The organism is Actinomadura sp. GTD37 (assembly GCF_041951365.1).
GTDB lineage: Bacteria > Actinomycetota > Actinomycetes > Streptosporangiales > Streptosporangiaceae > Spirillospora.
Genome location: NZ_JBGNUS010000001.1, coordinates 224,888 through 335,295, shown reverse-complemented (window position 1 = coordinate 335,295; position 110,408 = coordinate 224,888). Strand labels below are relative to the sequence as shown.

The 110,408-nt window shown below is 71.4% G+C and carries 108 protein-coding genes, 3 tRNA genes and 1 pseudogene (1 of these 112 cut by a window edge); 66 read left to right on the top strand and 46 right to left on the bottom strand.

Annotated elements, in window-relative coordinates; genetic code table 11:
* Positions 1-247 precede the first annotated feature (247 nt).
* Positions 248-2,485 (bottom strand): hypothetical protein, encoded by a 2,238-nt coding sequence (locus ACA511_RS01615; RefSeq protein ID WP_375022195.1) that lies wholly within the window; start codon positions 2,483-2,485, stop codon positions 248-250.
* Positions 2,486-2,538: 53 nt separating this feature from the next.
* Here ACA511_RS01615 and ACA511_RS01610 point away from each other — a divergent pair, with 53 nt between their 5' ends.
* The 8 genes from ACA511_RS01610 (at position 2,539) to serS (ending at position 11,114) form a co-directional block, all read left to right on the top strand.
* On the top strand, positions 2,539-3,846 hold the full coding sequence (locus tag ACA511_RS01610; protein WP_375022194.1) for a glycosyltransferase 87 family protein: 1,308 nt from the start codon (positions 2,539-2,541) through the stop codon (positions 3,844-3,846).
* Entirely contained in the window at positions 3,846-4,301 is a 456-nt protein-coding gene (locus ACA511_RS01605) for a DUF4446 family protein (RefSeq protein WP_375024667.1), read from the top strand. Before ACA511_RS01610 ends, ACA511_RS01605 begins: the two co-directional genes overlap by 1 nt.
* A gap of 188 nt (positions 4,302-4,489) precedes the next feature.
* Positions 4,490-5,428, top strand: coding sequence for a prephenate dehydratase (gene pheA, locus ACA511_RS01600; protein ID WP_375022193.1), 939 nt, complete (start codon positions 4,490-4,492; stop codon positions 5,426-5,428).
* A gap of 101 nt (positions 5,429-5,529) precedes the next feature.
* Positions 5,530-6,240 carry a DsbA family oxidoreductase gene (locus ACA511_RS01595; protein ID WP_375022192.1) on the top strand — a complete coding sequence of 237 codons (711 nt, stop codon included), beginning with the start codon at positions 5,530-5,532 and terminating at the stop codon, positions 6,238-6,240.
* Between the two features lie 116 nt (positions 6,241-6,356).
* Positions 6,357-7,955, top strand: a complete 1,599-nt coding sequence (locus ACA511_RS01590; RefSeq protein WP_375022191.1) for a hypothetical protein — start codon at positions 6,357-6,359, stop codon at positions 7,953-7,955.
* A 166-nt stretch (positions 7,956-8,121) separates the two neighbouring features.
* On the top strand, positions 8,122-8,985 hold the full coding sequence (locus ACA511_RS01585; RefSeq protein WP_375022190.1) for an RNA-guided endonuclease InsQ/TnpB family protein: 864 nt from the start codon (positions 8,122-8,124) through the stop codon (positions 8,983-8,985).
* Positions 8,986-9,000: 15 nt separating this feature from the next.
* The gene (locus tag ACA511_RS01580; protein ID WP_375022189.1) at positions 9,001-9,801 is read left to right on the top strand and encodes a class I SAM-dependent methyltransferase; all 801 of its coding nucleotides are present in this window, start codon (positions 9,001-9,003) and stop codon (positions 9,799-9,801) included.
* Positions 9,802-9,854: 53 nt separating this feature from the next.
* Positions 9,855-11,114 carry a serine--tRNA ligase gene (gene serS, locus ACA511_RS01575; RefSeq protein WP_375022188.1) on the top strand — a complete coding sequence of 420 codons (1,260 nt, stop codon included), beginning with the start codon at positions 9,855-9,857 and terminating at the stop codon, positions 11,112-11,114.
* A 50-nt stretch (positions 11,115-11,164) separates the two neighbouring features.
* Here the strand turns inward: serS and ACA511_RS01570 are convergent, their stop codons facing one another.
* Entirely contained in the window at positions 11,165-12,055 is an 891-nt protein-coding gene (locus ACA511_RS01570; protein ID WP_375022187.1) for a tyrosine-protein phosphatase, read from the bottom strand.
* Between the two features lie 126 nt (positions 12,056-12,181).
* Between ACA511_RS01570 and ACA511_RS01565 the strand changes: the two genes are divergently transcribed.
* Positions 12,182-12,985, top strand: coding sequence for a Cof-type HAD-IIB family hydrolase (locus ACA511_RS01565; RefSeq protein ID WP_375022186.1), 804 nt, complete (start codon positions 12,182-12,184; stop codon positions 12,983-12,985).
* 96 nt (positions 12,986-13,081) lie between these two features.
* Here the strand turns inward: ACA511_RS01565 and ACA511_RS01560 are convergent, their stop codons facing one another.
* Positions 13,082-13,621, bottom strand: coding sequence for a bacterial proteasome activator family protein (locus tag ACA511_RS01560; protein WP_375022185.1), 540 nt, complete (start codon positions 13,619-13,621; stop codon positions 13,082-13,084).
* Between the two features lie 13 nt (positions 13,622-13,634).
* Positions 13,635-14,591 carry an NAD(P)H-quinone oxidoreductase gene (locus ACA511_RS01555; RefSeq protein WP_375022184.1) on the bottom strand — a complete coding sequence of 319 codons (957 nt, stop codon included), beginning with the start codon at positions 14,589-14,591 and terminating at the stop codon, positions 13,635-13,637.
* Between the two features lie 171 nt (positions 14,592-14,762).
* Here ACA511_RS01555 and ACA511_RS01550 point away from each other — a divergent pair, with 171 nt between their 5' ends.
* From ACA511_RS01550 to ACA511_RS01530, 5 genes are all read left to right on the top strand, one after another.
* Entirely contained in the window at positions 14,763-17,009 is a 2,247-nt protein-coding gene (locus ACA511_RS01550) for an AAA family ATPase (protein WP_375022183.1), read from the top strand.
* Between the two features lie 33 nt (positions 17,010-17,042).
* Positions 17,043-17,417, top strand: a complete 375-nt coding sequence (locus tag ACA511_RS01545) for a signal peptidase I (RefSeq protein WP_375022182.1) — start codon at positions 17,043-17,045, stop codon at positions 17,415-17,417.
* 25 nt (positions 17,418-17,442) lie between these two features.
* Positions 17,443-17,883 (top strand): hypothetical protein, encoded by a 441-nt coding sequence (locus ACA511_RS01540; protein WP_375022181.1) that lies wholly within the window; start codon positions 17,443-17,445, stop codon positions 17,881-17,883.
* Positions 17,884-17,952: 69 nt separating this feature from the next.
* Positions 17,953-18,041, top strand: a tRNA-Ser gene (locus tag ACA511_RS01535).
* A gap of 89 nt (positions 18,042-18,130) precedes the next feature.
* Positions 18,131-18,298, top strand: a complete 168-nt coding sequence (locus ACA511_RS01530) for a hypothetical protein (protein ID WP_375022180.1) — start codon at positions 18,131-18,133, stop codon at positions 18,296-18,298.
* 25 nt (positions 18,299-18,323) lie between these two features.
* Here ACA511_RS01530 and ACA511_RS01525 read toward each other — a convergent pair whose 3' ends face one another.
* Complete coding sequence (locus ACA511_RS01525) at positions 18,324-19,067, bottom strand: M15 family metallopeptidase (protein WP_375022179.1); 744 nt, start codon at positions 19,065-19,067, stop codon at positions 18,324-18,326.
* 163 nt (positions 19,068-19,230) lie between these two features.
* Between ACA511_RS01525 and ACA511_RS01520 the strand changes: the two genes are divergently transcribed.
* A complete protein-coding gene (locus ACA511_RS01520) occupies positions 19,231-19,653 on the top strand; it encodes a hypothetical protein (protein ID WP_375022178.1) in 423 nt (140 codons plus the stop codon).
* Between the two features lie 21 nt (positions 19,654-19,674).
* Here ACA511_RS01520 and ACA511_RS01515 read toward each other — a convergent pair whose 3' ends face one another.
* On the bottom strand, positions 19,675-20,136 hold the full coding sequence (locus ACA511_RS01515; RefSeq protein ID WP_375022177.1) for a MarR family winged helix-turn-helix transcriptional regulator: 462 nt from the start codon (positions 20,134-20,136) through the stop codon (positions 19,675-19,677).
* Between the two features lie 168 nt (positions 20,137-20,304).
* On the opposite strand from ACA511_RS01515, the gene ACA511_RS01510 reads away from it, so the two are divergent.
* The 3 genes from ACA511_RS01510 (at position 20,305) to ACA511_RS01500 (ending at position 23,423) form a co-directional block, all read left to right on the top strand.
* The gene (locus ACA511_RS01510) at positions 20,305-21,315 is read left to right on the top strand and encodes a pirin family protein (RefSeq protein WP_375022176.1); all 1,011 of its coding nucleotides are present in this window, start codon (positions 20,305-20,307) and stop codon (positions 21,313-21,315) included.
* Positions 21,316-21,602: 287 nt separating this feature from the next.
* A complete protein-coding gene (locus tag ACA511_RS01505) occupies positions 21,603-22,796 on the top strand; it encodes an ATP-binding protein (protein ID WP_375022175.1) in 1,194 nt (397 codons plus the stop codon).
* 297 nt (positions 22,797-23,093) lie between these two features.
* Complete coding sequence (locus ACA511_RS01500; protein ID WP_375022174.1) at positions 23,094-23,423, top strand: hypothetical protein; 330 nt, start codon at positions 23,094-23,096, stop codon at positions 23,421-23,423.
* A gap of 81 nt (positions 23,424-23,504) precedes the next feature.
* Here ACA511_RS01500 and ACA511_RS01495 read toward each other — a convergent pair whose 3' ends face one another.
* The 3 genes from ACA511_RS01495 to ACA511_RS01485 form a co-directional block, all read right to left on the bottom strand.
* Positions 23,505-26,747 carry a S41 family peptidase gene (locus ACA511_RS01495; protein ID WP_375022173.1) on the bottom strand — a complete coding sequence of 1,081 codons (3,243 nt, stop codon included), beginning with the start codon at positions 26,745-26,747 and terminating at the stop codon, positions 23,505-23,507.
* Between the two features lie 69 nt (positions 26,748-26,816).
* Positions 26,817-27,662, bottom strand: coding sequence for a MauE/DoxX family redox-associated membrane protein (locus ACA511_RS01490; protein ID WP_375022172.1), 846 nt, complete (start codon positions 27,660-27,662; stop codon positions 26,817-26,819).
* Positions 27,656-28,591 (bottom strand): hypothetical protein, encoded by a 936-nt coding sequence (locus ACA511_RS01485; RefSeq protein WP_375022171.1) that lies wholly within the window; start codon positions 28,589-28,591, stop codon positions 27,656-27,658. Before ACA511_RS01485 ends, ACA511_RS01490 begins: the two co-directional genes overlap by 7 nt.
* Before the next feature lie 262 nt (positions 28,592-28,853).
* On the opposite strand from ACA511_RS01485, the gene ACA511_RS01480 reads away from it, so the two are divergent.
* The 3 genes from ACA511_RS01480 to ACA511_RS01470 all read left to right on the top strand — a co-directional run bounded on the left by ACA511_RS01480 (position 28,854) and on the right by ACA511_RS01470 (position 33,033).
* Entirely contained in the window at positions 28,854-29,333 is a 480-nt protein-coding gene (locus tag ACA511_RS01480) for a SigE family RNA polymerase sigma factor (protein WP_375022170.1), read from the top strand.
* A 253-nt stretch (positions 29,334-29,586) separates the two neighbouring features.
* Positions 29,587-31,209, top strand: a complete 1,623-nt coding sequence (locus tag ACA511_RS01475) for a long-chain fatty acid--CoA ligase (RefSeq protein ID WP_375022169.1) — start codon at positions 29,587-29,589, stop codon at positions 31,207-31,209.
* Between the two features lie 216 nt (positions 31,210-31,425).
* Positions 31,426-33,033, top strand: coding sequence for an RNA polymerase sigma factor (locus tag ACA511_RS01470; RefSeq protein WP_375022168.1), 1,608 nt, complete (start codon positions 31,426-31,428; stop codon positions 33,031-33,033).
* A 19-nt stretch (positions 33,034-33,052) separates the two neighbouring features.
* Here the strand turns inward: ACA511_RS01470 and ACA511_RS01465 are convergent, their stop codons facing one another.
* Positions 33,053-33,817 (bottom strand): MerR family transcriptional regulator, encoded by a 765-nt coding sequence (locus ACA511_RS01465; protein WP_375022167.1) that lies wholly within the window; start codon positions 33,815-33,817, stop codon positions 33,053-33,055.
* An 80-nt stretch (positions 33,818-33,897) separates the two neighbouring features.
* On the opposite strand from ACA511_RS01465, the gene ACA511_RS01460 reads away from it, so the two are divergent.
* From ACA511_RS01460 to ACA511_RS01445, 4 genes are all read left to right on the top strand, one after another.
* Positions 33,898-34,884: an adenylate/guanylate cyclase domain-containing protein gene (locus tag ACA511_RS01460; RefSeq protein WP_375022166.1), complete on the top strand. Its 987-nt coding sequence runs from the start codon at positions 33,898-33,900 to the stop codon at positions 34,882-34,884.
* Between the two features lie 101 nt (positions 34,885-34,985).
* Positions 34,986-35,249: an amidohydrolase family protein gene (locus ACA511_RS01455; RefSeq protein ID WP_375022165.1), complete on the top strand. Its 264-nt coding sequence runs from the start codon at positions 34,986-34,988 to the stop codon at positions 35,247-35,249.
* A 48-nt stretch (positions 35,250-35,297) separates the two neighbouring features.
* On the top strand, positions 35,298-35,711 hold the full coding sequence (locus ACA511_RS01450; RefSeq protein WP_375022164.1) for a VOC family protein: 414 nt from the start codon (positions 35,298-35,300) through the stop codon (positions 35,709-35,711).
* Between the two features lie 59 nt (positions 35,712-35,770).
* Positions 35,771-36,118: an amidohydrolase family protein gene (locus ACA511_RS01445; protein WP_375022163.1), complete on the top strand. Its 348-nt coding sequence runs from the start codon at positions 35,771-35,773 to the stop codon at positions 36,116-36,118.
* 21 nt (positions 36,119-36,139) lie between these two features.
* On the opposite strand, the gene ACA511_RS01440 is transcribed toward ACA511_RS01445, so the two are convergent.
* Together ACA511_RS01440 and ACA511_RS01435 are read right to left on the bottom strand one after the other, a co-directional pair.
* Positions 36,140-36,589 carry a MarR family winged helix-turn-helix transcriptional regulator gene (locus ACA511_RS01440; protein ID WP_375022162.1) on the bottom strand — a complete coding sequence of 150 codons (450 nt, stop codon included), beginning with the start codon at positions 36,587-36,589 and terminating at the stop codon, positions 36,140-36,142.
* A 99-nt stretch (positions 36,590-36,688) separates the two neighbouring features.
* Positions 36,689-37,222: an acyl-CoA dehydrogenase family protein gene (locus tag ACA511_RS01435; protein WP_375022161.1), complete on the bottom strand. Its 534-nt coding sequence runs from the start codon at positions 37,220-37,222 to the stop codon at positions 36,689-36,691.
* A gap of 217 nt (positions 37,223-37,439) precedes the next feature.
* Here ACA511_RS01435 and ACA511_RS01430 point away from each other — a divergent pair, with 217 nt between their 5' ends.
* From ACA511_RS01430 to ACA511_RS01420, 3 genes are all read left to right on the top strand, one after another.
* Positions 37,440-39,563, top strand: coding sequence for a hypothetical protein (locus ACA511_RS01430; protein WP_375022160.1), 2,124 nt, complete (start codon positions 37,440-37,442; stop codon positions 39,561-39,563).
* 49 nt (positions 39,564-39,612) lie between these two features.
* Entirely contained in the window at positions 39,613-40,083 is a 471-nt protein-coding gene (locus ACA511_RS01425) for a VOC family protein (RefSeq protein WP_375022159.1), read from the top strand.
* A gap of 92 nt (positions 40,084-40,175) precedes the next feature.
* On the top strand, positions 40,176-40,769 hold the full coding sequence (locus ACA511_RS01420) for a hypothetical protein (RefSeq protein ID WP_375022158.1): 594 nt from the start codon (positions 40,176-40,178) through the stop codon (positions 40,767-40,769).
* A gap of 30 nt (positions 40,770-40,799) precedes the next feature.
* Here the strand turns inward: ACA511_RS01420 and ACA511_RS01415 are convergent, their stop codons facing one another.
* Together ACA511_RS01415 and ACA511_RS01410 are read right to left on the bottom strand one after the other, a co-directional pair.
* Positions 40,800-41,660: a class I SAM-dependent methyltransferase gene (locus ACA511_RS01415; RefSeq protein ID WP_375022157.1), complete on the bottom strand. Its 861-nt coding sequence runs from the start codon at positions 41,658-41,660 to the stop codon at positions 40,800-40,802.
* A complete protein-coding gene (locus tag ACA511_RS01410; protein ID WP_375022156.1) occupies positions 41,660-41,953 on the bottom strand; it encodes a hypothetical protein in 294 nt (97 codons plus the stop codon). Before ACA511_RS01410 ends, ACA511_RS01415 begins: the two co-directional genes overlap by 1 nt.
* 57 nt (positions 41,954-42,010) lie before the next feature.
* On the opposite strand from ACA511_RS01410, the gene ACA511_RS01405 reads away from it, so the two are divergent.
* The 3 genes from ACA511_RS01405 to ACA511_RS01395 all read left to right on the top strand — a co-directional run bounded on the left by ACA511_RS01405 (position 42,011) and on the right by ACA511_RS01395 (position 45,030).
* Positions 42,011-42,664: a TetR/AcrR family transcriptional regulator gene (locus ACA511_RS01405; RefSeq protein WP_375022155.1), complete on the top strand. Its 654-nt coding sequence runs from the start codon at positions 42,011-42,013 to the stop codon at positions 42,662-42,664.
* Between the two features lie 122 nt (positions 42,665-42,786).
* Entirely contained in the window at positions 42,787-44,136 is a 1,350-nt protein-coding gene (locus ACA511_RS01400; RefSeq protein WP_375022154.1) for a pentapeptide repeat-containing protein, read from the top strand.
* 261 nt (positions 44,137-44,397) lie between these two features.
* On the top strand, positions 44,398-45,030 hold the full coding sequence (locus ACA511_RS01395) for a TetR/AcrR family transcriptional regulator (RefSeq protein WP_375022153.1): 633 nt from the start codon (positions 44,398-44,400) through the stop codon (positions 45,028-45,030).
* 62 nt (positions 45,031-45,092) lie between these two features.
* Here the strand turns inward: ACA511_RS01395 and ACA511_RS01390 are convergent, their stop codons facing one another.
* Positions 45,093-45,857 carry a class I SAM-dependent methyltransferase gene (locus ACA511_RS01390; protein WP_375022152.1) on the bottom strand — a complete coding sequence of 255 codons (765 nt, stop codon included), beginning with the start codon at positions 45,855-45,857 and terminating at the stop codon, positions 45,093-45,095.
* 118 nt (positions 45,858-45,975) lie between these two features.
* Here ACA511_RS01390 and ACA511_RS01385 point away from each other — a divergent pair, with 118 nt between their 5' ends.
* Positions 45,976-46,911, top strand: coding sequence for an AraC family transcriptional regulator (locus ACA511_RS01385; protein ID WP_375022151.1), 936 nt, complete (start codon positions 45,976-45,978; stop codon positions 46,909-46,911).
* Between the two features lie 30 nt (positions 46,912-46,941).
* On the opposite strand, the gene ACA511_RS01380 is transcribed toward ACA511_RS01385, so the two are convergent.
* Positions 46,942-47,355 carry an SRPBCC family protein gene (locus ACA511_RS01380; protein ID WP_375022150.1) on the bottom strand — a complete coding sequence of 138 codons (414 nt, stop codon included), beginning with the start codon at positions 47,353-47,355 and terminating at the stop codon, positions 46,942-46,944.
* 126 nt (positions 47,356-47,481) lie between these two features.
* Between ACA511_RS01380 and ACA511_RS01375 the strand changes: the two genes are divergently transcribed.
* From ACA511_RS01375 to ACA511_RS01345, 7 genes are all read left to right on the top strand, one after another.
* Complete coding sequence (locus ACA511_RS01375) at positions 47,482-48,288, top strand: helix-turn-helix domain-containing protein (protein ID WP_375022149.1); 807 nt, start codon at positions 47,482-47,484, stop codon at positions 48,286-48,288.
* Between the two features lie 346 nt (positions 48,289-48,634).
* Positions 48,635-49,828 carry a cytochrome P450 gene (locus ACA511_RS01370; protein ID WP_375022148.1) on the top strand — a complete coding sequence of 398 codons (1,194 nt, stop codon included), beginning with the start codon at positions 48,635-48,637 and terminating at the stop codon, positions 49,826-49,828.
* Positions 49,829-50,016: 188 nt separating this feature from the next.
* Entirely contained in the window at positions 50,017-51,483 is a 1,467-nt protein-coding gene (locus tag ACA511_RS01365) for an FG-GAP-like repeat-containing protein (RefSeq protein ID WP_375022147.1), read from the top strand.
* A 140-nt stretch (positions 51,484-51,623) separates the two neighbouring features.
* Positions 51,624-52,142: a (2Fe-2S)-binding protein gene (locus ACA511_RS01360; RefSeq protein WP_375022146.1), complete on the top strand. Its 519-nt coding sequence runs from the start codon at positions 51,624-51,626 to the stop codon at positions 52,140-52,142.
* Positions 52,139-53,131 (top strand): FAD binding domain-containing protein, encoded by a 993-nt coding sequence (locus ACA511_RS01355; RefSeq protein ID WP_375022145.1) that lies wholly within the window; start codon positions 52,139-52,141, stop codon positions 53,129-53,131. Before ACA511_RS01360 ends, ACA511_RS01355 begins: the two co-directional genes overlap by 4 nt.
* Positions 53,128-55,371 carry a xanthine dehydrogenase family protein molybdopterin-binding subunit gene (locus ACA511_RS01350; RefSeq protein WP_375022144.1) on the top strand — a complete coding sequence of 748 codons (2,244 nt, stop codon included), beginning with the start codon at positions 53,128-53,130 and terminating at the stop codon, positions 55,369-55,371. The genes ACA511_RS01355 and ACA511_RS01350 overlap by 4 nt, the downstream gene beginning before the upstream one ends.
* Positions 55,372-55,417: 46 nt before the next feature.
* Positions 55,418-57,082, top strand: coding sequence for a serine/threonine-protein kinase (locus tag ACA511_RS01345; protein WP_375022143.1), 1,665 nt, complete (start codon positions 55,418-55,420; stop codon positions 57,080-57,082).
* Between the two features lie 84 nt (positions 57,083-57,166).
* On the opposite strand, the gene ACA511_RS01340 is transcribed toward ACA511_RS01345, so the two are convergent.
* Positions 57,167-58,585, bottom strand: a complete 1,419-nt coding sequence (locus tag ACA511_RS01340) for an endo-1,4-beta-xylanase (RefSeq protein WP_375022142.1) — start codon at positions 58,583-58,585, stop codon at positions 57,167-57,169.
* Between the two features lie 358 nt (positions 58,586-58,943).
* Between ACA511_RS01340 and ACA511_RS01335 the strand changes: the two genes are divergently transcribed.
* The 3 genes from ACA511_RS01335 to ACA511_RS01325 all read left to right on the top strand — a co-directional run bounded on the left by ACA511_RS01335 (position 58,944) and on the right by ACA511_RS01325 (position 63,172).
* Positions 58,944-60,395, top strand: a complete 1,452-nt coding sequence (locus tag ACA511_RS01335) for a non-reducing end alpha-L-arabinofuranosidase family hydrolase (protein ID WP_375022141.1) — start codon at positions 58,944-58,946, stop codon at positions 60,393-60,395.
* Positions 60,396-60,477: 82 nt separating this feature from the next.
* Positions 60,478-62,109 (top strand): lectin, encoded by a 1,632-nt coding sequence (locus ACA511_RS01330; RefSeq protein WP_375022140.1) that lies wholly within the window; start codon positions 60,478-60,480, stop codon positions 62,107-62,109.
* Between the two features lie 139 nt (positions 62,110-62,248).
* On the top strand, positions 62,249-63,172 hold the full coding sequence (locus ACA511_RS01325) for a helix-turn-helix domain-containing protein (protein WP_375022139.1): 924 nt from the start codon (positions 62,249-62,251) through the stop codon (positions 63,170-63,172).
* Here the strand turns inward: ACA511_RS01325 and ACA511_RS01320 are convergent.
* Positions 63,059-64,255, bottom strand: a complete 1,197-nt coding sequence (locus tag ACA511_RS01320; protein ID WP_375022138.1) for an MFS transporter — start codon at positions 64,253-64,255, stop codon at positions 63,059-63,061. The two genes, ACA511_RS01325 and ACA511_RS01320, sit on opposite strands and share 114 nt — an antisense overlap.
* Positions 64,256-64,439: 184 nt before the next feature.
* Here ACA511_RS01320 and ACA511_RS01315 point away from each other — a divergent pair, with 184 nt between their 5' ends.
* Both ACA511_RS01315 and ACA511_RS01310 read left to right on the top strand, forming a co-directional pair.
* The gene (locus tag ACA511_RS01315; protein ID WP_375024666.1) at positions 64,440-65,093 is read left to right on the top strand and encodes an alpha/beta hydrolase; all 654 of its coding nucleotides are present in this window, start codon (positions 64,440-64,442) and stop codon (positions 65,091-65,093) included.
* A gap of 74 nt (positions 65,094-65,167) precedes the next feature.
* Complete coding sequence (locus ACA511_RS01310) at positions 65,168-66,181, top strand: NADP-dependent oxidoreductase (RefSeq protein ID WP_375022137.1); 1,014 nt, start codon at positions 65,168-65,170, stop codon at positions 66,179-66,181.
* 170 nt (positions 66,182-66,351) lie between these two features.
* Here the strand turns inward: ACA511_RS01310 and ACA511_RS01305 are convergent, their stop codons facing one another.
* Both ACA511_RS01305 and ACA511_RS01300 read right to left on the bottom strand, forming a co-directional pair.
* Positions 66,352-66,543, bottom strand: a complete 192-nt coding sequence (locus ACA511_RS01305) for a DUF397 domain-containing protein (RefSeq protein ID WP_375022136.1) — start codon at positions 66,541-66,543, stop codon at positions 66,352-66,354.
* On the bottom strand, positions 66,534-67,346 hold the full coding sequence (locus ACA511_RS01300; RefSeq protein WP_375022135.1) for a helix-turn-helix domain-containing protein: 813 nt from the start codon (positions 67,344-67,346) through the stop codon (positions 66,534-66,536). Before ACA511_RS01300 ends, ACA511_RS01305 begins: the two co-directional genes overlap by 10 nt.
* 136 nt (positions 67,347-67,482) lie before the next feature.
* Between ACA511_RS01300 and ACA511_RS01295 the strand changes: the two genes are divergently transcribed.
* Positions 67,483-67,884, top strand: coding sequence for an ATP-binding protein (locus ACA511_RS01295; RefSeq protein ID WP_375022134.1), 402 nt, complete (start codon positions 67,483-67,485; stop codon positions 67,882-67,884).
* A gap of 677 nt (positions 67,885-68,561) precedes the next feature.
* Here the strand turns inward: ACA511_RS01295 and ACA511_RS01290 are convergent.
* Positions 68,562-69,011 (bottom strand): hypothetical protein, encoded by a 450-nt coding sequence (locus tag ACA511_RS01290; RefSeq protein WP_375022133.1) that lies wholly within the window; start codon positions 69,009-69,011, stop codon positions 68,562-68,564.
* A gap of 111 nt (positions 69,012-69,122) precedes the next feature.
* On the opposite strand from ACA511_RS01290, the gene ACA511_RS01285 reads away from it, so the two are divergent.
* Positions 69,123-69,788: a maleylpyruvate isomerase family mycothiol-dependent enzyme gene (locus ACA511_RS01285; protein WP_375022132.1), complete on the top strand. Its 666-nt coding sequence runs from the start codon at positions 69,123-69,125 to the stop codon at positions 69,786-69,788.
* A 61-nt stretch (positions 69,789-69,849) separates the two neighbouring features.
* On the opposite strand, the gene ACA511_RS01280 is transcribed toward ACA511_RS01285, so the two are convergent.
* A complete protein-coding gene (locus ACA511_RS01280; RefSeq protein ID WP_375022131.1) occupies positions 69,850-70,419 on the bottom strand; it encodes a TetR/AcrR family transcriptional regulator in 570 nt (189 codons plus the stop codon).
* A gap of 98 nt (positions 70,420-70,517) precedes the next feature.
* Here ACA511_RS01280 and ACA511_RS01275 point away from each other — a divergent pair, with 98 nt between their 5' ends.
* Positions 70,518-71,990 carry an MDR family MFS transporter gene (locus tag ACA511_RS01275; protein ID WP_375022130.1) on the top strand — a complete coding sequence of 491 codons (1,473 nt, stop codon included), beginning with the start codon at positions 70,518-70,520 and terminating at the stop codon, positions 71,988-71,990.
* A gap of 96 nt (positions 71,991-72,086) precedes the next feature.
* Here ACA511_RS01275 and ACA511_RS01270 read toward each other — a convergent pair whose 3' ends face one another.
* Positions 72,087-72,410, bottom strand: coding sequence for a hypothetical protein (locus ACA511_RS01270; protein WP_375022129.1), 324 nt, complete (start codon positions 72,408-72,410; stop codon positions 72,087-72,089).
* Between the two features lie 274 nt (positions 72,411-72,684).
* Here ACA511_RS01270 and ACA511_RS01265 point away from each other — a divergent pair, with 274 nt between their 5' ends.
* The 3 genes from ACA511_RS01265 to ACA511_RS01255 all read left to right on the top strand — a co-directional run bounded on the left by ACA511_RS01265 (position 72,685) and on the right by ACA511_RS01255 (position 75,644).
* Entirely contained in the window at positions 72,685-72,822 is a 138-nt protein-coding gene (locus tag ACA511_RS01265; RefSeq protein ID WP_375022128.1) for a hypothetical protein, read from the top strand.
* Positions 72,823-73,046: 224 nt separating this feature from the next.
* A complete protein-coding gene (locus ACA511_RS01260) occupies positions 73,047-75,281 on the top strand; it encodes a hypothetical protein (protein WP_375022127.1) in 2,235 nt (744 codons plus the stop codon).
* Positions 75,282-75,296: 15 nt separating this feature from the next.
* Entirely contained in the window at positions 75,297-75,644 is a 348-nt protein-coding gene (locus ACA511_RS01255) for a hypothetical protein (RefSeq protein ID WP_375022126.1), read from the top strand.
* A 123-nt stretch (positions 75,645-75,767) separates the two neighbouring features.
* Here the strand turns inward: ACA511_RS01255 and ACA511_RS01250 are convergent, their stop codons facing one another.
* Together ACA511_RS01250 and ACA511_RS01245 are read right to left on the bottom strand one after the other, a co-directional pair.
* Entirely contained in the window at positions 75,768-76,463 is a 696-nt protein-coding gene (locus tag ACA511_RS01250) for a hypothetical protein (RefSeq protein WP_375022125.1), read from the bottom strand.
* 2 nt (positions 76,464-76,465) lie between these two features.
* Entirely contained in the window at positions 76,466-77,443 is a 978-nt protein-coding gene (locus ACA511_RS01245; protein ID WP_375022124.1) for a hypothetical protein, read from the bottom strand.
* 1,043 nt (positions 77,444-78,486) lie between these two features.
* On the opposite strand from ACA511_RS01245, the gene ACA511_RS01240 reads away from it, so the two are divergent.
* Positions 78,487-78,705 carry a hypothetical protein gene (locus ACA511_RS01240; RefSeq protein ID WP_375024665.1) on the top strand — a complete coding sequence of 73 codons (219 nt, stop codon included), beginning with the start codon at positions 78,487-78,489 and terminating at the stop codon, positions 78,703-78,705.
* A 61-nt stretch (positions 78,706-78,766) separates the two neighbouring features.
* On the opposite strand, the gene ACA511_RS01235 is transcribed toward ACA511_RS01240, so the two are convergent.
* Entirely contained in the window at positions 78,767-79,234 is a 468-nt protein-coding gene (locus tag ACA511_RS01235; protein ID WP_375022123.1) for a cupin domain-containing protein, read from the bottom strand.
* A 123-nt stretch (positions 79,235-79,357) separates the two neighbouring features.
* On the opposite strand from ACA511_RS01235, the gene ACA511_RS01230 reads away from it, so the two are divergent.
* Positions 79,358-80,053, top strand: a complete 696-nt coding sequence (locus tag ACA511_RS01230) for a TetR/AcrR family transcriptional regulator (protein WP_375022122.1) — start codon at positions 79,358-79,360, stop codon at positions 80,051-80,053.
* A gap of 383 nt (positions 80,054-80,436) precedes the next feature.
* On the opposite strand, the gene ACA511_RS01225 is transcribed toward ACA511_RS01230, so the two are convergent.
* The 3 genes and pseudogenes from ACA511_RS01225 to ACA511_RS01215 all read right to left on the bottom strand — a co-directional run.
* Entirely contained in the window at positions 80,437-81,084 is a 648-nt protein-coding gene (locus ACA511_RS01225) for a class I SAM-dependent DNA methyltransferase (RefSeq protein WP_375022121.1), read from the bottom strand.
* A 160-nt stretch (positions 81,085-81,244) separates the two neighbouring features.
* A complete protein-coding gene (locus tag ACA511_RS01220) occupies positions 81,245-81,883 on the bottom strand; it encodes a HEAT repeat domain-containing protein (protein ID WP_375024664.1) in 639 nt (212 codons plus the stop codon).
* An 804-nt stretch (positions 81,884-82,687) separates the two neighbouring features.
* Positions 82,688-83,038 (bottom strand): annotated as a pseudogene (locus ACA511_RS01215) (ADP-ribosylation/crystallin J1); the annotation flags it as partial.
* Positions 83,039-83,400: 362 nt separating this feature from the next.
* On the opposite strand from ACA511_RS01215, the gene ACA511_RS01210 reads away from it, so the two are divergent.
* The 3 genes from ACA511_RS01210 (at position 83,401) to ACA511_RS01200 (ending at position 85,921) form a co-directional block, all read left to right on the top strand.
* A complete protein-coding gene (locus ACA511_RS01210) occupies positions 83,401-84,351 on the top strand; it encodes a sigma-70 family RNA polymerase sigma factor (protein WP_375022120.1) in 951 nt (316 codons plus the stop codon).
* Positions 84,352-84,354: 3 nt separating this feature from the next.
* Entirely contained in the window at positions 84,355-85,119 is a 765-nt protein-coding gene (locus ACA511_RS01205) for an alpha/beta fold hydrolase (RefSeq protein WP_375022119.1), read from the top strand.
* 664 nt (positions 85,120-85,783) lie between these two features.
* Entirely contained in the window at positions 85,784-85,921 is a 138-nt protein-coding gene (locus ACA511_RS01200) for a hypothetical protein (protein ID WP_375022118.1), read from the top strand.
* A 192-nt stretch (positions 85,922-86,113) separates the two neighbouring features.
* On the opposite strand, the gene sigJ is transcribed toward ACA511_RS01200, so the two are convergent.
* Both sigJ and ACA511_RS01190 read right to left on the bottom strand, forming a co-directional pair.
* Entirely contained in the window at positions 86,114-86,965 is an 852-nt protein-coding gene (sigJ, locus tag ACA511_RS01195; RefSeq protein WP_375022117.1) for an RNA polymerase sigma factor SigJ, read from the bottom strand.
* Entirely contained in the window at positions 86,962-87,540 is a 579-nt protein-coding gene (locus tag ACA511_RS01190; protein ID WP_375022116.1) for a carboxymuconolactone decarboxylase family protein, read from the bottom strand. Before ACA511_RS01190 ends, sigJ begins: the two co-directional genes overlap by 4 nt.
* Before the next feature lie 177 nt (positions 87,541-87,717).
* Between ACA511_RS01190 and ACA511_RS01185 the strand changes: the two genes are divergently transcribed.
* Both ACA511_RS01185 and ACA511_RS01180 read left to right on the top strand, forming a co-directional pair.
* Positions 87,718-87,876, top strand: a complete 159-nt coding sequence (locus ACA511_RS01185) for a hypothetical protein (protein ID WP_375022115.1) — start codon at positions 87,718-87,720, stop codon at positions 87,874-87,876.
* A complete protein-coding gene (locus ACA511_RS01180; RefSeq protein WP_375022114.1) occupies positions 87,857-88,195 on the top strand; it encodes a DUF1877 family protein in 339 nt (112 codons plus the stop codon). The genes ACA511_RS01185 and ACA511_RS01180 overlap by 20 nt, the downstream gene beginning before the upstream one ends.
* 37 nt (positions 88,196-88,232) lie before the next feature.
* Here the strand turns inward: ACA511_RS01180 and ACA511_RS01175 are convergent, their stop codons facing one another.
* Complete coding sequence (locus tag ACA511_RS01175; protein WP_375022113.1) at positions 88,233-88,463, bottom strand: hypothetical protein; 231 nt, start codon at positions 88,461-88,463, stop codon at positions 88,233-88,235.
* A 339-nt stretch (positions 88,464-88,802) separates the two neighbouring features.
* On the opposite strand from ACA511_RS01175, the gene ACA511_RS01170 reads away from it, so the two are divergent.
* Together ACA511_RS01170 and ACA511_RS01165 are read left to right on the top strand one after the other, a co-directional pair.
* Complete coding sequence (locus ACA511_RS01170) at positions 88,803-89,216, top strand: hypothetical protein (protein WP_375022112.1); 414 nt, start codon at positions 88,803-88,805, stop codon at positions 89,214-89,216.
* Positions 89,213-89,638, top strand: coding sequence for a hypothetical protein (locus ACA511_RS01165; protein ID WP_375022111.1), 426 nt, complete (start codon positions 89,213-89,215; stop codon positions 89,636-89,638). The genes ACA511_RS01170 and ACA511_RS01165 overlap by 4 nt, the downstream gene beginning before the upstream one ends.
* 164 nt (positions 89,639-89,802) lie before the next feature.
* Here the strand turns inward: ACA511_RS01165 and ACA511_RS01160 are convergent.
* Positions 89,803-89,891: transfer RNA gene (locus ACA511_RS01160), tRNA-Ser, on the bottom strand.
* A gap of 137 nt (positions 89,892-90,028) precedes the next feature.
* Positions 90,029-90,460, bottom strand: coding sequence for a hypothetical protein (locus ACA511_RS01155; RefSeq protein ID WP_375022110.1), 432 nt, complete (start codon positions 90,458-90,460; stop codon positions 90,029-90,031).
* Between the two features lie 189 nt (positions 90,461-90,649).
* Here ACA511_RS01155 and ACA511_RS01150 point away from each other — a divergent pair.
* The 3 genes from ACA511_RS01150 (at position 90,650) to ACA511_RS01140 (ending at position 92,444) form a co-directional block, all read left to right on the top strand.
* A tRNA-Arg gene (locus ACA511_RS01150) sits at positions 90,650-90,722 on the top strand.
* 159 nt (positions 90,723-90,881) lie between these two features.
* The gene (locus ACA511_RS01145; protein WP_375022109.1) at positions 90,882-91,271 is read left to right on the top strand and encodes a hypothetical protein; all 390 of its coding nucleotides are present in this window, start codon (positions 90,882-90,884) and stop codon (positions 91,269-91,271) included.
* Positions 91,272-91,457: 186 nt separating this feature from the next.
* The gene (locus ACA511_RS01140; RefSeq protein WP_375022108.1) at positions 91,458-92,444 is read left to right on the top strand and encodes a WGR domain-containing protein; all 987 of its coding nucleotides are present in this window, start codon (positions 91,458-91,460) and stop codon (positions 92,442-92,444) included.
* A 33-nt stretch (positions 92,445-92,477) separates the two neighbouring features.
* Here the strand turns inward: ACA511_RS01140 and ACA511_RS01135 are convergent, their stop codons facing one another.
* The 8 genes from ACA511_RS01135 to ACA511_RS01100 all read right to left on the bottom strand — a co-directional run bounded on the left by ACA511_RS01135 (position 92,478) and on the right by ACA511_RS01100 (position 100,720).
* The gene (locus ACA511_RS01135) at positions 92,478-93,113 is read right to left on the bottom strand and encodes an acetate uptake transporter (protein WP_375022107.1); all 636 of its coding nucleotides are present in this window, start codon (positions 93,111-93,113) and stop codon (positions 92,478-92,480) included.
* A 456-nt stretch (positions 93,114-93,569) separates the two neighbouring features.
* Positions 93,570-94,427: an SDR family NAD(P)-dependent oxidoreductase gene (locus ACA511_RS01130; protein WP_375022106.1), complete on the bottom strand. Its 858-nt coding sequence runs from the start codon at positions 94,425-94,427 to the stop codon at positions 93,570-93,572.
* Positions 94,418-95,395, bottom strand: a complete 978-nt coding sequence (locus tag ACA511_RS01125; protein ID WP_375022105.1) for an alpha/beta fold hydrolase — start codon at positions 95,393-95,395, stop codon at positions 94,418-94,420. Before ACA511_RS01125 ends, ACA511_RS01130 begins: the two co-directional genes overlap by 10 nt.
* A gap of 99 nt (positions 95,396-95,494) precedes the next feature.
* Positions 95,495-96,844 (bottom strand): sensor histidine kinase, encoded by a 1,350-nt coding sequence (locus ACA511_RS01120; RefSeq protein WP_375022104.1) that lies wholly within the window; start codon positions 96,842-96,844, stop codon positions 95,495-95,497.
* Entirely contained in the window at positions 96,841-97,530 is a 690-nt protein-coding gene (locus ACA511_RS01115) for a response regulator transcription factor (RefSeq protein ID WP_375022103.1), read from the bottom strand. The genes ACA511_RS01120 and ACA511_RS01115 overlap by 4 nt, the downstream gene beginning before the upstream one ends.
* A 69-nt stretch (positions 97,531-97,599) precedes the next feature.
* Positions 97,600-98,058 (bottom strand): DUF5666 domain-containing protein, encoded by a 459-nt coding sequence (locus tag ACA511_RS01110; RefSeq protein ID WP_375022102.1) that lies wholly within the window; start codon positions 98,056-98,058, stop codon positions 97,600-97,602.
* Between the two features lie 128 nt (positions 98,059-98,186).
* Complete coding sequence (gene recQ, locus ACA511_RS01105; RefSeq protein ID WP_375022101.1) at positions 98,187-100,016, bottom strand: DNA helicase RecQ; 1,830 nt, start codon at positions 100,014-100,016, stop codon at positions 98,187-98,189.
* 44 nt (positions 100,017-100,060) lie between these two features.
* Positions 100,061-100,720 (bottom strand): HAD family hydrolase, encoded by a 660-nt coding sequence (locus tag ACA511_RS01100; RefSeq protein ID WP_375022100.1) that lies wholly within the window; start codon positions 100,718-100,720, stop codon positions 100,061-100,063.
* Positions 100,721-100,904: 184 nt separating this feature from the next.
* Here ACA511_RS01100 and ACA511_RS01095 point away from each other — a divergent pair, with 184 nt between their 5' ends.
* Both ACA511_RS01095 and ACA511_RS01090 read left to right on the top strand, forming a co-directional pair.
* Positions 100,905-101,372: a hypothetical protein gene (locus ACA511_RS01095; protein ID WP_375022099.1), complete on the top strand. Its 468-nt coding sequence runs from the start codon at positions 100,905-100,907 to the stop codon at positions 101,370-101,372.
* Between the two features lie 91 nt (positions 101,373-101,463).
* A complete protein-coding gene (locus ACA511_RS01090; RefSeq protein ID WP_375022098.1) occupies positions 101,464-101,841 on the top strand; it encodes a phage holin family protein in 378 nt (125 codons plus the stop codon).
* 6 nt (positions 101,842-101,847) lie between these two features.
* Here the strand turns inward: ACA511_RS01090 and ACA511_RS01085 are convergent, their stop codons facing one another.
* The 4 genes from ACA511_RS01085 to ACA511_RS01070 all read right to left on the bottom strand — a co-directional run bounded on the left by ACA511_RS01085 (position 101,848) and on the right by ACA511_RS01070 (position 108,111).
* On the bottom strand, positions 101,848-104,511 hold the full coding sequence (locus tag ACA511_RS01085; protein WP_375022097.1) for a hypothetical protein: 2,664 nt from the start codon (positions 104,509-104,511) through the stop codon (positions 101,848-101,850).
* Between the two features lie 79 nt (positions 104,512-104,590).
* Positions 104,591-105,640 (bottom strand): cation diffusion facilitator family transporter, encoded by a 1,050-nt coding sequence (locus ACA511_RS01080; RefSeq protein ID WP_375022096.1) that lies wholly within the window; start codon positions 105,638-105,640, stop codon positions 104,591-104,593.
* A gap of 102 nt (positions 105,641-105,742) precedes the next feature.
* Entirely contained in the window at positions 105,743-106,759 is a 1,017-nt protein-coding gene (locus tag ACA511_RS01075; protein ID WP_375022095.1) for a hemolysin family protein, read from the bottom strand.
* On the bottom strand, positions 106,756-108,111 hold the full coding sequence (locus ACA511_RS01070) for a hemolysin family protein (protein WP_375022094.1): 1,356 nt from the start codon (positions 108,109-108,111) through the stop codon (positions 106,756-106,758). Before ACA511_RS01070 ends, ACA511_RS01075 begins: the two co-directional genes overlap by 4 nt.
* Positions 108,112-108,437: 326 nt before the next feature.
* Between ACA511_RS01070 and ACA511_RS01065 the strand changes: the two genes are divergently transcribed.
* Both ACA511_RS01065 and ACA511_RS01060 read left to right on the top strand, forming a co-directional pair.
* Positions 108,438-109,724, top strand: coding sequence for a hypothetical protein (locus tag ACA511_RS01065; RefSeq protein WP_375022093.1), 1,287 nt, complete (start codon positions 108,438-108,440; stop codon positions 109,722-109,724).
* Between the two features lie 506 nt (positions 109,725-110,230).
* Positions 110,231-110,408 carry the start of a tetratricopeptide repeat protein gene (locus ACA511_RS01060; protein WP_375022092.1) on the top strand. The gene runs 1,973 nt beyond the window's last position, so the window shows 178 of its 2,151 coding nt (coding positions 1-178); the start codon lies at positions 110,231-110,233; its stop codon lies off the right edge, out of view.

Genomic DNA, 110,408 nt, shown 5'->3' with positions numbered 1-110,408 from the left:
CGGGCGCTGCCCAAAGAGGACGTGGCGGAGCACCAGCGCGTCGCCGCCGCGCTCGCCCTCGCCTGGCTCCTCGTCGCGCCTTACGCGCTGCCCTGGTACGACGGGTTCGGCTGGGCGCTGCTGGCCCTGCTCCCCTGGACGCGCATCGACTGGATCCTGCTCGCCCACACCGCGGCCCTCAGCGTCGCCTACCTGCCGGCCCGCGCGCCCGCCCGCATCCGCCTGCCGGACGACCTGGAGTGGCTGTTCACCGTTGTTCGGCCGACCGTGGTCCCGTGGACTCTTCTCGCGATCCTGACGGCGCTCGTGGCGGCGTGTCTGCGTTCCTCAGGTCGATCTCCAGCGACCGGAGCCCGGCCGCGAGCATCAGCGGGGTCGCCAGGCTGAACGCCACCGACAGGATCACCACGCCGGAGTCGTTCACCAGGGTGCCGATGACGCCGACCGACAGCGCGCAGATCAGCGCGGGACGCATCGACAGACTGTGCTTGTAGGCGCCCTGCAGCAGCGACACCCGCCACCGCGTGGGCCGCGCCAGGACGAAGAACAGGAACACGACGGCGGCGGCGACCGCGAGCGTGTACGGCCAGTACCCGAGGCTGTTCAGCATCGCGTTGAACTTGCGGGTGACGATGCCCCAGGCGTCCCCGTCCATGAGGTCCTGCCAGAACCGGCCGAGGTGCGTCGGGTTGGCGCTCCGCGCGTTCAGGTACGAGATGAACAGCACGATCGCCGCGCCCGCCACGAAGAAGACGCCGAGCCGCAGCGCGGAGACGCGCTGCCCGGCGACCATCAGGCCCAGCATCGCGAACGCCGGGACGATCGCCAGCACGCCGCCGAAGTCGCTGCCGAACGCGGGCAGCCCGTCGACCACGACGGCGGAGACCCCGATCACCGCGACGATCGCGACCGCGGCCGCCTTGCGGCGCTGCCGCAGCGGGTACTCCGTCAGCCACGCCGCCGTCAGGATCGCGGCGACGGCGAACAGCGAGAACGCCTGGTTCCCGAACCCGTAGAAGCGGCCGGCGACCAGCGCCGTGTACCCCATCAGGGTGTTGAGCTGGAGGTTGGACCCGGTCATCACGTCCAGCGCGAGGACGACGCCCGTCACCCCGGTGATCACCAGCCCGGGGACGACCACGGAGCGGCGCCACGGACCGGCCAGCGCCACCCCCGTGAGCAGCCCGGCGAAGCCCAGCACCGTGCAGATCAGCACCGGCGTCGGATGCTCGGCGCGCCACCACGGCAGCAGCCCGGCGAGGAACGACGCGCCCGGCGCGGCCCCGCCCAGCAGCGCTATCACGCGCGTGCCGCCCAATATCCGGGCCCGGGACCTGCGGTCGCCGCCGAGCCGCCGCAGCGCGAGCACCGCGATCCCGTACAGGACGAGCTGCGTCGCGAACAGCACCCAGTAGAACGACGTCTGCACCGCGCGGATCGCCTGGGCCGCGACGTCCTCGTCCACGAGCGCGTCGACGCGCTCCCGCGTGGACGCCTTCGACGGCTGCGGCTTCCACACCGACCCGACGGCCTGCTTCGGCTGCGGCAGGCCGAGCTGCTTCATCGCGGTCGCGGTGAGGTCGGTGAGCGTGACCAGGCCCTCCTGCCGGGTCGCGCTGGACGTCATGAAGCCGGGTTCGAAGCCGCCGCCCTTCGCGACGGCGACGCGCAGGTGCGGGTTCAAGCCGGTGTCCGACAGCCCGGCCAGCAGGATGGTCGTGCCCTGGGGGACGCCCGTGACGACCTGCGCGACGCGGCGGTCGGCGTCGGCCGCGGCGTCGGCGCGCCCCTCGTCCGACAGCGGGATCTGGTCGCCGTGCGGGTCGACGCCCGCGTCGATGTAGCCGCGGAACAGGTCGTCCACGTCGACCGCGGCGAGCGGGCAGCGCGCCCAGTCGGCGGCGGTGACCTTGTCGGGGGACTCGACGTAGCGGTCCACCCGGCCGCCGCCGTCGCCGACGCCGAACACCGCGCCGGGCCCGACCGCCGTGGTGCAGCCGCCCGCCCGGTGCACGGCCTCGCCGAGCAGCCCGATCTCGGCGTGGTAGTTGGTGCCCGCGTTGTCGCTCTTGATGGCCGGCCAGCCGGCGGCGATCGCGCCGTCCTTCGGCACCGGGCCGGTGGGGGACTCCTGCCCCGGCAGGATCGGCGCGGACGGCAGCGCGCAGTCGCCGTGCGGCAGCCGGGACCGCTGCCCCGCCGACACCGTCAGCCAGCCGTCCGTGGGACAGGTGTTCACCCGGGTCGTCCGGACGCTGAGGCCCGCCGCGGACCCCTCCGCCGTCAGCCCCCAGAGCGCGGGCGTGTTCTTCTCGCTGATGTCGCTCCACATCAGCCCCGGCACCCCGATGATCACGACCCGCCCGGTCGCGGCCGCGCCCCCGGGCCCGGCGGCGGCCTGCGCGGGCGACCAGCCGAGCACCCCGGCCAGCACCGTGCCGAGAGCGGCGAGGAACACGGCGATCTTCGTTCCCCGGCGCATCATGGCGTTCAGGTTACAAGAGCCGTAGTACCGCACAGGGGCCATATCCTGCGGCTGTGGACGGTCCCAAGGCGCAACAGGTCGGCGATTCCCCGGGCGGACGCCCGCGTTGGCTCCTCCTCTGCGCCGGCATCGCCGTCGCCGTCATCGCGGTCGTCCCGATCGTCGGCCAATGGCTCACCAATCCGCCCGATCAGCGGCTCGTCGACCTGGAGGTCTACCGGGAGGGCGGCCTCGCCGTGCTGCGCGGCGCGCCGCTGTACGACTTCCTCACGCAGCCGCCGCAGCTGCTGCCGTTCACCTACCCGCCGATCGCCGCCGTGCTGGCCGTCCCGTTCACGCTGCTGCCCTGGCGGGCCGTGCAGTGGGTGTGGGTCGGGCTGATCTACCTGTCGCTGGCGATCGCGGTCTGGTACGCCTTCCGCGACCTCATCCGCCGGACCGGACGCTGGGCGCCGCTCACCGCCGGCGTCCTGGTCGCCGCGATGGCCTGGCTCGACCCCGTCCGCGACCAGGTCCGGTTCGGGCAGGTCGGGCTGTTCCTGCTCGCGATGTGCCTGGCCGACTGCTGCGCCCGCGCGCCGCGCTGGCCGCGCGGCGCGCTCGTCGGCCTCGCCGTCGCGATCAAGCTGGTGCCGGGCGTCTTCCTCATCTACTTCCTGCTCACCGGGCGGCGGGACGCGCTGGTCAACGCGGTGCTCACCGCCGCCGCCGCGACGCTCGCCGGGTTCGCGCTGCTGCCCGCCGACTCGTCCGCCTACTGGTTCGACGTGCTGCTCCAGGGCGGCGACCGGACGGGCGCGGTCGACGGCACCACCAACCAGGCGATCCAGGGGATCGTCGCGCGGATCTTCGACGAGGGGCCGGTCCGGACGCTGGTGTGGCTCGTCCTCGCGCTGGTCGTCGCCTGGTACGGGTTCCTGCTGGCCCGCCGCGCCACCCTGGCCGCCGACGAGCTGGCCGGACGGCCCGGTTCCGCGGACCTGCTCCTCGGCGGCGTCGCGATCGTCGGGCTGCTGTCCGTCGTGCTGTCCCCGGTGGGGTGGATTCACCACCTTGTCTGGATGATCGCGGTAATCGGGGCTTTGGTCGGTGATGGCCGGGACACGCGAAGATGTCTGCTCGCGTTCGGCCTGTGGTTCCTCTTCCTGTGGCCGCTGCCCTGGTGGGGACGCGCCTGGATCGGCCCGGAGCACTCTGTGATCGCGGAATTTGCGGGCCAGGTCCTGCGCGACTCGTTCGGGATCGCCGCGCTCGCGTTCATCGCCGTACTCGGCGGCTGGCTGGTGAAACGGGTGAAACCGGACGTCGACCAGGAGCTTCCTTCGCAACCGAAGGCCGAGGTGGGTACGCTCGCCCCGTGATGCTTGTCGCGGTGGCCGTCGCGGGCCTGGTCGCCGGTGTCGCGGGGCTGTCCATCGCGGTGGTCGCGCACAACCGGGTCAACCAGGTCGTCGACGAGTGCGGGCAGATGCTCAGGCGCCAGCTTCAGGTCGCCAGCGGGACGGTGGACGAGCGCGCCCTGCGCGACCTCGCGATCGTCCACTACGACGCCCTGAAGGAGATGTCCGGGCACCGGTCCTTCTCCCTGGCCATGATCAACGCGGTCGGGGACGGGGTCGTCGTCAGCTCCATCAACGGGCGCACCGAGACGCGGACCTACGCGAAGGTCGTCCAGGGCGGGCACCCGGTCGAGACGCTCTCCCCGGAGGAGAGCCACGCCCTGCGCGCCGCCCGGCTCGGCAAGGGCCCGATCGTGTCGATGGACGACCCGCTCGCCGACTTCGGCAGCGGCGACCGCACGTCCGCCCGTGCCTGACGCGTGTGCTTGAGGCCCGTGCTCGAACCGTGTGCTTGATCCGCGTGCTCGAACCGGCCCGCGGCTGACGGCGCCCCGCGGCTGATGGCGCCCCGCGCGCCCCGGGCTTTACCCGCCGGGAAGTAAACTCGGGGATCGCGCCTCACGTCCGAGGCGTATCCGACCGCACCACTCGCCCCGGGGGACCCGTGACCGCAGACAGCAGGCCAGCGCGCTACGCCTACCTGGGTCCGCAGGGCACGTTCACCGAGGCCGCACTACTCACCCTGCCCGGCGCCGCCGGGGCCGAGCACGTCCCGTTCGCGACCGTTCCGGCCGTCCTGGAGGCCCTCCGCAACGACGAGGCCGACACGGCCGTCGTCGCGCTGGAGAACTCCGTCGAGGGCTCCGTCCCCACCACGCTGGACGAACTCGCCACCGGCGAGCCGCTCCAGATCGTCGGCGAGATCCACCTGCCGGTGTCGTTCGCTCTGCTCGTCCGTCCCGGGACGTCCCTGGACGACATCAAGACCGTCGCGTCCCATCCGATCGCGCAGCCGCAGTGCCGCCGCTGGCTGGCGGAGAACGTCCCGCACGCCGAGTGGCGCGCGGCGACGTCCAACGCCGAGGCCGCCCAGCACGTCGCCGACGGCCACTACGACGCCGCGCTCGCCGGTTCGTTCGCGGCGGCCCGCTACGGCCTGGCCGTCCTCGCCGAGGACATCCACGACGTCGCCGACGCCGTCACCCGCTTCGTCGTCCTGCAGCGCCCCTGCACCCCGCCCGCCCCCACCGGCGCCGACAGGACGACCGTCGTCGCCTTCATCGGCGAGGACCACCCGGGCGCCCTGCTGGAGATCCTCACCGAGTTCTCCGTGCGCGGCATCAACCTGACGCTGATCCAGTCGCGTCCCACCGGCGCCGGCCTCGGCTCCTACCTCTTCTGGATGGACTTCGAGGGCCACGTCTCCGACGCCCGTGTCGGCGAGGCCCTGATGGGGCTGCGCCGCGTCTGCGCCGACCTGCGCTTCGTCGGCTCCTACGCCCGCGCCGACCGCGTCCACCCCGAGATCCGCCGCGGCACCCACGACACCGACTTCAGTGAAGCCGCCGCCTGGCTCACCGCCATCCGCACCGGCCGCTCCTGACCGCACGCTGCGCCCGGCTCGGCCGTCCTCCACGGCTGGGAGAAACAGATCCGGGCCTGGACGTGTTGCATGCGGTAATACCGAAGAGAAGGGTGCCGCCTGTGCGCGTTGAAATCTGGTCCGATGTCATCTGCCCGTGGTGCTACATCGGGAAGCGCCAGTTCGAGAAGGCCCTTGAGGGTTTCGAGCATCGCGACCGGGTGGAGGTCGTGCACCGGTCCTTCCAGCTCGACCCGTCGTTCCCCCAGGGCGAGACCGTCGACGTGGCCGACATGCTGGCGGACAAGTACGGCATGACGCGCGAGCGGGCCGTCGAGATGAACGCCCAGATGGAGGAGCGCGCGGCAGGGCTGGGCCTGGAGTACCACCTGGAAGGCGGCCGGGCGGGCAACACCGAGGACGCGCACCGGCTGATCCACCTCGCGTCGGAGCGCGGCGTGCAGGACGAGGTCGTCGAGGCGCTCTTCAAGGCGCACTTCACCGACCGCCGGTCGGTGTTCGACCACGACTCCCTGGTGGAGGTCGTCGCGGAGGCGGGTCTGGACGCGGCCGAAGCGCGCGACGTGCTCACGTCCGGCCGGTTCGCCTCGGACGTGGACGCCGAGCAGCGCGCGGCGCGGGACATCGGCGCGACCGGTGTTCCGTTCTTCGTCGTCGACCGCCGCTACGGCGTCTCGGGCGCCCAGCCGACCGAGACGTTCGCCGAGGTCCTCGACAAGGCGTGGGCGGAGGCCAACCCCGCGCTGACCACGATCGGCGACGACGGCGCCACCTGCACCGACGACGCCTGCGCCGTGCCCGACCAGCCCTGACCGACCGGCTCTGACCGGCGCCGGCCGGCGGTGACCAAAGTGTGATCACCCGCCGTAAACCGGAAATGGATCTTGGACGTCTTCACCTCACCAGCATTAAGTGGAGAGGTCCTCCGTTGCGCCGTTCCTCAGCCATCCTCGCGACCGCCGCCCTCGCGGCGTCGGTCATGTTCGCCGTCCCCCCGGCCGCGCACGCGGACGTCACCGACCTCACGGTGACCACCGCCTTCGACCGGCTCGACCCGGACCGGGTGGCCACCGTCACGGTCACCGCCAAGTCCGCGAGCGGTGTCACGGACGTCCGGGCGAACGTGCGGTATCCGGACTCCGGGGCCGATGTCTACGCGACACTGGAATTCGAACGCGTGGCCGGGACCGACAAGGACGGCACCTGGCGGGCGACCTTCCACCCGGACGTGGAGACGCGACCGGGCAGCAACACCGTCGAAGTGCTGGTCGAATCCGCGGACGGCGCCACGGCCAAGGGGTATGCGAACTTCCGCGACTGTTATCAGACGACCATCACCGACGTCACGACTGGACCGGACGTCATCGACGCCGACCACCCCGAAGTGGACGTCCACGGCAAGGTCATGGTGCAGAAGTCACGGGACGTGGCGCCCGCGCCCGTGCCGAGCGCCGCCGTCCAAGGTGGAGGCAAGACCGTGACGACCGCGGCGGACGGATCGTTCGGGCTCACGTTGAACGCCATGAATCCCCTGTACATCGGGTTCCCTTGGCAGGGAACCCTTTGTGGATCGGGCACGTACGGCAGTACTCCCACGATCGCCAAGCAGGCGACGCAGACATCCGCCTGGGTACAGACGCTGATGCCCGTCGCCATCGGCACCGGTATGACCGTGGAGGGGAAGGTGCTCCGCCGCGGGGCCGCGGGACTCGTACCGGCGGGCGACGTCCCGATCGAGGGCTACCTGAACTATGGGAAGCCCGAACAGAAGCTGCTGGCGAGGGCGTACACGCTCGACGACGGGACGTTTCAGCTGAAGCCCACGCCTGACAGATCCGGCCCCTTCACCGTGGTCGCCGGAGACACGGCGTTTCTGACGGGCGGCCACGTGTCAGCGGGCACCCTGGACGTTCGCAAGCCCGTGGATTTCACCGCCCTCAACGTCGAACCGGAGCCCGGGCGTTACGGTGACCCGCTCAGCATCCACGGGTATCTGGCCAGCGACCGGAACGGCCTCGCCCAGGCGCGAATGATCATGGAGTTCTCCGCGGACGGCAAGACGTGGCGGACGATGGCGACGCAGAACACGCACTCCGACGGGTGGTTCCTCCTCACGACCGAAGACTCCAAGAAGGACGGCTACTGGCGCGCCCGCTACGCGGGCGACAGCGAGTACATGCCGGTCGTGAGCGGTGCCCACTACATCGACATCAAGTACAGGACGCGCATCTACCACTACAACGCCTCTCCCGAGCCCGTGAAGAAGGGCGGGACGATCACGGTCAAGGGCCTGCTGTACCGCTACATGCCCGGCGGGAAGCCGGGGCCCGGGGCGAACATCCACATCTACTTCAAGCCCAAGGGCTCGTCGGCGTGGACGAAGATGGCGATCACCAAGACGGCGTCTAACGGCTGGTTCAAGAAGACGTTCAAGGCGTCCAAGGACGGCACATGGCTGGCCCGCTACTGGGAGAGCAGCGGCTACCTCGGCTCGAACACACCCAGCGACTACGTGGACGTCAAGTGACACCCGCTCCCTGAAAGGCGCAGACTGTTGTGCGCCGATCGCTCGCGCTGCTCATGGTCGTGGCCATGACGCTCTCTCTGGCGGCCGCCTCCGCGTCCGCGGCGGAATACCTGCGGGGGCTCGACGTCCGCGTCCTGTCGCCGGGCGCCACGGCGGCCAGGTAAAGGTGAAGTGGTCGAGGCGGCTCCCGGCGGTGCCCGCGACGGTGACCGTGATCAGGGACGCTGCGGGCCGGTATTTCTGCTCGTTCGTCGTTGAGGTCGCCGACGTGCCCGACTCGCCCGCCACCACTGCGGAAGTGGGCATTGATCTGGGGCTGGACTGCTTCGCGGTCACCTCTGACGGCCGCGAGATCGCCTCCCCGAGGTTTCTGCGCCGCGCCGAGAAAAAGCTCCGGAAGACCCAGCGGGCTCTTTCCCGCAAACAGAAGGGATCGGCCAACCGTGACAAGGCGCGCGTGAAAGTCGCCCGCGCGTACGCCGAGGTCGCCGACGCGCGCCGCGAGTTCCATCACCGGCTCTCCACCATGCTGGTCCGCGAGAACCAAGCGGTCTATGCCGAGACGCTGAACGTGAAGGGGCTGGCGCGCACCCGGCTGGCCAAATCGGTGCACGACGCGGGCTGGTCAGCCTTCGTCGGCATGCTGGAGTACAAGGCGCAGCGGTACGGTCGCACCTTCGCGCGAGTGGATCGGGCGTTCCCGTCCTCACAGATCTGCTCGGTCTGCGCGCACCGCGACGGTCCCAAGCCCCTGCACGTTCGCCAATGGACCTGCGGGCGATGCGGGACGGAGCACGACCGGGACGTCAACGCCGCCCGCAACATCCTGGACGAAGGACGCCGCATCACCACGTGGGGAGGCGGAGACCAGAAACGCCTGTGGAGGGCAGGTAAGACCTCCGGACCCCGTTCAGGGGCACAGCCCGCTGAAGCAGGAAGCCACGGAAGTGTCGTATCCGCGACGGTGCGGCACAGGCCGAATCCCCGGTCTTGGCCGGGGAGCGCGTCAAGTCAGCGCACGTCCACGTAGGCTGCCCTGGTGGGCATGGACTTCGATCTTTACGAGCGGGAACTGTGGGCCGGGCGGGCCGCCGCGTACGAGCGGGGGTTCGCCCGGCTCACCCGTTATCTGGTCGGTCCGCTGCTGGACGCGGCCGGGGTGGCCCGCGGGACGCGGTTCCTCGACGTCGGGACGGGCCCCGGGCTCGTCTCGCGGGAGGCCGTGCGGCGCGGCGCCGAGGTGTCGGCGATGGACGCCGAGGAGAGCATGGCGGAGACGGCCGCCCGGAACGTCCCCGGGCTGGACGTGCGGGTCGCCGTCCTGCCGGAGGTGCCGTTCGGGGACGCGGCGTTCGACGCGGTCGCCGGCAACTTCGTCATCAACCACGTGGGCGACCCCGGCAGGGCGATCACCGAGTTGCGGCGGGTGCTGCGGCCGGGCGGGCGGCTGGCGCTGAGCTGCTGGGCGATGCCGGGCAGCGGGGCCCTCGCGATCGTCCGGGAGGCGATCGAGCGGGCCGGTGTCGCGTGGCCGGACGACATCCCCGAGCCGCCGTTCATGAAGTACGGGGAGGCGGTCGCGTTCCGGCGGCTGGTGACGGAGGCGGGGCTCACCGAGGTGGCGGTCGAGGAGGTGACCTGGGAGCACGTCGTCGACCCCGAGGAGTGGTGGGAGACGGGCGCGCTGTCGAGGGTCGGCACGAACGGCGTCATCGTCGGGCGGCAGGACGCGGCGACCGTCGCCCTGATCAAGGACGCCTACGACACGATCATCGCCGGCTACGGGGTGGCCGGCGGCGGGGTGGCGCTGCCGGCGCACGCGCTGCTGGCGAGCGGCGTCCGGTAGAACCGGCGTTATGCGCGCGCGGACGGAGGCGCCGGACCGGTAGCCTCTGGTCTGTGATTGACCTGCGAGCTCTTCGAGAGGATCCGGAGCGGCTGCGCGCGTCGCAGCGCGCCCGCGGTGAGGATGGCGCCGTCGTCGACCGGCTGCTCGACCTGGACGGCAGGCGCCGCTCCGCGCTGACGTCGTTCGAGCAGCTGAGGGCGGAGCAGAAGAGTTTCGGCAAGTCGGTCTCCAAGGCGAAGGGCGACGAGCGGGACGCGCTGCTCGCCCGCGCGAAGGAGCTGGCGCAGCAGGTCAAGGAGCGCGAGGCGGAGGCCGGCCGGCTCGGCGAGGAACTCGACGCGCTGCTGAAGGGCGTCCCGAACCTCATCGAGGAGGACGTCCCGCCCGGCGGCGAGCAGGACTTCGTCGTCCTGGAGCACGTCGGCGAGCCGACCGCGTTCGACTTCGAGCCGAAGGACCACCTGGAGCTGGGCGAGAGCCTCGGCGCCATCGACATGGAGCGCGGCGCGAAGGTGTCCGGCGCGCGGTTCTACTACCTGACGGGCGTGGGCGCGCGGCTCCAGTACGCGCTGCTGAACCTCGCCATGGAGCAGGCCGTCGCCGCGGGGTTCGTCCCGATGTACCCGCCGGTGCTGGTGAAGCCGGAGGCGATGGAGGGCACCGGGTTCCTCGGCGCGCACGCCGCGGAGGTGTACCGGCTTCCGGACGACGACCTGTACCTGGTCGGGACGTCGGAGGTGCCGCTCGCCGCGTACCACATGAACGAGATCATCGACGAGCTGCCGCGGCGGTACGTGGCGTGGTCGTCGTGCTTCCGCCGCGAGGCCGGCTCCTACGGCAAGGACACGCGCGGCATCATCCGCGTCCACCAGTTCGACAAGGTGGAGATGTTCTCCTACTGCGACCCGGCCGACTCGCACGCCGAGCACCTGCGGCTGCTGGAGTGGGAGAAGGAGATGCTCGCGAAGGTCGAACTCCCGTACCGGGTGATCGACGTGGCGGCGGGCGACCTCGGCTCCAGCGCGGCGCGCAAGTACGACTGCGAGGCGTGGGTGCCGACGCAGAACACCTACCGCGAGGTCACCTCGACGTCGAACTGCACCGAGTTCCAGGCGCGGCGGCTCGCGGTGCGGCACCGCGACGCGGACGGCAGGAACCAGCCGGTCGCGACGCTGAACGGCACGCTGGCGACGACCCGCTGGATGGTCGCGATCCTGGAGAACCACCAGCAGGCCGACGGTTCGGTGCGCGTTCCCGAGGCGCTGCAGAAGTTCCTGGGGCAGGACGTCCTGGAGCCCGTCAAGCGCTGACGTTCGCTCAGCCGGGGCCCGTCCTGTGTTGGGACGGGCCCCGTTCGCGTCTACTGCAGGAGTCGTGCGCGGAGTGCCTTCTGGGTGGCCGCGTCGATGCCGAGGCCCTTGGCGAGGAACGCGTCGAATGTTCCGTAGTCGCGCTTGATCTGGTCGAACGCGGTGTCCAGGTACGACTCGCGGACGGTCAGGAACGGCTCGATGAGCGCCGGGTCGATGCCGTACTTGGCGAGTTCGGCGAGTTCCTCCTCGTTCTTGGCGGCGAGCTCCTTGTTGGACCGCATGTAGTCGTCGTACACCTGCGTCTTGTCCACGCCGAGGAGTGTCAGCAGGATCGCGGACATGACGCCTGTCCGGTCCTTGCCTTCGGTGCAGTGGTACAGGACGGGGCCTGGGCTGGACGCGATGCGCCGCAACGTGTCCGCGAACTGCTTGCGCGAGTCGGTGTCGTGGATGAAGCCGCGGTAGGTGAGGGCCATGAACTCGCCGGACTTGTCGTCCGCGAGGATCGCCTTCAGGACGTCCGGCATCATCTCCAGCAGGGTGACGGAGACGACGCCGATGGGCGCGGCGACCGGTGTGACGCCGGCGGGGAGCTTGTCGGCGCCGGACAGCGTCACTTCCAAGCCGGAGCGGAAGTCGACGGACGCCGACAGCCCGAGCCGTCCGAGCTGCGTGATCCCGGTGGGCGTGACGTCGCTGAGCGACGCGGAACGGTAGACCAGGCCGGGCCGCACGCGGCGCCCGTCCGCGGTCGTGTGGCCGCCCACGTCGCGGACGTTGACCGCGCCGTCGACCTGGACGGATACGGACGTGTACGCGGGTGCGGCGGCCGGCGCGGCGACGGGCGCGGCCGATGCCCGAACGGGGACGGCGAGCGGACTGAGCGCGAGAGCGCCCGCGAGGGCTGCCGACGCCAGCCGGGGGGATCTGGCGACCATGGAACGACCTTCCACGCGACGATGAACGTGAAGAAGTTTCGTCCTGCTGGCGCGATCAGTCCAGGCCCAAGGTGGCGGTGTCGGCGGCGTCGCTTATGGTTTGTGGCATCTGCCCAGGAAGGTGACATGAGTCAGCTCTCGCCGCGCGTGATCGCCACTGACCTCGACGGCACGATCGTGCGCTCCGACGGCACGATCTCCGCCCGGACCGTCGACGCCCTGGCCCGGGTCGAGCGGGCCGGGGCGATGCTCGTCATGGTCACCGGCCGGCCGCCGCGCTGGATGACCGGCATCGCCGGGGCCGTCGACCACCACGGCGTCGCGATCTGCGCCAACGGCGCCGTCGTGTACGACCTGCACACCGAGACCGTCCTCCAGGCGCGGGAGATCGCACCGGACGTGATCGCGGAGGCGGTCGGGCGGCTGCGCGCCATCGCGCCCGAACTGCAGTTCGCGGTGGAGCACCCGGCCGGGTTCTTCTTCGAGACCACCTACAACCTCGGCCGCTGGGACGCCGAGGCGCTCGGCGGACGCCGGGTGGACGCCGCCGAACTCGTCCGGCGGCCCGGCACCAAGCTGCTCGCCTTCCATCCGGACGCCGACCCCGACACGCTGTCGGAGAAGGCGGTCCAGGCGGTCGGCGACATCGTCACCGTGACGCACTCGTCCGGGCGGGGCCTGCTGGAGATGAGCGCGCTCGGCGTCACGAAGGCCAGCGCGCTCGCCGCCCTCTGCACCGAGCACGGCCTCGTGTCGGACGACGTCGTCGCGTTCGGCGACATGCCCAACGACCTGCCGATGCTCACCTGGGCCGGCACCTCGTACGGCGTCGCGAACGCGCATCCGCTGGTGCTCGCGGCCGTGACGCACAAGACGTCCCGCAACGACGACGACGGCGTGGCCGAAATCCTGGAACGCCTGTTCCCGTAGCGGGCGGCGTCCCGTAGCGGGCGTCCTGTAGGGGGCGGCGTCCTGTAGGGGGCGGCCGCACCCTCGCCGCCGGGGGTGCGGCCGCCGCCCGGCGGGTTACAGGTAGGGGCCGGAGGAGCGCGGACCGGGGTGCTGCTCCTCCTCCGCGGCCGGCATCATGCCGGCGGGCAGGGCGCGCCGCATCTGCTCCAGTTGCGCCCGCGCCGCCATCTGCTGGGCGAACAGCGTCGTCTGGATGCCGTGGAACAGGCCCTCCAGCCAGCCGACGAGCTGCGCCTGCGCGATCCGCAGCTCCGCCTCGCTCGGCACCGAGCCCTCGGTGAACGGCAGCGACAGCCGCTCCAGCTCCGCGACCAGCTCGGGCGCGAGGCCGTCCTCCAGCTCCTTGATGGACGACTGGTGGATCTCCCGCAGCCGGGCCCGGCTCGCCTCGTCCAGCGGGGCGGCCTTGACCTCTTCGAGGAGCTGGCGGATCATCCCGCCGATCCGCATCACCTTCGCGGGCTGCTCGACCATCTCGGTGACCGACTTGCCCTCGGACTCGCCCTCGCCGGCGCTCTCCATGGCGATGCCGTTGGGGCCGACCACGAGCACCTGCGGTTCCTGTTCAGACTGGTTCTTCGAACGCTCGCTCATAAACTCCACATCCTCACACGGTCAGCAGGATCTTGCCGACGTGACCGCTTTCTTCGAGCAGCTCGTGCGCGCGCGCCGCGTCGGCCATGGGGAAGCGCCGGTCCACGACCGGCCGGACGTCCCCGGACTCCAGCAGCGGCCACACGTGCTCGCGAACCCCGGCCACGATCTCCGCCTTCTCCTCCATCGGACGGGCCCGGAGCGTCGTCGCGTGGACCAGCGCCCGCTTGCGCAGCAGTTTGCCGATGTCCAGCTCCGCCTTGGCGCCGCCCTGGAGACCGATCACCATCAGCCGTCCTCCGGTGGCGAGCGCCTCCACGTTCCGGGCCAGGTACTTGGCCCCGATCAGGTCGAGGATCACGTCGTACGGGCCGCTCTCGACGAAATCCTCCTTCCGATAGTCGACGGCGGCGTCGGAGCCGAGTTCCCGGCAGCGGGCCGCCTTCTCCGGGCTGCCCACCGTCGTCACGACGCGCGCGCCGCGCGCCTTGGCGAGCTGGATCGCGAACGTCCCGATGCCGCTGCCGCCGCCGTGGACGAGGAGCGTCTCGCCCTCGCGCAGCCCGCCCAGCACGACCACGTTCGACCACACCGTGCAGGCGACCTCCGGGAGACCGGCCGCGTCCACGACGTCCACCCCGCGCGGCACGGGCAGCACCTGCGAGGCGGGCACCGCGACCCGTTCGGCGTACCCTCCCCCGGCGAGCAGCGCGCACACCTCGTCGCCGACGCTCACGCCGGCCACGTCCGCGCCCAGGCCGGCGACCCGCCCCGAGACCTCCAGGCCCGGGTACGGGGGAGCGCCCGCGGGCGGGGGATAGAAGCCCATCCGCTGCATGACGTCCGCGCGGTTGACCGCGCTCGCCGCCACGTCGACCAGTACCTCGCCGGGGCCCGGCTCCGGGTCGGGGACCCGCGTCCACTCCAGGACGTCCGCACCGCCGGGCTCGCGGATCACGATCGCATGCATACCGATCACGCTACCGGGCGTCCCGCGGCGCCCCGCCGGGCCCGGCGCCGCGTCCCAACGTCGATCTACACGGGGGATGCGTGGTATTGGGTCATGGGTATCCTGCGTGGGGGCCATTTTGCCCACCTGCACCGTGTTGATCATCAGAGGCGTGCCCTAGGGGGAAGAACGGTGGCGAGGAACGAGCACGACGGGCGCTCCCTTGAGGAGCGGCTGGCCTCTCTGGACGCGATGAGCGGAGACACGGCGGAACCGTCCCCCGAAGGCGAACAGGCGGCCGGGCCGGGGCCCGCCGAGCAGGAGAACCCGCCGCCGCCCGCGCCGCCGACCGGGCCGACCGGGCCATCCGGGCCGTCTGCGCCGACCGGGCCGCCCGTGCCGCAGCCGGGCCCGCAGCCGCCGGCCGCGCCGGACAGCAACCCCTGGCTCGCCGCGCCGCCCGCCTTCCAGGGCGCCCCGGAGGAGACCGGCTACGCCCCCGAGAACTTCGGCCCGCCGCAGCCCCCGCCCTACGACGGCGGCCCCATGCCGCAGCCGTTCGACGGAGGAATGCTCCCGCCGCCGTACTACCCCGCCCCGCCCTACGACCCGTCCCAGGGCCCGCAGCCGCCGCAGCAGCCCCCCTACGACGCCAACGGCAACAGCGCGCCGCCCCTCGACCAGCTGCCGCCGTACCCGTCCGGCCAGTTCGGGCAGCAGCAGGACGCCGGCGGGCAGTACCAGCCGATCGACCCCGTCACCGGTCAGCCCTACCCGCAGGACACGGACGCCTCCGGGCAGCCCTACGTGCCGCTCGACCCGAACACCGGCCGTCCGCTCGCCCCCGGCGAGCAGCCGTTCCCGCAGATGACCCCGAACCCCGGCGCCCAGCCGTACCCGCCGGCCGAGCACACCACCGGCCAGCCGTACCCGCAGGACGCGGACGGCGCCGCCCAGCAGTACCAGCAGTTCGACCCGAACACGGGCCAGCCCTACGCGCCGGTCGACCCGGACACCGGGCAGCCGTTCCCGCCGATGGACCCGAGCACGGGCCAGCCCTACGCGGCCGACCCCAGCGCCCAGCCGTACGCGCCGGTCGACCCGAGCACGGGCCAGCCCTACGTGCAGGACCCGAATATGGGCCAGCCGTACGTGCCGGTCGACCCGAGCACGGGGCAGCCCTATGCGCAGGACCCCAACGTCCAGCAGTACCAGCAGGTCGACCCGAGCACAGGGCAGCCGTACGCGCCCGACCCGAACGCGGGCGGGCAGCAGTACCCGCAGCCGTACCAGCAGATCGACCCGAACACGGGCCAGCCGTACGCGCAGGACCCGAACGCCGCCGCCCAGCAGTACCAGCAGGTCGACCCCAACACGGGGCAGCCGTACGTGCCGATCGACCCCGCTACGGGGCAGCCCTACCAGGGGTACGGCTACCCGCAGGGGCCGCAGCAGGGGCAGATGATCCCGCCGGGGCACGCCGCCCCGCAGCAGCAGCCGCAGGGCGCCGACAACCTCAGCTCCGAGAACCTCCTGGGCGAGCGCCGCATCGCGCCGTCCTCGGGGTGGCGGCGCGCCGTCTACAAGGCGACCGCGGGCAGCGTCCACCCCGGCGAGTCGCAGGGCGAGCTGCGCCGCAAGGACCTGATCGCCCGCGCCCGCACCGTCGTGGCCGGCGGGCACCACCGGGTGGCGGTCATGTCGCTGAAGGGCGGCGTCGGCAAGACGACCACCACGACCGGCCTCGGCTCGATGCTCGGGTCGTTCCGCGGCGACCGGGTCATCGCGGTGGACGCCAACCCCGACCGCGGGACGCTCTCCGACAAGGTGCGGCTGGAGACGGCCGCGACCGTCCGTGACCTGCTGAACAACCGCGAGCAGATCCACCGGTACGCGGACGTCCGCGCGTTCACCTCGCAGAACGAGGCGCGGCTGGAGATCCTCGCGTCCGACCGCGACCCGGCGGTCAGCGAGGCGTTCTCCGCCGAGGACTACGCGGCCGTCGCCGTCGTCCTGGAGCAGTACTACTCGGTCTGCATCACCGACTGCGGCACCGGGCTGCTGCACTCGGCGATGGCGGGCGTGCTGGCCCTCGCCGACCAGCTCGTCCTGGTCAGCTCCCCGTCGGTGGACGGCGCCCGGTCCGCGAGCGCCACTCTCGACTGGCTGGAGGCGCACGACCACGGGCATCTCGTCCGCAACGGCGTCGTCGTCCTGTCGATGGTCCGCAACCGGACCCGCAGCCAGGTCGACCTCGACAAGCTCCAGGCGCACTTCGAGAGCCGCTGCCGCGCCGTCGTCCGCATCCCGTACGACGACCACCTGGAGGAGGGCGCCGAGGTCGAGCTGGAGCAGCTCGCCCCCGCCACCCGCGAGGCATACCTCACCCTGGCCGCCGTGGTCGGCGACGGCTTCGCCTTCCAGCGCCCCCAGAACTGAACGGGAGACCGGACGGTAAGGTCACGTTCCGTGATGGACGGCGAGGGCTTGTACGTGGGGAAGGCCGGCCCGGACGCGGCGGGCGACCGGGGCTGGCTGCTCGGGCACTTCAAGACGTCCGGCGACCTGCGGCACAGCGACGAGGTCGAGATCAAGTGGGGCGTCCACCGCAAGGGCGAGCGGCGCGGCCGGTGGACGGACGGGGAGAAGCGCACGGCCCTGCTCGTCCTGATCAGCGGCCGGTTCCGGCTGGAGTTCCCCGGACGCGACGTGGTGCTCGCCGAGCAGGGCGACTACGTGGTCTGGGGGCGCGGCGTCGACCACTCGTGGGAGGCCGAGGAGGAGTCGGTCGTCATGACCGTCCGCTGGCCGTCCATCCCCGGCTACCGCGTCCCGGAGGAACCGTAGACGGGCCGGGGCCGTCTCAGCGGCCATGATCGGCAGAGCGCGGTCGGCGCTGGTCGCGGCGGTCCTGGCGCTGTCCGTCGGCTGCTCGGGCTCCTCCTCGGGCGACGTCGTGTGCGCCCCGTGCCCGCCGCCGGTGACCGTCACCGTGTCCGGCCTGCATCTGCTGGCGGACGGCGGCTGGCGTCTCCGCGCCTGCATCGACGACCTGCCGTGCAGGGACCTGCGCGTCCCCCCGCCCGGGGCCACCGGGGCCGCGTGCGGGTCGATCCCCTGCGTCCGCGACGGCGACACGCTGCGGATCACGCTCGACGGCGAGCCGCGTTCGCTGGCCGGTCTGCCCGTGCGGGTCACCGCGTCCAGACCAGGCCATGCCGAAGTGGTGCGCGGCACGGGCGCGATGACGTTCACCGCCGGCCGGAAGCCGTGCGTCTGCGACCGCGCGGACGGCGCCGTCGCGCTCGGCTGAACTCCCGCCGTGCGGTCGAAGGCAGCGGGCCGCGACCGCTATCGTGGGCGGGTGGCCGGACGGCCGCAAGGAGAGTTCGCATAGTGGACTAGTGCAGGCGCCTTGAAAGCGCCCAGGGCTGGGGACAGTCCTCGTGGGTTCGAATCCCACACTCTCCGCTCGGAGCCGGCCCGGCCCATCGCCGCGAAAGGCACGTCCCGTCACAGGGTGGGCGACTCGGCATAAGTCATCCGTTACCCTCTTCGGCATGTCGCAGACACCGAATGACCCGGCGGGCACGACCCACCAGTTCCAGAACTTCGCCAGCCAGGCGCAGCCGCAGAAGTCCGGGCCGAGCGTCGGCGTGGTCGTCGGCGTCGTCGCCGTGGTGGCGGTCGTCGCGATCCTCGTGGTCGCGGTCCTGGCGCTCGGCTAGCGCCCACCGCCCCGGCGGGCGCCGCTCAGCGGCCGGAGGCGGAGAAGTGCTGGTAGTCGCGGGCGCCGTTCCACTCGCCGCCCCAGCCCCAGTCGATCGAGGCGAACGCCTTCACCACCTTGTCGCCGGCGTGGATCATCCCGGGCGCGTCGAGCTTGCGGTTCTTGTACTTCGCGCAGGATTTGTGGGCGATGTGCCCGTCGGCGTAGACGTAGGGGTTCTGGCAGGGGTTGATGTCGACCGCGAGCCCGTACGCGTGCTGGGAGAACGAGCTCGACCCGGTCGCGTTGCGGCAGTTGAACGCGGAGGTGTTGTTGGCCTCGATCGAGTCGAAGTCGCTGCCGCCGTACTTGTCGACGGGCTCCATGCGCTCGATCGGGTAGCGCATGTCGAACAGCTTCTTGAAGACGGAGACGAGGTCGTCGGCCGCCTTGGCGTTGACGACGAGCCGTCCGCCGGTGTGCGGCTTGTCGTCCATGCCCCAGTAGGTCATCTCGATCATCCGGAGCCCGGACGGCGACACGGGGCAGCCCTTGCGCCAGGACGACGTCAGGTCGCCGGCGGTCACCTTCCGGACCTCGGACTGGAAGCCCTGCTTCGTCGGGGACGCGGACGGCGACGCGGCAGTGCCGGACGCGGTGGGCGGCGTCGCGGGCGGCGCCGACTCGCCCGAGTCGTCGGAGCCGCGGCCACATCCGGCCGCGGTGAGCGCCGCCGCGAGCAGGGCGGCGAGGAGGGCTCCGCGCGAAATCGGTCCTCTACCTGGCATCTTTGCAGCATACGCAGGCGCGCGGGTCTCCGCCCGGACCATTGATTCGCTACGGTGCGTTTGAAGGCGCGTCCGCCGGATATGGGCCGGGACGGATGGGCCGTGGACCCTCGTTCAACCGCCGGGCATGTCGTCCGGCGACGTCCGGTCCTAGGGAGCCGGGATGGCGGAAGCGCAGGAGAGCGATCTCCCAAGCCTCGAAGACGAGATCTTCTCCGTGGCGCACAACGTGGAGGTCGAGCAGGGGGCGGCGGCGCAGCCGCTGCTGCCGACGGACAAGGCGCAGGTGCTCGCCGAGCGCGCGCGGGCGTTCCTCGGCCGGGACATGAAGGCGCTGGCGGCGGGCGTCGGCGTGTTCGTGTTCGTCGACGTCGTGATGATGTGGGCGCCGCTGATGATGAGCCGCCGTCCGAGCCTGCTGCCGCAGTTCATCACGCTGCTGCTGCTGGCGTTCGGGCTGGGCGGCCTGCTCGTCTGGAAGGTCGGCGGCCGGTGGCGGACGTTCGGCATCGGCATGATGCTCGCCTGGGGGTTCCTGACCCTGGTGTCGGTCGGCTTCCTGACCGGGGTGACCGTCCCTCTCTAGCCGCCTCGCGGGGGCCGATGGCTAGCTGGCGGGGCCGAGCCGCTTCAGGACGAGGCCGAACGCGCGTCCGACCGCTTCGAGGTCGGCGGGCTCGACGACGTCGATGAAGAACTCCCGGACGGTCTCGACGTGGTCGCGGGCGGCGCGTTCGAGTGCCGCGAACCCCTCGTCGGTGAGGTGGGCGTAGACGCCGCGCTTGTCGTTCGGGCAGCTGTCCCGCTTGACCAGGCCCTTGCTCTCCAGGCGGGAGCAGGTGTGGGACAGGCGGCTGCGCGACTGGCTGGCGTTCTCGGCGAGTTCGGCCATCCGCAGCCGCCGCTCGGGCGCCTCCGACAGCCGGACGAGGATCTCGTACTCCGACACCGACAGGCCGTGCTTGGTCTTGAGGTCCCGGTCCATGATCTCGGTGAGCCGGACGCTGCCGTCCACGTATGCCCGCCAATCGCGCTGCTGGGTGGCATCGAGCCAGCGAGGTTCGCTCATACCGAAAAGTATAGAACATAGGTTGAAGATTCAACTAGCACGCGTTATCTTCACGGTAGCAGGACGGGCGGCCGGGATCAGTCCCCGGAAATAGTTGAAGCATCAACTACGTTCCACGGAGCAGTGCACCGCCCGGCCGGGACGGGCACCCGAACGATGGGAGTACCCATGCCTGCCGTGATGGCCGACCCGCTGACCCTGCCCCGCCTCCCGCTGCTCCCGGAGGCCGACACCGACTGGCGCCGTGTGGCGAGGGTCGTGACCGCGAAGCGCCACCTCGAAGGCGAGGGTTTCCAGGTCAGGCGGCCCTTCCCGGGCATCGACCTGTCCTTGGCCGACCCCTTCCTGCTCCTCGACCACATGGGCGCCGTCGAGTACGCGCCCGGCGAGGCGATGGGGACGCCCTGGCATCCGCACCGCGGGTTCGAGACGGTCACCTACATCATCGACGGGGCGTTCCAGCACCAGGACACGGCCGGCGGCGGCGGTCTCATCGCCGACGGCGCCACCCAGTGGATGACGGCCGCGTCCGGCATCCAGCACATCGAGCAGCCGCCGCCCGAGCTGGTCGCCAAGGGCGGGCTGTTCCACGGCGTCCAGCTGTGGGTGAACCTGCCGCGCGCCCAGAAGTGGCTCCCGCCGCGCTACCAGGACATCAAGGCGCGCGACGTCAAGCTGCTGGCGGCCGACGACGGCTCGTCCCTGGTCCGCGTCATCGCCGGGTCGGTGGGCGGATACGACGGGCCCGGCGTCACCTACACGCCGATCAACTACCTGCACGCGACGGTCGCGCCCGGCGCCCGGCTGACGCTGCCCTGGCCGCGCGACTTCAACGCGCTGGTGTACGTGCTCTCCGGGCGGGGGACGGCCGGCGTCGAGGAGGCCGGGCTGGACGAGGGGCAGCTCGCCGTGTTCGCCGGCTCCCACCACCAGGGCAGCGGTGACGGGCTCGTCGTCCGCGCGGCCGACGGTCAGCCGTCGGCGGGGGCGAACGGGTGGGAGATCCTCGTCCTCGGCGGCCTGCCGATCCGCGAGCCGGTCGCCCGGTACGGCCCGTTCGTCATGAACACGCGGGAGGAGATCGTCCAGGCGTTCGAGGACTTCCAGGCCGGCCGGATGGGGACCGTCCCGGCCGAGCAGGTCCCGCACCGGTCCGACGCCGACGAGCCGCTCGCCTGAGCTCCGCGGGCGGGCCTGCCCGGTTCCCCGTGCCGGACAGACCCGCCCGCGGTCGTTCCGCCGTTCGGGTGACGGCGGCCGGGGCATGCGCTACTGTGTTCGAATAGTCGAACAGAAGTTCGACCTGTTCGGACGCGCTCGCCTCGGGAGGCGACATGGTGGCGACGGCCACGCGAGGGCATGAGGCCCCGGCGCGCTGCGGGCGGCGTGGAGAACGCGCGACACGCCGCAGTGTTTTCTACGCAAATCTACGGCCGCAGCTATATCGCCTCATAGAGTCCGAGAGCGTGGACCCCGTGCGCAATCCCTATGCCCCCGGCGCCGGGCAGCGCCCTCCCGAGCTGGCCGGCCGCGACCGTGAGCTGAAGCAGTTCGAGGTGGTGCTCGAACGCGTGGCCCGCGGCCGTCCCGAGCGCAGCATGATCGTCACCGGGCTGCGCGGGGTGGGCAAGACCGTGCTGCTCAACGCGTTCCGGTCGATGGCGATCCAGCGGCTGTGGGGGACGGGCAAGATCGAGGCCCGCCCCGACCAGTCGATCCGGCGGCCGGTCGCCTCGGCGCTGCACCGGGCCGTCCGCGAACTCGCGCCCCGGCACCGCGCGCCCGACCGCATCGAGGAGTTCCTCGGCGTGCTCAAGGCGTTCGCGCAGGCGGAGCCCGAGCCGTCCGGCAAGGGCAGGGCGCGGGCGCACCGCTGGCAGCCCGGCATCGACGTGCCCGCCTCGCGCGGACGCGCCGACTCCGGCGACCTGGAGATCGACCTCACCGAGCTGTTCGTCGACGCGGCGTCCGTCGCCACGGACGTCGGCGCCGGCATCGCCCTGTTCGTCGACGAGATGCAGGACATCCCGGCCGACGACGTCTCCGCGCTGTGCGCCGCGTGCCACGAGCTGTCGCAGGTCGGCGGGCCGCTCATCGTGGTGGGCGCGGGGCTGCCGCACCTGCCGGCCGTGCTGTCGGCGAGCAAGTCCTACTCCGAGCGGCTCTTCCGGTACGCGCGGATCGACCGGCTCGACCGGGAGTCGGCCGATTTCGCGCTGCTGGCGCCCGCCGAGCGCGAGGACGTCACGTTCACCGAGGAGGCCCTCGACGCGCTGTACGGTGCGGCCGACGGCTACCCCTACTTCGTCCAGGCGTACGCCAAGGTCGTCTGGGACGTCGCACCCGACACCCCGATCACGGCGGACGACATCAAGGTCGCCGCCCCGGAGGCGGAGAGCGAGCTCGCGGTCGGCTTCTTCGGCAGCCGCTACGAACGCGCCACCCCCGCCGAACGCGACTACATGCGCGCGATGGCCATGCTCGGCGACGACCCCGTGCCCACGGCGTCGGTCGCGGACGAGCTGGGCCGCAAACCGTCCAGCCTGTCGCCCGCCCGCGACGGGCTCATCAAGAAGGGCCTCATCTACAGCGCCGAGCGCGGCATGGTCGCGTTCACGGTGCCGCACTTCGGCACGTTCCTCCGCTCGCAACCCGCCTGACGGCCGGACCGCTTCGGCTCTATCGAGTTCTCTAGCGAAAAAGCTAGAGAACGGTAGAAAGCTGCATCGAGCCGCGTCGTCCGGTGAATATCCGGCTCTCTAGCTCTGGCCGTAGAGAGCCGTAGATTTTGCTCGCCTTGTCTCTGGGTTTATCTAGGGCTTTCTAGTTGTGTTTGCAGAAAGCCCTAGATTCGGGCGGCGGGCGGGCCGGGCCCGGTGTTGGCCGGTGCGGGCATGTGGGTAGGACCCCCCGCGTATGCCCATCCACTGGGCAGTAGGTCTATGTCGGGGGGAAACATGACAGACCGAGACAAGTTCCGAGGCCAGGACCCGGACCACGAGTTCAGCCAGGACGACGGATACCCGACCCAGGACGAGTACCCCACCCACGACGAGATGTCCTCCTCCATGAGCGGCTATGACGAATCGTCCATGCAGCAGGACCGGAGCGGCTGGCCGCCGGAGGGGGAAGGCGACCACCCGCCGCAGAGGGGCTACCACGGGCAGGACGAGACCACGTCCAACCTGGGCGAGGGCATGCGGAGCCGCCGGCCGGGCGAGGAGCGCGGGCGCGGACGGTCCGGCCAGGACGACGAGTTCGGCGACGAGGAGACCGGCGCTTGGTGACCGTCTCCCACTAGGAGTCCAGGACGACGTGAAGGCCGCCTCCCGGCACGGGATCGCGGCCTTCACAGCCTTCCGGACCTCTCACAAGGGCTTGGGCCGGGGGCGCGCGGACGGGTCCGGCGTGTGCGGCGGGAACCTCGTCATCCGCGCGAGAACCTCGTCGATCGCCCTCTCCAACTGGGTGTCGACCCCCTTCACATGCTCCTGCGGCGTGATGTCGACCTCGATGTCGGGGTCGGTGCCGTAGTTCTCGACCTTCCACCCCACATCGTCGAACGTGAACGAGAATTCCGGCTGCGTGGTGACGGTTCCGTCCGCGAGCCGGTGCCGTGGCCAGATGCCCACGACGCCGCCCCAGGTCCGCTTCCCGATCAGGGGGCCGAGGCCGAGCAGCTTGAACGCGTGGCTGAAGATGTCACCGTCCGAGCCCGTCCGCTCGTTGGTGATGGCGACCATCGGTCCGCGCGGCGACTGGCGCGGATACGGCGTCGGGACGCCCCACCGAGGGAAGTTGTAGCCGAGCCGCTGCCGCGCGAGCTTCTCCAACAGCAGACCGGAGACGTTGCCACCGCCGTTGAAGCGGACGTCCACGATCAGCCCCTCCCGGTCGTGCTCGCCGAGGAAACCACGATGGAACTCGGCGAACCCGTCCGGGCCCATGTCGGGGACGTGGATGTAGCCGACCCGGCCGTCCGTCCTGTCGCGGACCAAGGCGCGGTTGGCCGAGACCCAGTCGCGGTAGCGTCCGGGGCGTTCGTCGGCGAGCGTCCGGACGGCGACGGTGAACGGCTCTGCGTCACCGCGCCGGACGGTCAGCAGCACCTCCGCGTCCGCGAGGTTGACCAGCCGCTCGCCCGGGACGACCCCGCCCGGCGCGACCGGCTCCCCGTTGACGGCGATCACGGCGTCACCCGGACGGACGTCCACCCCGGGACGGTTCAGCGGCGACGTGGCGGCCACGTCCCACGGGTCGCCGCCGACGATGTGCGCGATCACGAACCGGCCGTCCTCGATCGTCCAGTCCACGCCGAGGAAGCCCTGCTCGTAGACGGGCCGCCGGCGGTACTCGCCGCCGATCTCGAACGCGTGCGAGGTGCCCAGTTCGCCCTGCATCTCCCACAGCAGGTCGGAGAACTCGCCCCGCGTCGTCACCTTGTCGGCGAGCGGGCGGTAGCGGCGGTAGACGGCGTCCCAGTCGACGCCGGCCATGTCCTCGTCCCAGAAGTGCTCGCGTTGCAGGACCCACGTCTCGCGGAGCATCTGCCGCCACTCGTTCGCCGGGCAGACCGACACCTTGACGCGGCCGAGGTCGACCCAGCCGCTCCGCCTGCCCGGCTCGTCGTCGTCCGGCTGCTCGCGTCCGGCGGTGACGAGCCGGAGCCTCGTCCTCGACCGGTAGAGGAGGCCGACACCGTCGCGCGCGACCCAGAAGTCGCCGACGTCGCGCAGCAGCGTGCGCGCCCGGCGGGTCGCGAAGTCGAACACCTCGACCCGGCCGAGCGGCGGCTCGGCGCCGAGGCCGCCCCGCACCGGGAAGGCCGAGTACAGCACCTTGCCCTGGAGGCCGGCGATGCGTCCGTAACGTCCCTCGCCGACCGGGAACGCGACGACGCGCCGCTCGATCCCGTCGAAGTCGATCGCCAGCCGCGCGGCGGCCGCCACGCTGGCGCCGAGGCCGTCGCCGGACACGTCGCGCAGGTCGGAACCGTCCGCGAGGCTGCTCTCCGGGGGCGTGCCGCCGTCGTCCGCGAGCGGGTGCGGGGACGGGACGAACGGCGACCCCACGTCCCGCCGCAGCGTGATCGCGTACGGGCGGGCGCCGAGCGGGAACCCCCGGTCGAACTGCAGCGTGTCGGCCACCGGGTTGAACACCCGCTGCCCGATGAAGTACAGGTAGCGGCCGCCCGGGTCCCAGGCCGGGGCGCGGTCGTGCAGGACGGGACGGGTCACCGGCACCGCCAGCCCGGTCTCCGCGTCGCACACCTTGATCGCCGTCGTCTGCGCGGTGTCGGGAAAGGCGTAGGCGAGCCACTCCCCGCCGGGCGACCAGGCCAGGCCGGTGATCGCCCCGTACGGGCTGACGTCCAGCGGCACCGGCTCGAAACCGGCGTCGGCGTCGAGCAGGTACAGCTCGTCGCGGTGGTTGGTGAAGGCGAACCGGTCGGCGGACGGCGAGGGCGCCAGTTCCACGACCCGTCCGACGTCCCCGGACGTCTCGGCGTGCACGGCGTCCCGGTCGCCGTCCTGCGCCAGCACGACGAGCCGCTCCCGGCCGTCCTCCCCGGACGCCGCCGCGATCAGCCGCCGGTCGTCGTTGAACCAGGTCAGCAGGCGGTAGCGGACGCCGTCCTGCCGCCCGTGCTGCCGGACGGGCCCCTCCCACGCCGGGAACGAGTACGCCTTCCCGCGCGTGGTGATCGCGAGGCCGTCGCCCGCCGAGTTCACCGTCGCGGTGTCGAGGTACTCGGCGGCGGACACGAAGCGCCGGTTCCGCTGCGTCCGGGAGCTGCCGAGCCGGACGTCCAGCCGGCGCGGGCCGGGCTCGCCCGGGTCGCCGGGGTCCAGGACGTACAGTTCGGCCGCCGCGTGGTAGACCAGCCGGCGCCCGTCGTCGGCGAGGTTGCGTGCGTAGTAGTCGGCGTGGGCGGTGTGCCGGCGCAGGCCGGTGCCGTCCGGGAGGCACGAGTACACGTTGCCGATGCCCTCGTGGTCGGACAGGAAGTAGACGCGCCCGCCGACCCAGCAGGGCGCGGCGAGGTTGCCGTCGAGGGAGATCAGGCGGCGGAAGGCGCCCGCACCGGACGGGTCGATCCACAGGTCGCCGGCGGTCCCGCCCCGGTAGCGCTTCCAGCGGGCCGGGTCGGCGGTGTTGCGGCCGATGACGACCGCGCCGCCCGGCCCGTAGGACGCGCTGGAGGCCGGGCCGTACGGCAGCTCCCGCGGGACGCCGTCCGCCGGGCCGATCCGGTGCAGCCGGTTGTCGCCGCGGAACGGCCGCCGCACGTCGCTCGCGTAGACGATCTCACCGGACGGGTTCCAGCCGGTGATCGTGCAGGACGTCCCGTGGAACGTCAGCCGCTCCGCCGAGCCGCCGGACGCCGGCATGACGTACACCTCGGACGGGCCCTCCTCGCGGCCGACGAAGGCGAGCAGGCGTCCGTCGGGGGAGAGCCGGGGGTAGGCGGCCGCCGCGACGCCCGCGGTGAGCCGGTACGCGCGGCCGCCGGTGGCGGGCACGGTCCACAGGTCGTCCTCGCAGACGAAGACGACGTCGTCACCGCAGATCGACGGAAAGCGCAGGTAACCGCCGTTATCTCCCACCACGGGCGGACTTGTGCCCGCTCTCCGCGCGAGGAATCTCCGGCCGGCCCTCGGGCGCGTCCGAGAAGGGGGCTAGACGGCCGCGGACACCTCCGGCGCCGCGGACACTTCCGGCGCCTCGGGCACCAGGACCGCCGACCGGACGTCCCGGTCGCGCTCGGCGGTGGACACGGCGAACACGATCTCCACGTCCCGGCCGTCCACCCGGCCCGCGAAGACGACGAACCGCCGGCAGCCCTCCCGCCACACGTCCAGCGGGACGGCGCTCGCGATCGCGTTCTCATGCCCGGCCCACGCCGCGCTCCCGTACAGCGTCGCGTACGTCTCCGGCAGCGGGCTGCGCCGCCGCTCGCACGGCAGCCCGGCGGGCATCCGCCGCCGCTCCACCAGTTCCGCCAGCTCCGGGGACAGCGCAGCGAACAGCGCCACCTCCACCGCGAACACCAGCCCGACCTGGACCTGGACGTCCCGCAGCACGTCCACGCCCGCGAGCGGCGCGCCGAGCGACGCCACCGCCGCGCCGGTGAACAGCACGGCCCGCAGCACGCTGCGCCGCCCGACCTTCTTGGCGCTGAGGCCGCCGAAGCAGCCGCACCCGGCGTCCGGCCGGTGGACCCGCAGCTCGCCCACCACCCACGTCGCCGCCGCGAACGCGATCGTCGTCGCGAGCCGCACCGACAGGTGCGAGGTCGCCAGCAGCGCCAGCCCGAGGACGCCCTCGCCGAGCCCGAGCCCGACCGTCATGCCGCGGCTGCGGCGCACCGCCGTCAGCCGCGCCAGCCCGGCGGGGACCGGCACGCCGTGCACGTGGTCGGGCGCGTCCGCCGCCCGCTCCCGGACGGTCAGCTTCGCCAGGCACGCGGCCAGCAGCACCCCCGCGAGCAGCAGCACCTGCGTGTTCTGGAACGCCGTCACCATGGCCCCTCCACCTGGACGGACGCGTTGAAGCAGCCCGCGTCGAGTTCGCCGCCGAGCCCGGCGAACGCGGCCGGCGTCAGCTCGACGATCCGGCCGCGCGGCGACGCGCCGCATTCCACGCACCGGTCGCAGAACCGCGCCGCCGTGCAGCCGCACTCGACCACCGGCACGGTCGCGGCCCGTCCGCCGCACTCGTTGCGGACGGTCAGCTCGCCGCCCACCGACAGGTACGGGAACGGGACGCAGCCGGACGGGGCGTCCGCGCATCCTCCGGCGGCCCCCTCGGAATCGACCGCCGGATAGGCCGCCCCGTCCGGCGCCCCGCCGCCGGCGTGCCCGAACCAGGTCGCCGTGCCGCGCAGCACCCCGGGCGCGGGGACGGTCGCGTCCGGCGCGGCGAGGTCGTCGGCCCGGTATCCCGGCTGTGACGTGCCGGGACGCACCGCCCGCGGCCCGTCCGGGGACCCGACGCAGATCAGGTCGACGAGGTATCCGGGTTCCAGGCGCGGATGCCGGACCAGCACCCGTTCGAGGGCGTGCGGGGGGATCGCCACATGGGCGCGGCGGCGGTGGGGGCCCATGTCCACCTCCACGGCGTCCTTGCCGCACGCCAGGATCGTGCCGGCGACGCGTCCGATGTCGACCCACACCCGGTCGGCGACACCGCTCTCCCGCTGCCGGACGATCACCGGCCGTCCCGGCCGGAGCGCGGCGGGGCCCCCGCGCCCGCCGTGCCAGATCTTCGTGGCCCCGCTCATCGCGAGCGTGGTCTCCGTGCCGCCCGCGGCCAGCACCAGCAGGTGCGGGCTGGCGTCCAGCACGATCCCGCTCAGCGCGGGCAGCGGCGGCTCGCCCTCCGGAGGGGCGGGGGCCGCCCCGAACACGGCCGCGCGCCTGCGGCGGCGCGCTTCACGGCTTGCGGACGGCATCGCGGCACTCCGGCGGTGATCACGCTGGGCGACTGGTCAGGAGACAATGAGTCAAGGCTCACGTGCGCGACCTCAGCTGTCGACGGATTTGTCGCGATAAGTCAGCCACTGGTGGATGTCTGATCTACCTGGGATGAAGATTATGAACTGGTTGACCCGGATATGTGGTTTATGTAGGCCCGGAATTACGATCTTCATGCGATCGTCGACGTTACCCGGGAGTGTCCGCAGGCGGCTCCCCGACCCATGGTCCGGTGGTGATGTGAGCGCGACGCGGCACGAGGAGTTCCGCGCGTACGTGGCGGAGCGCAGGCCCGTGCTGCTGCGCGCCGCCGTCCGGCTGGCCGCCGACCGCGGCGAGGCCGAGGACCTCCTCCAGGCGGCCCTCGCCAAGACCTACCTCGCCTGGGACCGCATCCAGGACCGCGCCGCCGTCGACGGCTACGTCCGCCGCGCCATGGTCAACACGCAGATCTCCTGGTGGCGGCGCCGCAAGCTGGACGTCTACCCCACCGACCGGCTCCCCGACCGTCCCGTCGAGGACCACGCCGACCGCAGCGAGATGCACGACGCCCTGGGCCGCGCCCTCGACCGCCTCCCCGAACGCCAGCGCCTCGCCGTCATGCTCCGCTACTACGAGGACATGTCCGAACGCGAAATAGCCGAGGCCCTCGGCGTCAGCGTGGGCACCGTGAAATCCACCGTCTCCCGAGCCATGGCCCGCCTGAGAGAGCTGTACTAGCCCGCCGCCCAGAACCGGGTACCGACCTCAGCCGACAGCCACGGGCAGGCACGCGGAGCGAGCGCAAGCGAGCGCAGCGGGCATGCCCGCCGACGCAGGCGACCGCAGCGACGCCACACACCGTCACGGGCAAGACAGACCGCAACGGCGGCGTGAGGATCGCCTGCGTCGCAACGGGGGTTCCAGGGGGTCGCCCCCCTGGGTCAACACTGCGAAAATCTGCGTGGGAGCCGCTCGTAAATGGAGGCGTGCCGTGTTCAGCACCATGCAGGATTTTCCGCTGACGATTACGACGATCATGCGCTATGGCGCGGGGGTCTTCGGGGACACCGAGGTCGCCACGTGGACCGGGGACGGGGCGCGGCGCCGGACCTACGCGGAGGTCGGTGAGCGCGCCGCCCGGCTGGCGGGCGCGCTGCGCGGCCTCGGGGTGGTCGGCGACCAGCGCGTCGCCACGTTCATGTGGAACAACGCGGAGCATCTGGAGGCGTATCTCGCGGTCCCGTCGATGGGGGCGGTGCTGCACACGCTCAATCTGCGGCTCTTCCCCGACCAGCTCGTCTACATCGCGAACCACGCCGAGGACCGGGTCGTCATCGTCGACGGGACGCTGATCCCGCTGCTGGCGCCGGTGCTGGCGCAGCTGAAGACCGTCCGGCACGTGATCGTGGTCGGGGCGGGCGACACGGCGCCGCTGGAGGGCGCGGGCAAGGAGCTGCACGGGTACGAGGCGCTGCTGGCGGCGGCGCCGGCGGCGTTCGAGTGGCCGGAGATCGACGAGCGGTCGGCCGCGGCGATGTGCTACACGAGCGGCACGACCGGGAACCCGAAGGGCGTCGTGTACTCGCACCGGTCGGCGTACCTGCACTCGATGGCGACGTGCACGGGCAACGCGATCGGGCTGAGCGCGTCCGATGTGGTGCTGCCGGTGGTGCCGATGTTCCACGCGAACGCCTGGGGCTTGCCCTACGCGGCGGTGATGGCGGGCGCGTCGCTCGTCATGCCGGACCGGTTCCTCCAAGCGGAGCCGCTCGTCCGGCTGATCGAGGCGGAGCGTCCGACGGTCGCCGGGGCGGTGCCGACGATCTGGTCGGACGTCCTGCGGTACACGAAGGAGAACGGGTCGGATCTGAGTTCGCTGCGGCTCGTGCCGTGCGGCGGGTCGGCGGTGCCGGAGGCGCTGATGCGGGGCTTCGACGAGATCGGCGTCCGCATCGTCCAGGCGTGGGGGATGACGGAGACGTCGCCGGTGGCGTCGGTGGCGCATCCGCCGGCGCAGGCCCGGGGCGAGGACGCGTGGCGGGCGCGGATCAGCCAGGGCCGCGTCCTCGCGGGCCTGGAGATGCGGATCGTCGGGGACGGCGACCGGGTCCTCGCGAGCGACGGGGAGGCGGTCGGCGAGGTCGAGATCCGCGGGCCGTGGATCACCGGCGCCTACCACCTCGACGAGGACCCCGCGCGGTTCCACGACGGCTGGCTGCGGACGGGGGACGTCGGGACGCTGTCGCCGGACGGCTTCCTCGTCCTCACCGACCGGGCGAAGGACGTCATCAAGTCGGGCGGCGAATGGATCTCCTCGGTGGAGCTGGAGAACCACCTGATGGCGCATCCGGACATCGTGGAGGCGGCCGTGGTCGGCGTCCCCGACGAGCGGTGGCAGGAGCGGCCGCTCGCGTCGGTCGTGCTGCGCGAGGGGGCCGAGGTCGCGCCGGAGCAGCTGCGGGAGTTCCTGTCCGGGCGGATTCCGAAGTGGCAGCTTCCCGAGCGCTGGACGTACATCGCCGAGGTTCCGAAGACGTCCGTCGGCAAGTTCGACAAGAAGGTGCTGCGGCGCCGTTACGCGGACGGTGACCTGGAGGTCCGGCGGGCCGACTGACCCCGGGGCCGGACGGGGCGGCTGACTCGATTCTGACCGGGAGTCAGCCGCCACGTGGTCACACACAGACGCGATATCTCACCCGGGTGTTACCTTAATGGTGGATTTCGGGAGATGATGTGGTGCAGATGGGGTTCGCGGGTGTATGCAAGGTGGGCTGATTGTCCGGATGACCCCCGTGGGGGCGGACCCCTCATGCCGCTGCCGGGAGCGTGAATGCCCAGGTTGTCCACCTCCGCACGCTCGGCCGACCGTGAGCTGGTCAAGGGCCTGAACGAGGGCGACGAGGCGGCGCTCGCCGCGCTCTACGACGAGTACGCCGAGCGCCTTTACGACTACGCATTGTCGATGTCGGGCGATCGGAAGGCCGCCGCCGACATCGTCCACGACACCTTCATCGACGCCTGCCGCCGCGCCCCCCGGATGCGCGACCATCTGCACCTCGGCCCGTGGCTCTACGGGGCGGCCCGGCGCCGCTGCGTCCGGCGCGGCCGCGCGAAGGTGCTGTTCTGGGACAGGGCCGCCGAGTTCGCCGACGCCCCGTTCCTGGACCGTGCCGAGGACGACGACCTCGGGCTCGAATGGCCGCCCGCGGACGAGCTGCACGACCTGCTGCGCGAAGCCCTCGCCCGGCTGGAGCCCGCCGACCAGGAGGTGATGCTCCTGGCGTTCCGGCACGGGCTGCGCCCGGCCCGGCTCGGCACGACGCTCGGCCTGTCGGCGCGGCGGGCCGCGCTGCGGGTGCGCAAAGGACGCGCCGAGCTGGAGGTCGCGCTCCAGTCGGCGATCGGCGACGCGGAGCGGGCGTGCGCCGCCGCCCTCCCGGCGGCGCAGGAGGGGCCCGAGTCCTCGGCGGTCGCCGTCCTCGCCGCCCGCGCGCCCGTGAAGGAGGAGGCCGCGCCGGCCGTCCCCGCGCGTCCCGCCAAAGGGTTGTCGAGGTTGCTGTGCCGCCGCGACGACGCCTCCCCCGCCGACACCCGCACCGAACGGCACGTCGCCGGCTGCCGGGAGTGCCTGCGCCGCGGCGGGGTGTCCCCCGCCGCGCTGCTGCGCAGGGCGCCCGCGCCGGTGCTGCCGGCCGCGCTGCGGCACCGCGTCATGCACACCGCCACCGACCCGGAGCTGGCCGGCTACCGGGCCGACATCGCCGCGCGGGGCGGTGCGCTCACCCCGGCCGGCCTGCCGATCCAGCCGGACGTCCCGTCGCCGTTCACCCGCCGGTGGCTGTTCACCGTGGGCGGCATGGCGGGGGCGCTGGTCGCCGCCGTCGTCGCCGTGCTCGTGATGGGGCCCGGCATCGGCGGCGGGACGCTGTCCTGGCCGCCGTTCGGGACGGGTCCGCAGCCGTCGATCACCCACGAGTCGCCGCAGGAGGGCGCCGGTCGCGGCGGGCGCCCGTCTCCCGGTCCCGGCGGTGGGACGCAGGGCCGCCCCGCGCAGCCGCCCCCGGCCCCGGGCGCGGACGGGAAGGACCCGCGGCAGACCGAGAACCCGTCGCAGCAGCCGACGCAGCCGGCCGACCCGCCGGTCAAACCCGGCGTGCTCGTGGTGAACCCCGCGAAGGTCGAGATGTACGGCACCAAGACCGCCCGCGTCAGCCTCGCCGCCAGGAGCGGGCCGGTGACGTGGACGGCGATGACGTCGACGAGCCAGCTGATCCTCTCGGAGATGCAGGGCGGCATGACGGCGGGCGGCTCGGTGAGCCTGACGCTCACCCTCCGCACGGCGATCATCGGGCTGCCCGGCCAGGGGACGCTGACGTTCACCGACTCCGAGGGCGCGCCGCACCAGGTGACGGTGGTCTGGGGCGCCACGCTGCTGTGACGGCCCGCCGCGCGGCCGTTCAGCCGGCGGGCTGCTCCCGCAGCGCGTCCCGGATCGTTTCGAGGCGCTCGCCGAGCGCCGCCTGGACGCGGGTCTCCATCGCCCGCGCGATGAAGGGGTCGACGACCATCTTCACCAGCGGCCGCATCCGGCGGACGACGGCGGCGACGTCGGCGACCGCGTCGCCGTCCGGGACGGGCTGCCCCTCCAGCCGGTGGAACACGTGCTCCTGGACGAGGTTGACGAACCGTCCGGCGATGACGTCGCAGTCGGCGCGGATCTGCTCGGCGATGTCGAGCACGGAGTCGAGCGGGATGCCCGCGGCGACGAGTTCGGCGCCCACGTGCAGCAGCCGGGGGCTCGGCACGCGGAACTTCTCGCCGTCCGGCTCGATCAGGCCGATCTCGACGGTGCGCCGCTGCATGCGCGCGATCTCGTCCGCGTCCAGCCCCTCGCCGAAGATCTCGACGAGCTCCTCGTAGGTGGCGGTGCCGGGGATCTCGTCCGACCACGGATCGGTCAGGACCTTCTCCAGCCCGAGGACCTCGCCGACGTCCTTGCCCGTCTCCCACGCCGACAGCAGGTCCTTGATGATCGCGAACGTGTAGCCGCGGCCGAGGAGCTTGCCGATCAGCCGGAGCCGCGCGAGGTGCGTGTCGTCGTACAGCCCGACCCGGCCCTCCAGGCGCGGCGGCGGCAGGAGGTCGCGGTCCTGGTAGGCGCGGATGTTGCGCACGGTGCTGCCGGCCAGCCGCGCCAGCTCGTCGATTCGGTACTCGGCCATGCCCCCGCCCGCCGTTCGGATGAGGTGATCTTACCCCCGGACCATTGTTACATCGATCGATGGCACATAGGGTGGCCGCCATGGCGGACGATATCGAGGAGACCCTCCTCGGCGGCCCCCTGCGCTACACGCGCAAGGAGGTCGAGGCCCTCTCGGGCGTCACCGACGACTACGCGCGCCGGATCTGGCAGGCCCTCGGGTTCCCGGCTCCGCCCGACGACGAGGTCGCGTTCACCGACGGCGACGTCGCCGCGCTCCGCGAGATCAAGGACCTCCTCTCCCACGCCATGGTGGACGAGGACATGGTCGTCCAGCTGGCCCGCGCCGTCGGCCAGACGATGGGACGGCTCGCGAGCTGGCTCGGCGACGTGTGGCTGCAGCGGCTCGGCGAACTCCCGTCCGACGAGCCGATGACGCCCGAGCTGGTCACCGCCGCGCTCGCCGCCACCGAGGAGCTGCGCCCGGCGTTCGAACGCCTCCTGCTGCACGGCTGGCGCCGCCAGCTCACCGCCGCCGGCATGCGCGCCGCCGCCTCGACGGCGACGGCCAAGTCCGATCCCGCCGCGGGCCTCGCCCACCTCGCGGTCGGCTTCGCCGACGTCGTGTCGTTCACCCGGCTGAGCCGCCGCCTCGACGGGGACGCCCTGGCCGCCTTCATCGAACGCTTCGAGTCGACCGCCGCCGAGATCGTCGCCGAGGCCGGCGGCCGCATCGTCAAGACCCTCGGCGACGAGGTCCTGTTCGTCGCGCCCACGCCGTCCGCCGCCGCCGAGATCGGCCTGCGCGTCGCGGACCACTTCAACGAGGCCCCCGACTTCCCCAAGGTCCGCGTGGGTCTCGCCTACGGCGAGGTCATCCAGCGCCTGGGCGACGTCTTCGGCACCCCGGTCAACATGGCCGCCCGCCTGACCTCGGCCGCCTACCCGGGAACGGTCCTGGCCGGCCCCGATCTGGCCGCGGCCCTTCCCGGGCACGCCTACGACGTGTCGAGCCTCCGCGCCCGCCCCCTCCAGGGCCTGGGCAGGGTGCGGCCCTACGTCCTGCGCCGCCACCGCCGCCCCGCCTGACCCGGGCGAAAAGGGCGGCCTCATGGGCCCTGGCGGGGTAGTGCGGGGCGCGGTCTCGCCGTAGCGTCCATGGCAGGCGGAAGTCCGGTTGATGGGGTGCGATGTTCGATCTGCTGGTTCGCGGCGGGACGGTGCTGGACGGCACCGGAGCGGCCGGACGCCGCGCGGACATCGCCGTCTCCGCGGACCGCATCGCCGAGGTCGGCGCCCTGGACGGGACGCGAGCGACCACGGAGATCGACGCCACCGGCCGGTACGTCATGCCCGGCTTCATCGACGCCCACGTGCACGGCGACGCGGCCGTATTCGACCCGGACGTGCAGCTCGCAGCGCTTCGGCAGGGCGTCACGACATTCGTCCTCTAGGGCCTGTCTCAAAGTCTGGCATCTTTGATCTTGTGCCAAGATCGCGGGATGCTGCGACTCACCGATTTCATCATCGACTGCCCGGAGCCGATGAAGCTGGCGGCCTTCTACTCCGAGGTGACGGGCCGCCCCATCAAAAAGAGTCACAGCCCCGAGAACTGGGCCGGCATCCAGTTCGGTGAGATCGAGCTGGCCTTCCAACGGGTAAACGACTACCGCCCCCCGCAGTGGCCCAACAGCGAGCACCCCAAGCAGTTCCACCTCGACTTCGAAGTGGATGACATCGAATCCGAGCAGCACCGCATCCTCGACCTCGGCGCGACGCTGAAGCAGGACTTCATCGACCCCGACGGCTACGGCTGGCGGGTCTACACCGACCCGATTGACCACCCCTTCTGCCTGTGCCGCAACAAGGGCGTCATCTGGACCGACCAGGGCCTGATCTGGCCCAAGCGCGGCTAGAACCTGATCTGCCGTACTGGGCGACGACTTTGAGACAGACCCTAGGGCAGGACAGCGTCATGGGAACCGCGCGGCGCGCACCGGAGAAGGACGAGCTCGCCGCCATGCTCGCGCACGTCGAGCAGGACGGCCGGCACGTCCGCGGACTCGGCGACTGGACGTGGGAGCAGGCCGCCGTGCACCTTGCCGGACGCGCCGCCGACCGCTTCCGCCTGCACGACCGGGGCCGGATCGAGACCGGACGCGCCGCCGACCTCGTCGTCGTCGACCCCGCCGCCGTCCGCGACCGCGCCACCTATGAACGGCCGCGCGTGCCGGCCGTGGGCGTCGAGCACGTGGTCGTGAACGTGTGCCCGTCCTCGACGGCGGAGCCCTCCTGCGGGTGGGCCCGCCCGGCCGCGTCCTGAAGCCCGCCTGACGGCGTCGGCCTAGCTTGCGGCGGCGTCCAGGTTGTCGGTCACGCGCTGAAGCGTGCTGAACAGGTCGCGGAGTTCCGCCGGGCTCAGCCCGGCCGAGGCGAGCATGCGCTGAGGGACGTCCAGAGCCCGCGACCGCAGGGCGGCGCCCTGCTCGGTCAGGTGGACCGACACCGAGCGCTCGTCCTCGCGGCTCCGCCGCCGCTCCACCAGGCCCGCCGCCTCCAGGCGTTTGAGCAGCGGCGACAGGGTGCCGGAGTCCAGGCGGAGGCGCTCGCCGAGATGCTTCACGGTGAGGCCGTCCGACTCCCACAGGACGAGCATGGCGAGGTACTGGGGATAGGTCAGGCCGAGCGGGCGGAGCTCCGCCCGGTACCGCGCGTCGAACGCGCGCGAGGCAGCGTGCAGCGCGAAGCAGACCTGCGCGTCCAGCTTCAAGAGGTCGTCGGCCGTCCCCGTCATGAACCCCAGCCTACGTTGCGCCCCGCTGAATGGCCCCCAACCGACCTGGGACGTTCGCAGCCGCCATGCTCGGCCGAGTCCGCGACGGGGCCGTTGTGCTCACAGCCCGAGCGATTTGGCGGTGATGACTTTCATGACCTCGCTCGTGCCCGCGTAGATGCGCGCGACGCGGGCGTCGGCGTACAACCGGGCGATCGGGTACTCGGTGACGTAGCCGTAGCCGCCGAAGAGTTGCAGGCAGCGGTCGACGGCCCGGGCCTGCGTCTCGGTGCGGAACAGCTTGACCTTCGCCGCGTCGGCGCCGGACAGCCGACGGTCGACGAGTTCGAGGACGGCGCGGTCGAGCATCGCCTGCGCCGCCTCGATCTCGGCGGCCACCGCGGCGAGTTCGAACTTGGTGTTCTGGAACGACGCGACGGGTGCGCCGAAAGCCTTGCGCTCCCTGACGTACTCGATCGTCGCGTCCAGCGCGGCGCGTGCCTGGGCGACCGACCCGACCGCCACGGTCATCCGTTCCTGGGGGAGGTTGCGGCCGAGGTAGCCGAACGCCGCCCCCTCCTCGCCGAGCCGGTTGGCGGTGCCACCGCCCTCGCACATGGTCTGGAGGCCGTAGCGAATCCCGCGCTCACGCATGTGGTGGATCATCCGCGTCATCAAGACCGCACCGGACGCGCCCAGCGTCTCAGTGACCAAGGACGACTTCCCGCCCCGCGTCAATTCCTGAGCAGCGGACGCACACCGCGCTGCGGCTTCGTCCGCGCGTTCCGTTTTCTGCTTTCGCCGTGTGATCCTTGGTGGCGCGAATGTGCCGTCCGGGTCGGGCCCAGGCGGCGGGCTGGACGGGGCGGGGATGGGCGGAAGACGCGAGAGCGACCGGGCCGCGAAGAAGTACGGCCTCAAGAACCTCGGGCGTTTCGCCGTCTCCCAGCTGCTGATAGGCGTCGGGCTGCTGATGATCTGGACGTTCGCGTTCGGCGCCACGGCGGAGGAGGTCGCGGACACCAGGCGCGCCGCGAGAGGCGACGGGGTTCCTGGCACGTTCACCGCGGAGTCGGAGGTGTGCGGGCGCGGCGGATGTTCCTGGTACGGCACGTTCTCAACCGGCAGCGTCTTCCGGTTGACCGTCGAGGGAACCGAATTGAGGGGCGACGACGGCCGTTCCGTTCACGTCGGGGACGCCGTTCCCGCTCTCGACGTCGGTTCGCGGAGCTTCGTCCACATGGAGGGCGGCTCGCCGGAGTGGGGGATGTCGTTCGGCCTCGGGTTCCTCGCCGCTGTCACCGGAAGCCTCGGGGCGGGGTTGAACGCGATGGTGCTGTGGGGCGTTTACTGGACGCGGGCCTCTCCCGCGGCGCGCAGGCGGCAGGCGAGGGAACGCGGCGGCTCCGCGCTGCGCGGCCTCGCCGACCGGGACCGGTGGGGCTGGTCGGCGCGGCCCGGTTCCGGCGCGGTCAGGGTGCGGGTGGCCAGGTCCAGGGGACGGACGCTCGCCGGGGCGGTCGGCCTGCTCTCGCTGGTGGCGTCACTGCTGCTGTTCGGCCTGATCTGGGGCGTGTTCAACAAGGAGACCACCTTGGCCGAGTTGGCCGGGGCCCTGTGGTGGCCGCTGTTCGCGCTCGTCCTGGTGGGCGTCGCGGTCCAGACGTTCAGGCTGGTGCTGGTACGGCCCCGGATGTGGGTGACCGACGACGAGATCGTCATCTGGGACGGGCTGCTGCTGTGGAAGGTCCTGCGGATCCCGCGCACCGCGATCGCGGCGATCCGGTACGGCGACGAGCCGCAGCGGTCCCGGGTCGGGGACGATACAGCCCAGTTGACGCCATTCTGGGAGGAACTCAACCTCGTCCTGGAAATGCGGGACGGCACATCTCTTCCCGCGCGTCGGCTGCGGTGGGGGAACTGGTTCTGGGTCATGTTGACTCTGAGAGATCTGGATCCGCAGACGAGCATGCCTCAGCGGGGGCGTCTGGTCCGCCGGTTGTGCCTGCGGGTGAAGGAGCCGCGCAGGGTGGCCGCCGACCTCGACCGCTGGCTGGCGGAGGGCGAGACACTCCCGCCGGAGTCCACGCCGGTCGATCACCCCGATTTCGGTGCCGTCCGCACGCACCGCGGCGTCGGCGGCGGGCGCGTCAAGATCAAGGGACGGCTTCCCCGGCCGGTGCTGGCCGAGTTCGCGAACGAGGGCCCCGGGACGCTGCGGGCCTGGCTGCGGCGCACCGAGTTCGGGCGCGGGACCCCGGTCGTGGTGTGCGGCCCCGGAGCTTCGCCCGCCACGACCGTCCTGGACGACCGGCTGGTGTCCGACAGGACGCTCGCGAAGAGGTTCCTGCACGTCGAGTCCGAAGGTCCGTGGGCCGTCACGATCAGCGGACCGGAACGCGCACGCGGATTCACCGGCTCGACCACGGGCAGCGGATCCGAAGTGCTCGACTACCGAGGGCCGGCCGGAATCGCCGTCGTGACATGCCCGGATGGGCAACCCCACCAGGTGCACCTGTACGGGCCGAACCTGGCGGTGCTCCACGGCTGCGACCCAGTCGTGTCCGCCGCCGAGCCCGGCCCGCTGCCGGGCTGGAGCACGTTCGCCGTCCCGGCGCGGGCGGTAATCCAGGTGAGAACGGCCGGGCAGGACTGGCGGATCGACGTGACGCCCCTGGAGCAGGCCGACGTGGACGCCCCTGCCCGAGCCGGAGAACAGGACGCCGTCGCCGTGCCGCCCACCGGCCGCGTCCGACCGTTCGAGCACTCCGTCGCGGGGGGCCGCACCGCGGTCGTGCGCTACCTGGGTCCGCCGGGACCTGTGCTTTTCCGCAGCGGAGACGCCTTCGGCCTCCTGCACCTCGACGCCGCCCTGACCCCTGTCCGGAGGCTCGCACGCCCGGACGGCGACACGGAAATCCACCTCCGTTCCCACACGCTCCTCCAGGTCACCGGAGGCCACGGCACATGGTCCCTGGCGGAGACCCCCCGCTGAACACACACACGCGCCGCCGAACCCGGCGGCGTCCCGAAAGGAGATCATCATGAACGACACCGGTCAGCGGGGCTCCCGGCGAGGGACGATCCAGCGGATGGACAACATCGCCATCGTCGTCGACGACCTTCCCGCCGCCATGGCGTTCTTCGCCGAACTCGGACTGGAGCTGGAAGGCGAGGCGACCGTCGAGGGCAGCGCGGTGGATCGCCTCGTCGGGCTTGAGGGAGTCCGGTCGGACATCGCGATGATGCGCACGCCGGACGGCCACGGACGCCTCGAACTGACCAAGTACCGGACGCCGCCGAGCCGGGACGGCGACCCGGACGCTCCGACGAACACGCTGGGCGCCCATCGCATCATGTTCGCCGTCGACGACATGGACGACATCCTCGACCGCCTGCGGCCGCACGGAGCCGAACTCATCGGCGACCTGGTGCAGTACGAGAACAGCTACCGGCTCTGCTACCTGCGCGGCCCGGCGGGCATCGTCGTCGCGCTGGCCGAGCAGACCACGTGACCGGCCGGGGGCCGCGTTTCCGCCCCGGGCGGCCCCCTGCGACTCGCTTAGCATGACCTTTTCGGGCGGGCGGATCATCCCGGGAGGGAACGATGCTGTTCAGGCGCGAGGTCCTTGAGGGGATCGCGGGCGGGAGGATCGACCGGGTGTTCCGGGTGTGGGCCGAGCCCCGCGTCCGCGCGGGGAGCACCCAGCGCACCTGGGCGGGGGTCGTCGTCATCGACTCGGTCACGGCCGTCACCCCCGAGGAGATCACCGAGGAGGACGCGCTGCGTTCGGGCTTCCCGACCCGCGCGGCGCTGCTCACCGCCCTGTCCAAGAGCACCAAGGAGGGCGGCTACCACCGCGTCATGCTGCATCTGGGCGGCCCCGACCCCCGATCGGAACTGGCCGGGAACGCCGATCTGACCGACCGGGAACTGGCCCGCATCAAGTCCGACCTGGACGCCGTCGACGCCCGCAGCCGCCGCGCCCCCTGGACCCGCGAGGTCCTCCGCCTCATCGCGGAGCATCCCGGCCTGCGCGCCCAGGACCTGGCCGAACGCCTGGACCGCGACAAACTCCCCTTCAAGGCCGACGTCCGCCGCCTCAAGATCCTCGGCCTCACCGAGAGCCTGGAGACCGGCTACCGCCTGTCCCCGCGCGGCGAGGCCCTCATGGCCTACCTGCGCTCCTTGAGCGAATGATCCGTCCCGGGCCCGCGCTCCGGCGGCCGATCACCCGGGCGTCGTCGCGGTGATCAGCCAGAGGCCGGCCGGGAGCCGGTAGTCGCCGCCGGGGGCGCCGAACCGGGCGAGGAGCCCGGCGGTCGCCGACCTGGCGGCCGCCTGCCCCGCCGGAGGGACGGCCCGGTACGCCGCGCTCGCGGGCCCCATCTCGATGAGCCATTCCACCGCGTCGGGTTCGTCGGGGACCCGCAGGGTGACATCGTGCGGCTGGACCGTGACGCCTTCGAAACCGGCCGCGGTGAGGACGCGCTCGATGCGCGCCGGTTCCGCGAACGAGAACGGGCCCGGTTCCTCGCCCAGCGGCAGCGGCGGCAGGGCGCCGACATGGGGCGCCGCGCCGAGGACGGCCATCGCGAGCCAGGGGTTGGCCGCGCCGTCGCGGAAGACGGTCGCGGCCAGCCGGGCGCCCGGACGCAGCGACCCCCGTATCGCGGCGCAGCCGCCGACCGGGTCGGCCAGCAGCATCAGCGCCATGCGGGAGAACACCGCGTCGAACGGCGCACCGGGCAGGGCGCCGACCGTCTCGATGTCGGCGGCGACGAAGCTCAGGCCGGGGTGCCGGTCCCGGGGGAAGCGGCGGCGGGCGGCCGCCACCATCGACTCGGCCAGATCCACGCCGACCGCCCGGCCGGTCGGCGCGACGGCCTCCGCCAGGGCGGCGGTGGTGCCCCCGCAGCCGCAGCCGACGTCCAGGATCCGCTCACCCGGGCGCGGACGCAGCCAGTCCATCGCCGCCGTGCCCAGCGGACGGCCGAGCTCATCGTGCCGGTCGGCGTGCCGGATCCAGCCGGGCGCGGTCTGCGTCCAGAACGCGAGGTTGCGCGCCCGCAGGGACGCGGTGTCGGGCATCAGAACGGCAGATCGGCGCCGTCGAGCGTGACCGACCGGAATCCGGCGGCCTTGCCGGGGTCGAACCCCTCCTGCTGCGCCGCGAGACCGGCCGCGCGGATCAGCCGCTCGGACTGGAAGCGGCGGAACGCCTCTTCGCTCTCCCAGACGTTGATGATCCTCCAGCCGTCGGGGGCGGGGCCGGCCACGTGGGCGAGCAGTCCGGGCGGACGGTCCGGCCCCAGGTGCTTCTCCACCAGCCGGTACTCGCTCTCGGTGACTCCGGGCATCTCCTGCAGCACTCCGAACGGCATCCCGACCCACTTTTCATTGGATGAAGCCTCTATCCAATAGAAGACTACGCTACCCAGGTGGCTGTCAAGAGGCGCTATGACTCGGCACGGCGGCGGGAGCAGGCCGGCCAGACCCGCCAGGCGATCCTGGACGCGGCGGGCCGGCTGTTCGTCGATCCCGGCTACGCCGCCACCCCGCTCACCGCGGTCGCGGCAGAGGCGGGGGTCGCGATCCAGACCGTGTACGCGGTGTTCGGCAGCAAGCGCAACCTGCTCTCCCAGCTCGTGGACGTCACCATCGCCGGGGACGACGAGCCGACCGCACTGCCCGACCGGCCGTTCGCCGCCGAGATCCGCGCGCTCACCGACCCGCGCGACAAGCTCGCCCGCTACGCCCGGCACCTGTACCGGACCCACGCCCGCCAGGCCGAGGTGATGATCGCGCTGGCGGGCGCCGCCACCGCCGACCCCGACGCCGCCGCGATCTGGCGCAAGAACACCGAGGACCGCCGCCGGGGCATGACGATGTTCGCCACCGAACTCGCCGCCACCGGCCGCCTCCGGCCCGACCACGACGTCGAGAGCGCCGCCGACGTCCTCTTCCTCGCCATGGACGTCACCAACTACGACTGGCTCGTCCGCGAACGCGGCTGGACGCCCGAGCGCTTCCAAAACTGGTACGTGGACACGGTGGCCGCCGCGATCCTCGACCTCCCCCCGCCGGAAACCTGACACCCTGCCGGCGCGAGGAGCCCGGAGGCCGGCGCGGCCGGATCGGATCGTGATGGCGGCGATGACCGCGTCGAACAGTAGGCGCACTGGATGCGTGACGCGTCTCGTGATAGAGACCGATTATGGCGCTGCCCTGCCCGTTCAATACCGAGATCTATGTCAGCCCGGACGTGGCCGGCCAGGAAATCACACGGTTGGCCGCTCGCCTGCCTGACTGGACGGGCCGGCAGGCCACTGCGCCGGCCGACCGGCCCGTCGCCGAGGCGGCGATCCGCGGGCTGTACGAACTGGTCGGCGCGCCGCAGCCACGGCTGGTGTGGATCGACTCTCCCCGAGGGGATTCCGATTGGGACTGGAGTGAGTTCGGCACGCCGAAGCCCGAGGCGATCGCGGCCGCGCACGGCGTGCCGGAGCCGGGAGAGTTCCTCCTGTTCCTGCTCAGGGGTGGTCGACCCAAGAAGGGCGGCCGGTTCTCTCGTACACGACGCCGGAAGATCTGGGATCAAAGGTTGGCGCTGTGGAAGGAACTCGTCGAGTCCTGCGGCGGCTGGTGGCCCTTCGAGCGAGTCTGCCTGGTGTGCGAGCGCCCCACCCAAATCCAACTCGCTCCCGCGCCAAGGCCCGGGGAAGACCCTTTGAGATTGCACTGCCGTACAGGTCCGGCAATACGCTATCGCGACGGCTTCCACCTGTACGCGCTGCACGGAAGGGTCGTCCCCGCAGGCGCCATCACCGGCGAGCGGGCAGGGGCCAGCCGGCCGTCCGGCTTACCGGAGAACTTGGCGGCACTGATCGAGGAGAACAGTGCCGAGGACATCGCCCGCCTCGTCGGCAAGGACTTTCGTGGGGCCGACCTACGGGGTGTGCGGTTCCCCGAGGGCGCCGACCTCACCAGCGCCGACCTCAGCGGAGCCGATCTGCGCCACGCCGATCTGTCCTGGGCCGAGCCGGGCTGCACCATGTGCGGGGGAGCCCGGTTCAGCAACGCCGAACTCATCGGCGCGGATCTACGGCACGCCGACTTCGGCATTGTCGGCGATTTCAACGGTGCCGACCTGACCGATGCCGACCTGACCGGTGTCAGCCTCGGCGGCGCCCCCGAGGTCGGCTGCTGGCAGTTCAACGGTGCCAAGCTCGTGCGGACCAAACTCATGAGCGCCCACCTGGTGGGCGCCGATTTCACCGGCGCCGATCTCACCGGCGCGGACTTCACCGACGCCCGCCTACGCCACATTTCCGAATCGCTTCACTTGAACGACGTGCTGTATCACTTCGCTCAGTGCACGTGGGACGACACCACGAAATGGCCGAACGCAGACTGGGCCGAGGCCGTCCGCAGGATATCCGATCCGATCGACCAGGGCATCTTTCGAGTACCCCAAAAGCCACCCGCCTCATATGCGCGACAAGACCCTCGCCCACAGCCGAGCACGCCCCCGCAGGGCGACCCCTTTTTCGACTTCGGCCGCTAGTCAGCAGTCGCGCATCTGAAGGGAACGGGCGGCCGGTCACTGGCACCATGCCCTCCCCGCCGTAGCGGACGTACGTCCTCTCCGGACTCGGCGCCCGTACGCCGACGAACTCGCCCCGCTCGCGCAGCATCTCGCCATGTTCGGCAACGTGTTCAGTGGCTCGGCCGGGTCGGCGGGAGCGGCTGACACCTCGCCCGCTCCCTTAGTGCGACAAGTGATGCATTAAGATGCTGCCATGGCACCGTTCCCCTCAGCAAACCGATGACCAGCGATGACACGTCCGGCATCGGGGCCGGAGGGCCGCCGCCCCGGCCCCGCCCCGGCGGCCGCACCGCCCGCATCCGCGCCCAGGTGCTCGACGCGGTCCTGGCGGAACTCGGCGAGCGCGGTTACGACGGGCTCACCATGGAGGCCGTCGCCGCCCGCGCCGGCGTGCACCGCGCGACGGTCTACCGGCGCTGGGGGGACGTCGGCGGCCTGCTCGCCGACGTCCTGGACGCGGCCGGCGACGACGACTGGCGCCCCCCGGACACCGGTTCGCTGGAAGGCGATCTGGCGGCGCTGAACCACGAGATCCAGGACGCGCTGACCGCGCGGCCGCCGGTCGTGGCGGCCCTGATCGCCGCCTCGTTCCGCTCGGCGAAGGCCGAACGCGCGCAACGGCGGCTCTGGGAGGACCGGTACGCCCGCTGCGAGATCGTCGTCGGCCGGGCCGTCCGGCGAGGCGAACTCCCGCCGGGCACCGGCGCCCGGCGCCTGCTGATCGCCGCGACCGCGCCGCTCTACCACCAGCTGGTGCTTCTCCGCACGCCGCCCGACCCGGCCCTGCCCGACCAGGCGGCCAGGGCCGCCGCCCTCGCCGCATCCGCCGGGGCCTTCGCCGACCCCGCCTGACGGGCTGCCGCCCCCCCTTCGTCGCCGCAGATCTCGCGGACGCGCCCAGGCGGTTTCTCGGCTCAGGGGCGGGTCGCCTGCACGAAGGCGACCCGGCCGAACCTGTGGTCGGCGTGCCCGACCTCCCGGGCGTCGCTGAACCCGGCTTCTGAGAGCAGCGCGACGAGGCCGTCGCCGTCCGCGGCGTGGCCGTGCCCCGTCCGGGAACGCCCGAGCAGGGGGAGGTGCCGGAGGGCGTGAGCCGGGCCGCGGCCATGTGCGGAGTGGTCGTGTCCGGAGTGGTCGTGTCCGGAGTGGCCGTGGTCCTCGACGTTGGACGAGGGGCCGCCGAAATCGGCGATCGTGACCTTTCCTCCCGGCCGGAGGGTGCGCAGCGCCTCGCGCGCGAACGCGCTCCGGCCGTCGGCGTCGAGGTGGTGCAGGGCCAACGACGAGACCACGTGGTCGAACGAGGCGTCCGGGGCGGGGAACCGGTCGGCGTATCCCTGGACGAGGGTGAGTGCGACGCCGCGGCGGCGCGCCTTGCGTGCGGCCCTGCGCAGGGCGTCCCCGTCGGGGTCCAGGCCGGTTACCTGGGCGGTCGGCTGGACGGCGAGGACGGTGAACGACAGGTTGCCCGTCCCGCAGCCGATGTCGGCCACCGTCTGGCCCGGCTCGACTCCGGCGAGCCGGGCCGCGCGCTCATGCAGTGCGCGGACGCCGCCCACCCGGGTGAAGGCGTCGTAGAACGGCAGGAGCCAGGTCTTGCCCGCTCCGGGGAGGAACGGACGGTCCCGCTCTTCCGGAGTTCGCTCGTCGAGGACGCGTACCTGCGTGGAAGCCGCCATGGGCACCCCTTGTCCGATCGGTGGCGGGTCTGCCCCCGGTCACCTGCGGCAGACCTTGTGTCGTCATTGCCAGTCTTGGACATTCCACGGTTCGCTCGCAGGACATACCTTGGGCGTCATGGGACATTCTTCGGTCGGTGCCCCGCCGAGGCCCGGGGCGAGCCTGCGCACGGTGCGGCTCGACGGGACACCCGTCTACCGGTACCGGGAGCGCCCCGGCGTGCCCGCCGTCTCGGTGACCCGGTTCGACACCGGGACCGCCCACGCCGACCTCCCGCCGAACCACCGGCACGCCCACGACTTCCTCGTCCTGGTCTACGTCGAGGAGGGCGCGGGCTCGGTCACCGTCGACGGCGCCGAACGGCCGCTGCGCGCGGGCGAGGTCCACGCCCTGTCTCCCGGGCAGGTCATCGGCCTCACGACCGTCCCCGAACCGGCGCGCGGCGACGCGTGGTCGGTCGCGTTCACGCCCGACGCCGTCCCCGCCTTGGCCTCGGTCTCCCCGCTGGCCTGGACGCACCATCCTCTCCTCGCCCTGTTCGCCCCCGCCGCGGGCCGCGGCCGGGTCGCCGAGGCCGACCGGGCGGCCTGGTCGGCGTGGCTGGCGGACCTGGCCGGGGAGCTCGCCGACCCTGGACGTCTCGGGGCCCGCGAGGCCATCGCGGCCGCGCTCACCCGGCTCCTGGTCGCGGCCGCGCGGCTGGCGCCCTCCGCTCCGGGCGCACCGGACCCGCTGGTCGAGCAGGTCTTCGCCGAGATCGAGGCGACGTTCCGCGAACCCGTCTCCGCCGCGGACGTCGCCCGCACGCTCGGCTACACCCCCGGGCACCTCACGACCGTGCTCCGCAGGCGCACCGGCCGCCCCCTGCTCGAATGGATCACCGAGCGGCGCATGATCGAGGTCCGGCGGATGCTGCGCGAGACGGACCTGCCGCTCGACGCCGTCGCCGCCCGGACCGGCCTGCGCGACGCCGCCTACCTCGTCCGCCGGTTCCGCAACCGCTACGGCATCACCCCGCAGCGATGGCGCCGCGCCGAACGAGCATGGCCGTGACGGCGGCCGGACGCGAGCGGCGCGCGACGGCTACGCCTGCGGGCGGGCGGGCTCGAGAGCCTGCTTGATGACCGGCAGGGCGTGCGCCATGGCCGTGTCGATGGACGGGGCGAGATCGTCGGGAAGCACGTCGTGGATCCACACCAGCCGGCACTGCCCCTCCCCGTCGGCGACGACCTGCATCGAAGCGTTGTCGTGGTCGGGCTGAATGCTCTCCCCGACGATCGCGTAGACGATCCGCCGCGTGTCGTCGTCGATCGAGACGAACCGCTCCCTGGCCACCGTGCCGTCGGCGAAGGCGACGACCCGGCTGTCGCCGTCCACGCGGGTGTCCACGACGAACCCCGGAGCCATGCGCGATGGTCCCGCGTTGAAGTCGCCGATCACCTCCCACACCTTCTCGGCGCTGGACCGGATCATGATTTCCCTGCGGATTGACGCCATTTCCCCCACCTGCGATCGACATGGTCCGGACTTCTCCGGACCTCGTGCCCACAGCCTGCCGGGGGCGGCCGCGACCGTCTTGAAGATCCTTGCGGCGCCGTCACACCCTCCGCGTAACCTGCGCGGGTGCTCTCCTTCGCCGACCTGGCCATCCGTCCCGAGTTCGCCGTCACGACGGTGGACTGCCGAGACGATCACCGGAACTGGTCGGCGGAGGAACCCCGCGACGACGTCCGGATCGTGCTCGCGCGCCGAGGCGGGTTCCGCAGGCGCGCTCGCGGCGTCTGCACGGACATCGACCACACCGTCGGCTACCTCGGGATGCCCGCCGAGGAAGAACACTTCGCCCACCCCGCCGGCGGCGACGTGTGCACCTCCATCAGCCTGACGCCCGCGCTGTGGCGCACCCTGGCGGGCGACTCCCCGCGGCTGAACGGCTCGGTCCTGTACGTCGACGGGCGGCTCGACCTCGCCCACCGGCGGCTCCTCGCCGCCCTCCGCAGCGCCGACGTCGACCACGCCGGCGCCGAGCGACTGGTCGACCTGCTCGCCGGGATCGTCCGGCAGGCCGTGGCCACCACCACCCCGGACCACGCCTCGTCCACCGGCGGCGACCGGGCCCTGGCAGCCGCCGCCCGGGGCGTGCTCGGCGACGGCCACCCCGCCGGGGTCGGTCTGATCCCGCTCGCCGATCTCCTGGGCGTCTCCCCCTACCGGCTGAGCCGGGCGTTCACTCGAGCACTGGGCGTGTCACTCACCCGCTACCGCAACCGGGTCCGGGTGGCCCGCGCGCTCGACCGCCTGGAGGCCGGTGAACCCAGCCTGGCGATCCTCGCCGCCGACCTCGGCTTCGCCGACCAGGCCCACCTCTGCCGGACCATGCGCGACCACCTGGGCCACACCCCCACCGCGCTGCGCCGCCTGCTGACCTGACGGTCGGCGGTCTCGCGGGCCTCCCGACCGGCGGGCGAGACAGGACGAGGTACTCACGGCCGACGCGACACGGACGTACTCGCTGCTCACGATCGATAAGGTGCCCGACCTCGCTACCCGAATAGAGGTATGCGCGGCGGCATGGCGCCGTCAGCAGGCCGATCCCGGGTCGTTCAAAGTCTTCGCCGAATGTAGGTGTTTTCCTTGATGGCGCCGGGACATCGAGGCGGGTAGACGTGTGTGGACGGACGCGATATCCCGCGCGGTATCGGTCCCGGTGCTCCTGTTTCCCCAACGATCGCGCGGATCGGGAATGGTGATGGCGGTGCCCTTTGATCTGGCCGGCATGGATTTCTGGGCACGGCCGCACACCGAGCGGGACAAGGCTTTCGCGGCGCTGCGGGCGGCCGGGGAGCCGGTGTTCTGCCCGCGCCCGGACGGCCCCGGGTTCTACGCGCTGACCCGGTACGACCAGGTCGTCGAGGCCAGCCGCAACCCCCAGGTGTTCAGCTCCGAGCCGACGTCGGTCGGCCTGGACGATCCGCCGCCCGCCGCGGGCGAGCTCATGGGGTCCATGATCAGCTTGGACGACCCGCGGCATGCGCGGCTGCGCCGCATCGTCTCCCGGGCGTTCACCCGGCGCATGATCCAGAAGGCCGAGGACGACGTGGCCCGGCTGGCGACCGCCCTCGTGGACTCGCTGGCCGAGCGCGGCCCGTGCGACTTCGTCGCCGAGGTGGCCAGGCCGCTGCCCCTGAAGATCATCTGCATGATGATGGGCATCCCCGAACCGGTGCACGCCGATGTCGTCGCGGCCACCGACCTGCTCATCCAGGCGGTCGGCGACCCCGAATTCGTGTCGCCGGACGGCAAGGACAGAGGCGCCGTCCTGATCGAGCAGTTCACCTACCTGCATGCGCTGATGGCAGATCTCGCACGTCACCGGCGCGAACGCCCCGCCGACGACATGGTGACCGCCCTGGTGACGGCGAACGTCGACGGGGAGGCCCTGGACGACCGCGACCTGGGCAGGTTCTTCGCGCTGCTCGTTATCGCGGGCAACGAGACCACGCGCAACGCGCTGTCCCATTCCCTCGCGCTGTTCACCTCGCATCCCCGGCAGCGCGACCTGCTCGTCTCCGACCTGGACGAGCGCCTGCCCGCGGCGGTCGAAGAGGTCGTCCGCTACGCCACCCCGGTGAATTGGATGCGCCGCAACGTGACCCGCGACGTCGATCTCCTCGGCCACACCTATCGGGCCGGCGACCGGGTCGTGATGTATTACGTCTCGGCCAACCGGGACGAGAGCGTGTTCGCCGACCCGTTCAGCTTCGACATCACCCGCTCGCCCAACCCGCATGTGGGCTTCGGCGCGCCGGGGCCGCATTTCTGCCTCGGCGCCCATCTCGCCCGCCGTGAGATCACGGTGATGCTGCGGGAACTGTTCACCCGGCTGCCCGGCATCCACGCCGCCTCCGACCCCGTGCCCCAAGGCACCAGCTTTGTGAACGGCATCACGAGTCTCCGCTGCGCGTTCTGAACCGGCCCTGCCGCGGCGGCGCCGGCACATTATGATCATCTTCCGCTAACATGCCTTTCGCCGGTTATGTGAGGCGGCGCCAGCTCCCCCGCGCCCGTGCGCCGGCCGCCGTCCGCGCCCTCGGTGCGGCCTCCCTCCCTGCGATCGGGAGAACCGGCCGCCCGCCCCCCGAACGCGAGGAGACCCCCATGAAGTCGTCCGGTCGGCGCCTGCCCCTGGTGGCCCCGGTGGCCGCACTCGCGCTGGCGGTCGCGGGAGTGGGCGGAACGGCGGGAACGGCCGACGCGGCCGCGGCCCCCCGGCCGCCGCGAGGCGACGCCGTCGTCCACGCGACCCCTTCCCTCATGGCGCCGAAGACCGCGGTCTCGGCGGCCGCGGCGACGCCGGCCGCGGCGAAGCTGTCCCTGAAGGGCCAGTACCAGGCCACGAACTACAACTGCGTGCCCACCTCCGCGTCGATGAGCCTGTCGACGTTCGGCGTGTCCGTGGGCCAGAGCAGCCTGGCCGCGCAGATGGGCACGACGGCGGCCGACGGCACCAGCGGCAACCAGGCGCTGCCCGTCATGGACCGGTACGCCGATCCGCTCGGCTACAGCTACGGGTTCGCCAACGCCTCGACGGCGTCGACCATGATGTCGCAGGTCGCCTACGACGTCGGCGTGCTCAAGCGGGCCCCGGTCCTCGGCGTGTGGATGGAGAAGCTGCCCTGGAACTCCGGCATGTCCGGCTCCAAGGTCGGCCACGCCATCGTCGCCTACGGCTACGACAGCGGCGCCGGGACGATCACCGTCTGGGACCCGTGGAAGGCCACCGGCGGCTCGCACACCATCACCGCCGCCAAGCTCGCCGCGGACATGCAGCCCGGCGGCATGTTCAAGGTGACCGGCCACACCGACGCCGACCTGTCGAGCCTCGGCGACCTGTCCGGCGACGGCACCGCCGACCTGGCCGGAGTCGACCGCGCGACCGGGAAGCTGTGGCTCTACCCCGGCCCGACCGCGGCGGCCGCGGACCGGCGGCTGATCGGGACGGGCGGCTGGAACGGCATGACCGAGCTCACCGGCGTCGGCGACCTCACCGGTGACGGCAAGCCCGACCTGATCGCCGTCAGGAAGTCCGATGGGACGCTGTGGCTCTACCCGGGCGGCGCGAACGCCCTCGGCAGCCCCGTCAAGATCGGGAACGGCGGCTGGAACGGGATGAAGGACCTCACCGGCATCGGCGACCTCACCGGTGACGGCAAGGCCGACCTCATCGCCGCCGAGACGTCCGACGGGACGCTGTGGCTCTACCCCGGCGGCACGAAGGCCCTGGGCAGCCGCATCAAGATCGGGAACTCCGGCTGGAACGGCATGGCCAAGCTGACCGGCGTCGGCGACCTCACCGGCGACGGCAAGCCCGACCTCATCGCCGTCAAGACGTCCGACGGGACGCTGTGGGCCTACCCCGGCGCGTCGAAGGCGCTCGGCAGCCGCAAGCAGCTCGGCTCCGGCTGGGGCGGCATCCGCTCGCTCACCTACACCGGCGACATCACCGGCGACGGCGTCTCCGACCTGATCGGCGTGCAGAGCGACACGGGCGTGATGTACGTCTACGCGGGCCGCGCGACCGGGTTCGCCGCGCGGCAGCAGCTCACCTCCGGCTGGAACGGCTGAGGCTCTCCCAGGCGGCCGCCGTCCCAGGTCCTCGCGAGGCCGACGACGGCGGCCGTCCGGCATTCCACTCATCAAGCGCCACTATCTGGGCATAGGCCGACACGGACAGTGATGGCGTTTGATCGTGAGGGAGTGTCCCCATGGCCATGGAGGTCGCGGCTCGGGCGCTGGCGGGCGGGTCCGGAGCACGGACGATCGGGCTCACCGTCAACGGCCGCGCGAGGGAGTTGCGGATCGAGCCCCGCGTGAGCCTGCTGGACGCGTTGCGTGAGCATCTCGGGCTGACCGGTTCGAAGAAGGGCTGTGACCAGGGCGCCTGCGGCGCCTGCACGGTATGGGTGGACGGCCGCCGGGTGCTCGCCTGCCTGACGCTCGCGATCACCTGCGAGGGACGCGAGGTCACCACCATCGAGGGCGTCGCGGACGGCGACCGCCTGCACCCCATGCAGGAGGCGTTCATCGCCCATGACGCGTTCCAGTGCGGCTACTGCACGCCGGGGCAGATCATGTCGGCGGTCGCGCTGCTGGGCGAGGGGCACGCCGCCGACGACGAGATCGCCGAGTGGATGAGCGGGAACATCTGCCGGTGCGCGGCCTACCCGAACATCCGGGCCGCGATCCGCGAGGTCCGCGACGCGGCGGGCGGTGCGGGACGGTGAGGCCGTTCGACTACGCGCGGGCGGCCGACGTCGACACGGCGATCGCGACGGTCCGGGCGCATCCGGGCGGCGCGTTCCTCGCCGGCGGCACGACCGAGGTCGACCTGGTGCGCCAGAAGGTGCTGCGTCCGGACCTGCTGGTCGACATCAACGACCTGCCGCTGAACCGCGTCGAGGACCTGCCGGACGGCGGCCTGCGCATCGGCGCGCTGGCGCGCATGAGCGACGTCGCGCGGGCGGCCGGGGTGGTGGACAGGTACCCGTTCGTCGCGCAGGCGCTGCTGCTGGGCGCCTCCGCGCAACTGCGGAACATGGCCTCGATCGGCGGCAACCTGTGCCAGCGGGTGCGGTGCGGCTACTTCCGCGATGCCGTCTCGCCGTGCAACAAGCGTGAGCCCGGCAGCGGTTGCGCGGCCGTCACCGGGTTCCACCGCGGGCACGCCGTGCTCGGCACCAGCGAGCAGTGCATCGCGACGCATCCGTCCGACGTCGCGGTCGCGCTGGTCGCCGCGGACGCGGTGGTGCGCACGCGCGGCCCGGGGGGTGAGCGGGCCGTCCCGATCGATGACTTCTTCCTGCTGCCGGGCGAGACCCCGCAGCATGAGCATCCCCTGGAGCACGGGGAGCTGATCACGGCGATCGAGGTTCCGGCGGTTCCGGTGGCGCGCCGGTCGGTGTACCTGAAGGTCCGCGACCGGGCGTCCTACGAGTTCGCGCTCGCCTCCGTCGCGGCGGCCGTGGACGTCCGGGACGGCGCCGTCGCCGACGTCCGGCTGGCGCTGGGCGGGGTCGCGACCAAGCCGTGGCGCGCGCGGTTGGCCGAGCGGAGCCTGCGCGGCCGGCCGGCCACCCGGGACGCCTTCGCCGAGGCGGCCGCGCGGGAACTGGCCGCGGCCACGCCGCGGCCGCTGAACTCCTTCAAGGTCGAACTGGCCCGCCGGACGATCGTCCGGGCGCTGGTGGCGCTCACGAGCGGGGACGGCCGGTGAGCCCCGCCATCGGGCGCGAGGTCCCGAGGGTGGACGGCCGGGAGAAGGTCACCGGCACGGCGCGATACTCGGGGGAGTTCGCCCTGCCCGGCCTGGCGTACGCGCAGCTCGTCGGCGCGCGGGTGGCCGGCGGGCGCGTCACCTCGATCGACACGGCGGCGGCGGAGGAGACCGCCGGGGTCGCCGCGATCCTCACGCGCTACGACCTGCCGCGGGTCGCCCGCGTGCCGCTGGTCCCCTCGCTGCTGGGCGCGCCCGCGCCCGGCGAGACGTTCTTCCCGATGCAGGACGACGTGGTGCACTACGCGGGGCAGCCGGTCGCGATCGTCGTGGCGGACACCCTGGAGCAGGCTCAGCACGCCGCCGCCCTCGTCCGGGTCGAGTACGCCGGGACGCCGTCCGTCACCGTCATCGAGCAGGGCCGCGCGGACGCCTACGAACCGGAGAAGATCTTCGGCGGTTTCATGCCCGCGCAACTGCACCGCGGCGACGTCGAGGAAGGGTTCGCGGCGGCGGACGCGGACGTCGACATCACGTTCCGGTTCTCCCCCAACCACCACAACGCGCTGGAGCCGATGACCACCACCGCCGTGTGGGAGGGCGACAGCCTGACGCTGTACGACTCCTGCCAGGGCATCAAGGCGGTGCAGCTGACCGTCGCCGCGCTGCTCGGCATGTCGCCGTCGAGGATCCGGGTGCTGACCCGGTTCGTGGGCGGCGCGTTCGGGTCCAAGGCGATGGTCTGGCCGCACGTGACCCTCGCCGCGCTGGCGGCCCGGCACGTCCGGCGTCCGGTCCGGCTCACGGTCACGCGCGAGCAGATGTTCACCTCCTGCGGGCACCGCGAGGAGCAGGAGCAGCACGTCCGGCTCGGGGCTCGGGCCGACGGCACGCTCACCGCGATCCGGCACCACAAGATCTCCGTCACCTCGCCGTTCGACGACTGGGCCGAGCCCGCGTTCGGCGCCTCGTCCCAGCTGTACGCCGCCCCCGCCTTCGAGGGCGTCCACCGGCTGGTGCGCGGCAACACGATGACGCCCACGTTCACGCGCGGGCCGGGGGAGTCCGCGGGGGTGTTCAGCCTCGAATGCGCCATGGACGAGCTCGCCCGCGAACTCGGCGTCGACCCGGTCGAACTGCGGATGCGCAACCTCGCCGGCGCCGACCCGAACACCGGCCACCCCTGGTCCAGCGGCGGGCTGGACGAATGCCTGCGGCGGGGCGCGGAGCGGTTCGGCTGGGACGGCCGCGACCCCCGTCCCGGCGTCCGGCGCGAGGGGAACTGGCTGATCGGGACGGGCATGGCCACGGCGGCGTATCCGGTGGCCTTCTTCATGCGCACCCAGCGGGCCCGCGCCCGCCTGTATCCCGACTGCACCGCCGTCGTGTCCACCGCCGCGCAGGAATTCGGGACCGGCATGACCACCGTCCTGACCCAGGTCGCCGCCGACGGCCTCGGGATCGACCTGCGCGACGTGCGCCTGGACTACGGCGACACCGACCTGCCGACCGCCGGGTCGCCCGTGGGCTCCAACGGCGCGATGATGGTCAGCGCCGCGGTGCACAACGCCGCCGTCGCCGTCCGCGACCAGATGATCGCCACGGCGGTCGGCGATCCGGCGTCGCCGCTGCACGGCGCCGACCCCGCCGGGGTCGCCGTCTCCGGCGGGCGCATGACCGCCGCCGGAGGCGCCGGCGAGACCTACGGCGACCTCATGGAGCGGCACCTGATGAACGACGCCGAAGTCGTCGGGAGCTGGGATCCGCCGCCGCTGGACACCCCGTACGGGCTGCTGACGTTCGGCGCCCAGTTCGCCGAGGTCGCGGTCGACGCCGACCTCGGCATCGTCCGGGTCCGGCGCATGGCCGCGGCGTTCGCGCCCGGCCGCGTCCTCAACCCGATGACGGCCCGGAGCCAGCTCATGGGCGGCATGCTCTGGGGGATGAGTCAGGCCCTGCTCGAAGGCACCCGCATGGACACCGGCCTCGGCCGCTGGGCCAACGCCGGCCTCGGCGACTACCTCGTGCCCGTCAACGCCGACGCACCCGACGTCGACGTCGTGCTGATCGAGGTGGACGACCAGGTGACCGGCCCGCTCGGGGTCAAGGGCGTCGGCGAGATCGGCCAGGTGGGCTCGGGCGCCGCGATCGCCAACGCCGTCCACCACGCCACCGGCCACCGCGTCCGCGAACTGCCGATCACCGCCGAACACCTCCTCCCCCACCTGCCGGAGCCCTGAGTGGTTTGGGGGTCTTTGCGGAGGTCGTGGCCTTAGGCTGTCCGCCGTGACCTCTGGGCGGATGGTGATCGACGGCCGTTTCGAGCTGCGGGACCGGCTCGGCAGCGGCGGAATGGGCACGGTCTGGCGCGCGTTCGACCTCGCCCTGGAGCGCGAGGTCGCGCTGAAGGAGGTGCGGCTCGCCGACGCCGGGGCCGCGGAACTCGACCCGGACGTCGTCCTGATGCTGCGCGAGCGGGTGATGCGCGAGGCCCGCGCCCTCGCCCGGCTCGACCACCCCAACGTGGTGACGATCCACCACATCGTGGACTCGCCGGATATGCCGCATCCGTGGCTGGTGATGGAACTCGTCCGCGGGCAGTCCCTGCACGACCGGCTGGCGCAGGGGCCGCTGCCGCCCGCCGAGGGCGCCGCCGTCGGACGCGGGCTCTTGGCGGCGCTGCGCGCGGCCCACGGCGCCGGCATCTGCCACCGCGACGTCAAGCCCGCGAACGTCCTGCTGCGGACGGACGGGACGCCGGTCCTCACCGACTTCGGCATCGCGGTGCTGCAAGAGGCGTCCCGCGTCACCGTGACCGGCGGGCTCGTCGGCTCCCCGGAGTACATCGCGCCGGAGCGGCTCCACGGGCACGAGGGCGACCCGGCCTCGGACCTCTGGTCGCTGGGGCTGCTGCTGTACGTGGCCGTCGAGGGGACCAACCCGCTGCGCCGCCCCACCACCGCCGCGACACTGGCCGCCGTCATGACGGCCCAGGTCCCGCCGCCGCGCCGCGCCGGTCCGCTGACGCCCGCCCTGCGGGCGCTCCTGGTGCCGGAACCGTCGGCCCGGCCCACGGCCGACCAGCTGGACCACATGCTCGCCCAGGCCGCCGAGCCGAGCGCGCCGGGTGCGCTGGGCGTGCCGGGTGCGCCGGGTGCGCCGGGTGCGCCGGGTGCGCCGGGTGCGCCGACGATGCCGCCGCGTCCGCCTTTCGTCCCCATGACCGGCCCGGGGCCCGTGCCCGGGACGAACCCGAACCCGTTCCCGATGCAGATGACCCAGGACACGCGGCCCCGGCAGAGCCGAGCCGGCCTGATCGGGGCCGTCATCGCCGTGGCGGCGGTCGGCGCGGTCGCGGCGCTCCTCGTGACGGCGGCCGTCGTCCTCCCCAAGGTCTTCGGCGCGTCCGAGACGGAGAACGCCGGGGACCCCGCCGGTACCGCGTCGGCGAACGCCCGTGCGGGGTCGGCCGGGGACGGCGGCGCCAAGGAGGTCGAGTCCCTGCTGACCCCGGCCGCCGTCCGCGACGTCATCGGGAAGTTCGAGGAGGCGTCCCGCAGCAAGCAGTTCGCCGAGTTCACCGTGTACGAGGGACGCGCCTCCGCCGACGCCCCCGTCGCCGGGCGCCGCGGCGCCTTCGACAACTACACGTACGAGAAGGGCGCCGACGCCGCCGTCCGCAGCCGACCCAGCATCGCCATTACGACCGGCGACGCCAAGGTGAATCTCAACGCCTTCAACTGGGACGCCCTGCCGTCCCTCATGCGCCGTGCCGAACGCACGCTCAAAGTCCCCAAGCCGACCAACAGGTACGTCATCGTCAAGGCCGCCTGGACCTTCAACGGCGACCAGCCCACCATGATGGTCTACCTCACCGACGACTACGGCGGCGGCTACCTCGCGGCCAACACCAAGGGCAAGGTCATCACCACCGTCCCCTCCGACTCCTAGCCGATCGGCCGGCGCCGGATCCCGTGGCGACGAGCGCGCCGATCGCGGGAGCCGGCGCCGGCGAGGCGGCGAGGCGGGATTGCCTCAGGTGCGGGTCCAGTGCTGGTTGTCGCCGTTCCAGCAGGAGTAGAGCTGGATCGCGGCGCCGTTGCCGGAGCCTGCGGCGTCCAGGCAGAGGCCGGACTGGGCGCCGACGATGGATCCGTCGGAGTTGAGGGTCCACTTCTGGTTGTCGCCGCCCCAGCAGCCGTAGATCTGGACCTTGGCGCCGTTGCCGGTACCGGCGGCGTCCAGGCACTTGTCGCCGTAGACCCTGAGCTCACCCGCGTCGGTGTAGGTCCACTGCTGGTTGGTGCCGCCGTGGCAGTCCCACAGCTGGAGCTGGGTGCCGTCGGCGGTGGCGGCGTTGGGCACGTCCAGGCAGCGGCCCGAGCCGACGCCCTTGATCGTCCCGGAACCGTCGGGGGGAGGCTCTGAGGTGCCGCCGTTCAGGGCGTTGAGGACGGACGTGTAGGCGGCCTTCTTGCTGCCGTTGCCGTCGAACAGCAGCGGCGTGTCCTGCGAGCGCCAGGAGTCGGTGTCGCGCACGCCCCAGACGGTGATGCCGAGGCAACGCGAGACGGCCAGGCAGTCGTTGGTCACGTTGGCGTAGGTCGTGGGCGAGGCACCCTGGATGTCCAGTTCGGTGATGGCGACACCGACGCCGAGGGCGGCGAAGCTCTGCAGGGTGGTGCGGAAGTTGCTGTTGTAGGGGCTGCCGCTGTTGAAGTGGGACTGGAAGCCGACGCAGTCGATGGGCACCCCGCGCTGCTTGAAGTCGCGGACCATGGAGTACACGCCCTGGGTCTTGGCCCAGCTCCAGTTCTCGATGTTGTAGTCGTTGTAGCAGAGCTTGGCGGACGGGTCGGCGGCGCGCGCGGTGCGGAAGGCGACCTCGATCCAGTCGTTGCCGGTGCGCTGCAGGTTGGAGTCGCGGCGTCCGCCCGAGTTGCCGTCGGCGAACGCCTCGTTCACGACGTCCCACTGGACGATCTCGCCCTTGTAGTGGGCCATGACGCCGTTGATGTGGTTGATCATCGCCTGGCGCAGAGAGCTGCCGCCGAGGTTCTGCATCCAGCCGGGCTGCTGGGAGTGCCAGGCCAGGGTGTGGCCGCGTACCTGCTTGCCGTTCTGGACGGCCCAGTTGTAGACGCGGTCGCCCGAGCTGAAGTTGAACTGGCCCTGCTGGGGTTCGGTGGCGTCGATCTTCATCTCGTTCTCGGCGGTCACCATGTTGAACTCGCGGCCGGCGATCGTGGTGTACGCCGAGTCGTTGAGCCGGCCCGAGGCGATGGCGGTGCCGAAGTAGCGGCCGCTCTGCGCCGCCGCGGCGCCCAGCGTGCTCTCCGCGGCGGTGGCGGGGGACGGTGCCACGAGAGCGGCGGTCGTGCAGAGCACCCCGAGGGCGCCCGCGAGGAAGGCCCGCTTGCGGGCTCTGGACCTGGGCATGGCGTTCGTACGCACGTCTGTTCCTCCATGTAAGAAACGAAGGGGCGGCACGGACGCATCCGTGCAACAGACGCCGCGCTCCCTCATGGGAACGCACACACCACCGGGCGTCGCGGACTCAGTGTGTGATCCCGCTGAGATCTCGTCAATAGTTTCAAAATCTTTCATGGCGGATGTCCAGTCGCCGGCCTGTATGTGCGATCTGGCAGGCGTCCTGCGAGCGAAACCTTTCGACGGACGGGGGCCTTGACGAGTCGCGCGTCCTCGTATTTACTCCGGCCCACCACCACCTCCCCCAATCGCCGATGGAGAAGAGGTCCCGCCCGGGTTGGAAATGTTAGCGCTCACATCAACGTACGAAAGGAGGAAGTCCATGCTGAGGACCGGTGCAGCAGTGCTGGCATCGCTTCTGCTGTCGGTGCTCCTGTCCGTGATCAACACACCGGCCGCCCAAGCCGCGACGGTGGACGTGAACAAGTGGTACGTCCTGGTCAACCGCAACAGCGGCAAGGCTTTGGACGTCTACAACCTGGCGACCGACGACGGCGCCCGCATCACCCAGTGGGCCAGGAACGACCAGAACCAGCAGCAGTGGCAGTTCGTCCCGTCCGGCGACGGCTACTACCGCATCAAGTCCCGCCACTCCGGCAAGGTGCTGGACGTCTACGACTACTCCACCGCCAACGGCGGCTCGATCGTCCAGTGGACCGACCTGAACGGCGCCAACCAGCAGTGGCGGCTGGCCGACAGCTCGGGAGGCTACGTCAGGTTCATCTCCCGCAACAGCAACAAGGCCCTCGAAGTACAGGGCGGCTCCACCGCCGACGGCGCGAACATCGTCCAGTACGACGACTGGGGCGGGAACAACCAGCAGTGGCAGCTCGTCGAGGTCGGCGGCGGCGGTGACCCCGGCCAGTCGTGCGACCTTCCGTCGTCCTACCGCTGGACGTCAACGGGCGCGCTGGCGCAGCCCAAGTCCGGATGGGTCTCGCTCAAGGACTTCACCGTCGCCCCCTACAACGGCAGGAATCTCGTCTACGCGACAACGCACGACACGGGGACGAGATGGGGGTCGATGAACTTCGGCCTGTTCGGCGACTGGTCGCAGATGGCCTCGGCCGGCCAGAACACGATGTCCAATTCCACCGTCGCGCCCACGCTCTTCTACTTCGCGCCGAAGAACATCTGGGTGCTCGCCTACCAGTGGGGCGGGACCGCCTTCTCCTACCGGACGTCCAGCGACCCCACCAACCCGAATGGCTGGTCGTCGGAGCAAGCGCTCTTCACCGGAAGCATCTCCGGCTCCGGAACGGGCCCCATCGACCAGACGCTCATCGGCGACGGCTCCAACATGTACCTCTTCTTCGCCGGTGACAACGGCAAGATCTACCGGGCCAGCATGCCGATCGGGAACTTCCCGGGCAGTTTCGGCAGCAGCTCGACAGTGGTCATGAGCGATTCGACCAACAACCTGTTCGAAGCCGTTCAGGTCTACAAGCTCCAGGACCAGAACCGCTACCTCATGCTCGTCGAGGCGATCGGCTCGCAGGGCCGCTACTTCCGCTCGTTCACGTCCACCAGCCTGAACGGCTCGTGGACACCGCAGGCCGCGTCCGAGGGCAACCCCTTCGCCGGCAAGGCCAACAGCGGCGCCACCTGGACCAACGACATCAGCCACGGCGAACTGATCCGCACCAGCGCCGACCAGACCTTCACCGTCGATCCCTGCAACCTCCAACTCCTCTACCAGGGGCGCAGCCCCAACTCCGGCGGCGACTACGGCCTCCTGCCCTACCGGCCGGGTCTGCTGACCTTGCAGCGCTGACCGATGTGACACGGGTCCGGGCCCGCCACCCCAGGTCGACGCCCCACGGAACCGGCCTTCGAACCACTGCGGAGCGATCTCGATGAAACGGAAACGAATCCGCGCGCTACTGACGACGGTGGCCACGGCCGCGGCAATGGCCGTGGCGCTCGGCCCGGCTCCCCAGGCCCAGGCGCTGGACAACGGCGTGGGCCGCACCCCGCCCCTGGGGTGGAATACCTGGAACACGTTCGGCTGCAACATCGACGAGACACTGATCCACCAGGCTGCCGACGCGCTCGTCAACTCCGGCATGCGCGACCTCGGCTATGAGTACGTCGTGGTGGACGACTGCTGGTTCGATCCCAACCGCGACTCGTCCGGCAATTTGCGGGCCAATCCGTCGAGATTCCCGAGCGGCATGAAGGCGCTCGGCGACTACCTGCACGCCAGGGGCCTCAAGTTCGGTCTCTACGAAGTGCCGCTGGACCGTACCTGCGCCCAGTATTTCGGCTCCTATCCGGGCGCCACCGGCAGTCTCGGCCACGAGGCCCAGGACGCCCGGCAGTTCGCCGCCTGGGGCGTCGACTATCTCAAGTACGACTGGTGCTCCCCGACCGGCACCATTGACGACCAGGTGCGCACCTTCGCGAAGATGCGCGATGCCCTGGCGGCCACCGGACGTCCGATCCTCTACAGCATCAACCCGAACAGCATCCACGAGAAGACCGGCCCGCAGCGGAACTGGGGTGACGTCGCCAATATCTGGCGCACGACCGAGGACATCACCAACGTCTGGAACTCCGGGCAGACCAATGGCTACCCGATGGGCATCCAGAACATCGTCAACGTCAACGTCCCCCTGTCGGGCTATGCGAAGCCGGGGCAGTTCAACGACCCCGACATGATGGTGGTCGGCCGCGGAGGCATGACCGACACCGAGATGCGCAGCCATTTCGCCCTGTGGGCCGTCATGGCCGCGCCGCTGATCGCGGGGAACGACGTCCGGAACATGGACGCCGCCACCGCCGCGATCCTGAAGAACCAGAACCTGATCGCCATCAACCAGGATTCTCTCGGCCGCCAAGCGAACCAGATCAGCAACGACGGCGCCCGCCGCGTCCTGGCCAAACCGCTGAGCAACGGAGACGTCGCGGTCGCGCTTTTCAACCAGGGCGCTGGCACGACGACGATCAGCACCACCGCTTCGGCGATCGGCCTGTCCGGCACTTCCTTCAGCCTCCGCGACGCCTGGACGAACGCCGTCACCTCGACCACCGGAACCATCTCGGCGAGCGTGCCGTCCCACGGCACCGTCGTCTTCCGGGTGAGCGGCGGAACCCCCAACCCCGCGTCCCGGATTCGGGGCGTCGGCTCGGGAAGATGCCTCGACGTCACCGAAGCGTCCCAGGCCAACGGAACGCGAGTCGAAATCTGGGACTGCAACGGCCAAAGCAACCAGCAATGGACGTCGACAACGGCCGGCGAACTACGCGTCTACGGAAGCAAGTGCCTGGACGTGAACAACAACGGCACCGCCGACGGAACCAGCGTGATCATCTGGGACTGCAACGGCCAGAACAACCAGAAATGGCGCCTCAACTCCGACGGAGGCATCACCGCCGTCGGCGCGAACAAATGCCTGGACGTCCCCGACAACGCCACGTCCAACGGCGTCCAGGTCCAAATCTGGACCTGCAACGGCGGCCCCAACCAACACTGGACCCGCCCCTGAGCCCTCCAAGGGAGGCATCTGGGCCGGAATTTGAACGGCCCACAGTGCGGCCACGTCGGCGGGGCGCACCTCCCGCCTGTTTCGACGCCATCCGGGACGTGCGGGAATAGGCCGTCGTCTCTCATGTGCTTCAGCTCACGTGGCGAACATCGTGGACGTCTCACGGGCAGACGACGTCGGCACTCCCTCCCCGGAACCGGCGTGGGTGATGTCGGGCATGGACCATGTCCGGCTGCCTGCGGGCGCAGTGCTCACCGAACCGCCCGCCCCGCTGTGGGCGCTGGTGCTGGCGGGCGGGCTCACGCTTGAGGCGGCGTTCGACGCGCAGTCGCTCGCCGAGGGGGACGCCGTCCTCATCGACGCCCGCACCGCTCACCGGCTCACCGCGTCGGAACGGCACGAGGAGTCCGCCCTGGTCGTGGCGGACCTGCGCATGGCCGTCCCGGTCCACCGGATGCCCAGCCCGCTGGTGGTCCGCGGCTTCGGCGCCCGGCACGGCGGCGTCATGGCGCTCGTCACGCAGTGCCCGCTCGAACGCGCGTGCCGGCCGACCCTGTTCGCCGCCAGCTACGGCAACCTGATCGGCGCGGCGATGACCACCTCCTGGCAGGACGACCAGGGCGGCGACGCCGGACCTCCGGACGAGGCCGTCACCGCGGTGGTGGCCGCCGTGACCGCCCGCCCGGCCGAACCGTGGACCGTCGAGGGGATGGCCCGGCTGGTCCACCTGTCGCGTTCCGCCCTGGGCGAGCGGTTCCGCCGCGCACTCGGCCGCGGACCCGCGGAGACGCTCCGGGAGGTCCGGATGCGGGAGGCGCGCCGCCTGCTCGCGGACCCCTCGCGTCCGGTGGAGTACGTCGCGTCCGCCGTCGGGTACGGCTCCGCCGCCGCCTTCAGCCGGGCGTTCTCGTCCCACCACGGCGTCGCGCCGCAGGCGTGGCGGGAGCCGTCACCCGCGCGGGACGCGCAGCGCGGCGAAAAGCAGCCCGGCCGCCGCGGCGAACCCCGTGCCGAGCAGGAAGGCCGCCTGCACGCCGCGGGCGTCCAGGAGCGCGCCTCCTGACGCCGACCCCAGCGTGATCGCCACCTGGAACGCGGTGACCTGCAACGACAGGGCCGACTCGGTGCGCTCGGGCTCGACGCGGGTCACCCACAGCTGGGTGGCGACCGGGACCATGTTGAAGGCCAGGCCCCACACGACGACCCCCGCGGCCAGCAGCGGCAGGGACGGCGCGGTCGCGGTGACCAGCAGGCCGCCGGCCAGCAGCAGCGGGGCCGCGGCGACCACCGCGCGCAGCCGTCCCGCGAACCGTCCGGCGGCGAGGTTGCCCGCCATTCCGCCCACGCCCCAGGCCAGCAGCAGCCATACCGTGGCGCCCGCGTCGACGTCCTCGACCGCGACCCGGATGAAGGGGTAGGCGGCGAAGTTGCCGAACGCGACCAGGACCACGCCCAGCACCCCGGCCATCAGCCACCGGTTGGCGAGCGCCGCCCGCAGCATCGCCATTCCGGCGGCCGGGTGCGGGGGGACCGGCGGCAACGTCACGGCCACGGCCACGGCGGCGGCGATGCCGAGGGCCGCCGCGACGCCGAACACCAACCGCCAGCCGACCGCGTCGCCGAGCAGGGACGCCAGCGGGACCCCGGCGATCGTCGCGAGGGTGACGCCCAGCGCGATGGACGTCGAGACCACGCTGTCGCGTCCCGGCACGGCGCGGGTTCCGGCGCCGAACGCGAACGACCAGTACCCGGCGATGGCGACGCCGAGGACGAGCCGTCCGAGGAGCAGGACGGCGAAACCGGGGGCGACCGCCACCGCCAGGTTCGAGACGGCCGCCGCGACCAGCAGCGCGGTCAGGACCGTGCGGCGGTCCGTCCGCGGCAGCAGCACCGCGATGCTGGGCGCGGTGACCGCGCCCGCGACCGCGGTCGCCGCGACGGCCAGGCCGGCGGTGCCCTCGCTGAGCCCGAGGTCGGCGGCCATCGCGGGCAGCACGCTCGCCGGCAGGAACTCGCTGGCGACGAGCACCGCGATCCCGGCGGCGAGCGCGACGATCGGCGACCAGTTCGCCGAGCCGCCGGGCCGGGCCGGGGACTCGGGCGGCGGACCGTCGGTGGACGGCGGCGAGGACTGAGGCGTTGACATGCCCTCCAGCCTCGCCTCGTCCGCGCCGCCGCAGTTGATCGCGTGACGCGCACGGTTGACCGTCCGACCGGTCTGCGCCGTACGTGATCGACGATGCGGCATCGTCGTCGGGAGTCGGTGCAGTCCGGAGCGCGGCGGTCCGGGAACGACGTGATCTGCTCGGTGCGGTCGCGGGTCACTTGACCTGCGGCGTGTTGTTGCACAGTTCGCGTCGGTCGACTGGTGCCAGCGCGTTCGGCTCACTCGGTCGGCTTCATGCGAAAAGCAGGGCCGGGGACGCTCTCGATGTCGGGCGCTTGTACTTGATGACCCAATTCGCAGCGAATCGCAGGGATATGAGCCGAAGAACATCGGCAGCACGGGCCACTCGATCGGCGGCACCCTCGCGGTGATGCTGCCGCTGCGTCTGCTCGCCAAGGGCGAGGCGACCCCGGGCGCGATCGTCAGCGTCTCGCCGTGGACCGACCTCACCCTCCAGAACGCGTCGGTGGGAGAGAACGAGAAGACCGACAAGATGCTCAGCAGGGGCACGCTCGAACTTTTCCGAGCGGCCTGGCTGCAAGACCCCGCTGTGGACGTCGCCGACCCCCAGGTCAGCCTCGTGAACGCCGATCTGACCGGCCTGCCGCCCACGGTCGTCTACTACGGCGAGTACGAGACCCTCGCCGACGACGGCGCCCGGCTCGGCCGCCTACTCGCAGACTTCAAGGTCACCTCCGAGGTTCACCCGATGCCCGAAGGGCAGCATTCGTTCATCCTGGGCGCAGGGCGTGTACCCGAGGTGGACCAGTCGATCCGGCAGATGGGCCAGTGGCTCCGCCGACACCTCGGCGCCTGAGCAGAAGGACTGTCCGAACCAGCACATCGACCGCCAGAACACCTCCGAGAAGATCACGCAGAGGGCCGGCTGACATGAAGGCATTCGTCGTCGAGAAGTACGGCAAGGACGGCGCGCGCGCCGCGGAGGTACCCCGACCTACCGCCGGGGACCGCGACATCCTGGTCGAAGTGAGCGCCACCAGCATCAACCCGCTCGACACCATGGTCCGCAACGGGCAATTCAAACGGCTCCTGAAGTACAAGCCCCCGTTCGTACTCGGCCACGACGTGGCCGGCGTCGTGACGCAGGTGGGCTCCGCCGTAGGTGGCTTCAAGGTCGGCGACGAGGTCTACGCCCGTCCGCGCGACCTGCGGATCGGGGGCTTCGCGGAGTTCATCGCGATCGACCAGGACGACGTCGCGCCCAAACCGGCCTCGCTCACCCTCCAACAGGCGGCCGCGGTGCCGCTGGTGGCCTTGGCCGCCTGGCAGATCCTCATCGAGCGTGCCCACGTGAAGCCGGGACAGAAGGTGCTCATCCACGCCGGTGCCGGTGGCCTGGGGTCGACGGTCATCCAGCTCGCCAAGCACCTGGGCGCCACAGTGGCGACGACCACGAGCACCGACACTGAGACGTTGGTCAGGAGCTTCGGCGCCGACGTCGTCGTCGACTACACCAAGGAGGACTTTTCCAAGGTCCTGTCCGGTTACGACCTGGTGCTGGACTCCCTGGGCGGGACGAACCTCGAAAAGTCGCTGACCGTGCTGAAGCCCGGCGGCCTGGCCATAGGTGTCACCGGCCCGCCGGACGCCGAGTTCGCCAAGCAGCTCGGCGCCCCTTGGCCCATGGGTGCGGTCATGAACATGCTCAGTCGCAAGGTTCGCAAGCAGGCGAAGGCTCTGAACGTGCGCTACCAGTTCTTCTTCATGCGGGCCAACGGCTCCCAGCTGCGCGAACTCGGCGCCCTCTACGACAGCGGGCAGCTCCACCCCGTCATCGATCGCACCTTCCCGTTCGACCAGACGCTCGAGGCGATGGCATACGTCGAGCAGGGCCGCACCAAGGCAGGCAAGGTCGTGGTCTCGATGGCGCCCGACAACGACTGAGATCAGGCCGGCTGTTCGGCACCTGCGGTGATGTGCTCGGGCTCGGAATGGAAGATGCTGGTCATCGACTGCGTGTCCGTCCCCAGGGCGGCGTGGTCGTCCGGGTCAGGGGACGGGACGACCCGCCGCTGCTCGGTGGGTCGGGGGCGCCGGGTGGGTGGTGCTGGGGGTCAGTGCGTTTCGGTGGTGGATTGGACGGCTGTGCGCAGGGCTGCGCGCGTGAGCAGGAGGACGGGGCCGTCCGGGTCCTTGCTGTCCCGCACCGCCACTATCGCACCGGCCACATCGGCCAGCTCGACGCACTCGGCGGCGTTAGAGCCGCTGTAACTGCTCTTGCGCCACTTTGTGTTCGTCAGGTCCATCTTTCTTGAGCCACCTTCCTGATCAGCTCGCGTGACTGCTCTTGTGTGAGTGCACGTGAGCGGAGGTCGACCAGCGTTCGAGCCATGACGGAGAGGTCGGCGGGGTCATCCGTCGTGATCGAGCGTATGGCCGTTTCGGCATACGCCACCTCGCTCCGATCCTCCATGGTCGCGAGTACAAAGGCGCCCATGTTGCCGTCGTGCTCACCGCTGCCCAACACTACTTGAACGGTGATGTTGGGCATCATGCTGAGCTCGATCAGGTGCTCCAGCTGCTTTCTCATTGTTTCGGCGGTCCCGACCTGGCGGGTGAGTACCTGCTCATCGATCAGGAACACGACAATCGCCGGACCGCGCTCGTCGTCCCTGGTGAGGATGGATTGGCGCTTGATCCTCAGGTCTGCGGCCTCCTGATTGCCGTGCACGATGGCGAGTGCGTACTCGGGGGTCTGAGCCAGCCCTGGGACGACGGAGTGCTGCCAGCAGATCAACATGACCGCGTCGGCTTCGATCTGCGGCCAGTCGAACCAGATCGGGACGGGGTGGCCGTCCTTGTTGAGGTCCTCCCAGAGGTTGATGAGGGAGCCATCGGCTTCCAGGTACTCGTCTACGAACTCCACGAAGGCGCGGGTGGCGCGCTTCTTGCCGTTCTCGATCTTGCTGACCTGCGGGCCGCTGACCTGCGTCAGGTGGGCGATGGTCTCCTGCTTGATGCCCTTAGCTTCGCGCAGTCGGCGCATCTGACGGCCGAAGGCGATGAGGGCGGGGGATTCGCTGGGACGTCGAGGACGTCGCGGGGGCATGGCTCCTGCCTCTCAGTGGAAGGTGCCTAAACGGGGGGTGATCTTCCTTTGTCTGCCACCTTTCAGCGGCACCCGCATTCTAGTCCGAAAAGTGGCTCACTGTGTGGTGTTCGACACACACAGTGAGGAGAAGGTCATGGGTCAGGGCGCGGCGGAGAACGAGATGGTGGTGAAGCAGGACCTGAAGGTGGTCGCGGAGGTCCGGGAGTTCGTGCGGCTGGTCACCGGGGAGTACGGGATGGACGACTTCGTGCCGTGCCTGGTGGCCGGCGAGTTGGTGACCAACGCCTTGCAGCACGCGACGTCGGAGACGGGCGACGAGGACGTGATCTTGCGGTTGAGCCGTACCGGGGACGACGCCCTGTGGATGGAGGTTCAGGACGCCGCGTGCGGTCTCCCGCACATGCTGGCGGCCGACACGTCCAGTGAGACGGGCCGTGGTCTGTTCATCGTGGACCAGTACGCCCGCTGCTGGGGCATCCGCGCCCTGGCCGGCAACGTCGGCAAGGTCGTCTTCGCGGTCATCGACCGCACCTGAAGACCAGCGGAGGGGTGTTCCCTCCCGTCCGCCCGTCCGCTACTCACCGCAGGGGGCTGCGTTGACTTGCGGCGTGTTGTTGTTATCGAGCGCCCCATAACAACAACACGCCGCAGATCAACGAACCGCCGGACGCGCCGGACGCCGCCACGTTCCCGTCCAGGGGAGGTCTAGGCTGCCACGGTTCCGCGTTTGAGAGGCGGCCAAGGAGCCGTGGATCGGCATGCGGATACTCGGTGACCGCCTCGCCCACGCCTTCGGATCGCTCAACGAGCCGGCCTCGTCCGACCACCGGGCCAGCGCGCACGAGGCCGCGCCCCCCACAGGCCCCGCCTGCGTTGATCTGCGGCGTGTTGTTGTTATCGGCGCCTTCATAACAACAACACGCCGCAAGTCAACGCACCTGGTGAACCTTGGTGTCGCGGGAGAAGACGTCCGTGACCGCGCGGGCACCAGGTCCCGCCAACCGACCTGCATGGCGGAGTCGCACCCCGCGAAACACGCACCTCCCAATTGCAGCGCCCGTCGGATCGTGCAGTTGCGGACGTACAAGACCTCGGCAAGGCATCAAGCGACCGGTTCCATGGCAGCCATCCTCTAGGACGTTGGCCTGGGCGACCCCTATGCGCGGTGCAAGGTGTGCGGGAGCTTCCCGGTGCCCGGCGCGGGTCGCCGGGTCATTCCTGGACGGTGAGCGGAGTGTTCCGGCGCCCCCGTACCGTGCCGGGAGCCAGAAGCCGGCGGATGCGGTCGTACTCGGCGGCCATCTCCGGTGTGGCGAGGAAGTCGTCGAGATCGGCGGAGACCTCGTGGTCGACGTCCTCAATGGAGCGGATGGCGAGTTCGTAGAGCTCGCCGCGCCGGTTCTGCTCCGGATAGCTCTGCCAATGCCCTAACGCGCTGATGGCAGTGAGGAGCCCGGTGTCCAGGTCGTCATCGACGAGAATGCCGTCGTGGATCGTCGCAAGCTTGTCGGCCAGTTCGGCGGCGCTGATCGTCAGGACGTCCGCGCAGGCGGTGGTGAGCGCCGCCCGCGCGTCTTCGATGATCGGAGGCTGCGGCGCCCTGACCCGTCCGGGAGAACATTCACCGCGAACGGTGATTTCGCCCCACGGCGGCAGTCTCACCCGAGAACACCCACGTCCGACCGCGCCTGACCCCGATCCGGACGGCGAGCGCGTCGGACTGGTCGGCCGCTGCCGGACCACCATCCACCACAGGACAGGAGCGTCGCCGCCATGACTCCGCCGGAACCGACCAACCGCCGTCATTCCGCGGCCGACACGTGGCCGCTGATCCACGCCGAGCGGGCCGCCCTCGCCGCCGATCTCGCGGAGCTCGGCGATCAGGAATGGGCCACGCCCTCGCTGTGCGACCTGTTCACCGTCCGGGACGTGCTGGCCCACCTCACCGCGGGGGCCAGCCTCAACACCCTGCAGTGGATGGCAGGGGTGATCCGCTGCCGTTTCGACTTCGACAAGCAGGTCGCCGTCCAACTGGCGGGGCAACTCGGCGCGACGCCCGCCGACACGCTCGCGCGATTCCGCCGTGTGATCACCAGCACGAGCAAGCCGCCGCTGCCGGCCGTGGCGATGCTCGGCGAGGCCATCGTGCACGGCGAGGACATCCGACGCCCGCTGGGCATTCACCGCGACTACCCGGTCACCGCCCTGACCATGGTGGCCGACTACTACCAGGGCTCCAATCTCGTCGTCCCCGCCAAGGGAAACGTTCGCGGCCTGCGGCTCGCGGCCACCGACGGCTCCTTCGGCACCGGCTCCGGACCGCTCGTGTCCGGCACCACCCTGAGCCTGATCATGGCGATGACCGGCCGCACGTCCTACTGCGCCGAACTCGACGGCGACGGAGCCGCCATCCTGCGCGACCGCTGTATGACGAAGTGACGTTGCCCGACGCGAAACGGGCACACCGCGGCTGCCGGGATACCGCTTGGGGGGGCCGCGGTCAGCGCACCAGGGGGAGGAAGATCGTGTCGACGATCTCTTCGAGGACGCGGTCGGGGACGGGGGCGAAGGTCGCGAGGAATTCCTGGCGCAGCAGGTCGAAGGGGAGGGACTTGATGCGTTCGGTGAGGCGTTCCGGGTTGATCTCGCCGCGGTCGACGGCGCGGTCGAAGAGGACGTCGAGAGCTTCCTTGCGCCCCGTCGTGGAGGGGTCGAACAGGTCGCCGGGGCTGGTTCCGGTCGCCTGGTAGTAGCTGGCCAGGTTCACGCTCATGACGGTGACGAGTTGGAGGCGGGTGGCGCTGATCTCCCGCATGAGGGCGAGGACGTCCTCCCGCAGGGTTCCGGTGTCGGGAACGTCGATGACGTTCTGCCGCAGGGTGTGCGCGATGGTCGCCCGGACCAGTTCGTCACGGTCGGGCCAGCGGCGGTAGAGGACCGGGGGGCTGGTGCCCGCGCGCTTGACGACGGCGTCCATGGTGAACCTGGCGTAGCCGTGTTCGGCGAGCTCAGCCCAGGCCGCGTCGAGCAGCGCCTTCTCCAGTGCCGCTCCGCGGCGTCGCTCGGCCATGAAAACCCCTCCGAATCTCTTAGATAGACTTGCCTATCTAATCTTAGCGGCCTACGCTGACCCTCGTAAGATAGACCCGTATATCTTAGGGAGCGTTCATGGACGCCGACGGCACCACGCCGCCACCGGACACCGGCCACCGCATCGACCCGGCCCTGCGCCGCCTGACCTTCACGTTGATCGTCGGCGCGCTCGCCGTCATCTTCGACACCACGATCATGAGCGTCGCCATCGACGGCCTCGCTGGGCAGCTGCACACCTCGCTCGCCACCACCCAGTGGGTGACCACCGCCTACCTGCTGGCCCTGTCCGCCACGATGCCGGCCGTCGGATGGGCCCAGTCGGTCCTGGGCGGCAAACGCCTGTGGATCAGCGGCCTCGGCCTGTTCTTCATCGGGTCGCTGCTGTGCGCCGCGGCGTGGAACGTCGAGAGCCTGATCGCCTTCCGGGTGGTCCAGGGCATCGGCGGCGGCACCCTGATGGTGCTGATGTTCACGCTGGTCATGCAGGCGGCCAAGGGCCGCAACATCGGCGGGGCCATGTCCCTGATCACCGTGCCGACCGCCCTCGGCCCCATCATCGGCCCGGTCATCGGCGGAGCCATCCTGCACCTGGGCGACTGGCGCTGGATCTTCCTGTTCAACGTGCCCTTCTGCCTCATCGGCGGCTACCTCGCCTGGCGCAACCTGCCCGAGGACGGGCCCCGCCCCGGCACCCGCACCCGCCTGGACGCCGTCGGCATGCTGCTGCTGTCCCCCGGCATCGCCGTCGTGATCTACGGCCTCACACAGCTCGCCGGAACCGACGGCCTGGCCGGCATCAAGGTGGCGCTGCCCTTGACCGCCGGCCCGGCCCTGCTCGCCGGCTACGTCTGGTGGGCGCTGCGCCGCGGACCGGACGCCCTGCTCGACATCCGGCTGTTCCGCCACCGCGCCCTGGCCTCGTCCACGGCGCTGGTGTTCCTGACCGGCGCGGCCCTGTACGGGACCATGCTCCTGCTGCCGCTGTACTGGCAGCAGGTCCGCGGCGAATCCGCCCTGGGCGCCGCACTGCTGCTCATCCCGACGGGGGTGGGCGCCCTCCTGTCCCGCGCCGTGGCCGGCCGGTACATGGACCGCTTCGGCTCGCGTCCCGTCGCCATCGCCGCCTTCGTCCTCACCTTCGCCGCCACCGTCCCCTTCGGCTTCGTCACCGCCTCCACCAGCAACATCACGCTCATGGCCGTGCTGTTCGTGCGCGGCCTCGGACTGGGCGGGGCCATGATCGCGATCACCGGCGCCGCCTTCGTCGGGCTGGAGCGCCAGGAGATCGCGGCCGCCTCCGGCATCAGCCGGGTCGCCCAGCAGGTCGGCGCGTCCATGGGCGTCGCGGTCCTCGTCATGATCCTTGAGCGTGCCTCGGCCGACGCGCACACCCCCGCCGCGCTGGCCTCGGGATTCGGCGACGCCTTCTGGTGGTCCGCCGCGTTCACCGCCGCGGCTGTTCCGCTCTGCCTCCTGCTGCCGGGACGTCCCAGCCCCGAGCCGCAGGTCCACGCCCCCGCGCCCGCCGAAGAGCCCACCGAAGTCTGAACGACCGGGACGCCCTCTGGTCGGGGCGTCCCGAACAGTTCCTCCGTGAATTGTGGCGGGTCGCCCTTTGTACTTAAGGGCGACCCGCCGCGGTCGTTACGGGAGGGTGGGGATCCTCGGGGCGCTGTCGGTCCACCCGGCCTCCAGGTACAGCACCTTGGCGACCTTGCCGCGGACGGCGGGAGTGGTGGTCGACGTGCTCAGCACGAGCGAGGATTCCGGATCGATGATCACAGTATCGGCGGCGCCGCGTGCCTTCGGCGGTGCGGGGACGAAGCCGAGCAGGTCCACCACGCAGTTCTTCACGACCTCGTCCGCGGTTCCGCCCGCCGTGGCGTGGTCGCGCGGGATCGCCCGCTTCAGCGCGCTCCTCAGCTTCCCGGGGTCGGCGGGCAGCGCCTGGACCTGCTTGAACGTCATCTCCCCGTCGCAGACCAGGAAGGTCTCCGTCCCGGTGTCCTTGTCGAGCGTGGGGGAGATCGGGTTCGGGTCGGGCGAGCGGCCAGCAGTTCCGCGTCCGTCGGGGCCGTATCGGGTGGGGCGGTCACGCTGCCGCCCCTTCCGTCGGGTCCGGCATGGGCACCTCCGGGAGGACGGTCGTCACTTCTACTTCGCTCGCCCGCCCGAACGCTTTCACGCGGGCTCTTCCAGCTTTTCGCCGTTGCCCACGCTGCTGTATCTGCCGCGACGCTGAGTGAGCGACCTGGTCGCGGTGCTCGTCGGCCGGGTGGGTGGCGCGGCGCTGATCGACCAGCGGCATTCCGGCTGGGTCACCACACGCTCAGCCGGAATCCTCCGCGCACGGAATTACGACGTCACCCGCGCTGGCTGAAGGTCTGGTTCCAGACGTCCGGCGAGGGCCTGGTGCCGGCCCGCCGACCCGCACGCGCCGAAGCGGATACTGTACTCACCTGGCGGCAGCCCGATGAAACTCCCGCAATTCGTCGTCGGCCGCCCGATAAGAGCATCTGCGCGATAGCGATTCGGGACGGTGCGATGGCATGGAAAGGGCGGACTGGTAGGCGGAGGGATAAGGATCCGCTCGATGCGGCGGCCATGAGCCAGCGAGTCGAGCATTCGGAGATCCGCGGGCCGCTGTACCAGCACCAGGAGATCTACATCGCGGGCGGGACACCGCTGGACCATGCCGTCCGACGCCTCGCCGCGTCCGTGGACGCGCGGGTCCGCCAGGAGACCGGACAGCGCTCGTTATGGACGTCGTCACCGCTCGTGGTCCGTGTTCGTTCGACAGAACGGCCCGTTCAGGCCCGGGAATCCGCGCTGCTGAATCTGGAGGACGATTCGGCGGGCATCGCCGGCATCTTCCGCGATCTGCCGCACCGCCAGCTGGCGATCATCGGTGAGCAGGGCGCGGGCAAGACGGTCCAGGCCCTGCTGCTGACCCGGGAACTGCTGCCGAAACCGGCACAGGACGCGGACGGCCCCGTGCCGGTGTTCCTGTCGCTCGCCTCCTGGCATCCGGACATCCCCCTGATGACGTGGATGGCCGCACGCGTCCAGCAGGACCATCCGGACATCGGCGAGTCCCGCGCGCAGGGCCGGGAGACGGCACTGCGGCTGATCAGGGAGCGGCGGATCATCCCTGTGCTGGACGGGCTCGACGAGGTGCGCACAGGTTCCGTGGGGGAGGTGATCGAAGGCATCGGCGCGGCCTTCGACGACAGGGCGCCTTTCGTGGTGACGTGCCGCCGGGAGGAGTACGTGGCCGCGGTGGAGGCGTCCGGCGCCCCGCTCGCCAGGGCGGCCGTCGTCGAGATCGCCTCCGTCATGGTCGAGGACGCGATCGGCTATCTGAGCAGCGCGTTCACCGATGACACGAGGTGGCGCCCGCTGTTCCAGCGCCTCCGCGACGATCCCGACGGCCCGGTCGCCCACGCCCTGTCCACACCGCTGATGCTGTTCCTCGCCCGGACCGCCTACAAGCGGCCCACGACAGACCCGAATGAACTCCTTGCGCACTCTGACGTCCAGAGCGTGGAAGAGCACCTCCTGGACGCCTACATCCCCGCCACATACGCGCGTCACCTCGGCCTACCCTATCGCGAGGACCAGGCGAAGCGCTGGCTCGGCACCCTGGCGCGCGGCCCGCAAGAAGTCCACTGGTGGCATTTCCATTCGCCGATAGCGGACCTCGCGGCCGGGCTGATCTTCGGCTTGGGGACCGGCTGGATCCTTTATCTGATGTGGAACACCGCAGCGGCCATCGGCGGGGCCATCCTCGTCCTGGCCTCGGTGGGTCTTACTTCAAGTGCCCTACGAGAAGGCAAGGAGATCGTCATCACGGAACGGGAGACCGCGGACTCCCGATCCCACCTGCGCCGCTACCGGCTGCTCGCCGTCTTCGTCGCTTCGGTGGCCGGGACCGCCGGGTCGGTCGGGCTGAGCGCCTGGCTCGGAGGCGTTGTCGGCGCCGACTCCGTCACCACAATGATCTACGCCTTGGTCTACGGGAGTTTCGCCGCGGTGGCGACCCTCATCAGCACGGCCTGGGGCCGATACATGGCGGCCCGCCTCTGGCTCGCCATGAGGGGTTTGCTGCCGTTCCACCTTCTGAGGTTCATCGAGGACGCCCACAGCCGCGGCGTACTGCGAAAGCCCGGCGTCTTCTACGAATTCCGGCACGTTCGGCTCCAGGAGCGGCTGAGAGCGGATAATTCCCTGCTGCTGCAGGACCATCCGCACGAGGTCGTCAAGCCAGAAACGTCGCGCCTGCAGATCGCCAAGGCGCAGCTCTTCGTGCCCGTGACCAGGCTGATGGCACATCTCGCCGCCATCTTCATCACGGCCCTGATAGTGGGCATCACCTTCAAGGGCGGCCCACTGAAATATGAGACCGGAAAAGCGCCGACGCGTTACGATGTGCATTTGCAGGTCGGTGGCGGAGTCGATGCTGACTTCGTCACGGTGCCGGCCTGGGGCTGGACGATGCCGCCGGACAACGCGGTGACGAGCGCCTTCTCGGTTCCACCACATCGATTGGGGTGGCCCTACCGCAGACTGGACGGCTCGATCGAGGTCAAGAACTGCGAAGCCGCCTCGATCGTCATGTCGATAACCGTGAACGCGTCCAGAACGCCGCATACTCACGTCCTGAATACGGGTCGCAGTACTTCATTCAGCACCCTGGGGTGGCAACTCCCCGAGGACCTGAACAGGGTGACCGTCACGTTCAGACGGATCGACCACGCACCTTGCACCGCACATATAGAATGGCTGGACCCCGCACTGTACGCCGACCAGCTCTTCGGTATCAGATCACATTTCGATTGAGCTCAAGGGAGCGCCATGGGCAAGGGAGTCAAGCGTGCGGTCGCAGCGGGCGGCACGTTCGTGGTCGCCGGAGCGGTGAACGTCGCGACGGGTCTGCTCATCCAGGACTGGACCGCCGCCCTGTGGGTGGCGACCGCCGTCCTCCTCGTCCTCGGCGGGGCTCTCCAGGCGTCGGTGACATGGTCCGACCGCCGCTCATCGGAAGATCGCGAGGACGAGGGCCGCGGTACTCAGCGCGTCGAGGGGACGAAGGTAGGCGGTGACGCGCTCCAGAGCATGGCCGGCCCGGGCGAACAGACCGTCTCCGACTCGGAGATCTCCGGCTCACTGAACCAGCGCCAAGGCGATGACCGCCCGCAGTAAGAGCCGCGCCCTACGCCTGACGCGAGGTGATCACCCCCTCGCTTCAAAGGAAGGCGGGTGAAACCGCTCGTCCGGACGGTTACTTGGTCGACCGCGGCGGGCAGCGCCGGCCGCGGCGGCGCGTCATCGCCGGCCGGGGCCGCGCCAGTACTGCTGCTTGCCCTTGTCGCGGACGACGATGCCGATCCGCGCGAGGTCGCGGCGCAGTTCCTTGACGGAGTCGCCGCAATTCGAGGATTTCAGGGCGTCCGCGCGGGCCGCGAGCAGTGCGTTCGCCAGTTCGGGCAGTTCCGGGGTCTGGGGAGCCCAAATTCGGAATTCGTCCTCGTACGGGTCCCCGTCCACCCAGGTGTAGCCGTGCTTGCTGAAGGCCGCGGCGAGTCGCCGGGCGTTGAGGTCGCACTTCTCCCGGGCGATCTCCTCGCCTTGGTGGCCGAGCAGAACCAGCCGGTCCTTCTCTCGGAATACGTGGCCGACCTGTTCGCGGGCGATCTCCTGCGAGTGGCCCGTCCGCTTGAGGATCACCCGCTCGCCGGACACGGTGACCGAGACCTGCTCCAGGGAGTCGAAGAGGATCAGGCCCATTCCCGCGAGTGCTCCCAGGGAGATCAGGCCGATGGTGAGCCACGGCTCGGGGACGGAGACCAGCAGTTCGGCGGGGCCCTGCATCGGTGCCCTGTCCAGGCCCGTCAGCCAGTTCGCGAGCGGATCGAGCAGCCACGCGATTCCCGCCAGCAGCACTGCCGCCGCCGCGCACAGCGCCCCTTGGGCCCAGACCGATCGGGCCAGTGTCGTGGACGTATCCGGGTGCGACCGCATGTTCAGGACCTTTCTACCTGCGCGGCGGTCTCTTTGAATCGGCGCAGATTATGGTCGACGAGGGCCAAGAGGAGCAGGACGCCCAGCAAGAGGGCGGTGTTGACGGCGTATTTGACCGGGTACGACGTTTCGCCGAGCGGCTCGACCGCGAAAGCCAGCGCCGAGTTGACGACCAGCGCGGCTCCACTGGCCGCCAGGACGTGCCGGTGGTTCCAGCCGCGCCGTCCGGAGTACCGCAGCAGGCATCCGGCCGCGAGCGTGAGGGCGAGCACCCCCAGCGCCACCCAAACCCAGGATGTGGATGCCAACTGGTGGGTGCCCCAAAGGATCACGGCACCGCACCCCACGAGCCACGGCGGCGGAACCCGGCCCGGCACGCGCGCGGACCGGCGGGGAAGGACGAACGCGGCGATGCCCAGCAGTACGGCGATCGCCGCGGTGGTCCCCAGCTGCGCCGGACTCGCCATGAAGTCCCTGGTGTGCTCGTGAAAGATGATCGCCGCGCCCAGGCCGTAAAGGACGACCATCGTCGCGATGCCGGCCCGTCCGAGCCATGGACGTCCCGCGTAGCGCGGCGCGCACGCCTCGATGACCGCGATGGGGGCGCCGAAACTCCAGATCACGTGCCCTGCGACGAAGCTCAGCAGGTAGTGGGCGCTGACGCCCAGTGCCGGGATGTGGGTCGGCAGCCGGTCGCGGTCCCAGGAGGGCTCGTCCACGAAGTCGGGATTGAACAGGCTCTGGTCGATCAGCCCCGCCTGGACGAGCCCGAACGCCGCGCTGAGCAGCACGATCGCCGGCCAGCCCCGGCCGGTCCGGCGGGCGGCCTCACGGATCAGTACCGCGACGGTCCCGTACAGCGGCGCGAGGATGAGGAGCCCGCCGAGCAGCTCCAGCGGACGCCCGATGATCTGGTCGTAGCCGATGAGGTACTCCGCGCAGACCGGGGACAGCAGTACCAGGCCGATCACCAGCGCCATCCGGCGCGGGAATGAGGGCGCGCCAGTGCCTTTCACAATCATGATCTCGAACCTAGGAACCCACGTCCGCGCCGACAGCCGTCCAAAGGCGACCGCCGGATGCTCCAAGGTCGGTACTTGCCCAGGCTTTGGTCGCCCAGACGTCCCATGGGCCCCGCACGAGAGCCAAGGTCGGCAGCCCCGGGCCGAGCAAGCGGGTCGGCGTGATCCACCTCGCGTTGGCCGACTACTACTGCCGAGTGCCCGCACACGGCGCGCCCGTGGGTGCCGTCCGCGAGACAAGCCCTGTTCCCGAGAGCCAGGACGATGAGGACGACGACACCATTTCGAGGCCGGCGAACGCACTGTGTCGCTGGACGAGGCGACCGCCTCGGTACCGCTGGACTGGAGGACCCGTCAGAAACGTGAAAGGTCCGTTGCCAGCTCCGAGGTATGGGTGGACTCCGGACGGGTCTTCACCCATGAGGACGGAACCCGCCTGCGTCCCCAGTGGATCCCCACACGCCGAAATGGCCCTTGACCCAGACGTGGCACCACACCCCGTCGATCCGTTCCCCGTCCACGAGCCGACAGGTCGGCCTCTTCCACGCCATCCAGGCAAGCTAGCCGCCCGCTCATACCGTGCCAAACGCCCCCCAACGGCGGAGCCGCGCGGTCAGCGGTATGAGCGGATGTTTGCTTCGGCAGGTGACCGGAAGCGGGCCGATGTAGAGCTTGACGGCCACGGGAACCTGCCGGACGAACCCGGGCCGCCGGGGGAGGCGATCCGCAAAGGGAACCGTTCCGGGGCGACCGGTCGAGTACCGGGTGAAAGGCACCCGAAAGGATCCCTATGAACGGACGGGGCACATGTTGACCGCGCCTTCCGGGACGGAACCCGAAATCCCTCTCGGCACGCTCATCGACGCCGCGGTCCTGCAGGAGTCACTCCAGCGGCCTGGCAGCTTCGCGGACCTCTTCGACCGGCACGGCGACGAGATCCACCGCTACGTCGCCCGCCGCTTGGCCCTGGCACGGCCGAGGACGTCGTCGCGGAGACGTTCCTGACCGCCTTCCGCAAACGTGGGCAGTACGACTTCGCACGTCCGGACGCGCGCCCGTGGCTCTACGGAATCGCCACGCAGGCCCTGCGCGAGCACCGCCGCGCCGAGGTCCGCCGCAACCGCGCCCTGGCCCGTGCGGCGCCGGACGGACGGCAAGCGGGCCTTGGCGTCGATGGTGGCCACCTCCTACCTGCTGGGCGTCTCTATCCGGGGCGCTGATCCCCAGGTCACGGGATATGCGTGAACCGGGTGGCCCGGCGGGCCGCCGCCCAGGCTCGGTTCAGCGCGGTGGGCCGACGATGACCTGGCCGTAGGCGTCGGCCGCGGCGGCGAGCGCCTCCTTGGAGATCTCGAAATCGGGCGGTCTGGGGGTGGCGCGGTCGCGGCCGGCCTGCCGGAACATGCCCTCGATGCCGCCCGGTGTAGCGATCATGAGCAGGTCGGCGGTGGCGGAGGTGATGCGGTACCCGTGCGGGATGTTCCGCGGCAGGTAGACGGTGCCGCCCTCGGACATCTCCATCTCCTCGTTGCCGACCCACAGCAGGGCGGTGCCCTCGATCAGCATGAAGATCTCGTCCTCGCGGGTGTGCATGTGGAACGGCGGCGCCTCGCCCTCGCGGACGTCGAACCGGCCGACGGTGAGCTGCCCGCCGGTCGCCGCGGAGTCCAGCAGCACGGAGAAGGTGCCGCCGTCCAGCCATTCGAGCTTCTGCTGCTGGTCGGCTTGAGCCAGGTACGGGATGCTCATCACGCGACCTCCTCGCATTTAGCGGAACATTTCGTCCGTTTAACCTGGGGAAGCCGGGTGGCATTCCCGCGTGTCCGGTTTACGGTTGGAGCCGGACCTCCCATGGGCATCCGGAAGGCACACGTGACCGGCACGAACGAACGTACGGGCGGCTCGCCGGCGTCCCGCCCACGCCGTCCCCGGCGGGACGCCGAGGCCAACCGGGAGAGGCTCCTCGCGGCGGCCGTCTCCGCCATGCTCAGAGAGGGGCGCAACGTGCCGCTGGCCGCCATCGCCGCCGAGGCAGGCGTGGGCGTCGGCACCCTGTACCGCAAGTACCCCGACCGGCAGGCCCTCATGCACGCGCTGGAGCACCGCTCCTACGGCCTGCTCGTCCGCGTCCTGGAGGAGATCGAGGAGCTGGAGTGCCCGGGACGCCGGGCGATCGGCGAGTACCTCACGCGCTGCCTGGAGGTCCGCGACCAGCTGGTCCTGCCGCTGCGCGGGGCGCCGCCGCTGATGACCGCGGAAGCGGTGCGGGCCCGCCGGACGATCAATCGCATGCTGGACGCGTTCCTCGCCCGAGGCCGCTCCGACGGCACCATCCGGGCGGGCGTCAACACCACCGACGTCATCGTCTTCACGACCCTCATCACGCAGTCCCCGCCGTACGGCCCGGACTGGCGGCTGCTGGCCGACCGGCAGATCGCGATCTTCCTCGCCGCCCTGGCCGGCGACGGCCCGGCCGATCTCCCCGGCCCCGAGATCACGCCGGACGACGTCGAGGACGCCTTCGCCGCCCAGGCCGCCAGGACAGCGGGCGGCCCGGGCCCTTCTTGATCTGGGCGATGAACAGATGGGCCAGGGCGTGCTGCCCGGCGATCGTCGGGTGGTAGCTGCGCGGCTCGGCCTCCAGCGCCGACAGGTTCACGGTCAGGCCGTTCACGTACGCGTTCCGGCTGCCCACCTCGTGACGTGGCCTTCCGAGGACTGCGGAGAGCCGAGGTCGCCGGAGTGCCATGGAGCGACGTCGGCGCAGCCGAACGCTGGTCGTCCATCAGTCCACGCCCATGTGATGTAGTGCCGTACCTCACGTCAGCTCACATGAGCTCACGTGGAAGGCGCTGGGTATTTCCGGTGGCCCGGGTGCCGGTCAGTGGGTTCGTGGGTTACGTCAGTGGTTGTGCAGCCTGTCATGCAGAATCCACGAGGGGTTTCGGCGGTTACCGAGGCGGTGCCGCGGGGCGGCGAGCGAACAGGATCGCGCCCGGCTTCGGCTCGTCCGGATTCAGCAGGTGCTGCGCCTCGACGGTGAAACCTGCTTCGCGGAGCCAGTCGGCCACCCGGGACGGTGGGCGATGGTGCACATACGCCTGCAAGGCCTGGTCACCCTCACCGTTCGCCTCGATCTTCGACTCGTCACCGACGTGGAATCCCACGGCCAGCATCCCGCCCGGCCGCAGCACCCGGTGGAAATGTCCGAGCACACCCAGTACCGCCTCGTCCGGGATGTAGATCAGCGACCACCACGCGAGCACACCGGCGAGAGAGGTGTCGCCGAGTTCCAGGTCGGTCATCGAACCGACCTCGAACCGCGCGCCGGGGTGCTCTCGGCGGGCGATCTCGATCATCACGGGTGACAGGTCGATGCCGAACGCGTCCGTGCCCAACTCCCGCAGCAGGGCGGTGGTGTGCCCCGGCCCGCACCCCACGTCGGCGACCGGCCCGCCGCCGATCGCGCGAACCAGGTCGGCGAACAGCACGACCCCCGCCCTGACGTGGAGCAGCCTGTCGAGGAGGTCGCGGGTCTCCTCGGCGTAGCCGGCCGCGACGGCGTCGTAGGAGTTCCGGGTATCGGTCAACCAGGTCATCAAAGGACCGTAGCCCATTCAACCGAGCGTCCACAGGTGTGCACGTCCTCCATGCGGCATGAGCGGACGTTGGAGAGTTCCAGGTGATCGCCTTGGCGTTGTGACGGTGGACCTGCGCACCGAAGGGCGATTTGTTATCGCTACTGCGCGGGCAGCTTGCTCAGTTGATGTCGAGGATCCAGCGCAGCTGGTGGGCTTGCTGGGCGCCGATCAGCGCTTCGGCCGTGTCGATCAGCTGACCGAGTCGCAGCGCCATTTCCTTGGACGGCGTGCGGTAGGCGGTTGCGGCGCCGTGGCGTGTCCAGGCGGTCAGGTCGGCGTGTGCTCGGTTGCTGAGTTCCGGGTCACGGGTGGCCAGAAGGTGCAGGTCGACGTGGAGGCGGGTCCAGGTGTCCTTGTCGCGTAGTTGGTCGTAGGCCCCCAGCCGGACGTGCGGGGGTGAATCGGCGGCCAGCAGGGTCCACAGCCGCGCGGTCGGCACCGCATGGGGCTCGTTGCGCAGCGCTTGCTTGACCGCGCGGACGACCACCGGGGCGGGGTCGGCGAGCATGCCGGCGATCTGGGTGAGAGGGCCGTCCAGGCGGCGGACGGCTCGTACCGCTTGGGCCCGCACGCGGGGACTCGGGTGCTCCAGGAAAGGCAGAAGCACCTCCACATCCTGACGCGTGCCGCATTCACCGAGCCCGGCGACCAGTGCACGAGCCCGGCCCCATGGTTGCTTCAACGCCAGGGCATCACGGTAGAGCGCGGCAGGAGGACGGCCGGCGCGGCGTGCGGCCCACTGCGCGGTGGCGCGCATCATCGCCGACCGGTCGGCCAGATGGGCCACACCCGCGTGCGGGCGGCCGAGTTCCACCAGTGCGGTGAGCGCCTCGACCCCGACCTTCGCGGTCCCCTCTCTCAGCAGCCGTTCCAGCACGTCCACACGCCGGCCCCGCGCGGCGTCGGAGACCAGCCACCGCGCGCAGTGGAGCTGGCAGACCCCATCGTGTTCGCCCAGAGCGGCGCGCATGACCTCTTCGTGCGGGGAGCGGCCTGATGCCAGCCACAACCGGTACGCCAGCCGCCGCACCGCGATGTCGGGGTGCTCGCGGGCCGACGCCAGCACGTCGTCCGGGGCCGCCCGCAGTGCCCCGGCGACGGCTTCCAGGGCATGGCCGCCGCGCGCCCACGCTCCTATCGCCGCCGCCACACCGGCCCCTGCCAGCAACGCCGCAGGACTCGCCGACCGCAACGCGGCAGTCAGTGACCGGCGTGCACGCTCGCGCACCTGCGGCACCCAGTCGGCGGTCCGCAGCACCAGAACGGGCAACAGCAACTCATCGGTGCGCATCGCCGGCCCCGTGACCGCCGACTCCCGTCGGTGGCCGTCCCGGGAGCAGGCTGCCACCAGCCGCGAAAGCCGCATGTCCCGGGGCAACTGCTCGTTCGCCCCGACCGGTCCGGCGCCGTACACCACCCCGAAGTTGCGCAGCGCCTGATCAAGCCCGATCCATGTTTTCGTGCCGGCGATCGCCAACATCGCCGTGACCTGGTCTGGACGTTCCCGGCCCGCGGCCGCTTCGATGACCCGCGTTGCTAGCGGCTCGTAGCCGGGGGCGTGGAACTCGCGGACGACGCGGATCGGACCGGTCAGATGCGCGTTGAACTCCTCCAACTCCTCGGCCGGAACCCACAACTCCAGGATGGTCCGGCCGCCCGCCTGCCGTACCGGATATCGGCGTGCGAAGTCCGCGTTGACCTCGAAACGCGCTACGAAACCGGCGCCCGACGCCGGTACGTTCCAGTCCCGGGCGATCTTCACCGCATACGCCTCGTTCAATACCGGATAGAAGATCGGCTGATCCGGCAGCCGAGGCGGCCAGGCCCGCCACCCCGACGCCCGCAGCAACGACAACTCCGCCGGCCCGACCGGACGCCACAACGTCACCGTCGACCGTCCGCCCCTCCGCACGCCGCTTCGCTCGTCGTCCACGAACCCCGAGTCTGGCGACCCTGCCGGATCCCGACAACCGGATATCCCCCGACACTGCCCGGCCTGGCAGACCCGGCCACCATCCTGAGAACAGACCAGCCGGTCGCAGCATCAGCGGCATGAGAGTGCCTTGGATCTTGACGCCAGCGGCAGGTGGTGCCTGGTGATGACGGGTCGACATCGCCAGCGCGTTCATCTCCGGTCCGCGTGCGTCTTCACACTGTGCGATCACGGTTGAGGGCGGCTCGTCGGCTTGTACCTTCGGCTCGACCGGGCGACCCGACACCGCCGACCGCGGACCGGGTCAAGAAAATCCAGGATCGGCAAATTAGTGTGAGTGGGTGGGGTTCGAGGAACGCTTGGAAGCGCACCGGGTCGAACTGACCGGCTACTGCTACCGCATGCTCGGCTGCGCCACCGAGGCCGAGGACGCCGTCCAGGAGACTTTGCTCCGCGCCTGGAAGAGCGCCGACCGGTTCGACGAGCGAAAAGCTCGTCTGCGCACCTGGCTGCACAGGATCGCCACCAACGTCTGCCTCGACATGACCCGTAGCGTCCAGCGGCGCGCCCTTGCGGTGGATCTCGGTCCGTCCTCACCGGCCGGGGGTCTACTCGGTGCGCCGTTGGCCGCCGCTGCCTTCGTGCAACCGGTCCCCGACCGGCTTGTGCTGTCTGGCGACGGCGACGGCGACGGCGACCCGGCCGAGGTCGCCGTCGGGCGTGAAACAGTCCGGCTGGCATTCGTAGCTGCCCTGCAAGCCCTGCCGCCACGCCAGCGGGCGGTCCTCATCCTGCGTGAGGTGCTCCGCTGGTCGGCGGAGGAGGTGGCCGGGCTGCTCGACAGTAGCCCGGCCGCAGTTAACAGTGCTCTGCAACGCGCGCGTTCCACCATGTCTGCGCGCCGCCGACCGGGCGGGAACAGCGATGTCGACGAGGACCTGCTCGAACGGTACGTCAAGGCGTTCACTACCTACGACGTCGACGGACTGGTGACGCTGCTCCACCAGGACGCCATCATGTCGATGCCACCGTTCGCCTGGTGGCTCAGCGGCCGGGAGGCAATCCGCGCCGCCCTGCTGGGGGCAGCCGGTGCGTGCGCCGATGACCGGCTGGTCCGCACCGCGGCCAACGGATCACCGGCATTCGCGCAGTACCGCGACGGGGAGGCGTTCGGCCTGGTCATCATGGATTTCCGCGACGGGCTGATCTCGAACACGACGGCATACCTCGAACCGTCCTTGTTCGCGTTGTTCGGACTGCCGATGACTCTGCGGCCGCCGTCCCGTATGTAGTGCATGACCAACATCGTTCACATGTGGCATGACGAGCGCGGCGCGGGCGACCCGGTGGTGCTCCTGCACGGCGGGCTGACCGACAGCCGCTGCTTCACCGGCAACCTCGACGGGCTCGCCGACACGTTCAAGCTCTACCTGCCCGACCGGCGCGGCCACGGACGCACACCCGACGCCCCCGGCCCGATCACCATCGAGCTCATGGCGCAGGACACGATCGCGTTCCTGGATCAGGTGGTCGGCGGCCCGGCCCGGTTGGTGGGCTACAGCGCCGGCGGCACGGTAGCGCTGCGGGTGGCGATGCGCCGCCCTGACCTGGTCGAGCGCCTCGTCCTGGTCAGCGCGGTCTACGACCTCGACGGGCTGATCATCAAGCCGTCGGCGGAGGGTGAGATGCCCACCGAAATCGTTGACGCCTACGCGCAGGTGTCACCCGATGGCCGTGACCACTTTCCGGTCGTCATCGGCAAGATCGTGCATGCGGTCGCGACCGAGCCGAGCCCGGACCCGGCCGACCTGAGCAAAGTGACCGCCCGGACCCTCGTCCTGGCCGGCGATGACGATCTGGTCACGCCCGACCACACGGTGACGCTCTACCAGGCGCTGCCCACCGCCGAGTTGGCCATACTGCCAAACGCGAGCCACCTGCTGTTGATGGAGCACGCCGAAACGGTGCGCGCCATGGTCCAGACGTTCCTGACGACGGACGCCGCCCCCACATACATGCCCATCGCACGTGCCCACCAAGGCGCCCGCGGAGCAGGGTAGGCCAAGGGGGCGCATATGACTGAAGGGAGGCGCGAAGGGACAAACGGTTATCGGATGGGCCCTTCCAGGCTGCGCCCTCTCGGCACGCGCACATCGGCATGAGCGGGTGTTTGTTGAGGAGGGTCGGCTGCTGGAGGAGTTGGTTATCGGGTACTGCGGGAATTGTCTTCGATCGCAGCACGCATCTGATGACACATTTCTGATCATCCGCTCTGCGCCGTCCCGGATGTTCGTGGCAGGAGGCGCCCGGCGAGGGCCCGGACGTCGGCGAGCAGGGTGGTCGGCGGCGGGCCGCGCCCGCTTCCCGGGCCTGCCGTGCCCGAGGCCGCCGCACTCGCCTACCGCGCAGATCAGGCCCCCTACCGGCCCCCTCTACCAGGGGTCTACCGAGGTAGGGGCCGGGCCCTCGCGAAGCGTCTCGGCGAGCTCGCGGCGGCCGCCGCGACGAACTGTCACCGTCGTCTTTCGGGGTTCTGATCGGTCTTCTTCTCGGGGGCTCGTCTATGAAGAGAAGGCTCCACCACCACCAACACCGCAGCTCGGGGCGGGAACAGGGGCTCCTGTTCGTGCACCCGACTGCCTGTAGTGGCACTCCTGGCAGGCAGTTAGTGAGGTCGGCGCCGGTGACGCGCAGGGGCGCGTCAAGAACCTGGGAGCCTTCGCGGTGCCCGTCCCGCCCCACGTGCTGGAGGACGTCGTGCGCCTGTTCACGCAGCTCACCGACGTCCCCAGGCTCCCCGACGTCCCGGCCTCCTGGCCGGCCGACGCGGACACCACCGCCTTCGCGCGACGCCGCCTGTGAGGTGACCGTCCGCCGGGCACTGGTCGTTGTCGACAGGCCCCCGCCCGTGTCGGGCGAGGGCCTGCTGGCGTTGCTAACCGGGCGCGTCCCGTTCGGCGATCGCGGCGTCACGCTCGGCCCAACAAGGACCCGGACGGTCTCGTCCTCCTGCTGACTCGAACCCCGCTGCATTGGCGCGGTCGCAGGGCGGGCCTATCTGGCGAGTTCGGCCGCGACCTCCAGGCGCGTCAGCTTCCGCGGGTTGGCCACAGCGTGGATTCGGGTCACGCGCCCGCCCTCCACCACCAGGCTTACCGCGGCCACCTGGCCGTCGATCTCGACCCGCCCGGCCGGTGCCCCGTTGAGCCAGACGGTCGACACCGTCCGGCCCGGGCGTGCGAGCAGTTCCGCGACGAGCCCGGCGCCGTGGATCGGAGCGCGGGCGGCAGACGCGAGCCCACCGCCGTCGGCGATCAGGACCACGTCCGGCGCCATGACGTCCATCAGGTCCCCTACCCGCCCGGTGCGCACCGCCGCCAGGAACCGCTCCACCACGGCTTGCTGCTCCGACCGGCTCACCCGCACGCGGGGCCGCTGGGCCGCCACACGCTCGCGTGCCCGCCGCGCGATCTGCCGCACCGTGGCCGCGGGCTTGTCGACGGCCTCGGCGATCTCGCCGTAGGGCACCTCGAAGACTTCGCGGAGCACGAACACCGCACGTTCCGTCGGAGCGAGCGTTTCCAGGACGGTCAGCATCGCGATCGAGACACTTTCCGCAAGGTCGATGTCCGCGGCGACGTCGGGGCTGGTCAGCAGCGGTTCCGGCAGCCATTCACCGACGTAGTCCTCGCGGCGGCGTGACAACGTGCGCAGCCGGTTGAGCGCCTGCCGGGTGACGAGCCGGACGAGATAGGCCCTCGGGGCGCGCACCTGCGCGTGGTCGACGGCGGCCCACCGCAGCCAGGAATCCTGCAGGACGTCCTCCGCGTCGGCCGCCGACCCGAGCATCTCGTAGGCGACGGTGAACAGCAGGCTGCGGTGGGTGAGGAACACGTCCGCGGTCATGCCGCCGACGCCGCGCCGGGCCCGTCCGGAACCTCGGCCAGCGGAATCTCGCAGGCGTCGGAAAAGCCCTGCGAGGTGACCCCGTTCGCCACGTTGGCCCTGGTCGCCATGTTGGCATAGGCGATGAACACGGTGAGCTCGACCATCGCCGCCGGGCCGAGCCGCTCCAGCAGACTCGCGTACTGCTCGTCGGTGACGGTCAGCGGCGTGCTCGACATCGCCTCAGCGTACTCCAACACGTCCCGCTCCAGCGGGGTGAACATGTCAGAGGTCCGCCAGCGCGGCACCTGGCTCGCCTTGGCGAGGTCCAGATCGTCGTTCTGAGCCTGGAAGTAGCCGACGTCGAGGCACCAGCTGCAACCGATCTGCGCCGCGACGGCCATGTGCGCGAACGACTTCAGGCTCGTGTCGGCCGCACTCCACGCGCCCACCTTGGCGCCGACCTCCAGATTGTCCATAGCGAGCGCGGGGCTGTGCCACAGCACCTCGACGTTCTCGGGCACACCGCCCAGTTGCTTGATCATGTTCTCCTTGAGCTCACCGGGCAGTTCGGCCTTCGGGACGCGCAGCGTCATGACGTTCCCCCTACGGGTTCGTGTTGGCAGTTCGGCATGAAGACACCGCCGGCTCTTCGAACGTGACAGCAGGGCCGCCAGGCGAGGATGGAAACAACTCCTTGGGTGGAAAGACGCGATGTTCGGATCAGAACTGCGGTTGATCAGGCTACGAGGTCGCAGATAGCGTCTCTGAGCATGCTCGGAGTGCACTTCGCCATCACCGTTGACCAGGAGCGGCTCCTGCTCTCAGCCGACGACCATGGCGACGCCGGGATCGGGGAAATCCTCGAAGAAATTGAAGAGACCTGGAACGATGACGGCCTGTCGGTGTCCAGTGACAAAGCGTGGGACTAGGTCCATCGCTGATGGATCACTTGATCCTGACGGCGGCGAGTATCCGCTGTCGCACGCCGTCCTCGGTGGCCGGCATCTCCATGAGGAGTACTACGTCGTTCACGTCATCGCCGCCGAAGTGCGGGACGTGGCCGAGGCGCTGCATCGGATCGACAAGACGTGGCTGCGACAGCGGTTCGACGCCATAGACGATGCCGACTACGCCGGGCCGCACGACGACGAGGACTTCGAGTACACCTGGGAAAACTTCATGGACATACGGCCGTTCTACGGGCGAGCGGCCAAAGCCGGGCGCGCGGTCATATTCACAGCGACCTGACCGCAAGGCCGTTTCGATGTGCTCGCCGGCTGGTCCGTCAGGGGCGCATCCCGGGCTCGGCACCGACGGTGATCGCCTCGACGACCTCGCGGACGGCGGAAACGTCGGGCAGCCCGCCGAGCTCACCGGCGAACAGCAGGTGCCCGGTGCCGATGAGGGTCAGCGCGAGCGTGTCCACGTCCGCGTCCTGTCTGATCTGCCCAAGGCGGCGCTCGGCGTTCAGGTAGGCCGACAGCGCGGCGATCTTCGTCATCGCACTGGTGCTCATCAGCGCGATGACCGCACTCGGCATCCGGCGGCACAGCGGCCGCGACACCGAGGCCGAGGCCGAGGCCGAGGTAACGCAACGATGACCTCCCGATCTCGGCTCTTGACCGAAGCCGCCGACCCCGACGTTCTCTCGCCGGAAGCGGGCGAGGACTGACGGACCGGACAAGCCCGCGCTCATCAGAGCGTGACACTGACCGGGGCGGCGTAAAGTCGTACGAACCCAGTAAAGTCCGACTCCCGCGTCGAGACCGTGCCGGATGATCGGCGGATGCCGTTGACCCGCATTGTCGGATCCGTTCTTCCCCGTAAGTACCGATGACTCCGGAGGGACTGAGCCGTGAAGCCGACGCTGGCCGCGGAGGAGTTGCGGGAGGACCTGACGCAGTACCTGTCGACGACGTTCGCGTTGAGCGACCCGTCGGCCAGGGAGGCGCTGCAGCGGTTCCTGAACCATCCGGAGCAGGGCATCTTTCGTGGCCCCTACCTGCGGATCAGGACGCCGTTCCGCAGGGCGGAGTCCGGCTGGCAGGACTGCCTTGAGTGGCACAGGCTGGACTTCCCTCCGCACCGCCATCAGGCGAAGGCGTTCGAGCGGCTCAGCACCCTCCACCATCCGGCGAAGCCGACGCTGATCACGACGGGGACCGGGTCCGGTAAGACGGAATCCTTTCTGATCCCCGTCCTGGATCACTGCCGGCGGAGCGGTCGAAGGGGCGGGGCGGCATCAAGGCCGTCCTCCTCTACCCGATGAACGCGCTCGCGACCGACCAGGCGAACCGGCTCAACGACTACCTCCACAAGACGGGCCTGGAGCAGGTCACCGCGGGCCTCTACATCGGGGACACGCCGGAGATCGGGTATCCGCGGGTGATGACGGATCGGGCGGAGATCCGCTTCCACGATCTGCGCCACGGGGCGGCCACGCTGGTGCTGCTCGGCAAGGTCGACGTGAAGGTGATCAGCGAGGCGTTGGGGCACTCGCGCCACTCGTTCACCGCTGACACCTGCACCTCGGTTCTGCCGGAGGTGTCGAGAGCCGCTGCGGAGGCCGTCGCGGCCGTCGTCCCACGCATGTCCGCCGACGATGTGACGGACGAGCAGGCGACCTCTGTCCCGCCTAACGTGATCTCGCTGGCGGACCGTCGCAGAAGCCGAATCGAACACGCAGGGTAGTCAACCCATTGATCCACTTCGGGGCTCTGACGTGGGCTCGGTGACGCCGCCGCGATATCTCCTGCTCACCACGTGCTATCCAGGGCCAACAAAGCGGACATCCCGGAATGCGACAGGGACTTCGTCCAGATCGAGATCTTGGACGAAGTCCCTGGTCAGAGAGGCGGAGGATCGGGGATTTGAACCCCGGATGGGCTTGCACCCAAACCGCATTAGCAGTGCGGCGCCATAGACCGGACTAGGCGAATCCTCCAGTAGCCATCAGGCTCAGGACAGGCTACCGGGTCGGCGAGCCAACCGGCAAAGCCTGCGTCCTGTGGCTCCAGCAGCATAGTCCGAAACGGCTGCGAGCGTGTCGCTCCCGGGGCCGCGGGAGCGAGACGCCGGTGGTCATCCCAGGCGGAACCCGGTGAACCCGCAGGCCTTGGCCAGGTCGTTGCCGTGCCGCTGCATGGCGGCGGTGTCGGGCCGTCCCATGGACGAGGTGTTGCCGGAGCTCAGCTTTCGCAGCATCTCGGCGGTCTGGTCGAGGTCGCCCGCGAACGCGGTCGCGGAGGTCTCGACGTCTCCGCCGGCGCTCTGTCCCTCCGACCGGACCTTGGCGGCCGTGTCCGTGAACTTCTGGGCCGTCTGGGACGCGCCGCTCGGCGACGTCATCGACATGCCGCCGGTGGAGAAGCTCCGCAGTTCGGTCTCGATGTTCTTGCAGGCGGTCTTCTTCTTCCCGCCGGCGATGGCGTCGACTGCGCCACAGCCCGTCGAGCCGAGCATCAGGCCACCGACGGCGAGGACGCCGACCAGCTTGGTGGCGGACATGCGCATGAGGATTCTCCTTCAGGGGGTTGGGCTTCGGACGGGAACCGGGACCTCCCGCGTCGCCCCGTCTCGATCACCCCTTTGGCGTATCACCACTACGGGGGGTTCCGTGACTCAAGTCACACTTCCGTAACCGCGCATCCGCGAACCGATTCGCGGACAGGTCCGTGGAGCCGGTACAGTTGGCTCCGGCAGGCACCCGTAGCTCAACGGATAGAGCATCTGACTACGGATCAGAAGGTTAGGGGTTCGAATCCCTTCGGGTGCACAGCAGGTCAAGGGCCTCTTCCGATCTTGGAAGGGGCCTTTTGCGTGCGCCTTGGGGGCCGCAGGGTTCGATCAGGGCCGGAGAGCGCGCCGTTCACGGCCTCAGTCGCCGCCCGCTTGTCGTCGACGAGCAGATGCCCCTGGAAGGGGAGAGTCAGGGATGATGACGCCCGAGCGCTACGGCTACTGCGGGCTCTACCTGCGGGGCCCGTCCAAGGACGATGCGCTCGGCCTGGTGGCCCAAGCCACCGCCATTGCCCTTGACGGCACAGTCGCACACCTCGACGGCCTTGAGATCGAAGTCTTGCGCAACCCCGGCTTCGTTCCGGACTCGGGAGACTTCCCCACCTGGCCAATCAAGATCGAGGTCGACCGGCAGGATGCCACCCCCGGCCAGGTAGTGGAGGCGGTCTCGAAGCTCCTCACCTCCGCCTGGCAGGCCGGATACGAGGCAGTCGCCGCTTGCGACTATGAGGACGAGTTGCCCGCAAAGGGCGGATACGGCGGCTCCTCGGGAGTCGGCGGAGCGAGTGATCTTAGGCCGGGGTGAATGCCCGCGAGGGGGCCTTGCGTCGAGTTGTGCTGACGTCCGCTTGGACGCCGAGAGGCGAAGGCGGGCGTGCGGCGGCCGGTTCGGCTGATGCCGAGGGCGAACTCGAAGATCGGTGACGTGCCCTCGGGTGTCGGACGCGCGTGGAATCATGCGGCTTTCCCGACGGCAGTGAGGGCACGGGGCATGGCGGAGACACGGTACTTCGAGAAGACCGGCGGGGGCGTCGTCCGGTGCTGGCAGATCACCTTGGACGGGATCCGCTGCCGCATGGGCTGGGGCGTGGCCGGCGGCGTCGTGCGCGGGTCGAGCATGACGCTGGACGACGCGGCGCACGCGCTCCGCCACTTCAGCAAGAAGATCAGGGAGAAGGAGCGGGAGGGGTACGTCGAGGTCGCGCGCGAGGCGGAGGCGTCGCGGGCGGACGGCGCGGAGGCCGGTACCGAGGCGGACGTTCCGCTGCTCGACGTGGTCCGGCCCGGTGACGACTACGTGCCGGTGGACGGGCACGCGGGCGTGGTCGTGGGGTTCCACGACTTCACCGCCGGGCCCGGGCCGTTCTACGGCTACTACATCGTCGGCGAGGGCGCGCGCAGGGGCCTGTCCCTGGTGGTGAAGAAGCCCGGTCACGACGAGGCGATGGTGTCGGCCTTCCTGGACTTCGTCCGGCCGCGCGTCGGGCTGGCCTTCGACGGCCGCTCCCATCGCAAGGTGCCGCTGCCCGCGCCGATCGGTCCGTTCGACCACGTGCTGTTCTGCGGGCCGTCGCTGACGGCCGTGAACTACGGGGGCAGGCTCGGCATGGTGTTCCCGATCAGGGACTGCGAGATCGGCGACGAGGACACCGAGTCGTTCGTCGAGGCACGGATCGTGGGGCGGGACTCGATGCCCTCCACCACCTGGGACCGCGAGCCGTTCCCCGTCATCGACCTGAAGTTCGACCTCCGGCGGGCGGACGGCTTCGAGGAACTCGGCGGGCGCACGTCGGTGCGGGAGAAGACGTTCAAGGTCTATCCGCGGGCGATGGTGGAACGGGGGCTGCGGCTCGTGGCGGAGGCGGACGCCGGCAGCGTGCTGGAGATCCGCAACTACCGGCGCGACGTCCTGGCGGTGACACCCGGTGGGCCGCGGACGCTCGACGAGGCCGACCGCTTCCTGCTCGGGCCCCCGTGACCGCGCTGGCGCGGCCCTCGGGGGCGCCGGGGGTCAGTGGGGCTGGGCGCCGGGGCCCGCGGTGAGGTGGGTGAACATGGGGCGGCCGACGCCGAGGAGCGTGCGGCCCGTCATGCCGTTGATGAGGCCCGCGGCGGACGCGTACCAGGCGCAGACGGCGGTGAGGACGCCGATGTAGCCGCCGATCTTGATCGTGGTCTCGCTGCCGGCGAAGTTCCCGATGAACAGGATGATCTCCGTGGCCTCCAGGGTGACGAACACCGCGAGGACGGCCTGGTTGACCTGCGTGGCCCACAGCATCATGTACGTGTTGAAGATCGCGAAGGCCAGCAGGATCCAGCCGAGGTCGTTGCTCTCCTGGGCCGGGGTCGTCCCGCCGGCGACGAGGACGACGTACAGCCCGAGGCCGAGCCAGAAGCCGCCGTACGACGAGAAGGCCGTGCAGCCGAACACGTTCCTGTTGCGGAACTCCCACATGCCCGCCAGGACCTGGATGAGGCCGCCGTAGGCCAGGGCGTAGCCGAGCCAGGCGTCGGTGCCGTCGGTCCAGCCGGCGTTCTTGGCGGACAGGAGGAAGGTGGTCAGGGCGAAGGCCGCGAGCCCCAGGGGTGCGGGGTCGGCGACGGCGGGCGGTGTCTGCGGGGTGGACTCCTGCTCGACGTAGGTCATGGTGTCTCCTCGGTGGAGTCCCATCGCCGTGTCTCGCGTCGTCCCATACTCGACCGACCTCACCTCAAGCCAGGCATCCGGCGCAAATCGGACGGCGTCAGATGCGTCCCTGAACTGCGGAGACCGTTATCTGGGAGCGGTCCCCGTTTCGGATGATAACTCCGCCGGGCCGCCCGGTCAGGCCCCCGTTCGCGAGATATTTCCGGCGTATCACCGCAAAGCCGCGTGATCAAAATTGAATTGGAAGGGTAGGGGCGTTCTCGGCGCCGAACGGGGCGCTCGATTTGGCATAAGACGTGCGCTCTCGTGGCGCGGCCTTGCCCTTCGGTGATCGCGCTTTGGCCGTGCCGGACGTGAGGCGTACTTACCTGGGCGAATTATCGCCAGGTCTTGGCGAAGACGGGTCCCGGCGGCAGATGTCGAACGCCTGTTATTAGACGAGCTAGACAACAGTTGCTAGTCGACCACGGCGTCGCTGAAGGACGGCGTGTCGCCCAGCATGGCGCGGTGCGAGCGCGGCCGGCCGCCGTCGACGTCGGTGACGCCCAGCTCCTCGCCGAGTTCGGCGCCGATGAGCACCCGGCCCGTCCAGCGCATCGGGTCGGGCTGCCGGGCGAGGGCGTCGATCACCCGTCCGGTGAACTCGGGGGACTCGGCTCCGGCGGCGAACGACTGGTAGCGCTCGGGAACGCCCTCGAACAGGGCCCGGTTGCGCTCGGTCTTCAGCAGGCCCATCCAGAGGGATACGGCGGCGACGTTGTAGGGCTTGAAGTCGACGGCCATGTCGTGGGCCATCTTGTCCACGGCGGCCTTCCCCGCGCCGTAGGCGGGGCCGTGCATGTAGCAGCGGCCGCCGAAGGACGAGGTGTTGACGACGAGCCCCGCATTGTTCTCGATCAGCAGCGGGGCCGCGTAGTAGCTCGCCACGTACGCCGAGCGCATTCCCACGTCGAACATGCTCTGCAGGGCCAGCGGCTTCTCCCAGAACGGCCCTTTGCGGGAGAGCCCGTCAGGAATGGTGAAGGCGTTGTTGACGAGAATGTCCAGCGCGCCGGACTCCCGTTCCACCTGCTTGAACAGAGCCTCGACCTGGGCGTCGTCGGAATGGTCGCAGATCACCGGGACGCCGGTGCCGCCACGGTCGGTGATCTCCTGCGCGGTGGCGAAGACCGTGCCCGGGAGTTCCGCCTCGGTGCGCGTGCGACCGGTCACGTACACCGTCGCGCCGGTCTCTCCGAGGGCCAGCGCGATTCCCTTTCCGGCGCCGCGGCTCGCCCCGGTGACGACCACCACCCGGTTCTCGGTCAGGCCCATTCGTTCCTCCCCGCCGTCAGGAATTCCAGCATCGTCGCGGTGGTCTCGCCGGACTTCTCCATCTGCATCATGTGGCCGGTCTGCTTGATCATTCGGACCGCGCGCAGATCCTCGTAGTGGTCGCCGAGGCGGTTCAGCGGGTCGTCGCCGTGCCAGCCCTCCAGATCGGTGTCCTGCTCGCTTCCGATGAAGTAGTAGGGGACGGGGTTCTTCCGCCCCGCGTACGACTTCCGGTACTCCCAGGAAAGATCCATCGCCCGGTACCAGTTCAGCCCGCCGGTGAAGCCGCTGCGGCTGTAGTCGGCGACGTAGAACTCCAGTTCCGCGTCGGTGAGCCACGTCCACGGAAGCGGCGGCGCGTCGGGCAGGGCGTCGATGTAGGTCGTCCCGGCGGGCTGCCGCCAGACGTCCAGGTAGTGGTAGTCGCTGGAGAGCGCGTAGAACAGTTTGCGCAGGAATTCGCGGGGCGCGGCGGCGAGGTCGTCGTCGGCGGTGCCGGACGCGACGAAGTAGTGGATGTGGTTGAAATGCCTCTTGGCCTGCCGGGCGGCGAGCGTCAGCGGTGAATCCTCGGACGGCGTGAAGAACGGGTTCTCCAGCCCGATGATCGCCGCGACGCGCTCGGGACGGTGGTAGGCGAGGTCGTAGGCGGCGAACAGGCCGAAGTCCAGGCCGCTGAAGACGGCCTTGTCCTCGCCGAGGTGGTCGAGGAGGCCGGTCAGGTCGGCGACGATGCGGTCCGGGCCGTACTCGCGGTGGTCCGGCGGCCCGCTCGTCTGCCCCATACCGCGCATGTCGGGCGCCACGACCCGGAACCCGGCGTCCGCGATCGGGCCGATCTGGTGCCGCCAGCTGAACCAGGTGTGCGGGAACCCGTGCAGGAGGACCACGAGCGGCCCGGCGCCCTGCTCTACGTAGTGGACGTCGAGGCCGTTGATCTGCGCGTACCGATGACTCCAACCGGCCATGCTGCGGTTCCTTTGGCTCCGGGACCATCCGTCGCCCGACTGTGCAGGACGCCGCCGTCCCCGGCGTCGGCCTGTCCCGCTCAGTGGGAACACCGTCCGCTAACCCGGCCGGGGCCCGCCGGCGGGCAGTGTGACGCGGACGGTCGTCCCGGCGCCGGGCTCGGAGCGGAGTTCGGCGCGGCCGCCGTGGGCGGCGGCGATGGCGGCCACGATGGGCAGGCCGAGGCCGGTTCCGCCGGTGCCCTTGCCCGCGCGGTGGAAGCGCTCGAAGGCGCGGGCGGCGTCCTCCGGCGACATGCCCGGCCCCTCGTCCGCCACCTCGATCACACCTGGTGCCAGACGGACGGTCGCGGGCGTCCCGGGGGGTGTGTGGGCGCGGACGTTGGCCAGGAGGTTCGCGAAGATCTGCCGGATGCGCGACTCGTCGACGTCGGCGACGAGGGTGTCCGGGGCGTCCAGCCTTACGGGACGGTCGGGTTCGGCGGCGGTCGCGTCCGCGACGGCGTCCCGCGCGAGGACGACCAGGTCCGCCGGGACGGGGTGGAGGGACGCGTCGCGGTCCAGGCGGGCCAGCTCCAGAAGGTCGGTGACCAGGTCGTTCATGCGGCGGGCCTCGTCCTCGACGCGGCGCATCGCGTCGGGCAGCTCGTCCGGGCCGAGGGCGCCGTGCCGGTACAGCTCGGCGTAGCCCTGGATGGCCGTCAGCGGCGTGCGCAGCTCGTGGGACGCGTCGGCGGCGAACTCGCGGACCCTGGCCTCGGACCGGCTGCGCGCCCAGAACGCCTGCTCGATCCGCTCCAGCATCACGTTGATCGCGGCGGCGAGCCGGGCGGTCTCGGTGCGCCCGCCGGGGCCGGGCATGCGGGCGCGCAGGTCGCCGCCCGCCGTGATCGCGTGCGCGGTCGCGGCCATCCGGTCCAGCGGCAGCAGGCCGCGGCCGATGAGCCGCCGGCCGAGCACGATCAGCACAGCGAGCAGCAGCGCCGCCGTCGCGACCTCGGACAGCACCAGGTTCCGGACGGCCGAGCGGATCTCGGTGAGCGGGGCCGCGACGACGACGATGCCGTTCCGCGACGGGCGGGCCACGGCGCGCAGCCCGGGGAGGGAGAACGGTTCGAGGCCGCGGGCGCGGGCGGCCAGCTCGTCCGGGCCGAGCCTCTCGATGGCGGCGACGGCCGGCGCCGGGTCCGGATCGTCGCCGCTGAGGACGCGCACCCGTCCCGCCTTCCCGACGGCCAGCACCACGAACTGGGCCGGGGCCACGCCCTGCTCGGGCAGGCCGGGACGCAGCAGCCGGGACACGGCGCGGTCGCGGGTGGCCTGGAGCTGCTCGTCCACCCGGTGCATCAGGTAGCCGTTCAGGACGAGTGCGCTGACCAGCCCCATGATGGCGAGCCCGGCGGTGGTGACCGCGAGCAGGCCGGCGAGCAGCCGGGCGTTGAGCGTCATGGCCGCAGCGCGTAGCCGACGCCGCGCCGGGTGTGGATGAGCGGCGGGCCGAGCGGGTCCAGCTTGCGGCGCAGGTAGCTGATGTAGGTCTCGACGACCTGCGGGTTGCCGTGGTCCCAGCCCCACACGCCGTCCAGCAGCTGGGCGCGCGACAGGACGGCGCCCGCGTTGCGCATCAGGTGGGCGAGCAGGCGGAACTCGGTCGGCGACAGGTCGACGTCGACGCCGCCGCGCCGGACCGTCCAGTGCGCCTCGTCCAGTTCGAGGTCGGCGACGCGGAGGACGGCGCCCGCGTCGGGCGCGGACGGGGGCGGGGCCGCCCGGCGCAGGACGGCGCGGACCCGCGCGACCAGCGCCTCGATCGAGAACGGCTTGGTGACGTAGTCGTCACCGCCGAGGGTGAGGCCGGTGACCGTGTCGGACGGCGTGTCCCGCGCGGTCAGGAAGATCACCGGGACCTGGTCGCCGTTCGCGCGGAGCCGCCGGCACACCTCGAAGCCGTCCATGCCGGGGAGCATGACGTCCAGGAGGACGAGGTCGGGCGGCTGTGTGCGGGCGGCGCGCAGCGCGTCCTCGCCGGTGGCCGCGGTGGCGGTGGCGAAGCCGTGGAAGCGCAGCGCGACCTCGATGAGGTCGCGGATGTTGGCCTCGTCGTCGACGACGAGCACCCGGCGGCTCTCGCTCATCGGCCCCTTCTCGCTGGACGTGCTCCTCGCCCCGAAGGTACCGCCCGCGTCCGCCGCGCCGCCGCGGTGCTAGCGACGCTCGGGGACGCGGATCAGGCGGGCGGTGCGGGTGTTCCCGGAGCGTTCGCCCGCGACGACCACCTGGTCGCCGTTCGCCAGGTTCTTCAGCGCGGACTTCTCGCGGTCTTTGCGGACGCGGGTCTTGCCGTCGGCCGTCCACGTCCAGGAGACGCCGTCGGCGCTGCGGACGGTCACCCCCGTGGCCGACACGGAAGTGATCTCGCCGCGCTGCCAGGCGGCGAGGTGGAAGCCGTCCTTGCGCTGGACGGTCGCCTCCCCGTGGACGCCGCGGAAGGCACGCGGCCCGCGGTGCGGATGGCCCTTCCCGTGCCCGCCGGGATGGCCGGGCCGCGCGCTGGCGGAGGGGGAGGGGGAGGGATCGGCGGCGGACGCGGGGACGGCGACGTACAGGCCGAGCCCGAGAAGCCCGGCGGCGCCGGCTCCGGCCACGATGGTCTTGGTTCGCATGCGGCCATACAACCGGACGCGTCTGGCAGAACCCGGCCCGGCTTCCTGAGAGAACCCTGGGAATCCCCTCCCGGTCCGCCGCGAACCCCGGCCGTTCTCGCAGCGCTCACCCCGGTGCCCGAGGCGGGTCACTCGGACGGGGCGAGGGTCTCCAGGACTTCGGCGCCGTACTTGGCGAGCTTGTTCTCGCCCACGCCGTTCACCCGGCCCAGCTCGGCGAGGGTCGAGGGGAGGACGGTGGCGATCTCGCGGAGGGTGGCGTCGTGGAAGATGACGTAGGCGGGGACGCCCTGCTCCTTGGCGGTCGCGCCGCGCCAGGCGCGGAGGCGCTCGAAGACGGGCATCGCCTCGGCGGGCAGGTCGATCGGGGCCTTGGCCGCCTTCGCGGTCTTCGCCGCCTTCGCGGTGGGGCGGTCGGGTTCGCGGCGCATCATCACCTTGCGCTCGCCGCGCAGGACCTCGCCGCTCGTGTCGGTCTGGAGCAGGGTGCCGTGGTTGCTCTCGACGGCGATGAGGCCCTGGGCGAGGAGCTGCCGGATGACGCCGCGCCACTCGGTATCGCGCAGCTCGGCGCCGACGCCGAACGGTTTGAGCGAGTCGTGGTCGAACTGGATGACCTTGGCGCTCTTCTTGCCGAGCAGGATGTCGATGATGTGCCCGGCGCCGAACTTCTGCCGCCGCTCCCGGTCGAGCCGCACGATCACCGACAGGACCTTCTGGGCGGGGACGGTGGCGTCCCAGGTCTCGGGCGGGGTCAGGCACGTGTCGCAGTTGCCGCAGGGCTCGCCCGGCTGGCCGAAGTAGTCGAGGAGCCGGGCGCGGCGGCACTCGACCGTCTCGCAGAGGGCGAGCATGGAGTCGAGGTGGATGCCCTGGCGGCGGCGGTGCGCGGCGTCGCCCTCGCCGCCGTCGATCATCTTGCGGAGGTTGACGACGTCCTGGAGGCCGTAGGCGAGCCAGGCGGTGGACGGGAGGCCGTCGCGCCCGGCGCGGCCGGTCTCCTGGTAGTAGCCCTCGACGGACTTGGGCAGGTCGAGGTGGGCGACGAAGCGGACGTCGGGCTTGTCGATGCCCATGCCGAACGCGATCGTCGCGACGATGACGAGGCCGTCCTCGCGGAGGAAGCGCGACTGGTTCGCGGCGCGCGTCCTCGCGTCGAGGCCCGCGTGGTACGGGAGGGCCTCGATGCCGTTCTCGGTGAGGAACGCCGCGTGCTTCTCGACGGAGTTGCGGGACAGGCAGTAGACGATGCCCGCGTCGCCCTGGTGCTCGGTCTGGAGGAGGCGGAGGAGCTGGCGCTTGGCGTCGGTCTTCGGCTCGATCCGGTACTGGATGTTGGGGCGGTCGAAGCTGGCCACGAAGTGGCGGGACCCCTCCAGCTGGAGGCGGGACGCGATCTCGGCGCGGGTCGCCTCGGTCGCCGTGGCGGTGAGGGCGATGCGCGGGACGTCCGGCCAGCGTTCGTGCAGGCCGGACAGCATCAGGTAGTCGGGCCGGAAGTCGTGCCCCCACTGCGACACGCAGTGCGCCTCGTCGATCGCGAAGAGGGCGACGTCGCCGCGGTCGAGCAGGTCGACGGTCGCGGGGAGGCGGAGCCGCTCGGGCGCCAGGTACAGCAGGTCGAGCTCGCCGGCGACGAACTGGGCCTCGACGACCCTGCGCTCGTCGAGATCCTGGGTGGAGTTGAGGAAGCCCGCCTGGACGCCGGCGGCGCGCAGCGCGTCCACCTGGTCTTGCATGAGGGCGATGAGGGGCGAGATCACGATGCCGGTGCCCTTCCGGACCAGCGCCGGGATCTGGTAGCACAGCGACTTCCCGCCGCCGGTCGGCATCAGGACGAGCGCGTCCCCGCCGGCGACCACATGCTCGATGATCTCCCGCTGGCCGTCCCGGAACGCGTCGTAGCCGAACACGCGCCGCAGGGTGTCGAGCGTCTCCGTGGTCTCGGGGGAAGTCATCGGCCCATACTACGAACCGCCGCGGACACCCGTCCCGGGAACGTTCACCTGTGGACGACCTCCGCCAGCTCCGGTGTCACCTCGTTCAGGTCGGCGGCGACGTGCGCGGCGAGCGCGAGGGCGTCGGGGGCGGCCGGGTGCGCCGGGCGCGGGATCGCGATCACCGTCATCCCGGCGGCGTGCGCCGAGCGCAGCCCGTTGCTGGAGTCCTCGATGGCGACGCAGTCGCCGGGCGGGACGTCCATCCGGGCGGCCGCGACGAGATACCCGTCCGGTGACGGCTTGCCGTTCTCGACCTCCTCCGTGGAGACGGTCGAGCGGAACAGGCTCTCCACGCCGAGCTTCCCGAGCACCAGGTCGATGAGGGCGCGCGGGGACGAGCTGGCCAGGCCCAGCGGACGGTATCCGGCCATCCGGCGGACGGCGTCCTCGGCGCCCGGCAGCAGCGGCAGCCCGCCGGCGTACCGCTGCGACATCTGGTCGATCACCTCGTAGGCGACGTCGTCGGCGGTGACGCCGTCGACGAGGTCGGTGGCGATGTAGTCGGCCCACTCCGCGGTGCTCATGCCCATCAGCCGGTCCTGGGTGTCGGGCAGCCAGCGTCCGCCGCGGTCGGCCACGTAGGCGCGCCGCACCTCCTCCCACACCGGTTCCGAGTCGATCAGGACCCCGTCCAGGTCGAAAATGATGGCCTGCACGGACATGGGCCCTCCAGGGATCTTGGGATGATCTCCGATCCCACTACCCCCTGCGGCCAGGCCGGAACCTCGCCCCCGAGCGCGCGGGCGTACCGGATTTATGCCGCGAAAGCGACATGATCCAGTTTCGGTCTGGCATCGTGGGGGACCTCCGTTCCCCCTCCGGAGTCACTGCAGAGGAGATCTGCCCATGGTGTTCCTCGGTTTTCTCCTGGCCGCCGCCGCGATCGCCGTCGGCGCCGGCATCGTCCTCGACAACACCGATGCCGCCCACCTCGTCTTCTTCGGCCAGTCCGTGCCGGGCGTGGGCAACGAATGGCAGGTGTTCCTGTCCGGCGCGGGCGTGGCCGTCGTCTTCGTCCTCGGCATGACCCTCACGTTCACGGGCGCCGCCCGCCGCATCCGCAACCACCGTGACCTGCGCGACCTCCGCGAGGAGCACCAGGAGTCGCTGACCACGCTGGAGATGGAGAAGCGCCGCCTGGAGCGCGAACTCGCCAACGCCCGGCAGGGCCCCGGCCGCGGCTCCGGCCGCAGGTCCGCGGCGCAGCCGCCGCGGCCCGCGCCCGCGCCCGCCGCCGCTCCGGTGCAGGGCGTCCGCGTCGCGGGACGGTCCCGGATCCCCGCCTCGTCCCCCTTCTTCGAGCGCAACGACTAGCACGGTGTAGTACGCGGTGATGACCGGGGCGTCCCCGGAATCGTCACGCAGAGGGATGCCGTCCGCACCGCGCTCCGCCCATGATCGTGGTGTGCGGATTCTTCTCAAGGTGGGTATCACCGCGGTCGCCCTGTGGGTCGCGACGGTCCTGATCGCCGGCATCTCGCTCGGCGGCCAGACGACCGACCGGCGCGTCCTCACGCTCGTCGCGGTCGCCGTCATCTTCGGCCTGGTCAACGCGGTCCTCAAACCGATCATCAAGTCGCTCGGCTGCGCGTTCTACGTCCTCACGCTGGGGCTGATCGGCCTCGTCGTGAACGCCCTGCTGCTGTGGCTGACGAGCGAGGTCGCGCAGCGGTTCGACCTGCCGTTCCACGTCGCCGGCTTCTGGCCCGCGTTCTGGGGCGCGATCGTCGTCGGCGTCGTCGGCTGGCTGCTGCACCTCCTCGTCCCCGGCGACGACGACTGACCCCCGCTAGTCCTCCGCGGTGGCGGACGCGCGCTCGAAGGGGCCGCGCACCAGCCGCTCGGACGGGCCGCCGGCGTACTCCCGGTACTCCGGCGGACGGGACCCGGGCGCGCCGATCAGCACCCAGCGGTGCGTCCGGACGGCCCCGATGAGGAACTCGGCGTCGGTCAGCGCCCCCGCGTCCGCGGCGATCAGCGCGTCGAATTCCTGGTCGGGGGCGGTGAGGGCGGCCCCGAGCGGCGTCCCGACGACGACGTCGGCGGTGCGGAGCAGAACGTCGCTCTCCACCGCCCGGCCTCCCTCCAGATAGCCGGTGAGGTGCTCGATCCGGGCCATCGCGCGCCGCTGGTGCGCGGGGACGGCGTCCGGGTCGGCGGCGGGATCGGCCCCGCAGATCTCCGCGACGTTCTCCCGCATCCGCGCCTCGGTCTGCGCCGCCGTCTCCAGATCGGCCTCGCGGACCGACATCTCCTCGGCCGCCTCCGCCGTCCGCCGGTCGAGCAGGGCCGACGTCTCCGCCGCCTTCATCGCCGCGGTCTCGGCGTCCGCCCGTGCCCGCGCCGCCGCGGCGCGGGCCTGCTCGCGGGACGTCCGCGCGGCGGTGATCCGGTCCTCGATCTCCTGCGCGACCTGGTGCGCGGCGCGGGCCCGCACGCCCGCCTCGGTCGCCCGCTCCACCGCCTCGGACGCCAGCCGCGCGTGCTCCCGGTGCTCGCCGCCGGCCTTCTCCCGCTCCGTCGCCAGCCAGGTCAGCTCGGTACCGAGCCGCTCTTGGGCCTCCTGCGCCTGCTGGAGCCGCGCCCCGCCCTCGGACACGAACGACGCCAGCCCGCGGCGGACGCGTTCCGCGTGCTCCGCCACGTCCTTGGCTTCCCGCGCGCGCTTGGCGGCCTCGTCCGCCTCCCTGGTGCGGGCCTTGACCTCGGCGCGCAGGCCCCCCAGCTCGGACGGCGGCGACGCCACGTGGAGCCGCTGGCCCAACGTCATCTTCCGCCGGACTCCCGACAGCGCCGACTCCGCCGACACCAGCCGGTAGTAGGCGGCGTGCCCCTCGGCGGCCGCGTCGGCGTCCGCCGCCGTCAACCTGTGCGCCTCCTCCGCCGCGGCGGGCAGCGCCTCACGCGCGCGCGCCAGCTCGTCGGTCAGCGACGCCTCCGCCTCCCGCGCCCCCTGCAACTCGGACTGCGCGGTCTTGGCCCGCTCGTCCAGCTGCGCACAGCGCGCGTAGGACGCGTCGGCCGTCCGCGTCTGGGCGGTCGCCTCGTCGGCCGCCTGGTCGGCGTCCGCCTGGAGCCGGTCGGCCTCCGCGCGCGGCTCCACCAGCTCCGCCTCGGCCTCCGCCTGGACGGCGGCGAGCCGCTCCGTCTCCGCCTCGGCCTCCGTGGCGGCCTCCGCGGCCGCGGCCGCCGTCGTCCGGGCCTCCTCGATGGCGTTGCGCAGCGCCGCCTGCTCCGCGTCAAGCTCCTCGCCGCGCCGCAGGGTCTCCGCCTGGACGGCTTGGAGCGCCGCCGCGTCCCGCGGCCACTGCTCCAGCCACAGCAGGCCGCGCCGCAGCAGCCGGACCTCCGTGTCCCACGCCTGCCGCCACGCCTCGCCGACCGGCCGCAACGCCGCCGACCGCACCCGCGTCTCCGGCGCGGACGGCCCCTCCTCCGGGACGACCGGCTCCGCCGTCTCTCCGGTCTCCGCGTCCGCGAAGCCCTCCGCACCCTCCGGAGGGACGGCGGGGAGCGGCTCCGCGCGTGTGAGGGCGGACGGGTCGTCGCCCTGGCCGGGTTCCTGCGGTAGGGAGGGGAGCGGCTCGGCGCGGGTGACGGCGGACGGGCTTTCGCCGCTTCCGGGGTCCGGCGGCATGGCGGGAAGCGGCTCGGCGCGCGTCATGGCGGACGGGCTCTCGTCTGCCGCGGGCTGGCCGCCCACCGGCCTGAACTCGACCGTTCCGTTGGAACCGGGCTCGCGCACCGGAGGCGGCGGCGCCGCCTGCTCCTCGGCCGGCGGCGCGGATGCCCGGTGCTCGCCGGGCGGCTCCTCCGCCGCGTCCTCCTCCGGGACCGGTGGCATCGCCCGCGTCCGCACCGACCTGGCCTCCGCCGTCGCCGGACGCGTCTCGATCAGCAGCGAGAAGATCTCGGGGTCGTCCTCCATGCTCCGCAGCAGGTCGGCGGCCTGCTCCGGCGTGGGCGCGAGGAGAAGCGCGCGCTCGTCGGACGCCGTGAGCTCCTTGACCGCCTTCCGGACGGCGTCGGCTTCGCCGCCCTCCGCCACGTGGACGAGCCGCGGGGACTCCCCGTCCGGCGACCCCGGCGCGACCAGGAAGCGGGCGAGCGCCTCCCAGTCGCCCGCGACGCGCTGGTCCCGCAGCGCCCGCAGCGCCGCCGCGTGCGGCGCCCACCCGACCGGCGGGACGTCCTCGGGCGCCTCTCTGAGCCGCGCGTCGATCCGCTCATAGAACTCGCTCAGCGGCGCGTAGACGCTCTCGACCAGCTCGGGCCCGCCCCAGCCGACCTCGTCCGTCCCCAGCGCCGGTGTGGGGTCCCCGCCGTCGATCGGAACGGTCTCCAGACCGGCCCGCGCGTCCTCCGCGAGGTCCGCCGGGGGCTCGCCCGGCTCCGCCGGGGCCTCCCCCGGGTGCTGCTCGTCGGGCTCGTTGGTGTCTGCCGGCTGCGTCACGACGTCATCCCGTCCCAGATCGACCGTCCGGGGCCGTTTTTCCCCTTCTGCCGAGGACTAACGTCTCATACGACAACGATCAGCGGTGACCGGCCAGGGCCGCGTGATGATCTTCACCGTCGCGGGGCTCGGGGTCGGGGTGGACGAGGGCGCCGGACAGGCGCGGCAACGCGTGCAGGAGGCTGTGCTCGGCGTCCACGGCCACCTGGTGGGCGCGGACGACGGTGCAGTCTGGATCGACGGTGACGTCGCACTCGGCGCGGAGGTTGTGGCCGATCCAGCGGAGGCGGACGTCGCCCACGGAGAGGACTCCAGGAGTCGCGGAGAGGGCCGCTTCGGCGCTGTCGACAAGGGCGGGGTCCACGGCGTCCATGAGGCGGCGCCACACCTCGCGGGCCGTCTGCCAGAGGACGACCGAGATCGCGGCCGTGATGAGCAGGCCCACTGCCGGGTCTGCCCAGGGCGCGCCCAAAGCCATGCCTGCGGCGCCCAGGAGGACGGCCAGGGACGCGAATCCGTCCGTGCGGGCGTGCAGGCCGTCGGCGACGAGAGCCGCCGAGCCGATGCGGCGGCCGATGCGGATCCGGTAGCGGGCCACCAGTTCGTTGCCCAGGAAGCCGACGAGGGCCGCCCCGGCGACGGCGGCCAGATGTTCCACAGGCTGTGGATGGGACAGGCGCTCGACGGCCGCGTACCCGGCGACGGCGCACGACGCGGCGATGGCCACCACGATGACGATGCCCGCCAAGTCCTCGGCACGTCCGTAGCCGTAGGTGTACCGGCGGGTGGGCGGACGCCTGCCGAGGATGAACGCGATGCCCAGCGGGACGGCCGTGAGCGCGTCCGCGGCGTTGTGGAGGGTGTCGCCGAACAGCGCCACCGAACCGGTGAACGCGACCACCACCGCTTGGAGGACGGTGGTCGCGCCCAGCCCGGCGAGCGAGATCCACAGGGCGCGCATGCCCTGGGCGCTCGCCTCCAGCGCCGAGTCCACCTTGTCGGCCGCCTCGTGGGAGTGCGGCCGCAGGACGTGTCGCAGACGCGCCCGGAGGCGCCCGTGCTCATGGCCATGCCCGTGCTCGCGGCCATGCTCGTGCCCGTGACCGTGGTCATGCCCGTGACCGTTCATAGGTCCAGGGTGAACCACGAATCCCGTTGCAGCACCTCGACAACTGCGGCGTTATCGCAGGTGCGCGGCCTGCGCCGGTGCGGGTGTTTCGCCAGTGCGGACTCAGTGCGGGTTCGTCGCCAGCAGCTCCGCCAGGAGGTCGTCCAGCGTGACGATGCCCGCGAACTCGCCCCGCTCGTCGTTCACCACGGCGAGCTGGGCGCGTCCCCGGCGCATGCGGCTGACCGCGTCCAGGACGGTCGTCTCCGCCGTGAGGACGGGCGCGGGGTGGGCCAGCTCGTCCGCGCGGCGGTCCCCGTTCGGCTCGGTGATCGCGGCCCGGACGTGCACGATGCCGGTCATCGCGCCGTCCCCGGACCGGACGAGCAGCCGGTTGTGGCCGCTGGCGGTCGCGGTCCGGCGGATCTGCGCGGCGGTCGCGTCCGCGCCGATCGTGGTGACGGACGTGGCGGGCACGACGAGCCGCCCGACGGTCGCCTCCCGCGCGGAGATCGCGCGGCGGAGCAGCTCGTGGTCGTGCCGCCCGATGAGGCCGACGCGGCGCGACTCGCCGACCAGGTGGGTGAGCCGCGCCGGGTCGGTGTGGCTGTCCAGCTCGTCCTTCGGGGTGACGCGGAAGAGCCGCAGCAGCGCGTTCGTCGTCGCGTTCAGCGACGACAGGATCGGCCGGGACACCTTCGCGAACGCGCGGAACGGCAGCGCCAGGATCAGCGCCGACCGCTCCGGATGCGTGATCGCCCACGACTTCGGCGCCATCTCCCCGATGACCATGTGCAGGAACGTGACGACGGCGAGCGCGGTCCCGAGCGCGATGGCCTTCACGCCCGCCTCGGGGACGCCGAGCGCGTGCAGCGGCGGTTCGAGGAAGTGCTCGAACGCGGGCTCGGTGACGATCGCGAGGCCCAGCGAGCACATGGTGATGCCGAACTGCGCGCCGGCGAGCATCAGCGACAGCTCGCGGACGCCCGCGAGGGCGGCGACGGCGGGCCGGCTGCCCGTGGCGGCGGCGCGTTCGAGCTGCGACCGGTTGGCCGCGACCAGCGCGAACTCGGACGCGACGAAGAAGCCGTTCCCGATCAGCAGCAGCACGGTGATCAGCAGCGACGGCAGCGGGTTCATGACACCTCCACCGACGACGGCGCCGGTGCCGGCGCCGTCGGGCGCGGCACCGGCACGGCCGCCGCCCTGATCAGGACCTTCTCCGCGACGCGGCGCGCCACGCTCACGACCTCCAGCTCGACGGCGCCGGAGCCGGAGCCGCCCCCGGTGTCGCCGCCGAGGTCGACGGTGAGGCGGTCGCCCGCGGACGGCAGCCGCCGCAGCTCCGCCATGACGAGCCCGCCGAGCGTGTCGTAGGCGTCGCCCTCCGGCAGGTCGAGCCCGGTGAGGCGGCCGACCTCGTCGATGCGCATGCCGGCGTCGACGAGCCACGAGCCGTCCGGCCGGGACGTCGGGGCGTACTCCAGGCCGTCGGTCTCGTCGGTGATCTCCCCGACGAGCTCCTCGGCGACGTCCTCGAAGGTGAGGATGCCGGCGAGGCCGCCGTACTCGTCCACGACGCAGGCGAACTCCTGCCGGGAGTCGCGCATGTGCTCGATGACCCCGTACAGCGGCTGGCTGCCGGGGACGAGCAGCGCCGGCCGCGCGATCCCGCCGATCGGCGTGGACGGGTCGAGCGTGTCGTCGGCGACCTCGCGGACGCCCGCGACGCCGACCACGTCGTCGACCTCCGTCCCGTAGACGGGGTAGGCGCTGTGCCCGGTCTCCCGGATCAGCGCGACGAGCTCGGCGACGGTCGCGGTCGACGGCAGCGTCCGGACCTGCGGGCGCGGCACCATGACCTCGTCCGCCGTCAGCTCGCCGAAGGACAGCGCGCGGTCCAGCAGGCCGGACAGGTCGGCGGGCAGGTGCCCGGCGCTGTGCGACTTGCCGATGATGTCGCCGAGTTCCTCAAGCGTGGCGCCGCTGTGCAGTTCCTCGACGGGCTCGACGCCCACGGCGCGGAGCAGGCGCTCCGCCGAGCGGTCGAACAGCCGGATCAGCGGCCCGGCGACCGTCAGGTACACGAGGGTGGACGCGGCCAGCGCGCGCGCCAGCGACTCCGCGCGCGCCAGGGCGAGGTTCTTCGGGAACAGCTCGCCCAGCAGCATCTGGATGAGGGTCGCCACGACGAAGCCCGTCGCCAGCGCGATCGCGCCCGTGGCGCCCTGGGGGACGCCGAGAAGCTCGAGGAGCGGCTGGATCAGCTCGGCGAGGGCGGGTTTGGCGATGAAGCCGACGACCAGCGTCGTCATCGTGATGCCGAGCTGCGCGCCCGACAGCATGAACGACAACCTGCCGATGACCTTGAGGGCCCGCCGGGCGGACGTGTCGCCGCGTTCGGCTGCCTGCTCCAGCGTCGCGCGGTCGGCGGCGACGTAGGCGAACTCCTGGGCCACGAAGTATCCGGTGGCGGCGGTGAGAAGGATCACCGCGAGCACTCCCAGTGCCGCGCTCAGCACGGCGCACCGGGTCTATGACTGGGGTCCGACACCGCGGACTCACCACTCCTCTCGTAGACGGACTACCTGTCGTAACGTCACTCAGGACAACGACGTTCCCGGTGCACAGGGTACGGGCCGGACGGCTGTCCGCCTCGTGTCCGGGCGTCCGTTCGCGGCGCGGCCCGCGGGGTTTCGCGCGCGGCGGGCGTGGGCGAAAGCACCTTGTCTGGGTTAGTGTCACGGATCACACTTGTATGCGAGCGTACGTCCGATAGTGGTCCGGTCCGTGCTCCCAGACCGGCGCCGCCGAGGACATGCTCAGGGGGACCGGAGAAGCGATCGCGGGGCAGACGTTGGACCAGAGCGGGGCCGGGGCCGCCGCGCCCATGAGCCGTGAGGGCGTCGACCATGCCCTGCGCGGGCTCCGGGACGAGCGCGAGCGCATCTCCTCATCGCTGGCCGAACTCGAACGCCAGTCCGCGGTGCGGCTGCTGGCGGGCGCCCGGCTCACCGGCGAGACGCTGCGGCGCTGGGAGGACGCGCGGTCCCGGCTGGCGACGCTGTGGCGGCTCTTCGACGCGTACCAGCGCGTCCTGGAGGAGGCGTGCGAGCTGCGCGACCGGTCGCCGCGTCCGGACGTGGCGACGCTGACGGAGCTGTCCGGGCTGCTGTCGGGATGCTCGGTGGAGCTGCCCGACGGCGAGGTCCCGCTGGAGCACCGCACGCTGCTCGGCCCGCAGGAGCGGCGGATCACCCTGGACGAGGCCGTCGCGATGATGTCGGACGCCTACGAGTTCGTCGCGCGCGAGGTCGCCGCCGCCGACGCCGCCTGGACCGCGCTGCTCCGGCCGCTGGAGCTCGCCGAGGAGGGCTGGCGGACGACGGCCCGGCTGGCGCACTCGCTGGACGGCACCCGCCATCCCGAACTCGACCGCGTCGGCCGGGAGCTGACCGCGCTCGGCCGGCTCGTCCGCACCGACCCGCTGTCGCTCGTCCGGAACGGGCGGCCGGACACCGGCCGGCTCGACCGCGTCCGCGCCGCGCTCACCACGCTCGGCGACGAGCTCGGCGGCGTCGCCCGCATGCGCGACGAGTACGACGTGCTGCTCGCCCGGATCACCGCCGAGATCGAGGAGGTCGAGGACACCGAGCGGCGGGCGCGCGACGCGTACTCGACCGCCCTCGCCAAGATCCACTCACCGAACCTGCCGGCGCCGTCGGCCGGCCTCGCGACCCCGCTCCGCGACCGGATCGCCGCCCTCGAACGGCTCCGCGAGGCGGGCCGCTGGGTCGAGATGGCGGGCCGCTTCGCCGAGCTGGAGCGGGCCGCAGAGGAGGCGTTGGAACGGGCGCGCGGCGATCTGCGTCTCAGTGCCGGCCTGCTGGACAGGCGGGGCGAGCTGCGCGGGCGCCTGGAGGCGTACCGGGCCAAGGCGGCGCGCCTCGGCCTGGCCGAGGACGCGCGGCTCACCGAGCTGTACGGCGAGGCCCGCGAGGTGCTGTGGACGGCCCCGTGCGACCTGCGCCGGGCGACCGCGGTCCTGGCGGAGTTCCAGCGGGCGATCAGGGCGAGCGAGAGCGAGACGGGGACGCGGCGATGAACCGATGCACCCAGCCCGGCTGCGCAGGCGAGATCGACGCGGACGGCTTCTGCGACATCTGCGGCATGGCCCCCGCCCCTGACCCGGCCCCCGTCGCCGGCCCTGCCCCCGCTCGCGCCCCCGGCCCTGTCCCCGCGCCTGACCCGGCTCCCGGCCCTGTCCCCGCGTCCGGCCCAGGCCCTGCATCCGCTCCCGGCCCTGGCTCTGTCCCCGCGCCCGTTCCCGCTCCCGGCCCTGGCCCAGCGTCCGGCCCAGGCCCTGCATCCGCTCCCGGCCCTGGCTCTGTCCCCGCGCCCGGCCATGCGCCTGCTCCCGGCCACGGCCGTGTTCCCGCCCCGGCTCCCGCTCCCGACTCGGCTTCCGCCCCGGCGGTCTCCGCCGGGTCCGCGAGGGCCGGGTACACGCAGGCGGCGCCCGCGCGGGTCCCGGTCGCGGCGGTCACCACGCAGACGCCCTTCGCGCCCCCGACGAGCCGGGAACCGGGCTCGCCCGCGACCGGACGGGACGTGCCCGGCGGCGGCACGTCCGGGAGTTCGGCGGGCAGCGCCCGCGGGACGGTCGGGTCCGGCCGGACGGCGTCGCGCGGCGGCACCCGGGGCACCGGGTCCAGCGGCTCGACCAGGCGCGGGATGCTCGGCGCCGGGCTCGTCGAGGTCCCGCCCGTGCCGGCCCGCGACCCCGCCT

What these genes read in the sequence shown, in the direction of transcription:
- ACA511_RS01615 (WP_375022195.1), bottom strand. Translation starts at nt 2,485, where the DNA reads ATGATGCGCCGGGGAACGAAGATCGCCGTGTTCCTCGCCGCTCTCGGC.
- ACA511_RS01605 (WP_375024667.1), top strand. Translation starts at nt 3,846, where the DNA reads ATGCTTGTCGCGGTGGCCGTCGCGGGCCTGGTCGCCGGTGTCGCGGGG.
- ACA511_RS01580 (WP_375022189.1), top strand. Translation starts at nt 9,001, where the DNA reads ATGGACTTCGATCTTTACGAGCGGGAACTGTGGGCCGGGCGGGCCGCC.
- ACA511_RS01570 (WP_375022187.1), bottom strand. Translation starts at nt 12,055, where the DNA reads ATGGTCGCCAGATCCCCCCGGCTGGCGTCGGCAGCCCTCGCGGGCGCT.
- ACA511_RS01565 (WP_375022186.1), top strand. Translation starts at nt 12,182, where the DNA reads ATGAGTCAGCTCTCGCCGCGCGTGATCGCCACTGACCTCGACGGCACG.
- ACA511_RS01560 (WP_375022185.1), bottom strand. Translation starts at nt 13,621, where the DNA reads ATGAGCGAGCGTTCGAAGAACCAGTCTGAACAGGAACCGCAGGTGCTC.
- ACA511_RS01555 (WP_375022184.1), bottom strand. Translation starts at nt 14,591, where the DNA reads ATGCATGCGATCGTGATCCGCGAGCCCGGCGGTGCGGACGTCCTGGAG.
- ACA511_RS01545 (WP_375022182.1), top strand. Translation starts at nt 17,043, where the DNA reads ATGGACGGCGAGGGCTTGTACGTGGGGAAGGCCGGCCCGGACGCGGCG.
- ACA511_RS01540 (WP_375022181.1), top strand. Translation starts at nt 17,443, where the DNA reads ATGATCGGCAGAGCGCGGTCGGCGCTGGTCGCGGCGGTCCTGGCGCTG.
- ACA511_RS01530 (WP_375022180.1), top strand. Translation starts at nt 18,131, where the DNA reads ATGTCGCAGACACCGAATGACCCGGCGGGCACGACCCACCAGTTCCAG.
- ACA511_RS01525 (WP_375022179.1), bottom strand. Translation starts at nt 19,067, where the DNA reads ATGCCAGGTAGAGGACCGATTTCGCGCGGAGCCCTCCTCGCCGCCCTG.
- ACA511_RS01520 (WP_375022178.1), top strand. Translation starts at nt 19,231, where the DNA reads ATGGCGGAAGCGCAGGAGAGCGATCTCCCAAGCCTCGAAGACGAGATC.
- ACA511_RS01515 (WP_375022177.1), bottom strand. Translation starts at nt 20,136, where the DNA reads ATGAGCGAACCTCGCTGGCTCGATGCCACCCAGCAGCGCGATTGGCGG.
- ACA511_RS01510 (WP_375022176.1), top strand. Translation starts at nt 20,305, where the DNA reads ATGCCTGCCGTGATGGCCGACCCGCTGACCCTGCCCCGCCTCCCGCTG.
- ACA511_RS01500 (WP_375022174.1), top strand. Translation starts at nt 23,094, where the DNA reads ATGACAGACCGAGACAAGTTCCGAGGCCAGGACCCGGACCACGAGTTC.
- ACA511_RS01490 (WP_375022172.1), bottom strand. Translation starts at nt 27,662, where the DNA reads ATGGTGACGGCGTTCCAGAACACGCAGGTGCTGCTGCTCGCGGGGGTG.
- ACA511_RS01485 (WP_375022171.1), bottom strand. Translation starts at nt 28,591, where the DNA reads ATGCCGTCCGCAAGCCGTGAAGCGCGCCGCCGCAGGCGCGCGGCCGTG.
- ACA511_RS01470 (WP_375022168.1), top strand. Translation starts at nt 31,426, where the DNA reads ATGCCCAGGTTGTCCACCTCCGCACGCTCGGCCGACCGTGAGCTGGTC.
- ACA511_RS01465 (WP_375022167.1), bottom strand. Translation starts at nt 33,817, where the DNA reads ATGGCCGAGTACCGAATCGACGAGCTGGCGCGGCTGGCCGGCAGCACC.
- ACA511_RS01460 (WP_375022166.1), top strand. Translation starts at nt 33,898, where the DNA reads ATGGCGGACGATATCGAGGAGACCCTCCTCGGCGGCCCCCTGCGCTAC.
- ACA511_RS01455 (WP_375022165.1), top strand. Translation starts at nt 34,986, where the DNA reads ATGTTCGATCTGCTGGTTCGCGGCGGGACGGTGCTGGACGGCACCGGA.
- ACA511_RS01450 (WP_375022164.1), top strand. Translation starts at nt 35,298, where the DNA reads ATGCTGCGACTCACCGATTTCATCATCGACTGCCCGGAGCCGATGAAG.
- ACA511_RS01445 (WP_375022163.1), top strand. Translation starts at nt 35,771, where the DNA reads ATGGGAACCGCGCGGCGCGCACCGGAGAAGGACGAGCTCGCCGCCATG.
- ACA511_RS01440 (WP_375022162.1), bottom strand. Translation starts at nt 36,589, where the DNA reads ATGACGGGGACGGCCGACGACCTCTTGAAGCTGGACGCGCAGGTCTGC.
- ACA511_RS01435 (WP_375022161.1), bottom strand. Translation starts at nt 37,222, where the DNA reads ATGCGTGAGCGCGGGATTCGCTACGGCCTCCAGACCATGTGCGAGGGC.
- ACA511_RS01430 (WP_375022160.1), top strand. Translation starts at nt 37,440, where the DNA reads ATGGGCGGAAGACGCGAGAGCGACCGGGCCGCGAAGAAGTACGGCCTC.
- ACA511_RS01425 (WP_375022159.1), top strand. Translation starts at nt 39,613, where the DNA reads ATGAACGACACCGGTCAGCGGGGCTCCCGGCGAGGGACGATCCAGCGG.
- ACA511_RS01420 (WP_375022158.1), top strand. Translation starts at nt 40,176, where the DNA reads ATGCTGTTCAGGCGCGAGGTCCTTGAGGGGATCGCGGGCGGGAGGATC.
- ACA511_RS01415 (WP_375022157.1), bottom strand. Translation starts at nt 41,660, where the DNA reads ATGCCCGACACCGCGTCCCTGCGGGCGCGCAACCTCGCGTTCTGGACG.
- ACA511_RS01410 (WP_375022156.1), bottom strand. Translation starts at nt 41,953, where the DNA reads ATGCCGTTCGGAGTGCTGCAGGAGATGCCCGGAGTCACCGAGAGCGAG.
- ACA511_RS01400 (WP_375022154.1), top strand. Translation starts at nt 42,787, where the DNA reads ATGGCGCTGCCCTGCCCGTTCAATACCGAGATCTATGTCAGCCCGGAC.
- ACA511_RS01395 (WP_375022153.1), top strand. Translation starts at nt 44,398, where the DNA reads ATGACCAGCGATGACACGTCCGGCATCGGGGCCGGAGGGCCGCCGCCC.
- ACA511_RS01390 (WP_375022152.1), bottom strand. Translation starts at nt 45,857, where the DNA reads ATGGCGGCTTCCACGCAGGTACGCGTCCTCGACGAGCGAACTCCGGAA.
- ACA511_RS01385 (WP_375022151.1), top strand. Translation starts at nt 45,976, where the DNA reads ATGGGACATTCTTCGGTCGGTGCCCCGCCGAGGCCCGGGGCGAGCCTG.
- ACA511_RS01380 (WP_375022150.1), bottom strand. Translation starts at nt 47,355, where the DNA reads ATGGCGTCAATCCGCAGGGAAATCATGATCCGGTCCAGCGCCGAGAAG.
- ACA511_RS01370 (WP_375022148.1), top strand. Translation starts at nt 48,635, where the DNA reads ATGGATTTCTGGGCACGGCCGCACACCGAGCGGGACAAGGCTTTCGCG.
- ACA511_RS01365 (WP_375022147.1), top strand. Translation starts at nt 50,017, where the DNA reads ATGAAGTCGTCCGGTCGGCGCCTGCCCCTGGTGGCCCCGGTGGCCGCA.
- ACA511_RS01360 (WP_375022146.1), top strand. Translation starts at nt 51,624, where the DNA reads ATGGCCATGGAGGTCGCGGCTCGGGCGCTGGCGGGCGGGTCCGGAGCA.
- ACA511_RS01335 (WP_375022141.1), top strand. Translation starts at nt 58,944, where the DNA reads ATGCTGAGGACCGGTGCAGCAGTGCTGGCATCGCTTCTGCTGTCGGTG.
- ACA511_RS01330 (WP_375022140.1), top strand. Translation starts at nt 60,478, where the DNA reads ATGAAACGGAAACGAATCCGCGCGCTACTGACGACGGTGGCCACGGCC.
- ACA511_RS01320 (WP_375022138.1), bottom strand. Translation starts at nt 64,255, where the DNA reads ATGTCAACGCCTCAGTCCTCGCCGCCGTCCACCGACGGTCCGCCGCCC.
- ACA511_RS01310 (WP_375022137.1), top strand. Translation starts at nt 65,168, where the DNA reads ATGAAGGCATTCGTCGTCGAGAAGTACGGCAAGGACGGCGCGCGCGCC.
- ACA511_RS01305 (WP_375022136.1), bottom strand. Translation starts at nt 66,543, where the DNA reads ATGGACCTGACGAACACAAAGTGGCGCAAGAGCAGTTACAGCGGCTCT.
- ACA511_RS01300 (WP_375022135.1), bottom strand. Translation starts at nt 67,346, where the DNA reads ATGCCCCCGCGACGTCCTCGACGTCCCAGCGAATCCCCCGCCCTCATC.
- ACA511_RS01295 (WP_375022134.1), top strand. Translation starts at nt 67,483, where the DNA reads ATGGGTCAGGGCGCGGCGGAGAACGAGATGGTGGTGAAGCAGGACCTG.
- ACA511_RS01285 (WP_375022132.1), top strand. Translation starts at nt 69,123, where the DNA reads ATGACTCCGCCGGAACCGACCAACCGCCGTCATTCCGCGGCCGACACG.
- ACA511_RS01280 (WP_375022131.1), bottom strand. Translation starts at nt 70,419, where the DNA reads ATGGCCGAGCGACGCCGCGGAGCGGCACTGGAGAAGGCGCTGCTCGAC.
- ACA511_RS01275 (WP_375022130.1), top strand. Translation starts at nt 70,518, where the DNA reads ATGGACGCCGACGGCACCACGCCGCCACCGGACACCGGCCACCGCATC.
- ACA511_RS01270 (WP_375022129.1), bottom strand. Translation starts at nt 72,410, where the DNA reads ATGACGTTCAAGCAGGTCCAGGCGCTGCCCGCCGACCCCGGGAAGCTG.
- ACA511_RS01260 (WP_375022127.1), top strand. Translation starts at nt 73,047, where the DNA reads ATGAGCCAGCGAGTCGAGCATTCGGAGATCCGCGGGCCGCTGTACCAG.
- ACA511_RS01255 (WP_375022126.1), top strand. Translation starts at nt 75,297, where the DNA reads ATGGGCAAGGGAGTCAAGCGTGCGGTCGCAGCGGGCGGCACGTTCGTG.
- ACA511_RS01250 (WP_375022125.1), bottom strand. Translation starts at nt 76,463, where the DNA reads ATGCGGTCGCACCCGGATACGTCCACGACACTGGCCCGATCGGTCTGG.
- ACA511_RS01245 (WP_375022124.1), bottom strand. Translation starts at nt 77,443, where the DNA reads ATGGCGCTGGTGATCGGCCTGGTACTGCTGTCCCCGGTCTGCGCGGAG.
- ACA511_RS01235 (WP_375022123.1), bottom strand. Translation starts at nt 79,234, where the DNA reads ATGAGCATCCCGTACCTGGCTCAAGCCGACCAGCAGCAGAAGCTCGAA.
- ACA511_RS01225 (WP_375022121.1), bottom strand. Translation starts at nt 81,084, where the DNA reads ATGACCTGGTTGACCGATACCCGGAACTCCTACGACGCCGTCGCGGCC.
- ACA511_RS01220 (WP_375024664.1), bottom strand. Translation starts at nt 81,883, where the DNA reads ATGCGCGCCACCGCGCAGTGGGCCGCACGCCGCGCCGGCCGTCCTCCT.
- ACA511_RS01205 (WP_375022119.1), top strand. Translation starts at nt 84,355, where the DNA reads ATGACCAACATCGTTCACATGTGGCATGACGAGCGCGGCGCGGGCGAC.
- sigJ (WP_375022117.1), bottom strand. Translation starts at nt 86,965, where the DNA reads ATGACCGCGGACGTGTTCCTCACCCACCGCAGCCTGCTGTTCACCGTC.
- ACA511_RS01190 (WP_375022116.1), bottom strand. Translation starts at nt 87,540, where the DNA reads ATGACGCTGCGCGTCCCGAAGGCCGAACTGCCCGGTGAGCTCAAGGAG.
- ACA511_RS01185 (WP_375022115.1), top strand. Translation starts at nt 87,718, where the DNA reads ATGCTCGGAGTGCACTTCGCCATCACCGTTGACCAGGAGCGGCTCCTG.
- ACA511_RS01175 (WP_375022113.1), bottom strand. Translation starts at nt 88,463, where the DNA reads ATGAGCACCAGTGCGATGACGAAGATCGCCGCGCTGTCGGCCTACCTG.
- ACA511_RS01165 (WP_375022111.1), top strand. Translation starts at nt 89,213, where the DNA reads ATGAACGCGCTCGCGACCGACCAGGCGAACCGGCTCAACGACTACCTC.
- ACA511_RS01155 (WP_375022110.1), bottom strand. Translation starts at nt 90,460, where the DNA reads ATGCGCATGTCCGCCACCAAGCTGGTCGGCGTCCTCGCCGTCGGTGGC.
- ACA511_RS01145 (WP_375022109.1), top strand. Translation starts at nt 90,882, where the DNA reads ATGATGACGCCCGAGCGCTACGGCTACTGCGGGCTCTACCTGCGGGGC.
- ACA511_RS01140 (WP_375022108.1), top strand. Translation starts at nt 91,458, where the DNA reads ATGGCGGAGACACGGTACTTCGAGAAGACCGGCGGGGGCGTCGTCCGG.
- ACA511_RS01135 (WP_375022107.1), bottom strand. Translation starts at nt 93,113, where the DNA reads ATGACCTACGTCGAGCAGGAGTCCACCCCGCAGACACCGCCCGCCGTC.
- ACA511_RS01130 (WP_375022106.1), bottom strand. Translation starts at nt 94,427, where the DNA reads ATGGGCCTGACCGAGAACCGGGTGGTGGTCGTCACCGGGGCGAGCCGC.
- ACA511_RS01125 (WP_375022105.1), bottom strand. Translation starts at nt 95,395, where the DNA reads ATGGCCGGTTGGAGTCATCGGTACGCGCAGATCAACGGCCTCGACGTC.
- ACA511_RS01120 (WP_375022104.1), bottom strand. Translation starts at nt 96,844, where the DNA reads ATGACGCTCAACGCCCGGCTGCTCGCCGGCCTGCTCGCGGTCACCACC.
- ACA511_RS01115 (WP_375022103.1), bottom strand. Translation starts at nt 97,530, where the DNA reads ATGAGCGAGAGCCGCCGGGTGCTCGTCGTCGACGACGAGGCCAACATC.
- ACA511_RS01110 (WP_375022102.1), bottom strand. Translation starts at nt 98,058, where the DNA reads ATGCGAACCAAGACCATCGTGGCCGGAGCCGGCGCCGCCGGGCTTCTC.
- recQ (WP_375022101.1), bottom strand. Translation starts at nt 100,016, where the DNA reads ATGACTTCCCCCGAGACCACGGAGACGCTCGACACCCTGCGGCGCGTG.
- ACA511_RS01100 (WP_375022100.1), bottom strand. Translation starts at nt 100,720, where the DNA reads ATGTCCGTGCAGGCCATCATTTTCGACCTGGACGGGGTCCTGATCGAC.
- ACA511_RS01095 (WP_375022099.1), top strand. Translation starts at nt 100,905, where the DNA reads ATGGTGTTCCTCGGTTTTCTCCTGGCCGCCGCCGCGATCGCCGTCGGC.
- ACA511_RS01080 (WP_375022096.1), bottom strand. Translation starts at nt 105,640, where the DNA reads ATGAACGGTCACGGGCATGACCACGGTCACGGGCACGAGCATGGCCGC.
- ACA511_RS01075 (WP_375022095.1), bottom strand. Translation starts at nt 106,759, where the DNA reads ATGAACCCGCTGCCGTCGCTGCTGATCACCGTGCTGCTGCTGATCGGG.
- ACA511_RS01065 (WP_375022093.1), top strand. Translation starts at nt 108,438, where the DNA reads ATGCTCAGGGGGACCGGAGAAGCGATCGCGGGGCAGACGTTGGACCAG.